Origin of the sequence: Anabaena sp. FACHB-83, from assembly GCF_014697485.1 — a bacterium.
In the GTDB taxonomy this organism is placed as follows: Bacteria; Cyanobacteriota; Cyanobacteriia; order Cyanobacteriales; family Nostocaceae; genus Nostoc_B.
This window is the reverse complement of sequence record NZ_JACJRY010000011.1, coordinates 1-115,343: the sequence shown is the minus strand read 5'-3', so window position 1 is coordinate 115,343 and position 115,343 is coordinate 1. Positions and strand designations below refer to the sequence as shown.

The following is a 115,343-nucleotide window of genomic DNA, read 5'->3' as shown; positions in this document are numbered from 1 at the left end:
ACTCCCACACCCAGTCTCCACAAACAAACTTTGTGCGTCACTCCTAGAGTGAAAGTCCAGACTGTACGCGCCACAGATTCGTATAAATCCCATCCAGTGCCAGTAATTCTTCGTGCGTACCCTGTTCTATAATTTGACCATGCTCCATTACATATATACAATGAGTATGGCGAATGGTGGAAAGACGGTGAGCGATCGCAATAGTTGTCCGATTTACTGTAATCTTTTCTAAAGAGCGTTGAATAGCTGCTTCCGTCTCATTATCCACCGCAGATGTCGCCTCATCTAAAATCAAAATCGGCGGATTTTTCAACACTGCTCTAGCTATAGCAATACGTTGGCGTTGTCCCCCAGATAACTTTTGTCCTCGTTCCCCAACTATCGTTTCATAACCTTGGGGAAGCTGCATAATAAAATCATGGGCTTCGGCTACTTTTGCCGCATCAATAATGGCTTCTTCTGTCGCATGAAACGTACCGTAGGCAATATTTTCTGCTACCGTACCATGAAATAAGAATACATCCTGACTAACTAAGCCAATACTACGACGCAAATCATACAAATCCAACTTCTGAATATCAATGCCATCAATAGTAATTGCACCACTAGAAACATCATAAAAACGCAATAATAATTTCACTAAAGTGCTTTTGCCTGAACCAGTAGAACCAACAATGGCAATAGTTTGTCCCGCAGGAATATGCAATGACAAATATTTAATGATCGCGGTACTATTGCGATAGGCAAAAGTCACATTTTTAAAATCAACCTCACCCCGCACCTGTTCCACCACTAAAGGCACATCTCCCGTAGTAATTTGGATAGGAGTATCTAATAAATCCATCACCCGCTTAGTAGAAGCCATTGCTCTTTGATAATGATCAAAAGTTTCTCCTAAAAACACTAATGGCCACAATAATCTCTGCACCAGCACCAGTAAAACACTATAATTACCTATAGATATTTTCCCTGAATATGCAGCCATTCCTCCCAAAAATAATAAAGCCGTAAACCCTGCTAAAACCAACATTCTAATTAAGGGGACAAAAGCCGCAGAAAGTTTAATTGCCTTGGTATTACTTTTTCTATAAGCTTCACTTTCCTCGGCTAATCTGGCATTTTCATAATTTTCTGCCGTGAAACTTTTAATTGTGGTAATTCCACTAATATTATTAGCCAGCCTTGCATTGAGAAGACTAACTTTTTCTCTCACATCAGCATAACGGGGTTCAAGACGTTTTTGATATAGAAATGAACCCCACAAAATAAAAGGCATTGGTAACATTGCTGCTAGAGTAATGTTAACTGGTAATATGAAAAATGCACCAACCATCAAAATTATCAAAGCAGTCGTAACTTGAATAACTTCATTTGCTCCCCCATTTAAAAAATCTTCAAGTTGGTTGATATCATCACTGAGAATTGACATCAAACCACCAGTGCTGCTGTCTTCAAAATAAGCTGATTCTAATTGTTGTAAATGGTTGTAAGCATCTAAACGTAAACTATGCTGGATATTTTGCGCGACATTGCGCCAAAGTCGGTCATAAGCGTACTGAGAAAGTGATTCAAAAACCCAAATAATAATAGTAATTAATGAAAGTAGTGCAAATTGCCATACTACTTCTTTAATGCCAAATTTAGCAATAACAGAATTTTGTTGTTGCACTAATATATCGACCGCAATACCCACTAACCAAGGTGGTGCTATATCTAAAATGGTATTAATTACAGAATAGGTAGAGGCTTGATAAATCTGTCCGCGATATTTTTCCCCATATCGCAGTAGTCGTTGCAAGGGAGAGAGTTGATTTGATCCTTGATGAAATTTAGGTGTCATTGTCTGAGTGAAACTTCAGGAATTTAATTTTTCTAATTAGTCATTACAAATGTAATTAACCAAAATATATAAATATTACTATTTTTTGATATATAATTTCTATCCAAAAACGGCAAATTTTTATCCCAAAATGGTAATTTATAGGTTATTTAGATAACACGTCTATGTAAAATCAGAACAAAACGTTATGATATGGCAGTGCTGAAAATACTTTATGCGACGCGATTCGATATTTTATAAATTATTTCAACAATCTCCTAGTTTGTTATTTGCGTTATTGACAAATCCACCAAATAATGCGGATGAATATATATTTGATTCGGTAGCTGTTAAAGAACCAAAGTTTGAAATTGATGGAGTATTTCTACCACCACAAAATCCAAATCCGGGTGTAGTGTATTTCTGTGAGGTGCAGTTTCAAAAAGACGAAAGACTCTACGAAAGAGTATTTGCAGAATCGTATTTGTACTTTTACCGCAACCGTGACAGATTTAGTAATTTGCAAATCGTGATAATTTACCCATCTCGTAGTTTAGAACAAACTGATATTAATCCTTATCTCAGTCAACTGAATAGCCCCCAGGTAAATCGGATATATTTAGATGAGTTGGGTGATATTCGCTCCTTACCTGTGTGGGTTGGGTTGATGGTGTTGACTACTTTGGAAGAAGAACGTACTACTGAAGAAGCCAGGTATTTATTAACCAGGAGTCAGCAGGAAAATTCTCAACCAGAAAATCGCGCCATAATAGAGTTACTGGTGACGATCATGGTGTACAAGTTTGAAGGTAAAAACCAAAGGGAGGTAGAACAGATGTTGGGAATTACACTCCAAGAAACACGGGTTTATCAGGAAATTAGGGAAGTAGAAGCGCGATCGCTCGTTTTGCGTCTATTATCCCGTAAAGTAGGAGAATTACCGCACCAAGTACGTCAACAAGTTGAATCTCTTTCCCTGGAACAATTGGAAAATCTGGGTGAGGCTTTGCTTGATTTTACAAGTATGGCTGATTTACACGTTTGGTTAGAAGCACTTGAAAGCTAACTATAGGAATCCGCTTTGATTCCTGAAATCATTTGCGTAGTAAGGGAACAGGGAACAGGTAAGAACGAACAAAAGTGTACGGAGTTTTTTTCAGAAATCAAATATGAGTCCTATATATGACTCGTATTTAATGTTTTAAAAAAATCTGTACATCTTAAATATTAAACTACTGATGTAATTTGGAGTCTGAAAAAGCTTAATTTTGACTCGCTATTTTCGCCAAGGGTAATAGTTGTTCTTGTAAAGATTGAAGAGTAATTTGTGTACCACTGGGTGAAGGTAAACCTAAACAAATATAAGTAGGAATAAAATAAACTCGGTTGTTTCTACTCGCACGTAATGACTGAGCAAGGGTGTTTGTTTGCCAAGATTTCTGCACAGATTGTAATTGAGTTTTGGTAAAACTAGTTGTGTTTTTTATATTGCTTAACTCAACAATGTTATGTCCTTGGACAATGATTAAATCGGCATCAAGTTGAGGTAATATTTCTACCGAAATCGGTTGAGTAATATTTGTTGGTGTAGAGTTGGAAACCTTAGCCAGTTTAAATCCAATATCCTCTAATAAACCCCCACAAAAATCTAGAGGAGTCACCAGATTGATTGATGAGTTGAGTTGTTCTGAAGACACCATCAGGACTTTTGGATAGGTTTTGACAACAGGTGCTAATGCTTGACGGGTTTTTGTTATTTGTTGACGATGGGCTGCTATGATTTTTTTAGCCTGATTGCTGCGTCCTAATACTTGAGCGATCGCCTGTAAAGAATCTTGCCATTTATTGCCACCAACATAATCAAACAGCAGTGTGGGCGCAATTTGGGATAATTGACTATATTGTTGCTGATTTCCCCGAATATCTCCCAAAATTAAATCTGGCTTGAGTTTGATGAGCGTTTCTAGGGATGGTTTGCTACTCATTCCCAGGTTAGCAATTGGGTGAGTGATGCGATCGCCTAAATAGGGAATCTGCTGACTAGGCTGATCGAAGTCGCCACGGCGATTGCTAAATATTTCCGCATAGCCAATCGGCTGCACACCCAATGAAAGTACAATATCTAACATCTTGGGATTGAGAACTACAATCCGTTGTGGTGTTCCACAAATCTGCGTTTCTCCCCCCAGATGTCGCACTGTTTGACAATCACCTCTGGGTATGCGACTCGAAGATGAAATGTCAGACGGTTGGCGATGACAACCTGAAAGTGAGAGAAACATCAAACAACTTACAGCGATTTTCAGGTAATTGAACCACATTTTTTTATCTCACGCAAAGGCGCAAAGGCGCAAAGGTACAAAGAAATCAAGATACTGGCTTGTAGTCTAAATACATGAAAACTGCTGTAACAGTAATAATCGCACAATTACTTTCATCCTAAAAACTCACCGAAATTGAACCCACCACTGTAAATGGTTCTCCAGGAAGTCCTGCATTTGTGCGGCTACCAAATCCCCCCCGACTGTTGGTATATTCCACATCAAATAGATTGCGGAAATTAAGAGCAAACTTCCAATTATCTCGGCGGTAAAATAATGCTGCATTGGTGAGAAAATAGCTATCTAGGGTAAAACTATTATTCAAATCTCCCTGACGTTCACCAACATAATTAATACCGATTCCTCCACCCAAACCTTGCAAACGCCCGCTTTGAATTTCGTAGGTTGTCCATAAACTGGCTTGATGTTGGGGAATTCCAATCAATCTGTTCCCCACCGGAATAGTATTATCTTGAGTTACCTTTGCATCCGTATAGCTATAGGAAGCAATGATATTCCAACCCGGTAAAATTTTTCCTGTCAAGTCGAATTCTACACCTTGACTGCGCTGTTCACCGGTGGCGATGGAAATACCCAAACCGGGAAAATTTGGATCTTCAGTAGCGACATTCTGCTTGGTAACGTCGAAATAAGCTAACGTCGCCAACAAATTCCCGCCTAGTAGTTCTGTTTTTACCCCCACTTCAAATCCTTCCCCCCGTTCAGCTTCTAAGGGGTTGCCATCTGCGCCGATGTCATCCACACTGGGGTTAAACGATCGCGAATAACTACCGTAAAAAGAAACATTGGGAATTGGTTGATAAACTACACCGATTCTGGGTGTCCAGGCAGAATCATTTTGAGTTGTATCACCACCTGGGTAAAATAATGCAGGTACATTCTGATTTCTTTGTGCTACTGTTTCATAGCGCAAACCTAGCAGTAGATTTAATTGTTCAAAGATTTCGATTTGATCTTGCAGATAAATTCCTAAGCGATCGATTTCCGAATTGCGGTCAAACAGCAATGTATCAAATTCTGGTCGATTTACGCCATAGCTGGGATTGAAAACATTAATGGGGAATGAAGTAAAGTTAGCCGAAGCAAAGCGACTGGTATTAGTGCGACTCAAATCTGCACCAAATAGTAAAGTATGTTTGAGTCCACCAGTGGTAAATTTGCCAATAACATTGGTTTGTAAGGCGTAATTGCGAGAATTGAAATCATCTAAAGCAAATATTCGCTGAAGTTCCCCAGTTGTTTCATCAAATCCTAGAAAGATGCTGAGTTTATCCGAGAAAACAGTGGAATCTGTGAAGCGAAAAGCATTGCGAATTGACCAATTATCGCTGAATTTGTGGTCTACAGATAAATTCAAACTCAAGAAATCACGCCGCAGAAAATCATCAGGTTCATTAAAAATGCGATCGCGCGGAGTATTGATCACGCCATCCCCAAAAGCCACTTTACCCGAATCCCAAGGCTGTTCGCGGTTGGAGACTTGTAAATCAAAAGCTAGATTGGTGCGATCGCTAATTTCCCATGTCAACGTCGGCGCAATAAAAAATTGCTGAAACTCTTGATCAAAATCTCGAAACCCATCTCGTCGAGAATAAACAGCATTCAACCGATATAGTAGGCGTTTATCATCTGTTAAAGGCCCGGAAATATCTATCTGCGGACGAATCAAGCCATCAGAACCAAATTGTAGTTCAGTTTGATAAAAAGGTTCAGATAGAGGTTGTTTCGTGACGACATTAATTAAACCCCCTGGCTGAATCTCCCCATAGAGTATCGATGCTGGCCCTTTTAATACCTCAATGCGTTCTATGTTGGCGACTTCGGGAATCTCCGCAAAATCATATTGACGAAAGCCATTTTGCAATACAGGTGCTTGATCAAATCCCCGAATACTATAGTTTAAATCACTACTCGTATCTGTACCGTTATAGACAACACTACTAGAATTTTGTAAAGCTTCCTCCAAGCGCGTTACTTGCTGTTCTTCTAACACTTGACGAGGAATCACCTGAATTGATTGGGGAATTTTCAAAATTGGTGTATCTGTGCGTGTGGCTGTCGTCGCATTCGGTGTGAAATACTGGTCTTGTTCCCCGGTAACTACTAACTCAATTGGTTCATCCTGTTGCGCTGTTGGTTCTTCCTGTGGTGTTTGCGGTGGTTGTGTCGCAGTCGTTGTAGATACTACAGCAAAAATTAAACCTTCATCCCCATCAAATAACTCAACTGTAGGCAAAATTTTCTCACCGGCGATCGTCACACGCACACTATTGACATCTACATTCGTCACGGTGATTTCAGTAATTCCCGCGATTGGTTTTTCCGAACGAAATGTAAAAGCATCGCCATTGGGTAAACGCAACTGAGCATTAGGGATATCTACAATCAAGTTATTACCTTCACCGCGATTTGTGACTTGTAGTTGTTCCCCTTGGTTTGTTTCTAAAATTACCTCCACACCTTTATCTGTGGGATTTGCCTTAACTCCTGTAATTACTACAGTTGATTGAGCCAGTAAAATTTTCTCCCTCGTGCTTTGAATAGTATTTTGCTGTTTTTCTGATGCCAATACCTGTGCAGGCTCGCATATACTACAGATGATCCCGACTACACCCACTACCAACCAGAGATAAATTTTCAGTGATAATGCCAAACCCTTGCTGCTAGAAACCAAACCCCAACTGTTCATACTACTCCCTACACCCCTAAAAATCATCTTGCTTATTGCGTATATTTCTTATTTGCTAACAAACAGAGTGTAAAAGAGTGAAGCAAGTTGAGTCTATCCCAAAACAGTCTTATAGTCCCGAAACCAGCTTTTTACCTAAACCACATTCCCGTGGTGTGATCCCAAACTTGCGCTTAAAAGCAGCCGCAAAATGTCCTAAATGAGAATAGCCGACAATATTAGCTACTTCTGCCACTGTAAAATCAGTATTCTGTAACAGTTGATGCGCTTGTTCCATACGCTGATTTGTCAAATAACCGAACACAGTTGTACCAAACTGCATCTGAAATCCTCTTTGCAGGGTACTTTCACTCAAACCTACCTGTTGCGCCAATTCTGACAATAACGGTGGATTCTCCAAACTCTCTTGTAAAATTTCTTTAGCGTGATGAATTTTAGCAATAGTGTCTCTTTTCAATCGTGATGGTAATTGCTTTACTGTAGTCTCTTCTAAAAAAGGAGCTAACTGCAAAGCCATTAATTCTATGACTTTACCCTGTAAATATATCCGCCTAGTTACGCCTTGATAGGGACAGTTAATAATTTGCATTACAACACTTTGAATAGCTGAATGAGTTGGAGAGTAAAGTAGTGTTTGCCAATCGCTTTCTTTTGCCAAAAATTTTAATTGAGGCAGTATTTCTCCATCTTTTCCAGGAAAAAAAGTCTTCAATAAATGGGGTGGCATTTCTATATCAACACCCAAAATTCTTTGGGAATGCTGATAGCAAATATCAATTTTTTGCTGCATTCCACCACCAGAAATAAAGTTATTTCTATTTTCTCTCCCCATCTGCCCATAAGTATCTGTATACATCCCTAAAGCTAAGGCATGAAATTGCAAGGGATGATGATTAATTGGGGTTTTTAACACCATATCATGATGATACTCTTTGTCAAAAATACATAACCACAGTTGAGGATAGACTTCAATTGTGCGATAGTAGCCTCTACCAAGGTGTTTGGGCATTTGATCGAGATATTCATCTGCTTCTAAACCTGGTGATGCTTCCCTATTTTCCTTGCTTGCTTTTAAAAGTTCATTGTAGTCTTGACTACTTAAAGTAATCGTCATTGTCAGGAATTGCTTACATTAATAATAATTATTTGCAATAATTCTAGCATCAAGTTGAACAGTAATGAAATCAGAATGTCAAAGTATGTATGGTTAGATATTTAATAGAATTTAACTAAAATACTTCATGCGGCGTGACTCAATTTTTTACAAGCTATTTCAACAATCACCAACTCTGTTGTTTGAATTGTTAACCAATCCTCCCACAAATGCTGAGGCATATCGGTTTGATTCAGTAGCAGTCAAAGAACCGAAGTTTGAAATTGATGGGGTCTTTTTACCACCAGAAGATGAAAGTCCGGGTATAGTATATTTCTGTGAGGTACAATTTCAAAGGGATGAACAGCTTTATGAAAGGGTATTTGCAGAATCATCATTATATTTCTATCGTCAGCGTAATAGATTTAGTGATTGGCAAGTTGTGATCATTTACCCTTCCCGTAGTATCGAGCAAAGCGATATTTATCCCCATAGAAATCACCTGAATGGCGACCAAGTGCATCGTATATATTTAGATGAGTTGGGGGATATTCGCTCTTTACCTATATGGGTGGCGTTAATGGTGTTAACTACCCTTGATGATGAACAAGCACCACAGGAAGCAAGGTATTTGCTTACAAGAAGTCAACAAGAAATACCTCAACTCCAAAATCGCGCCATAATAGAGCTATTGACAACTATCATGGTCTACAAGTTTGAAGATAAGAGTCAAAGGGAGGTTGAAGAGATGTTAGGGATTACACTCAAAGAAACAAGAGTTTACCGTGAAATTAAGGAAGAAGGAGAAAAATCGCTGCTTCTGCGTCAATTAACTCGTCGTGTGGGAGAATTATCTCCAGAGATATGGCAGCAAGTTGAATCTTTGTCCTTAGAGCAATTAGAAAATCTTGGCGAAGCACTGTTAGATTTTCAGGGAATGGCTGATTTAGAGGCTTGGTTTAATCGCTGAAGTTGAACGAGGATAATGCTAAAAAGACTTTGGCGATCGCTTTTTCTTGATTATGATAGACCAAGATGGATAGGAATTTCGATTTGAAATTCAGCGCCTTGTTCTGGTGTGGATAGACAAGTGAGTTTTCCTTTGTGCTTGTTGACAATAATTTGATAGCTAATTGATAAACCTAATCCTGTTCCCACACCGACGGGTTTAGTTGTAAAGAAAGGGTCAAATAAACGTTTGAGTAAATTTTCTGGAATACCTGGCCCATTATCAATAAACCGAATGATAATGTGTTTGGTGTTTGATACAAAAGTCTGAATGCGGATAGAACTAGGGTTTTCTTGGATTTGTGCGAGAGAACGTTTTTGATCTCGTTCTTCTAAAGCATCTAAAGCATTGACCAAAATGTTCATAAACACCTGATTTAAGTGTCCTGGATAGCATTCTACTAAAGGTAAGTTGCCATATTCTTTGATAACTGCGATCGCTGGACGGTTATGTTGTGCCTTGAGGCGATGGGTTAAAATTACTAAAGTGCTATCAATGCCAGAATGAATATCTACAGCTTTACACTCGGCTTCATCCATCCGCGAAAAATTCCGTAGGGAAAGCACAATCTGTGAAATTCGTTCTGCGCCTATCTTCATTGAGGAAAGTAATCGGGGTAAATCTGCTATCAAAAATTCTAAGTCAATAGCATTGATGTGGTCTTGAATCACTTTTTCAGGATGAGGATAGTGTTGTTGATAAAGCCCAATTAAATCTAATAAATTTTGAATGTATTCGGTAGCAGGTTGGATATTACTGTAAATAAAGCTAGTGGGATTGTTGATTTCGTGAGCAACTCCAGCAACTAACTGACCAATAGATGACATTTTCTCACTTTGGATCAGATGAGCTTGAGTATATTGCAATTCTTTGAGGGTTTTCTCTAAATCTTGGGCTTTTTGTCGCAGACATTCTTCCACAGCTTTGAGTTCACTAATATCTCTAGCAACTGTTGATAAATATTCAACTTGTCCATCAGGTGATTTGTGGGCAATTATCAATTGCGAAAGGGGAATTTCTTTGCCATCTGCGCCTAAGAGTGCGGTTTCTCCTACCCAATTACCACAGCGAATTGATTCCGGTATCCCTTGATTAAGGATAATTTCATTTGTCCATTGGGGATGATTTTGAGATAAATTTCTACCTTGAAATGATTCTGTTTCTGACAATCCCAACATTCGGCGAGCAGCTTGATTAAAGTAGAGAACTTGTCCAGTTAAATCAGCAGTACTAATAAAATCTGGTGCGGCTTCAAGAATGGCTAAAAGTTTGGCTTTTTCTTTTTCAACTTGTTGGCGATCGCTCTCATCACGAGATACACCGACTGTCATCACAATTTCACCTTTTTCGTTGCGAATGGCAGATTTGATTGTGTGAAATAAGCGTACTTCGCCATTATATCTAGTCACTTTTTCTTCGGGAATTTCTAAAGTATTTCCTGTTTCAAATACATAAGCATCATCTTTAATATATTGGAGTGTATTATCTGCTTCATTAAAAGGCGCATCAATCAAATCTTTGAGTTCCGATGCGCTCATCCCGTAATAATCACGAAAAGCTTTATTTGCCCAAATAATGCGTGAGTTAGCACCTTTAACTAATACCATATCAGTAATAGCATCTAAGATAGACTGATATTTTTTTTCATTTTCTCGTATAGCTTTTATCGAATTATTAACTTCCGTGAAATCTTTGACAATTGAAATAATACTAATTATTTGACCATTTAAATCAAAAACAGGAATGTTAGACCATTCACAAACAATTATTTTTTGATTTTTGTCTATATTTTCGTTCAGATTGACATTATTTTTTGCTTCTAACTGTTGCAGGAATGACTGCATAATCATGCTCACTTCTGTTCTTGAGTTTTCTGGCACCAATAATTCGATGACATTGCAACCAAGAACTTCATGTTTGCTATAGCCAAATAATTTCTCAGCCGCCAAATTCCATTCGGTAACTTCAAAGGCTGCATTCCACTCAATTATCGGCAACGGGTTGTATTGGGTTAGTAATAGAAGTTTATTTTGTAGCTGTTGTAATTGTTGCTCTGGGGATGGGAACGCAATTTCTGGACAAGCTGTGTGGGAATTCACAGAACAATTCTTAACATTATTGGGCTGAATATTTTGTATTTGTGAGTTCATTTTAAATTTGAGGCATTATATAAGTTTAGTTTGGTTATTAAATTTAGAATGCCCTTTTATTAAAGCTATGTAACATTCTGCCGGATAAATGTGAGGCTTAATCTGCTACCAATTGCATACTGATTGCGAGTATAGCAAGAGTGCGATCGCTGATTTTGATCTGAGTTTTTCTTAACTGCTGAAATCCCCTATTCACAATCATTACAGCGAAGTTTGACAGCCTGTCTTTTGACGAGGGGATTTTCATCAATTGACAATTAAGAATGATATCGTCCGAAATGTACGTTGGTTTCAGAGAGAACACTCCATGAAAAAAGTTATTTCCGTTTTGCTGTTAGGCATTGCCATCTTCACTTTTGCCTTCAGCACCCCAGCTTTAGCCGCCGACACCGACAACGGAGCTAAAGTATTTAGTGCTAATTGTGCTTCTTGTCATGCAGGCGGTAAAAATTTAGTTAACGCTGCCAAGACATTGAAAAAAGAAGATTTAGAAAAGTATGGGATGTACTCCGCAGAAGCCATTATTGCTCAAGTAACAAATGGTAAAAATGCCATGCCTGCTTTTAAAGGTCGTCTAAAAGCTAATCAAATTGAAGATGTCGCTGCTTACGTGTTAGACAAGGCAGACAAAAGCTGGAAGTAGAGTATAGATTAGTATAGTCTTACAAACTGCGGGGCGAATTGTCCCGCAGATTATGTTGTTTTGCCGAAATTGTCGATGATAATTATGACTAATTTTTGGCGGTTTTTATTCAGTTTGCTAGTTGTGTTTTCTTTGACTTTTGCGAGTCAGCTTTTATTGCCGTCAACATCCCTGGCTCAAAGTGTCTCTAACCAGTCTGTGGATTTAGGCGTTGTGCAGATGCAGCAAGGCAATTATGAACTAGCCATAGTTCACTTTAATCAAGCAATTGCCCAGAACGAAAAAAATGCTGTGGCTTATAGTAATCGTTGTTTGGCTTATCTCCATTTACAAGATTACCATCAAGCGATCGCTGATTGTACACAAGCAATAAATTTTTCGCCAAATAATGTGGAAGCTTATCTGAATCGCGGATTAGCTCATTACAGACAAGGTAATTATCTCAGTGCGATTGAGGATGATAATTTAGCGATCGCTCACAAACCCCAAGATTTTCGCGCCTACTATAATCGTGGTGTAGCGCATAACGCCATTGGTGATCACACATCTGCAATCACTGATTTTAATTTGGCACTAACACAAATTCCATCAGTAGCCAATATATTCTTTGCAGATATTTACAATGATAGAGGTTTAGCGCATTTTCAGTTGCATAACTTAGATGCAGCAATGCAAGACTTTCACTTAGCGATTCGCTTCAACGCAGATGATTACCGAGCTTATTTTAACCTTGGTTGCATCTGTGGTCGTAACGGAGACAACAACGCCGCCGTCAATCATTTTTCCGAAGTGATTAGATTAGATCCGAGTAATGGTCAAGCATATTTGAATCGCGCCATAGCTCAATATTATCTAGGGTACAATCAAAGAGCGATCGCAGATTTAAACAAAGCATCTGAGTACTTTGAACAGCAAAACCAAAAAATTGCCTACGAGAGAACCAAAGATTTACTCCATCGTTTGCAGCAAGAAGTTCAACTTGCAATTCAAATAGGTTAGTTCCACCTCATCAACAGGTAATTTATCCGTTGTTGTAGAGACGTTGTATACAACGTCTCTAAAGTATTTCAGTATGGTATATTTTTTATTGGACAATAGACAAAAGTATTGCAATTATGTCTATTTATTATATTTAAAAATATTGAATTTATCTCATTGCTTTGCAAACATCAAAATTAGACAAAACCTAACTTCATCGGTCTAATATTTGCAAATCAAGGAGCAAAGCTAATGACAAATATCACAATTAATCAATTAAATATTCTTGGTTATGAACTGTTTAATGATTCTGAAAGCTTTCTTGACGGGCTAAATAGTCAAGAAATCCTATCTCTTCAAGGTGGTTTTTATTCAGCACTATCTGGATTTAGTACAGGCTATGGTGGTTTCGGTAGCTATGGCTTTGGATATAATTCCTACTGTTAGGTGTTAATTGATGAGTAAGTTAATTAACTAGAAGAGTAACTATGATTACTCTCTAGTTTTTTCTTAGTTTAAATAAATTTTGCAGACCAATAATCTATAACCCTAATATTTGCTTGATTTATGAATCTTTGATGATAAATATGACAATCTGTCATTTGACAATATTTTACAGTAACAGCAACAATACCTAGCAGTGATTATTGTTACTTGGTGTGAGACGAGAAGTGAAAAAAAATTGTTGGTTGCTGGTTGCTTTACCAAATTTGCTGATAAATTTACCTGCTGAAGCCATTGAGACTGAAATTCAACAGCAAGCTGATACTGAATTAACTCCGGTAACTTCAACTATTTCTGACTTAAAAGACATTGACTTACCGATTACTCGTGCTGAATTATTAACTCAAGAAACGAATAATGATATAGAATTTAAACAAGAAACTCCGCCAGACACAGAAACCCAACCTGCGGATAATGCAGATATTTCTACAGAAGTAATTGGGGAACAAGATACTTTCTCTGGCTCTACACCTGTTTATGTAATTGAAAAAGAAGAAATTCAAAAACAAGGTGCTACCAGCGTTGCAGATGTTTTAAAAAGATTACCTGGGTTTGCGATTAATGATGTCGGTCATGGCGCAGATATTCACACAGGCACATATTATCGCGGCGCGTCAATTAACCAGTCTGTATTTTTAATTAATGGCAGACCGATTAATAATAATATCAACACTTATCACGGCACAACCGATTTAAATAGCATTCCAGTAGAATCAATCGAACGAGTCGAATTATCTAGCGGTGTCGCTTCTACTTTGTATGGTTCCTCCGCTTTTGGTGGAGTTGTGAATATTATCACCAAAGAAGGCTATGGAAAACCAAAGCTAACTGGTAGTGTGGAATATGGCTCCTTAAGTTTAAATAATCAACAGACTAGTTTTAGTGGTTCAGTTGGGGCGGCGAGATATAATTTCAGTTTTGAAAGGTTGTTTACCGATAACCGTTATCGTGTGCCTGTAGGTGCAGCCAATAGAGATTCTCAAGGTTTTTTATTCAATGCAGATACAGCCACAAGTACCTATTTTGGTAACATCGGCATAGATTTAAATACTCGCAATACCTTAAATTTAGATGTAACTGCATTGAGTAGCCGTCGCGGTTTAATTTATTTTGGTTTTCCGCTACAAAGAGACCGTTTAGACCATGATGGCTTGAATGTTGGTTTATCTTGGAAAGCTCGGTTAGGAAATGGCGATCGCTCTAATTTAACCACTACCATTGGTTACAATCAAAACTATTTCAGTACCTACGGGCCGACAGGTAACTTTTATCGCACAGGGGCTTTAGATACACAACAGTTTTCCGCCAGAGTAGACCATGAGTGGCAATTAGGGCAAAGCAATAAATTACGCTGGGGATTAGATTTAAAAAATACTAACTTAAACGGTGATGTTTTAAGTACCAGCCCCCTGCGTATCGCTAATAATGAAACCGAAAACCGAGATTTATTAAACACAGCTTTATTTGCTGTTAATAGTTGGAATATCAGCAAAAATTTTCAACTCGATTTAGGACTCAGGCAGAGTTTTGATACAGAATTTGGTAACTATCTTAATCCGAGCGTCGGCTTGCGTTATGCCCTCACCCCCACACTTGCAATGCGGGGAAGTTGGGCTGGCGGACAACGCAACCCCGGACTAGACCAGTTATATGTTTATGACACAGTACATGGTTGGGAACCAAACCCTGATTTAGACCCCGAAACCGGTTCTAGTTGGACTGCGGGAGTAGATGTCAAATTTGCCGAGAATTTAACTGGACAGTTTACTTATTTCGGCAGCAGTATCGATAATCGTCTCGGTATTGTAGCTGGACGCTGGGCAAATATTGGGCTAGTAGATACCAACGGTTTAGAAGCAGCCTTACAACTCAGACTCAATTCTGGCTGGTCAACTTTTCTCAACTACACCTACACAGATGCTCAAATTAAAACAGGCGCAGAAAGAGGCTTGCAGTTGGGTTTGATTCCCTATTCTTTACTACAAGCTGGTGTTGGGTATCAAAATTCTGGTTGGCAAGCTAACTTGTATATGACCTACAACAGTGGTGCAAGACGAGCCTTATTTAATCGAACCGGCGACCAAATTACCGATTTTGCCCCATCCTATTTCAACTTAGATTTTAGTGGTCGCATCCCTGTAGCTGGCAATTTAGGATTGACAGTTTACCTAGAAAACTTACTGGGTGAACAATACGAGCGAGTAAATCGTATTTATAGTCCTGGGTTTACCTTTCGTTTGGGGTTAAGCTCAAGTTTGTAGACAGTTCAGTTAAGGCAATAACTTAGACTGGTTTAGGTTGGGTGGAGGAACGGAACCCAACATTCACGCATACTTTGTTGGGTTCCGCTATCGCTACACCCAACCTACTATTCTCTTAACTATCAGGTGTTTCAACTAGAAATATCGTCCTAACCTAAAAGGCGAGAGAGGAGCAACGAAAAATGTGGGTTTTAACCCGGATTTCTCACCACACCTTTCAAAGCCTGTGCAGGGGAGCAGGGGAGCAGGGGAGCAGGGGAGCAGGGGAGAATGAAGGTACTCTCTCCCCTGCCCCTCCGCACCTCTGCCCCTCTGCCCCATCAAACGCCTGAAGCTTGTGAGAAATGTGGGTTTTAAGCCCCTACTCCTCTGCTCCCTTTTGCCAGACATAATATGAGAGGCTGCTAAAAATGTTCTCCACTTGTCATAATGGGGAATGAGCATTGTTTGAGCATGAGGATTTAGTGTAGGCCTATACTAAAATTTAATGTTCAAAAACAAAAATCCAGGTTCGAGCATCTATTGAGTATGAATGAGGGTTTGACAGCAAAAAACATTGAGATTGCGTTACTTGTATGGAATTTCACATTTCCGTAACTCCAGTAGGGCAGAATGACTACTTGGTGCGAACGGAACAAGTCGCGCCTGGGGTGCCATTGGCAGAAGAACTGGTGACATGGCCTGTAGCTGATTGGTTAGCAGCCGCAGGACACCTGATGAATGACCCATTAAAGTCGGTGTTACAGGGTGATGCGATCGCCAGAAACTCTGTAAACTTGGTGGCATTGGGTCAGCAATTTTATAATGCCCTATTTCATGGCACTCTCAGAGATAGCTGGATTACTGCTCAAGGCATTGCTCAAAACCATCAACAAGTACTGCGCTTGCGGTTAGGTCTCAAGGACAATAGATTAGCACGTTTACCTTGGGAAGTCATGCACGCAGGCGATCGACCTTTGGCGACTGGGCCTTATGTGGCGTTTTCGCGCTACCAAAGCGGCATTCTCAACACTGGTCGTCTGCCATCCAGGAATTTACCACAATTACCCGAAGATGGGATAGTGCGCGTTTTAATGGTGCTGGCATCTCCCACAGACCAAATGCGCCTGGGTTTGTTGAAACAAGAAGCACTGAGACTACAAGCCGAATTACACCGTCATCCGGCTCGCAATGTTGACAGTAGCACTCCCATACCAGAAATTGAACTGACTATTTTAGATCAACCAGGCAGAGAAGAATTAACCCAAGCCCTCGAACAAGGTAGATACCAAGTTCTCCATTATTCTGGTCATAGTAACTTAGGCCCCAACGGTGGCGAAATTTATCTCGTTAGTAGCAGAACAGGTTTAACTGAAACCCTCACAGGCGATGACCTAGCCGGGTTACTCGTCAATAATAATATTCAAATGGCTGTGTTTAACTCTTGTTGGGGAGCATACACAGCTACAACTGACGCAACAGAAGACACTGGTGAACAAAACCTCACCGAAAGTTTAGTCCGACGCGGAATTAAATGCGTTTTAGCAATGTCAGAACGCATCCCTGATGAAGTTGCCCTCACCCTCACCCAGCTTTTATATCGCAACCTGAGTCAAGGCTATCCGGTGGATTTATGTGTAAGTCGAGTGCGTCAGGGATTAATCTCGGCCTATGGTTCCCACCAAACTTATTGGGCTTTACCAATTTTGTATCTCCAACCCGAATTTGATGGTTTTCTGGGGACAGAACTTCCAACTTTTACCAGTACAGAATCACTGACGGACAATAGCCGCAGTATCAAAGCAACTTCGACCACAGCTTATTCTGTGATGACTGATGAAGCACAGATATCTTTACCCATTGATGACATGATGCCAGATTTGGGTAATGGGGCTGGGGATTTAGATTGGTTGGGTGAAGAGACTTGGGGCGATTTAGTTGATGAAATTGAATATGATGATCCTAGTTATGCAGAAGATTCGGCGATTGTTTCTGATTTATTTCGCCAGCTAGATCAGCATTCAGCTAACAACAATGGTACATCACCACTCAAAGGTGATACACCAAACCACAACGAACATATTTTTCCGGCTAAACCAATTAATAGTGAAGTTACGCCCATTAATCAAGCAGGATTATGGGGAAACACCAACACTACACCCCAGGAAACTGCACCCAGTCAGGAACAAGAATGGCGTAACCCGCATTTGGCATCGTTACCCACATCACCACCAAAACCTCGCCGTGTAGATGCGCGGATGATTTGGGGTATTGTGGGGGTAGGTGCGATCGCTACTTTGATTGGTTTTGGTTGGTGGTGGCAAACTCGACGCGCACCAATGTTTGCCGATATCCCTAAAATTCCCGTTCAGCAATCTTTATCGAACGAAATTAATTCTAAAATCAACCTGCAAACCAGTCCCACAGGGGTGATTGCAACTAGCGCCACCGAAAAATTAAGCCAAGGAGACTTGTCGGCGGGATTGGTAGCTGTGGAAGAATTATTAAATCGTAGCGCACTGCAATCTGCCCAAACTGCCTTAAATATTGTGCCGAAAAAGCAAGAGAATGATGCTGCACTCAACTTTTTTAAAGGCAGACTAGCTTGGCAGCTAATTCAAACCGGAGATAGAAAATATACCATTGATGATGCCCGCCGTTTTTGGGCAACGGCTGTCAAAGCTGAACCAAACTCAGTTTTATATAACAATGCTGTGGGATTTGCTTATTATGCAGAAGGAAATGTTACCAGAGCTAATGATGCTTGGTTCAAGGCGCTGAATTTAGCTTTAAATCAGCCACAATCTGCCTATAGTGCGTCACTTTCTGTACAGAAAAATCAAGTTCCCCAAGATGCTTTGACTGCCTACGCAGGTTTAGCATTGGGTTTGTATAAATCAGCACGCTCTCAACCCGCATCAAAGCACGACCAATACATGAAAGAAGCGATTAAGCTTCGTCAATTGGTGATTTCCCAAGACCCGGTAAACTTTCAGGTAAATAAATTAAGTAATAATTGGCTGTGGACAGAAGCTGCCATTGCCGATTGGCGATCGCTCCTAGAACAAAAAATTGAGTGATGGGCTGGGGGCTAGGGAACTGCATCACATTTGCTTGACAATTGAGCCAATAAGTGTTATGCGCTAGACAGAAAATGTAACAAATTGTTTTTGAAAGTGAGAGCAGAACAGATAAGTATTTGTAACATTAAATAATAATGTTCAGAACTTAAGGAATTACTTCATGCCCTACACGAATGAAGAAGGTGGTCGTCTTAACAATTTTGCCCAAGAGCCAAAGGTTTATCGAGCAGAACCTCCAACAGCAGAGCAGAAGCGTAACTACATTATCCTCGGTGTTGCCGCGACAGTTTTAGTCGGCGGCTTAATTGTTGTTGCCTTCTCGGTTTCTAATCTCAGTTAATTAAAGCGGTAGTCAGAGATATTAGGACAACTTAAAAGCTGGAATGCCAGGAAAAATAAGACTTTTCCTCCTGCCTTCTGCCTCCTGTAATAACATTGTTTTTGGAAAAAAATTAATTTTTGTTGGTGTTGCAGGTTTTCATCGTTAGGGGAACCTGTTTTTTCTTTGTCATGTCAACAGTCCCAAGTCAGAATATAGCGTTTTTCATTCCCATGAGGTACATCAATCTAGCCTCTAGCCCCTATCAACTGGTACGGCACTCAACCGAAAAACGCTGTATTGCTGAGTCAAGGCATGAAATTTTAAGTTTTTGCTTGACAATTGCCGTCATAGTTAAATAACGTTCAGTTAAGAAGAATCGCAACTAGGTAAGCCACTTGCGTGGTCATCTAGGGCTGTGGGAAGATTACCCCGGACTAGATCAATCTAATTGCACCTTTGATCCGGTGATGTACATTGTTTTTTGGCTGTTGAGCCACCATGAGCGTGAATGATTCAGCACACCACGATAATTTTGCTTGGAATCGGCAAGTATATCACCGTTTGAAACTTGCCCTGAGTTTGGGCTTAAGAAGACAACTGTTTTTAGCCGTCTGCGACGATTTACAACTGCGAAATCAAGTAGCAGCGAGATTACACTCCACTTTGGCTTATCCAGTGGGGCAAGTTTTATATCAACCCCAAGATGGACAGGAAACTAGCAGCACTCCGGCTTATCCGCGATTAGTAACTTTGCGGTTAAATTTAAATGAGCCTAATCCTGTAGCCCAGATAAATCAATGGCTGGCTAATTATCCGCCGCCCATTGTTGGCGCATCTCCAGATCACCCTGGCAGGCCTTTGCCAATACCGACATTTCAAATTGTCGGCGTAGAACAGTTAACTAAGCAACCCGTAGCCGTTCAACGGTTGTTTTTACATTATCTGCGCCTTTGTGACGAAGCTTTTTCTAGCCAAGAATCTAGCGGGTTTCTCGAATCGACGGTGTTGTTGTGGGTATCGCGTCCTTGGTTGTCAGCTATTCAGCAGTCAGCACCCCAGTTTTGGCGTTGGCGGACGGGAATATTTACCTTTGCGGGAGAACCTTCACCTGCAAAGCGCAATGTTAATTATCCCGAACGTGTATCTAATTCCAAGAATTTGGATTTTGGGAATTTAGAAGGGACTAGTGTCAACGAATCAACAATTGATACTCCACCCAAAGCCCCACCGCCCCCAGAACCCAAATTTGGCAAAAATGGTCATGGTACAGTTCCTACAGACACACCAGCAAAGCAGGTTAGTAGGGTTCTAGATATTCCGCCACCACCGCCGGGATTTATTAAGCATGAGTCACAATCGGCTGTTCAAGTTAGTGAAATTACTACTCCCTCACTGTCTTCCATATCACATATTAGTCAGGAGTTAACAGAATTAGTCTTAGCCACGATTAATGCCAAGGGTAATCAAGAAGAAGAGGATAATTGGCAGCCACAACAAATTTTATTAGCCATTGAAGAATTACACATCAAGCAAGCTGCAAAAGAAGATTTGGCAGCAGCTTATCATCAATTGGGTAACTTATATCGCCTGCGGATTGAACAAGGCAATTCCACCCTAGAAAACTTGATGGTGGCGATTTTAGCTTATCAAGAAGCGATCGCCTATGATGATCAATCACCACAATTACCCGATATTCTCAATGATTTAGGTACATTGTATTGGATGTTGTACCGCACACCACCCAATCTTGAGGCGGGACAAAATTACATTGAACAGGGAATTGAGTTTTATCAGTTGGCGTTGAAGATGATTTCACCGCAGACTCACCCAGAAACTTATGCACGGGTGCAGAATAATTTGGGAACAGCTTACGGTGATTTAGCAAGATTTTCTCACCCTGCGGAAAACTGGCAACAGGCGGTTTTAGCTTATACAGAAGCCTTGGCTTACCGCACTGTGGAAATGGATATGTTGAAATATGCGGCTTGCCAAAATAATTTAGGTACAGCTTACTGGCATTTAGGGCAATATAATCAACCAGTAGTGCATCTGAAAAAAGCGATCGCAGCTTATAACCAAGCACTCGCTCATTATAATGCCGAACAAGAACCACTCAAATACGGCATGATTCAAAATAATATCGGCACTGCCTTTTGGAATTTAGCCCAATACGAACAACCCGCAGACAATCTTCAGCAAGCTATTGATGTTTACTGCGAAGCTTTAAAATATCGCACCGCCGCCAATGTTCCCACTGCTTGCGCCGCCACCCAAAATAATTTAGCCACAGCTTATTGGCATCTGGCAAACTTACCGCAAACCACAAAAGAACGCAAGCAAAAGTTACTCAAATTATCAATTATTGCTTACGAAGAAGCCATTGCATTAGCGCATTCTTTAAATGGGATACCATTGAGCTTTGATTTGTTTGCTGCTCATAATAACTTAGGATTAGCCCATTATCAGTTAGTTACAGATAGTTATTTTAATGGGGATAAACCGACGCGATCGCACCATTTAGAAATAGCATTAGATCACCATTTGCAAGCCTTAAACGGATTAAGCAAACAACCAGAAGCTTATCAAACCACCTTTGCTTATGTAGTCAAAACAATCCGCGCCTTCCATAACGAATTAGGCATTCAAGGGCAGAATTTGGCTTTATCAAAAGTTCCTGGTCAATTATTACCAGAAATTCTGGCAAAGTTATAAATTTAAGATTTATAGCGAAGGCAGAAGGCAGGAGGAAAAGTCTTACTATTCTGGGCATTCAAGCTTTGAAATAATTGCTATAGCAATCCTACCCCAATTGTGAGAAAATACGTAGACAAAAATCCTTGTTTTATAAGCATTTGAGGCTTATTGAACTCTCATGTATCATTTAGGATTGCTATATCAGTCTTGTATGTATAGACAAAATTACAGCAATTTTTAAGTAAATGAGGTATACCATGAATATTAAGTAATGAGTCATAAGTATTGATTAATAAGTAAATTTCTGACTCATTACTCATTACTTTTTTCAGTTAGTTGCTGTACCTCATAAACATCAAATCTGCTATGTGATGTGCCGATTAGCTTATCAGATAAGGTTTTTAAACTTAAAGATTGCCGAAAGTTAATCAATAGCTCATTTAAAGCTGCTGTATCAATTAAAAAAGCATCGTGACCATAACCAGATTGTAACCAACCTAGTTGAGCATGAGGGATGAAATCTGCGAGTTCTTGTTGCTCTATCGGCGGATAAAGAATGTCAGAATTAATAGCCACAACTAAAGCAGGTTGTTTAATGCTTTGCAAAACAGATTTATAGTCTCGACCTTGAGCAATATCATGACTATCCATTGCTTGGGTGAGAGTGATGTAAGTGTTAGCATCAAATCTCTGCACTAGTTTTTGTCCATGATGTTGTAGATAACTAGCGATCGCAAATTGATCAGCCACACCATCATATTGTCGTCCAAAACGTTCTGTAAAGCTTTGCCAAGAACGATAAGCACTCATCGCTATCATCCTTGCTACTGCTAGTCCTTGGCTGGGTGGTTGTTCTTTTGTGTAGTTACCCCCTTGCCAATTAGGATCAGCATAGATAGCTTGTCTTTGGGCTTCACTCAAGCCAATACACCAAGCTGAATGTCTACCGGAAGTGGCAATAGGGGCGATCGCTTGTACAATGTCTGGATATAATAACGCCCACTCTAGTACCTGCATCCCACCCAGTGAGCCACCAATGACTAGCTGTAAAGATTTAATTCCCAGATGTTGAATAAATGCAGCTTGTAAGCGCACCATATCCCGAATCGTAATTGCTGGAAATGATGCACCGTAAGGGATTCCAGTTTGGGGATTGATGCTCGTTGCTCCTGTTGTACCGTAGCAACTGCCCAAAATATTGCTACATATAATAAAATCGCGATCGCTATCTAGTGCTTTATTTGCACCCAACAAACCTTCCCACCATTCGTCAGCATCAGCCGAACCAGTTAAAGCATGACAAATCAGTACTCCATTATCACCTGCTGAGTTTAACTTTCCCCAAGTCCGATAAGCAACCTGAACCCCAGTTAAAACCCCGCCTCCTTCTAACTCAAACGGCTTTGGTAAATGATAATACTCAGTTTGTGGTGAAATGAAGTCCTGATAATTCATCTAATACTAACTAGGTGGGGAGTTGTTACAGAGGGGTTGTTGACCAATGACCAAACAAGGCAAAAGTAAAAAGTTAAAAGGCAAAAGAAAGAAAAAGAATAAGGGTCACAAGCTCCTCTATACTCGAAGTTCAGGTCGCTGGTTTCCTGCGCTGTGACTTCGCGCTAAATTCATTTATGGAACGAAATAGGAACATTTATTTCGAGACGCATAGAGCGAGAAATAATACTTCCTTATTAAATCCCCTAAATTTATTTATGGGGATTATTTTTTTACTTTTAGGACTTACGCAAAAACTCTCTCTAACTCTTATAACTTCGTGTCCTTTGCGTCCTTTGCGGTTCGTTTCTTCATACTTTTGCGTAAGTCCTGACTTTTTACTTTTTACTTCTTAATATTGACTATTGACCAATCTTTTGAAACGCTTGCTCAAAATCTTCTTTAATATCGTCAATGTGTTCAATTCCCACAGAGACACGCACTAAATCAGGTGTCACACCGGCGGAAACTTGTTCTGTAGCACTTAACTGTTGATGAGTGGTGGAAGCAGGATGTATGACAAGGGTTTTAGCATCACCCACGTTGGCTAAGTGACTTGCCAATTTAACATGATTAATAAAGGTTTTACCTGCTTCTAGTCCCCCTTTGATGCCAAAATTTAATACGCCACCAAATCCGTGTCTCAGATATTTTTTGGCTCGCTCATGATAGGGGTGATGGGGAAGTCCGGGATAATTTACCCATGCTACTTGGGGTTGTTGTTCTAGCCACTGGGCTAATTCTAAGGCGTTGGAGACATGGCGATCTACACGCAAAGAAAGTGTTTCTAATCCTTGCAATAATAAAAATGCGTTAAATGGACTCAATGAGGGGCCGAAATCTCTTAAGCCTTCTACTCTGGCGCGAATAATAAAGGCAATGTTACCAAAGGGACTACCTACGCCAAATACCTCTTGAAAATTTAGCCCATGATAGCCAGGTGATGGTTCAGTAAATATGGGAAATCTGCCATTACCCCAGTCAAATTTCCCAGAATCGACAATTACGCCACCGATAGAAGTGCCGTGACCACCAATCCATTTAGTAGCAGATTCAACTACAATATCTGCACCATGTTCAATTGGTCGAGCCAAATAGCCGCCAGCCCCAAAGGTATTATCAACAATCAGAGGAATACCATGTTCATGGGCAATATGGGCTAATGCGGCAAAGTCGGGAATATTGAATTGGGGATTGCCAATGGTTTCCACATACAATGCTTTTGTGCGATCGTCGATCGCCTGACGAAAATTCTCTACATCATCGCCCTCGACAAATTTGACATTGATTCCCAAACGTGGTAAGGAAACTTTAAATTGGTTATAGGTTCCCCCATATAAAAAACTGGTAGAAACAATATTATCTCCGGCTTGAGCGATCGTGCTGATAGCCAAGAACTGCGCCGCTTGACCGCTAGAAGTAGCTAATGCTGCTACACCCCCTTCTAAAGCTGCAATGCGCTTTTCAAACACATCTGTAGTCGGATTCATAATCCGCGTGTAAATGTTGCCAAACTCTTGCAGCGCAAACAACCGCGCCCCATGATCGGCATCATTAAAGACGTAAGAAGTTGTTTGATAAATCGGTACAGCACGAGCATTACTTCCTACTGCTGGTTCTTGTCCCGCGTGGACTTGCAAAGTTTCAAAGCGATATTTTTCAGACATAGAAAATTACAGACAGGCAATATATTTTAGTAAACCACTATAAAACTATCGGCTTTTAGTATTTTAGCATCCAAATTAAAAATCAAAAATTGTTAGACTGTTAACTTTCCGCAGTCAACAAACCAAATGGATGATTGGCTATAACAGAGTCAATCATCCCTGCACTAATCATCTCGATGAAATTTCCTCGATTTTTCAAGATTTGTGTTTCAATTTTTTTAGCTGTGGTTTGTCTAACTCTGTGGGTTAAATTGCAAGCGCCAGATAATCGACGCGCTCAGGTTTGCCGTAATGCTAAACCTCTGGTTGAAGTCAAAGTTAATGATTATGATGAGCTAGGCATTTATTGGCATAGTGGCACATTTACTAGAAAAGTTTCTCTTGATGGTAAAAGAGAAATTAAAGTCATCATTTTTCCTAAAGGGCTTTCTCCAAAAACATGGACAAAAATAGATTCATCATCGATTCAATATCTAGGTAAAGGCGGTGATGATAGTTGGCAAGATTGGTTACGTCCTGACTACTTTTATTTACTTGAAGTTCCGGCACAAACAACGGCTTTAGCTTTTGGAAGACTGTGTTATCGCAATGGAGATGCTGAAGTTGAGTCAATAAATAAGCTGACTCGCATTTCTCTCGGAAAGATAGTTATTAATGATAAAATTTATCTTTCTCATTTATATCCATTCCCCAAAATTACGGCATCGACTGTGATTGTCAATACAGGTAGTAATCAGCTTGATACTCTTGGTACTCAAACAGAGGTATATTTCACAAGAAAAAATATTCCTCTTGCGAATTAGGCTATCTGTTCAGATGGGGGTTTAGGAATGACAGGATTTTATTGGTGAATTAATCTTAATTTTTACCCCAAATATGTCGGTTGAGATTCAAGTCTTCCACAATATCCAACATGAGATTTATAGTTTCAAAATATTCTCGCATGGGGGCAAAGCTTAACATTTTTTTGAAAAGTTTAGGTTCAAAAATATCATCGGCATATTCAATAGCTATGTAAATCATATTTTGAACAAATGATACGTAAATATTCTTTTTCGCTCTTTTTCTAAATTGAACTAACTTAGTCATTAAATTTGTAGACAAAATATATCTGGCTTCTACTTGGTCATCTCCATAGACTGTGAAAAATTTACTAAACTCAAGGTCTTCTAGTTTAATTTGTTGTTCGTTTCTATTATTTAAGGCGTTAAGATTGGTATTTGCGAAGTTTGGTAAAACTATAGTCTTGCCGCTAATATTTTTATTAAAGTTGGCTTGAAAAAACAATCCTTTAAATACTGTTCGTCGAGAAACTTCGTTTCGCAAAATTTCTTCTTCAAAATGTTGATAATTGATTTGTTGCCCTCTTAATATCCTCAGTATTATATAAGGGACACTTTTAATTAACTTTGTGACTAATAATATCGAGTATAGCGGTAGTAGAAATCCAAAAACCATTCTGATGACCACAGGAGGTATCATCATTGAACTTAACATTTTTAAATGTTGGGAAAAAGTGAGATATTTAATCCAACGATGTTTTAATTCTACTTCTGTACAAATTTCCGAAAAGAAGATAGGCGTTTCATTAACTGTGCCGAAAATACATTCTTGTTGCTGAATATGATTTGGTTTTAGTAAGGTCTGAAAAATCTGGCTATGAATGAAAGCAGACAGAGTATATTGATTGTCATCTTCTGAGGCGTAACTAGCATAACTCAAAGTTTTATTAGTATTAATAAAATCAAAAATCTTTTGAATGATTTTTGTTTTAAATCCATGAGTATAAGTTTCTATTGCAGAAGTATAAAAAGCAATCCATCCCCATAAACAAGCCAAGAATCCAAATAAAAATAAAAAGATGATGAAGTATGGTAGGGGAATTTTTTGAACAAGGCAAAAAATAATATATTCTAGAGGAAAGAATTTAACTAATAAACAAAATATGATAAAAATAACAGTACTAACCAAGGAAACTGAGATGATTGTTTGTTTCCTAACCGATTCAAATTCTTTTAAATCTTCTAATAAATTATTTTGACAAAAGATTTTAAATTCAGATAAACTTCTCATTGTCATTTTGACAGGAGCAGTTTTTTCTGCTGGCTGTACGGTTTGAGACTGTAACTGAGAAGTGGATGGTAATAAAGTCGGAAGAAATTGTCTAGCCCAGATTTGGGTTACTTCTTGATCAAGATTAGTGAGTTGTTGGCAAAGTGCGATCGCATCTTCTAATTGTCCATTTCCCTGATAAGCTTTAACTAGCCACATCTGCCCTTGATAATAATCTTTGAATCCTGCATCAGTTCCTTGACAGAACGCCTCTAAAGCCTGAACAGCTTCAGCATAGTGGCGAAATCTGAGTGCTTTACTTCCTGTGGCGAGTAATTTGGCGGCTTGTTCGGCTGTGAGGAGTGTTTGATTTGGAACTATGGGAGTTGTTACTGAAGATTCCGTAGGTAAAGATTGAAGAATTTGCTGCGCCCAAGTCTGAATTTTTGGATGATTACTTTCTGCTAACTTTTGACAGCACAACCGTGCTGCTTGGTGTTGTCCAGTAAAGTGATATGCTTTCACCAATGCTGCTTGTGCCTGAAAAAATTCCTGACATTCAATCTCAGGAGTTGTTTCGCAGATTTGACAAAAGCTTTCCAAGAAACTGACTGCTTCTGCATAACGCTTGTGCTTCAAGGCTTCCAATCCTGACTGGAACAATTTTAAATCAGTTGACATGGAATTTTAGTTATTAAAAATTGCGTAAAATATCAGCTAAATAGATTTCTGACATTTACACTTTGTTTATCTTGAGATGAAATTTGGAATTGCATTTTTAACTGATAATTCATCCAAGACGCAAACAAATTTGTAGGAAACATTTCAACTGTATTGTTATATTCCGTGACAGCACTGTTATAAAATCTCCGAGCGGCGGAAATTTGTTCCTCGATTTCAGTTAGTGAATACTGTAACCGGATAAAATGCTCGTTGGTTTTGAGTTCGGGATATGCTTCGACTGTAACGATCAGATGATCTAGATTTCTCGATATTTGGTCTTCTATTCTAACTCTCGTATTATCACTTACACGTTCTGAGATTAATTTGGTTCTGAGTCTGACAATTTCTGTTAAAGTCTTCTGCTCAAATTGCATATATTTTTCTGCAATTGCTACAAGATTAGGTATTAAATCCCATCTTTTTTGCAACAATACATCAATTGTAGAAAACGCATAATCAACCTGATTTTTACTTTTAATTAGCTTGTTATAGAGGTTGGCGAATATAAAAGCAGCTATCAGCCAGAAAATAAATATTACTATAGCTGGTGAAATAGACATATTGGTAACGTCAATATCTAAACAGTATTTAACTCAACTTGTTTAGATTTTAATCTTTATTAATGTCTATAAAGAACAGTATGTTTGGGTAATTACTTTATTAAATTCTGGCTGGGTTCAGTATAAATAATGAAATCATCTCAGGAGAAGGAATAAATTAAACCTAACTTAAAATTAACAAGTGTGGATACTTCGACTGCGCTCAACCCTCTTTTAGTAAGGCTACTGAGCATTGAGCGACTTACCTTAAGCGTAGTCGTTCGCGTTAGCGTCTCCGCAGGAGAAAGGAGTCGAAATACGTTTTATAAATAATTTTGTCCACATTCACAGGCTAATTACGTACTTCTTCCGATTTGCCATGATTAATCAACGAGTCAGAGCATTTGCTTGTTTTTTTAATTGGTCAATGACGACAAAACGAATATCCCGTTTTTCTGAAATTAGCTTAATGTCTGGATTCTGAAGATTTAAAAAATCTAATCCTCGTTCTTTGCCGCTAATTAAGAAATCACTAATAGCAACTTTATAAAATTTTTCTGTATCAAGAGGCTGACCATTGATTAACCACTGCTCTGGTTTTTCTTTTTTAGTAACTTGTGCTGTTTGGAGATAACCACCAGTACCTTTATTTTCTTGACCTTTTTTGAGGACTCTTTCTAATAATTCGCCCTTCATTTCTACAGCCACGACTTTACCACCAAAAGGCAAAATGCGAATGACATCATATTGCGTAATTGATCCTGGCAGAATGACATCATCAACGCGAATTGAGCCGCCATTAAAGATAGCTAAATCTGCGTTGGGAACTTCTTGCAACATTGCTTCAGCAATTAACTTGGTGAGTTCTGTAGACTTGTTGCGAACACTTGATTCTAAACCATCTAAAGGAAATGAGATTTTAGCTACTTCTTGATTAGGTTCAAAACCATTGGCGCGAAATGCTGTAAAACCCTTGTCTAGCCATTGTTTAACCACCTGTGCTGTTTTTGGTTCGTCTGGAATTTTATCGGTAATTGGCATTAAACGAGAGTTAATTTGTAGGTTGCGCTTTGTGGTGTCGTAGCGTAGTTGATGAATGTAAATTGTACGTGCATTGGCATCAGCTTTAAAAATTGGTGTAAAGTCTCGTCCGCGCCATTGTTGAATATTTTCATGTTCGTGACCGCCGAGGATGAGGTCAATTTCTGGTATTGTTTCTGCAAGTATGCGATCGCTCTCTATTGACAAATGAGTTACAGCTACTAAAATATCCACTTTTCCCTTCAGTTCTGCTACCTGCTGTTTGGCGACTGTTAAGGGATCTGTGTAACTGACGTAATTTGCTTTATTACTATCGAGAGTGAGACCAATTAACCCGACTCTGACAACAGCACCGCGATCGCCTTTCACATTAAATACTATCGACCTGGGGACATTTTTGAAAGGTTGACCTTTACTATCTGAGACATTCCCAGAAAACCAGCGAAACCGTGATTCTTGCAATCGTTGATAAAATGAATTTTCTGGTATGTCAAATTCATGATTCCCAAAGGTTGCATAGTCCAAACCCAAAGCGTTGAGTACCGCTACCATCTGCTGTCCAGCTAAAGGTGTACCGTTAATTTTGGCAGTTCCCAAAGCCGAAGGACTTAAAAAATCTCCAGCCAAAATTGTATAGGTGCGTGGGTTTGCTTGGCGCAGTTGTTTTCTGACAGTAGCGACACGCGCCAAACCACCACGAGTCCCTCCCTCTACTGGCGTAATTTCGTAGACATCGTTGAGTTGCAATAAGTTAATATTGACAACTTCAGCAAATACCGGAGTTGTAAAAGTAAATGTGGCTAATATTTGTAAAACTATACTGCACCCTGGCGATAGAAGTTTCATATTTTGTAATTGGCGAATTTTCTCTAAATAATTGATGATTTTTGTCACGCCACTACGTATATTGCAAAAATCAAATATACATCTGAATATTTAATATTTACTTAATATATCGTAAGATTCAGAACCCCGGCTTCTTTAAGAAGTCGGGGTTCTTTTTCGCAAATAATCAAAAATCTGACAATTGATATCATATCCGGCAAATTAGTTATGATTAATCAGTTAACTTGAGATTTAGGATTTCTTGTATTTGGTGCGCTGCTTGTATTAATTGGCTGGATAATGCTACAAAAGAGCAAAAAAGGTTACTAGTTATTTATGGCTAATGATGGCTTTGAAAAAACTAGCTGGAGTTGGCAGTTATCTCAACTTCAGCAACAAATTGGAGAATCGATAGAATATCAATTTGACCGCTTTCAAAATTCTTTACCAAACTTATCACCAGACTGGAAAATTAGTCCTTGGTTAAGTCATTTGCTAGTCTTGTTATTTTGGCTGATACTTGCGATATTTTTGGCTTTCGTACTTTGGCGTTTATGGCAAGAATTTAGCCCTTATCTATATGCTTGGTTATCTGTGGGTAAGAATAATGCAAATGCTGGGGATAAAAATGGCGATCATGATTTATCTGTAGCATTATGGCTGGAGCGATCGCAATCACTTTACCGCCAAGGTAATTATCGTGAAGCTTGTCGTTGTCTGTACTTGGCAATCTTACAACACTTGCATGATACTAAACTCATTCCCCATAAATTTAGTCGCACTGATGGCGAATATTTACAGGTTTTACGCTCAACTATCACCCCAGTTCAACCTTACGAAACTCTCATTACTACCCACGAACAATTATGTTTTGGCAATGGTGAGATATTGCCAGAAAATTATCAACAATGCCAGCAAGCTTATCAAGAAATTATTAATCAACAAAACAACTCCGCACCCAGCACTTAAGTTATGAAAAAATCAAATCGTGTTGCTTGGCTAGGAGCGATCGCACTTGCTGTCATTATTATACTCAGCTTCTTTGCTGCTCCTAATACAAAAATTTACAGTGGCTCGACTTATAGTCGATCTCCCGATGGCTATGGTGCTTGGTATGCTTATATGCAGCAACAAGGTATTACTATCCAGCGTTGGCAAAAGCCTTTAGAAGATTTTCAACCAGAAAAAACGCCAGTTACCCTACTGCGAGTTATGAGTTCTCTGAGGGAAGAGAATTTGTTATTTGATGAACAGGAATGGTTAGCGAAAGGGAATAATTTAGTAATATTAGGTGTCAAAGCACCTGTAACGCAAGCTAACTTTAATTCTCTGCAAAATTCGGCTTTTGGTGATGTCAAAATTGCCACAAAAAGGCGTAATATCAAAGTAGAAAAAACCAGCATATCTTTAGGCGATCGCTTTGGTGCTGTTGTTTGGGAAGAAAAATCTGATAAAGGCAAAGTAATTTTCTCAGCTACTCCTTATTTAGCTGCCAATGCCTATCAAGATGATGTAAGTAACTTTCAATATCTCGCCAGTTTAGTTAATCAAAAAAATAACAAGTTATTTGTAGACGAATATATTCACGGTTACAAAGATACTGATGTTAAAGAAAGTGAAGGTGAAGGCAGTTTATGGAGATATTTTGCTAAAACACCTCTGTTTCCTGCATTGGTTCAAGTAGGAGTTTTACTATTAGTTTTAATCTGGGCAAAAAATCAACGCTTTGGTAAACCAGTAGCCTTAGAAACTCCAGTTATAGATAATAGCCAAGCATATATCCAAGCACTAGCAGGAGTGTTAGAAAAAGCCGAATCTAGCGATTTTGTTGTAGAAATGGTGGGTAAAGAAGAACAAATACAACTACAAAAATCTTTAGGATTAGGCACAACACTTTTAGAACGCCAAGCATTATTACAAGTTTGGCAAGAAAAAACAGGTCAAAGTTCCGCCGAACTTGATGCAGTATTAAAATTATCTATGCAAAAACAGCGCATCAGTGAGCGAGAACTTTTAAGCTGGTTGGCAAAATGGCGCAACCTGAAGGAAGTGAAAAAATAAAAGAATAAATCCTATCTATTCCTCATAACCACCACCAGTCACCTTACCCCGGAACACAATATATTGATAAAGGTTGTAAAACAACATCACCGGGATAAGAAAGCCGATAAAAATAATCATGATTACCAACGAACTGGGGTCAGCAGATGCTTCGTAAATCGTGATTTTTGTCGGGATAATGTAGGGAAAAACAATTAATCCCAATCCAATAAAAGACAACACAAATAACAGAATCGTCCAGACAAAAGGTGCGCGTTCTTCTTTGCGGTTGAGACTTTGTAAAAGTTGCCAAATTAGCCAAACTCCCACAACGGGAATTAGGGTAAATATATAAACTAAAGGCTGTTGAAATAAGCGATATCTGGCACTTTCATAAATTATCGGTGTACTAATTGTAATTGCGATCGCACCAACTAATGTTGTCAAAGCGGCTATTTTCGCAGTTTGATAATGGGTTTCTTGTAACTCTCCTGTCGTTTTCCACACCAGATAAGTTGAACCAATCAACACATATCCTTGAATTAAAGTTAAAGCTACTAACACAGATGGCAAGCTTAACCAATCCCAAGTGCTACCAATAAAGTGTCCCGTCTCATCAACATTAATCCCTTTGAGGACAGCACCAAGGGCAAAACCTTGACCAAGTGCAGCGATAAAACTTCCCGCACCAAAAGCAAAATTCCAAAATAATTTGCGTCTGGATAACTCCCGAAATTCAAACGCCACACCCCGAAAAATAAAGCCAAATACCATCACCAAAATTGGGATATATAAAGCATTTAAAATTGTGCCGTAAGCCAAAGGAAACGCCCCAAACAATCCCCCTCCCATCAACACTAGCCAAGTTTCATTGGCATCCCAAATATTGCTTAAGCTAGTCATCAAAATTCCTCGACGTTCTTCATTAGAAGAAGTCAGAGATAAAATTCCTACTCCCAAATCAAAGCCATCTAGCATCACGTACAAGAATAAAAATAGAGCTAAAATGACAAACCAAACTTGCGGTAAAAAATACTTCAGTGTTTCCATAAAATCTCTGATTTAAACTTAGTAACCTTGACTTAAGATCCCCGACTTCTTTAAGAAGTCGGGGATCTTAATTATTTAACCTACTCCCCTATTTATTGTTGTGCTTCTACAGGACGTTCATCTGGGACAAACTCACCTGGAGTTGTATCTACAGCAGGTTTGGTAATTTCTGTACCGGGAATTGGTAAATTAAGATTCGGGCCGCGGCGAATGATGCGACTACCAAAGTACATCGCGGCGATGAATAATAAACTGTAAACTACTGCAAAAGCTGTGAGTGAAGTTAAAACATTACTTGCAGGTAAACGCGAGGCTGAATCAACTGTGCGAATTTGTCCGTAAAGTGTCCAAGGCTGTCTTCCCACGCAGCGCACAATCCAGCCTGACTCCACAGCAATGTATCCTAAAGGTGCAGCAAATACCCAAGCCAACATCAGCCAACGTTGCTGAGTAATATTTTTGGCTGCAAGTTTACCACGTAACCACTGCACTGTAGTTAACAGCATTAATCCCGCAAAGAAAAAGCCAATGGCAATCATCACCCGAAAAGCGTAGTAAATCAAACCTACTAGGTGGGGACGATCCTCTGGTTTCCACTCCTTCAAACCACGCAAAGGTTCAGAAAGATTCTGCTTAAATTCCAGAATGTAACCCAAGGCGTTGGGAATAGTAATTTCCCAATCATTTTTCTGCGCTGTTTCATTCGGTATTGCGAGTAAACTCCAGTCAGCAGGTTGTCCGGCGGGTGTGCTTTCCCACTGTGCTTCCATTGCGGCGAGTTTTGTTGGTTGATAATGATAAACTTGTTCGCCACTTAAGTGACCAATATATATTTGTAATGGGGCAACTGCGATCGCAGCTGCTAAAACTATCTTTAAAGACTTGGCAAAAAACTCTGGATGGCGTTTTTGCAAAATGTACCAAGCACTAATTCCGCCAATGACAAACAGCGAAGTCTCCAGGGTGGCAAAAAACATGTGCAGTACACTGTTAGCCATAAAAGGATTGAACATCGCCTGAAAATAATCATGGACAACAAACTTGCCATTCACCATCTCTCCACCGGCTGGTGTTTGCATCCAAGAATTTGCCGTCAAAATCCACAAAGTTGACAAGTTCGCACCCACAGCCACCAAAATTGTCGAGAGATAGTGAACCGCAGGATTGACGCGCTCCCAACCAAATAACATAATTCCTAAAAAAGCTGCCTCTAGCATAAATGCCCAAGAAGCTTCAAAACCAATCACACTGCCAAAAAAATTCCCCACAGCTTCCGAAAACGGAGCCCAGTTAGTCCCAAACTGAAATTCCATTGGAATACCCGTGGCTACCCCAATACCAAAGTTGAGGACATAAAACTTCGACCAAAACCGCGCATGAAGGTAATAATCAGGATTACGAGTTTTCAGCCATAGTCCCTCAACGATGACAAGATAAATCCCCATTCCTGTTGTCAGAACAGGCCAAAGTATATGAAAAATCGCTGTCAGCGCAAACTGCATCCGTGATAGCACCACTGAATCGGATAAAAATTCCACGAATTTTCTCCACTAGCAAACCACAGTCTTTAGGATAAACGTTTGACTCTTGGTCAAAATATGTCAAAAGGTTACATCTAGATTAATTTTTTCCTAAATTGCCTAAGTGACAAGTTTTTTGATGCTCGTCTGCAATAAATATGTAGAATTGAAAAAAGTCGTGTCTATTTATCAGGACTTACGCACAAGCTACGGAAAATCAAACCACTCCAGACACGGAGTTTAGAGAGGAATGAGAGTTTGAGAGGTTTTTGCATAAGTCCTATTTAGAAAACTACTAAACTCTTATTACATCTAATATGAATCAACCACTACTAAAGTTTATTGTCACTAAAAACTATAAAAATTTGTCCTTAGAAGATGCGATTAATCTAGAAAATTTAAACATATTTATAGGGTCAAATGGTTCAGGTAAAAGTAATTATATTAGTTGTTTAAAATTCTTAAAAGATAGCTTAACTGCAATTCCTGATGAAAATCGTGGTGTCAGTAGTTTTGAAGATGCGATCGCACAACTTGGTGGCAATAGAATCCTAGATTTTAGCGTTGAGAGTCCTGCTATAGTAAGATTTGCATATTGTTTTTATCAAATTTCAGAAAAAACAAAAAATTCTATTACGGATCGAATAATTCTTGATTTATTTCTTTTTATCAGTAAAGATAAACATAATAGAGTGAGTATTTTTCAAGAATTATTGTATACAAAAATATATCTTCATGAAAATGAATTACCTTTATCTGCTCCTTTTTATTATTATACTTTTCATGGGCAAGAGATAGGTGCAGGAGATGTATCATTACATAATGAAGATATTCATGAAAAAACATTAAACAATCAATTTGTAAAAATAAAAAACATTCCTACTAATACATTAGGTCTATCTATAATACCAAGATTACTTGAGTCTAGTTTGGTAATTACACCAGTTTCTAGAATTAGAAGAGACTTAATAAATTTTATTTCGGAGTGGCAATTTTATAACGCCAACAATATGGATATAAATCTCATCAGAATGTCAGAACCAAAACTGGGAGGGAGTGATTATTTTTTATCAACATCTGGAGACAACTTACCTTTAGTAATAGATAACTTATTTCAAGAAGATATCGATTTTGAAGAAAGTCTTAACCTAGCTTTGAAATCAATTTTACCTAAAAGCCGTCGTCTGCGTCCTATACGTTCTGGAAGATTATCTCTAACTTTAGAATGGTATTTTGAAGATGTTAAAGAACCTTTTTATTTAAATGAATTATCAGATGGAACTGTCAGAATGTTATGTTGGGCAACTATTTTACATTCCCCAGTTCTACCCTCATTGCTAGTAATTGATGAACCAGAACTAGGACTGCATGTATCATGGATGCCGGTGTTAGCGGAGTGGATTAAAAAAGCTGCGACAAAAACTCAAATAATTATCACCACACATAGTCCTGACCTTTTAGACCATTTTACAGATTGTTTAGACAATGTTTTCTGTTTCTCTTCGGAAGATAAAACCCATTTCTTTATCAAAACACTCTCAAAAGAAATGCTGAACGAAAAATTAGAAGAGGGATGGCAATTAGGTGATTTGTATCGTGTCGGCGACCCCAGTGTTGGAGGATGGCCGTGGTAGTATGGGTTTTCGCTGGTGGTGGGGAAGCTGAGGTTAGAGGGTTGATTCCTTTTTTAGAAAGAACTTTTCCCGGTTGTAAATTTGAAAGAAAAACGCCAGTATCTCAAAAGCCTGGCCCTAAACCTAACAAAGTCAATAGTTATGGCAGAACTGGTAAAAGTCTGATTGAGCAAATTAAGCGAGAGTTACCTACTGCTTTAAACTACACACCAAATGAGTGTGATTTGATATTAGTTTTTGATGATTTAGATTGTCGCAATCCGAATCAGCAAAAAGAAAATATTTTAGCAGCAATATCAACAATCCCAGACTGTAACAGTATAAATCAGTTTGTTGGGTTTGCTGCTCCTGAATTGGAAGCTTGGATTATTGCAGATTGGAATAATTCAGTAGCAAAACATCCCGATTTTAAAGGTAGACATGAGCGTATGCGTTGGTGGCTGAGTAAAGAAAGAAATATTCCTTTTGATAACCCAGAATCATTTAGTGAGTACGACCCTAAAAGAGATTGCTGTCAAGAAAAGTTATCACAAGCACTAGTTGACTCAAGTGTTCTTGATGAGTTTGATAGTAGTTCAACACGCTTTTCTAAAGGATTACATACACCTCTTTTATTAAGCTATATCAATCCAGATGAAGTTCAAAGAAAATGCCCTTTATTTCGTGAACTCTATAATTACTTAAATAATTTTTGTACCTATGTATCAAGTTGAAGTTGCAACTTATTTGGTAGATTGCACCATATAATCCCTCCTCATCAATAAGGCTACCGTGTACACACAAATTCCCCCCTTAGAAAGGGGGGAAATAAGCAAATCTAGTTCCCTCCCCTTGGAAAGGGGAGGGTTAGGGTCTTTCAAGGGTAGGTTTTTTAGAATCTCGAAAATAGTTGATAATTTTCTCAACTGTTTAACGTAGTTTGGTCGTTTCAGGATTTAAGCATTGGCTGAAATAGACAAAAAATGACCAACTACAAAACCCCTACCCTTGAAAGAGGGTTAGGGTGGGGTAATTCAAGAGCTAGTAGTAATTTCATAACTTGTGTGTACACCGTAGCATCAATAAGGAGGGATTAGGGTAATTTTTTGGAAGAACCAAGCCTAAAATTATCACTGTGTTGTCAGTTGCAATTTTGGCAAAACGGCTAATACACAGTTATTTGAGACTAACTCACCAAATCAGGAAAGACTTCTTGTACAGCAGGATGGACAAGGCGATGATTCTGCACATTTACACCTTTGGCTAAGGATGGATTCACATCTAGGGCTTTGATGCCTAGATTTGCTAACTGCACAACGAATGGTAATGTGCTGTTATTGAGGGCTTGAGCAGATGTCCAAGGTACTGCACCTGGCATATTGGGAACGCCATAATGGACTACGCCTTCTTCAATGTAGACGGGGTTGGTATGGGAGGTGGCGTGTAAGGTTTCCACACAACCGCCTTGGTCAACTGCAACATCTACAATTACTGACCCAGGCTGCATTTGTTTAACTAATTCGCGGGGTACTAAAATTGGCGCTCTGCGTCCCAAGACTAAAACAGCACCGATTAATAAGTCAGCTTCTTTAACGGCAGCTTCTATATGGGCAGAGTTGCTATAAAGTAATTCCACTCTCGAACCAAACAAGGTTTCTAAATAAGATAAACGTTCTACATTTACATCTAAAATCTGCACAATAGCACCCATCCCCACAGAAATTTTCGCTGCTTCTGTGCCGACTACACCGCCACCTAAAATCACAACTTTACCGGGTCTAACACCGGGTACACCACCTAAAAGTACTCCTCTACCGCCTTGCTGACGTTCCAGAAATCTCGCGCCAAACTGCACTGATAGCCGCCCAGCAATGACACTCATGGGTGTGAGTAGGGGTAGTCTGTTGGGGCCTGGCTGTTCGACAGTTTCGTAGGCGATCGCACAAGTGCCACAATCAATTAGATGTTCGGTTAATTTGCGATCGGCTGCCAAATGCAAATATGTAAACAATATTTGCCCTTTTTGCAAAAATTTATATTCGCTCGATAATGGTTCTTTGACTTTAACGACTAATTCCCGATTCCATGCGGCTTCATCTGTCGAAACAATCTCTGCCCCCGCATTCATGTAATCTGCATCTGTAAAACCAGCACCATGACCTGCTTGTGTTTGGACAAAGATACTATGACCATTTTCCCTTAGTACTCTGACACTAGAAGGACTTAACCCGACTCGAAACTCTTGATCCTTCGTTTCTTTGGGAACGCCAATTTCCATATAACGCCTCTGATGAATTTTTGGTTTAATTTAGCCTGCCAGTCTCAGACTGACAGTTCCGTATTAGATATAGCTATCTACAACCTTAGTTTTCCCTTTCACGGTAACAAAGCTGAAAACTCTTACCCTTGACTATTGACACAGTTGACTACAATATATAAAGAATAATTACAAAATGTTAACAGAGCCTCTGCACAGCTACATTTAAGAAGCTGCTCCTAGGTTCATCTGGCTCCAACCTGACCAAAGTCCAGATTCAAGGCTATTACTTTTAAGTCCCGTTTGCCGAAAAGAGGTTTATTGAACATGACACAACCACAACCCACCGTTACCCCCAAATTAGAAGAACCCAAATTTGGCTTTAGTGAATATGCTGAACGCCTCAATGGTCGTGCGGCAATGATTGGCTTTGGCTTGATGGTGATTATTGAATATGTCACCAATCAAGGTGTGCTATCTTGGCTCGGTCTCAAGTAGTACGATTCAAAAGCAAAAGCTTTCTAGATGTAAGCTAGTAAGTAGAACAGGTTTAACCAGCTGGCATAGTCGGCTGGTTAAAACTTTATCAAGAGAACTATCTTGGATAATTTGCTGTCTATATCTTTGTAGGCTTGCAAATCAGCAAGAAGACAAGTTGTTACAATCCCTCACCTACTGATCCAAATTATAATATTTAGATGTCTTTTTTATAAAAGGCAACTGGCGGTGAGGTATTCTCGGTAAACTGACACAAAGGTGATTTGGATAAACCAAGCTGTGATGAATGCTGCATTACCTCGTTTTTTGAAATCAGCCTACAGAAAAGAGCCAATTATCAGTATCTTGATAACAATGGGCGTAGTAGATGCTGTGATTGGTGGATTTGATGATAGTTGGTCATTGTTAGCCCTTGGGTTGGGAACAGCAGGTATTAGTCTCGCCTTTAAGTTGTGGCGAATGCAGCAGCATCGCCCCATCCCAGAGGAACCTGTGGTACAACATTACTTACCTTCCCGTTCATCGAGTCCCACGCTACCGATATTAACTGTTGCGAAGAAAAAACCACCCCGTTGATAGTGTTGAGTCACAAATGTGAAGTAAATTGACTTAACTATTCAAACAGTGAGGAAAAATTTGTGAGGAGTGAGGGAAAAAAGGGGAACAGCCTTTTGCTGCGCCCATATATTTTCTTGGCTTTTATAGCAGCCTTGACTCTGCCGCTAACTATTTGGCAAAGTTTAGATATTTATACTGCTTATGCTGCGATCGCTCAAATACCAGATTCCCCATCTCAACCTAATTTTGCCAATTTCCGCTTAATTTATAGCTTGGTGGGACACACTGGAACGGTGAAATCTCTGGCTTTTAGTCCCGATGGCAAAATTCTCGCCAGTGGCGGTGCTGAAAATGAAGGTGCAATTCGTCTGTGGAATCCTTTAACTGGCAAAAAGTTGGCGAATAGCAAAGCACACAAAACCTCTGTAGAATCCTTGGTGATTGCGCCAGATGGGCAAACCCTAGTTAGTTGTAGTACAGATAACACAATTAATATTTGGAATCTTAAAAATAATAAATTTCGTCGTTCCTTTGTCGGACACACCAGTAACGTCTTATCTTTAGCGGTATCTCCTGATAGTAAAGTGCTAGTTAGTGGTGCTTTAGACGGAATTCGGGTATGGGATTTATTACAGCAACGCCCATTGACAACTTTAATCAAGGTTAGTGACTCAATTTATACAGTAGCAATTAGCCCTGATGGTCAAACAGTTGCCAGTGGTGATAATAAAGGTGAAATCAAGCTTTGGGACTTGCCTAGTGGTAAATTAATTCGGTCATTTTCGGCACATTCCCAAGCCGTGAATGCTGTAGCTTTTTCCCCCGATGGTACAACCTTAATTAGTGCCAGCCGCGATCGCACCATTAAACTTTGGAATCTGCAATCAAAAAGCCTTTCCCGTATCCTCAAAGGACATAATAACTGGGTAAATGCGATCGCAGTTAACCCCAACGGCCAAACTTTAGCCAGCGCCGGCAGAGATGGCATTAAACTGTGGGATTTAACTACAGGCGAGTTATTAAGTACACTTTATGGACATAGTGATTGGGTAAATGCGATCGCTTTTAGTCCAGATGGCAGATTGTTAGCTAGTGGCGGTTTTGACGGCAGAGTCAACATTTGGGGAAACATACAACCAAAACGTAAGTAAAGTGACGTGTCGTTTATTTTTTCAGACCCTCCAAACTTCTCCCCGCAACAGAGCTATGGTGTACACACAAATCTCGGTTGAGTGCATCTGTCCCGTCTCGGAATTTATTCCGAGTCTCACAGCGTAAGTCTTCTGAAGAGGACTCAACAAGAAACTCATTCTAGTCCACTTGAGTGGACTTTCGCTATGAGCCTGGAACTTTAGTTCAAGGCGGGATAGGCTTTCATACTGCCTATTTTCGACTTGTGTGTACACGGTAGCCGCAACAGAGAGAGGCTTTGAATCTTGCTCCCCTGAAGGGGCTGGGGGTTAGGTTTAAGAGAAAGTTACACACGGTTTTGAACCCGCGCAGGTGGTCACTGAGCTTGTCGAAGTGCGGGTTTTGTCTGTGTAGTCGCTAGGTGCAAGATGTAAACATACACCCCTACACCCAGTCTCACAGTCTTGTTTGTAACAAAATCTGTAACAGCAATGGTATTTCAGTTTTTACTCGACTAGATTGGTGAAAAATCTACGGGTAATCCCTGAATATATTGGTAATGTTGCTGAAAGATATACGGGACTATCAAATTCTATTTCTCGGTTCATTTTTAGTCTTGGGAATTGGCACCAGAGACTGGACACTGCATCCAGAATTAATTGGTGTAGTGATTGCGTCTTGTTTATCAACGCAGTGGATATTGTCAAAGCTCAATAGCCAAGAGCCAGAACAAAAGCTAAATCTGCGTAGTGCCTTGATTACTTCCCTGGGACTGAGTTTGCTCTTACGGGCTGACCATTGGACAACAATGATGTTAGCAGGAGTAAGTGCGATCGCCAGTAAATTTTGCTTCAAAGTCGGCGATAAACATTTCTTCAACCCAGGTAATTTTGGCATTATCACCGCTTTAACCCTCACCTCTGATGCGTGGGTATCTCCCGGACAGTGGGGTGAAGAATGGTGGTATGGGCTGTTATTTGCTGGGACTGGCGGTTTGATTTTACAACGCATTGGTCGTTGGGATACCACGGCCGCTTTTTTAGGTTCCTACTCTTTGTTAGAAGCCATACGCAACCTTTGGCTCGGTTGGACTTGGGACGTGTATTGGCATCGCTTAATGAGTGGGTCTTTGCTGCTGTTTGCCTTATTTATGGTGACAGATCCGCGCTCAATTCCCAACGCCAAAATCGGGCGGATAGTTTGGGCTATCTGCATTGCCAGCTTAACTTTCATCCTGCGAAATAATTTCTTCATTTCTACAGCCGTATTTTGGTCATTGTTTGCCCTTGCACCATTGACCATTGTGATTGATTGGCTGTGGTCATCACCCAGATTTGCTTGGTTCGAGAACATAAGAACGCAAGAGAATTAACTACTCCCTATTCCCTACTTCCCACTCCCTAATTCAGAGGTATAAAATGAAGCGATTGAGAATAGTAATTTCATCATTATTAATTACTGTATTGGCTGTACTGTGTTTTGCTCCCACAGCCTGGGCATTTTGTGGCTTTTATGTTGCCAAAGCCGATAGTAAATTATACAACCAAGCCTCTCAAGTAATTATGGCGCGGGATGGCGATCGCACCGTTTTGACTATGGCCAATGACTTCAAAGGCGAAGTCAAAGATTTTGCAATGGTTGTACCTGTACCCACAGTCATCAAAAAAGAACAAGTCCGTGTTGCTCCACCCAAAATTGTCGAGCGTTTAGATGCTTTTAGCGCACCACGCTTAGTAGAATACTTCGACTCTGATCCTTGCACCGAATACGACCGAGTACTTAACGAAGCCTTACCCGCACCAGCAGCTAGAGCTAGAGCCGGAGCAGCCAGAGGTAGTGCGAGTGAGTTAGGCGTAACCGTCGAAGCACGTTTCAACGTTGGCGAATATGACATTGTAATTTTAAGTGCAAAAGAATCCGGCGGCCTGGAAACTTGGCTAAATCGCAACGGCTACAAAATTCCCAGAGGAGCAAAACAGCTACTCCAACCTTATGTCCGCTCTGGGATGAAATTTTTTGTGGCGAAAGTCAACCTCGATAAATTTGAAGAATCTGGCTATCAGTTTTTACGTCCGTTACAAATTTCTTACCAATCACGTAAATTCATCCTGCCCATTCGTTTGGGTATGATTAATGCCAACGCTGCTCAAGATTTAATTGTCTATGTCCTCTCACCCAAAGGGCAAGCAGAAATCACCAACTACCGCACCGTGAAAGTTCCTTCCGATGCCAACATTCCGGTATTTGTCAAAAATGAATTTAGTGATTTTTACAAGTCCATGTTCCAAACATCCTACCTAAAAGAAGATAGAAAGGTAGCTTTCTTGGAATATGCTTGGGATATGAGTAGTTGCGATCCTTGTTCCGCAGAACCTCTGAACCCAGAAGAACTCAAACAAGCGGGTGTATTTTGGCTAGATAATAATTCCAGCAATGACGAGCCATTCCCGTCCGGTTTCCGTCGTCCGCCAATTGTTAGTAGCAGCGTTTTCATCACTCGCTTACATATTCGCTACACCCGTGATAGATTCCCTGAAGACCCAATTTTTCAAGCTACTTCTAACCAAGAATCTTTCCAAGGGCGATACATTTTACAGCATCCCTTTACAGGCGAACTCAAATGTCAAGCTGGTAGAGAATACAAGCGTTCTTTACCCAAGCGATTTGAACAAGAAGCCCAAACCTTAGCCAAGCTCACTAATTGGAATATCCAAGATATTCGCCGCAAAATGAAATTGACTGTGGGTGATTTAAACTCTTCTTGGTGGGGAAACTTCTTCTCATGGTTGGTGGGAATGTAAATAGGAAGTACACACAAAGATTATCAGTTAAGACTGGATGTAATACCAATTCTCCTAGAAACTATAGCGGTTCTTACTTGCTTTTAATACAGCCGGAACCGCTATATATTCTATAAAATCCTGTAGAGATGTTATATACAACGTCTCTACAACAACCGATTAATTGCACCTTGATCAAGAAATAATGTAGGTAGGACTTACGCAGACTCTACGATTTCTTGGCGTTCTTGGCGACTTGGCGGTTCGATAAATTAAGCTTTTCGGGAACTTTTGCGTAAGTCCTGTGTAGGGACAAAATCAAGTCAAATTTTCAAACATCTTCTGAAGCTATACTTATGATAGTGCCAGCATTTGATGTAAACTTCTAAAAATTTAGCAATTGGTATGACTGTACAATCCCAGACAGAGAAAGACAAATTACAAGCCAGCACTAATGTAGTGATCAATCCAGAAATGGAAGCAGAAAAAATTCTCTGTCCTCATTGTTTGCGTACCGCTACAAATGGAATTAAATGTAAAGGCATTTGTGTCTCTGACAGTGACTATTAAGGTGTAGCGCCCATTCCTCTTGTAGTGAGCATTTCCCAAAAAGACCGATAACGTTTAACTCCAGGAATATGATTACTAAATAACCAAGCTTCCCATTCTTGATTATGAGTAATTTGAGGGTTAAGTAAAATAACTTCACCATCCAACGCATCACTAATTTGTAGGTTTGTTTGTAGATACTCTACACGTATATCTTGCTCTAAATTTTTTCCATATATCAAGTATTGCTCATCAGATATAGGTGGTAAACTTCTCAAGCTTTGTGTCCAGATGTCAATCCAGTTCTGATGCTCAACAAAAAACCAGTCTATTTCTTTAGCCATCCGTAACCTTAAAACCCCTGGATATCCAGGCCAGCCATTTGTAACCTTTAAAAATTCCCGGTAAGATAGTGGTAATTTTGTCCTCAAACGAGATTCAGTAGCAGTAATTTCTTTTTCTGATGCTCTTGGTAAACCTAACCATTCTGATTGAATTGCCTCATCTGGAAAATCTACAACTGTCCAATATATTTCCCCATTTTCATAATTATCAAGCACTTTTTTACTTTCTTTTTTCAGGAAGGAATACCAATTAAAATTATTCATAATTTAACTATCTGTTTAATATAAAAAATGCTAAATCTATCTTTTGGCTATCAGTACATCAATTACACAAAGTCATTGTAAATGCAGCAAAGCAAAATGTATACATACAGTAGCTAACCACAGGGTCGCAATCGCAGGAATTATAGTGATGATGCAATTACTTCACTCTGCTATCGCTGCACTCTGAATGACCGTTGAAAAAGTTTATAACGCCTTCTATATCTGTTGTATTAAACAAGCTAATACCAATTTTTTATGAGGCTGCATAGAATTTGATTCCTCCTAGCCCCCCCTTAAAAAAGGGGGTAACTAGAATCAAAGTCCCCCTTTTTAAGGGGGATTTAGGGGGATCTAGATATATACAACTTCATATTAACTTGGTATAAGCAATTTACTTTTTTCTATTACTTGGAGCTTGTGGTTTTACAGTCACAATTTTAATATCACGAAACACAGCTTTTTCTCCGAGATTATATTTAACTACAAATGCTGCTAATTGATTTACATCTGTAGGCAACTCAAAATTAATAATTGCTTTTATGGGTACATCAGGAATCAGTTCATTGCGAACTTCACCGTTATATATATCTGTACTTTTAAATTTTCCGACTTGTGCAAAGCTGGCACTATATTCATTACCAGCTAAATCAAATGCTCTGGAACTAGCAGATTCATTGTCGCCAAAAATTGTAATTCTTTGTTCTCGCTCTGATGTTGCAGTAAAAAGCAGATGGCAACTTACTGTTTTACTTTGACCTGTTCTTTGGCATTTTTGCAGATGAAATCTAATATTTTGTGCCTGAATAATGTTGTTACTATTTTCTCCTGTTTTCAGTTCGGATAAATTTTGACTTTGAGCATTAGCATGATAATTGGTCAGATCAGCCGAGAGAGCTACGGTTGTGGAAAAACAAATTAAGCAATGAATAAACAGTTGCTTTGCTTGCATGATTGGGAACATAAACTGTATCTCTAGAAAAGGAACAGTTATAGAATATAATAATTTGGGTGTTGTATAAAAGTGATTTTTCGTAATTAATTGTTTACAGGCGATCGCACTATTAATTTGAGTAATTTTTAGGTTAATAAGTATTTTTCAACGTAGAGGAATTAAGTGTTAAACGCAGAGTTTGTAGTGGTGTGAGCTAATTAATCTAGTTCACACCACTAACAATTTAACTTAATTACCCAATACCTAAACGCCCAGCTAAACCGGGGGTTAAGGGCAGAAGAGTGGCAATCATTAGGAATAATGCCAACAAACCTAATGCGGCTCTAGCGTCATCGGGTTCGCTGATTTCGTTTAAGCTGGGGCGTTCTAAATCTCGTTGTAATAAAAGAATGACAATTGCCCAATACATTGCCAAGGTGTTACCGAGAGAAACTAACGCCAGCAAAACTAAAGTGGCAAATGTGGCTCTTTTCGCAGTTGTACGTCCATAAATTGCTTGCACGATGCGTCCACCATCTAAAGCACCAGCAGGCATAAGGTTTAAAGCGGTGATGACTAAACCCAGCCAACCAATAATTACTAAGGGATGGACGTTAACTAAGGATGATTGTAAGGCGGAACCGAGGACGACTCGCGCCAAGCTGCCGACTAAAATGGAACCTTGGAAAAATTGATTGGGTAATTGAAATAAACTGCCTGGGTGGGAAAGCAGTAAGCCGACAATTAACATGACTAAAGAGACGATACCGCCAGCAGCCGGCCCTGCCAAACTAATATCAAATAATGCTGTGCGGTTGGGTAAGAGAGATTCAAAGCGAGTAATTGAACCAAAGGAACCAATTTGTACAGCAGGTAAAAAGAAAGGCCAGCCAAGACGGACTTGATAACGCCGCGCCAGTACCCAATGACCAATTTCGTGGGCGATTAAAATGACAAAAATGCCGAGGCCGATGGGTAAGGCTTGGGTGAACTTGGCTGGGTTGGCAAATAAATCAAAGTTGAGGAGTAACCCGGCAGTTTCTAAACAGGTAGCAATGGTAGCGATGAGCAGAATACCAGCAAAGGCTTTCTGACCTGCGGTGGTGGGACGAGGATCGTTACGGCTAGGTAATACAATCACTACAGGTTTACCGTCTGTATTTTCTACTAAAAACAGGCGATATTGCTCACCGAGACGTTCTTGTAAGTTGGCGCTGAGGCGGTTGTGAACTTCTTGGGGTTCGCCGCGTAAATTACCTTTAAAGATAGCGCCTTCTTGGTAGGCGATCGTTTCTGTGGCGAAAAATGTATCCAGTCCAAAAATGCCTTTAATGGCACTCAAGTCAGCTTCGGGAATTGATAATACTTCAATTTGGAGTTCGGCGGTGACTGGTGCTGTATTACCTTCTGGTGTGGTGTTAGCAGCCAGCCTTTCTGTTGCCCGTTGCTTAAGGATGGCATCTTGTCCCGCCGCCCGTAATTGTCTGCCGAGGTAGATGTATAACCCGGCAGAAGCTACTACTAAGAACAATATGCCGACAATGTTGAGATAAACGCCAGCAGCAAACAAACCAAAAAATAACAGCCAGGGAGTCATCAAAACCACTGACTGCAACCAGGCTAAGATTCCCAGTTTTCCAAAAGGTCTGGCGCGATAAAAGCCCCAGCCTAATATGCCGAAAGCTACTAATAAAATTGTCCCAATTATAGGAGTCTCTGAAGAAGCAAACATTTCCAAACCCTTCGCTGTGAACGACCAAGCCTAGTTGGTCAAGTGTGAGAAGCAGGAGGCAGGAGGCAGTGGTTCGGCCCTTCGACAAGCTCAGGGCGGCGCTACGCTCACCAACCGAGGCGGGAGGTAGTACGTTCTGTCTGAAGCTCTATGCTTTTATTAATGTATAACGCTACCTGTTTTTCGCTCAAATCAATCGAAAGGACAAGGGGGACAGACTCTCAATATACAAGGTTGGGTGGAGGAACGGAACCCAACATTCTCAAGACCCTGTTGGGTTACGCTATCGCTACGCCCAACCTACTATTCTCTTAACTTCAGACTTCTAAGATTCTCTGCCTGATGTCCAGGTGTCGCGCCATTTGACTGTGCCTTCTTTGGCGACTACCCAACGGCGGGGGGTGGTGTTTTCTCGCAGGGGCGATCGCCCTTCGCGCCATAAGGCATATTTATAACTAATTAATTTGCCCGCACTTTCATCAAAGGGAATCTCGGCAAACCAAGTATTGGCGTTGATATATTCTAGGGGATAGGCTTTGCTAATATCCCAATTGCCTAATTCTGGGCAGTCGCCTGTGACAACGATGGTTTCGCCTGGTTGGGTATTTACGCCGTTGAGTTGCACACGAATGATGGTTTGGCCTTTAATGCGATCGCCTACGTGGCTGAGGACAATGACTCCCCGTTCTTCTAGGTGTAGGTCGGAAATTTTGCCATCTTTGACTTCGTATTTATTGCGGGTGATGACACAAGTATGTTCGCCGTCGGGTAATTCTGTCTCGATTTCTGGTAAGGTGACTTCGCCGCCTCGGTTGAGGGCGACAAAGCACAGGGAGTCACGATAACGGCGAATGTAGCAGTAAACATCGGGGGTGATGTATTTTTGCCAATGGCTACCCATTGAAATGGCTGGATTGAGTCGCCGCAAGCCGGAAAGTAAGCGGAGGTAACGATAAATTTCGGTGTCGTTGTCCCATTTTTCCATCATGGGGCGGTTGTAGGGGTCGTTACCGCCATCGGTGTCGTTATGCAAATACTGTTCTGTACCGTAATAAATGCAGGGGATACCACGGGATGTCATAATTAGGGCGATCGCAACTCTCAACATCGCTGGGTCAGGGTTGAGCGATTGAAAGCGCGGCATATCGTGGTTATCGATGAAGGTGATTAACTCGGTTGCGCCGTTGTAGCGGTAGTCTTCATCAAAAATGTATTGAATGGTTTGAAATCCATTTTCGGAACCTTGGGCGAGGGCGGCGCGAATGGCAACACACAAGCCAAAGTCTAGCATGGTCATCCCGGAATTATTGGCAAATTCCAAAGAGCGATCGTCCTGTGGCCCACTATAAATCCATTCGCCAAAAATAAACACATCTGGTCTGTGATTGTACATATCACCTGTAAATTCTTGCCAAAACCAGATGGGCATGTGTTTTACAGTGTCTACCCGTAAGGCATCTACGCCCCTATCTAGCCATTGTTTAATTGCAGATTTAATATATTCCCGATATTCGCTGTTGTTTTCGTTAAAGGTGGCTAAACCAGCCAATTCACAGTTCTGGACTTGCCATTCGTCTTCCCAATTCTGCACTTCACCGTAATGGTGATACCAGTTATTCTCATCGTTATGGAAGTCGGCAATTTTTACGCCGTCGTCATACAATTCACCTTTACTACCACTGGTATCAGGGGTACTGTGGTTACAAACAATATCCAAGACTAACTTCATATTCCGCTTATGTAACTCTTCAATTAAGCGGTCAAAGGTAGTATTTCTTGTTTCTTGGGTTTCGTTTAACGAAGGGTTTTCATCTTTACCAATAAAGCGGGGATTGATGCGTTTAAAATCTTTTGTCCAATAACCATGTATAGCTGCATTACCCACAAATAATTCTTCTACCTGCTCAAATAAAGGAGTTAACCAAACAGCAGTAACTCCCATATTTTTGAGATAGTCTAATTTGTCAATTACACCTTGTAAGTCGCCGCCCCAATATTTACCCCAGTCCTGCCCGGTGGGGTCGTACAATTCTGGGTTAATACCTTCGCTATTTTCGGGGTCGCCATCATGAAAGCGATCGACCACGATAAAGTAAATTGTTTCTTGGCGAAATTCAATATCTCTGGTGTAAAGAAATTCTAAATTAAGTTCTGTATCTGATGGTGGGGTTTGGATGAGAGCTTCGACTTCGGCTGTAGCTGAATCGACTTTGTACTGCTCTGGTGAGAATTGAGATGGAGGTGTTTGCACCATAAAAGTTTGAATTTAAAGATTTACAATGTGTTGCTTTGCACTTCGGTATTATGGCATCCCGCTCTTGGTAAAGAAAATCTATCAAGAGCTAGTTTATATTTCTATCGTGGGATATATTTCCCTTGCTAGAGGTTGAAAAATCGTTGTTCTAGCAGTTCTTTCTGCATCAATATTAAATTAAGCATAAGAATTTGGCTTGAGGGAAAATATTGTGTTGTTCAAATTGTCAAGATTGTAAGATACAAAGCACTTAATTTTTAAGTGTTTTTATTTTTAGGTAGAGAAATAAAATTTTATGTTTTCTCAGTTTTATCTGATGATGAGAGAGTTTATAGAACTGTTAAAAAAAATTATAAGTTGCTTTTTTATGGTAATCATTAGCAGTAGATGAATGAGGAAATTGACAGAGAATAATCCCAAGTGAATTTTCCAATCATCGATTTAAGCCGCGAGTGATGATTATCTAGGAATATTTGGGTAAAGGTATTACTAACATGACTTACGTAAAATTATTATGAAAAAATAAACCGCAAAGGGCGAGAAGGACACGAAGTTAAGAGAGTTTTAGAGAGTTATTGCGTAAGTCTGGACTAATTATTATTTAGATGTTTCATTTGGAGGATGAAGAAAGGTTAGAGAATGCCATACAAGTAAATTTTGATATTGATGATTTGAGTTAAAAATTCAGGCGATCGCCTATTTTTAACTAAACTGGTAAGCAAGCAAAAGAGGTAACATTTATGACTAAATATGACAAGATTTTTAACTCACAAAAAACACTAGCAGAATCTTTAACACCAGAAGAAGCTGTTGCGGCAATTGCGGTGGTAACTGCACTTGCTGATGCTTCGGTGGAAGAAATAGATCCTGAAGGTTTAGCGGGGATTTTGTGGCAATTTGAGGTTTTTGAAGCATATTCTGAAGATGAACTATTAGAAATAGTGGACAAACTCATCGATATTGCAGAATCACAAGGGCTAAGTCCGTTGTTTAATACTGCTAATGAATCACTCACTGAAGAAGTTTTATTAGATGGTTTTGCGGCTGGGGTGGTGACACTTTTAGATGAAGAAGAATTCACTATTCCCAAAAGTAAGGAACCTTTCTTGAAAAAGTTGCAAGAAGCTTTGGAATTGGAAGATGAAGAAGCAGATGAAATTACTAAAGAAATAATTGCAGCTTTTCAAGCAGGAGAAAATGCCGAAGATTTAGAGGAGGAAGAAGGGATATTAACTGAGGTTGAATATATCGAAGATGTTTATGAATCGCCTTTAGGGAATTTTACAGTTCCGATTCCGGTTGACGCAGAACAAGGAGGGAGAATTCAAACCCAAGAAGGTGTGGTGGGTTTTTCTGATGACTTTGGCACTTTGCTCAGAATTGATTATTATCCCATACCGCCAGAACAGTTAGAAGAATTAGAATCGGAAGGGCAGGCAGAATATTTAAAAAACATTGTAGTAGATAAATATGTGCCGCAGGCAATTTTGGCAAATCTGCCAGATTCACAAATCAAGTATGGCGAATATTTAGAAGATATTTTTGCAGGCGCATATTACGCCTTGGTTGATATGCCGAAAGGTTCAACAATGTCTCAGCAAGAAAATAACGGTAGTTCTACGAGATTAGATGCTTACCGTGGATTGTTGGCATTTATTAATGGCGAGTTTTTATATATAGTTAGTAGCCAACGTAGCTTTTTAAATGGCGAAACACCAAATGATATCGCTGAAGAAGCTGAGTACATTAAAGATAATATTTTGTCTTTTGTGGAGACGATGGAGTTTAGTTAATCTCCCCAGTCTATCAAGAAGAATTCAGAAATCAGGAGTCAGAATGCAGTATGATAATTCGGCAAGCTCAGTGCATCGCTGGGTGATGAATATTGGTGGAAAACCTCGTCTCGCGTGGGTGAAATCAAAATAAAACTTTCTGATTTGATTTAAAACTCCATTCATTTATAAGTGGAGTATTCTGAATTCTGTCTTCTGACTCCTTTTTATTCATCTCCTAACATCTGGAGTAACTGCGCCTCTGTTAACTGAGTAATTCCTAAAGCCTGGGCTTTGGCTAATTTAGAACCAGCATCTTCTCCTACTACCAAATAATCAGTTTTTTTGCTGACAGAATCAGTCACTTTACCGCCTGCTTTTTGGATAAGTGCTTTAGCTTCATCTCGCTTTAGGGTGGGTAATGTGCCTGTGACGACAAAAGTTTTCCCGGCAAACTTTTGATTACTTTCATTCACAGTTGCAGTTTCTTCAGCAGCTAATTGTAAACCTGTATTTCGCAACCTTTCAATTAAAGCTTGATTGGCATCAATATGAAACCACTGATAAACAGACTGGGCGATTTCTGCACCAATACCATAAATACCTGCAATGTCTGATTGTTTGGCGGTTTCTAATTTCTCCACGGCGGGATATTTCTCGGTGATGAGTTGGGCATTCACACTGCCAACATGACGGATGCCTAAACCATACAATACCCGATGCCAAGGTTGATTTTTTGATTGAGCGATCGCATCTACTAATTTCTGTGCCGATTTTTCCCCCATTCTCTCTAAACTACATAATTGTGCTTCTGTCAAGTCATACAAGTCAGCTACAGAATGCACCAAACCTTTATCTACCAGTTGATGCACTAATTTTTCCCCCACACCTTTAATATCCAAAGCATCACGGCTAACCCAATGTTCAATGGAACCTTTGAGAATAGCTGCACAAGAAGCATTAACGCAACGAGTCACGGCTTCTCCTGATTCTCGCACCACTGGTTGACCGCAAACAGGGCAGTCGCTAGGCATAACAAATGGTACAGTATCAGCCGGACGCAGTTCTTTAATTACCCGCACCACTTCGGGAATAATTTCCCCAGCTTTGCGAACAATTACAGTATCACCGATGCGGATATCTAATTGAGCGATGCGATCGCTATTATGTAAGGTAGCGCGAGAAACTGTTGTCCCCGCCAATTGTACCGGACGCATCTCTGCTAACGGTGTTAACGCCCCAGTTCTACCCACATTCACCGCAATATTTTCCACACGGGTGGGTGCTTCCTCGGCTGGGTATTTCAACGCCACCGCCCAGCGCGGGAATTTTTGGGTAAAACCTAACTGTTCTTGCAGTTTAAAAGCATTGAGTTTGACCACTACACCATCGGTCATGTATGGTAAATTCAATCTTTCCGTATCCCAATATTTGTAGTATTCTGCCACTTCTGCCAAAGACTCACACAGCTGATGGTTGGGATTTACCCGAAAACCCATTTTTTGTAATAATTCCAAGGCTTCCCATTGGGTATTGGCAATACTCGCATCATCCATCCCTGGAATATGCAGCGTATAGGCAAAGAAATCTAACCGTCGCCGCGCTACAATACGCGAGTCTAACTGTCTGAGTGTACCTGCGGCGGCGTTGCGGGGGTTGGCAAATAACTGTTCACCTGCTTTTTGCCGTTCTTCGTTGATTTGTTTAAACACTTCCAACGGTAAAAATGCTTCACCGCGCACCTCTATTCTTTCTATTGGTTCTATCCCATCAAAGTTTAAACGCAAGGGAATAGAACGAATTGTTCGCACATTTTGGGTAATTTCTTCACCCGTAACCCCATCACCTCTAGTTGCACCCCTGACTAACACCCCATCTTGGTAAGTCAGCGCCAAAGCCGAACCATCAATTTTCAACTCCGAGACATATTTTACCGCGTCCGTTGTCGGGAGTTGTCGCCGCCAACGTTGATCCCAAGCTTGCAACTCATCAATATTAAAAGCATTCTCCAGACTGTACAAGGGGATATTATGCCGCACTGAGGTGAAATGAGTCGCTGGTCTTTCACCCACGCGCTGAGTTGGACTGTCGGGTGTCACCAATTCAGGATACTGCGTTTCCAACTGTTGCAATTCGCGGTATAGCTGGTCATAGACTGCATCCTCCATGATGGGTGCGTCTAAAACATAATAGGCGTAACTAGCTTGTTGCAAAAGCTGGCGTAATTCTTCTATGCGCTTGAGTTGAGGCTGAGTCTGAATCATTATACTTATAGAACGATATTGAGTAAATATAATTTTATTTGTTGGGATAATTCTAGGTTAATCTTCTTGGGTATCAAAAGGCATCAGCAAGAAGTTATAAGAGATCGCATGCCGTCTACCAATATTAACATTTGTTAAAAAAATGCCCATAAATAGATATTCTCTATAAGCTCCCACTCTTCTTCTTAGCCTTCTCTTCCTTGGCGTACTTGGCGTACTTGGCGGTTCGTTTTTTAATTAAGTGTATCTTCACAGAAAATGGCTATAACTCTTTGCGTCTTTGCGCCTACCCTCCGGGAAGCCGCTATCGCGTCTATGCGCGAAATAAACAATTCTTGTCTTCCACCACACATACAATCACATGAATAAAAAACCAATCATTATTGCTCATCGCGGCGCGAGTGGCTATCGCCCAGAACATACTTTAGCCGCTTACGAATTAGCAATCAATTTTGGTGCAGACTACATTGAACCAGATTTAGTTTCCACACAAGACGGTGTTTTAATTGCGCGTCACGAAAACGAAATTTCAGAAACCACTAACGTTGCTAACCATCCCGAATTTGCTCAACGACACACGACTAAAATCATCGATGGCGAAATCAAAACAGGTTGGTTTACAGAAGACTTTACTCTGTCCGAAATCAAAACATTACGCGCCAAAGAAAGGATTCCCCAATTACGTCAGCAAAATACTATTTATGACGATTGGTGGGAAATTCCCACACTCCAAGAAATTATTGATTTAGTCAAAAATTATAGTAAACAATTAGGTCGTAATATTGGTATTTATCCAGAAACAAAACATCCCACTTATTTTAGGTCTATAAACTTAAGTTTAGAAGAACCTTTACTTCAAACCTTACGAGCCAACGGTTATCACGAAAAAAATGACCCCATTTTTATTCAATCTTTTGAAGTGAGTAACTTACAATATTTAGCCCAAAAAACTCATTTACCTTTAGTCCAGTTAATCAATCTTACTGGTCAACCTTATGATTTTGTTGTTAGTGGTGATGTTCGCACCTATACCGACTTAGTGACAAAATCAGGTTTAGAAGAGATTGCTAAATACGCCCAAGCAATTGGTATTCATAAAGATATTTTAATTCCTAGAGATAATAACAATAAATTGCGATCGCCCACATCTGTAGTACATAATGCCCATGCTACTAACTTGCAAGTACACGCCTGGACTTTTCGCAACGAAGACTACTTTCTACCTCTAGACTTCCAAGGTAATCCCCAAGGGGAATATGAACTATTTTTTAGTTTAGGTGTTGATGGCGTATTTAGTGACTTTTCTGATACTGCTTTAAGTGTGCGCGATCGCAGCCAATCGCTTGATATTTCTTAATACTTGCTCTGCCAAGTTAAAAAACTAAAATTATACTTAAGACTACTTCTAAAAGTATGCAAAATATCCTACATCAATAATTATCTAGTCTTACTTCCTCCATCCCAACCTCTATCACCATAGAGAATTTCATAGCAACTAACTAGTGCATACCAAAATAAAGGTAGTTATGGTAACTAAATTAGACGCATTTAAATCACCTCGATTTATCGGGAAACCTCTTTTAGCAGATGTTGATTTTTTTGATTCACTCGAAAAAGTTGATCAATTTGCGACTGATGCAGGTATCAGAATTTATGTCACTAGTTCTACCCGTTTACAAGGTGGTGTAGTGTCAGGCGCAATTGTCCGTCCTGCAAGTCGTTCAAATCATTTAGTCGGTCACAGCATTGATATGAATGTGATGCTAGGAGATAAGCTATTTAACAGCAATGCTCTTGATAAAAGCAACTTAAAAAATCTGCCACAAGGCATTCAAAACTTTATTCAAAGCATCCGTAATGACCCGATGTTGCGCTGGGGAGGAGATTTTACACCAGCAGATTCAGTTCATATTGATGATGGCTTAAATGTCAGAGATCCTGCTACTTGGGATGCAAAATTTCCCATTATCCAAGCAGAAATGCGAGCTTTATCCCAACCTAATTCTGTTTCTGGACAGCCAAGATTATTATTTCTGACTGACCCACCAATGCGAGGAGATGATGTACTTGCTGTACAAAACGCTCTCAATCAAAAAGGCTTTAATCTCAAAGCTGATGGTATATTTGGCGCAGCTACCGATGATGCTGTAACAGCATTTCAACAAAAGCAAGGTTTAACAGCAGATGGGATTGTCGGGCCAGGTACACGCAAAGCATTAGGATTGTGATATGGGAGAAGGCAGTCCCGATGAAACAAGTTTCATAGCCAAGCATGAAAGTGGAACTAGCATTTTTACTCAGCACTCAGCACTTTCAAGTCAGGAGGTAAAATTACACCTATCCTCATCTTTCTGTAAAAAACAAGATACCCGACTTCTTTAAGAAGTCGGGTATCTGAGCTTATTTGTATTTAAAAATCAACCTTAATAAGCAAATTTACTTGCTGCTGCAAATCGGTTATTAATCTCATCCCAGTTAACCACATTCCACCATGCTGTTAAATAATCAGCGCGGCGGTTTTGATAGTTGAGATAATAAGCATGTTCCCAAACATCATTGCCGAAAATGGGATATTTACCTTCAGTGATGGGATTATCTTGATTAGCTGTAGTTGTAATTTCTAACTTGCCATTTTTGTTACGTACAAGCCAAACCCAACCACTACCAAAACGTGCTGCACCAGCTTCGTTAAACTGCTTTTTAAAGGCGGCAAAATTACCAAAATTTTGATTAATCGCAGTGGCGATTTCTCCTGTTGGTTCTCCGCCTCCCTCCGGCTTCATAATTTTCCAAAACATCGAGTGGTTGACATGACCACCACCATTATTACGAACTGTTGTGCGGATATCTGCCGGAACTTTACCGAGTTTACGTAACAATTCTTCAACAGATTTGTTTTTCAGTTCTGGGTGTTTGTCTAATGCAGCATTCAAGTTTTTCACATAAGCTGCATGGTGCTTATCGTGATGGAACTGCATTGTTTTAGCATCAATGTGTGGTTCTAATGCTTCGTAAGGGTATGGTAAAGGTGGTAGTTCAATTACGCCTGTAGTGCTTGGTGCTTGACTAACAGGTGATTTATCAGCCAACGCCAAAGAATCTAATGCAAAAGTACCTGCACCTGCACCCAGTAAAAACAAGAAATGTCTGCGGTTAAGAGTCATAAGAATTTTTTACAGCAAATCTATGCAATTTGTTGTCAATTTTCATTGTCATAGATTTAGGCTATAAAAAATCACCTTTATGGCTTAAATATCAAAATAAATATGGTTAAACTTAGTATGCGTAGGGTGTGTTAGGCGTAAGCCGTAACGCACCAAAAACTTTACAGTAGATGCGTTACGCTGTCGCTAACACATCCTACATAGATTTCAAAAATTAAAGATGAATCTTATAGTTAAATTTAGGTTAAATACTATCAGGATCTACACCCAAAGCTTTTAATCTCTCTGCTAGTAATTGGGCGCGTTGTTCTGCTTCTTGGGCGCGTTGTTCTGCTTGTCGAGCGCGTTCGTCACCAGTCAGTAAAATATTACCAGCTTGGTCACACCAACGCAACCAACTATCATTTCTCCCTTCAAATTCGCCAGTCCACAAAGTAACGCCTAAACCAATATCTTCTAACCAATTATTTGTCGTTTCTAGATAACGTCTACCCTTAATTGTATAAATTCTTAAAACTTGCTCTCCCAAATTTTGCTGGGGGTCATAGACAATATAATAAGCAACTCGCATTTTTTCATAAATTTGGAGTTTCTCATCTAATTCATTGCCCTTTTTATTAGAGACAATTTCAATTACCAGTTCTGGTGATTTACCAAATTTCCAAACAAGGTAACAGCGATTTTCTTTTTCCCACCAATTCTCTGGTGTTTGAACATCAAAACTCACAAACACATCAGGAACGATCGCAGGTTCGGTATATGTATGGTAAACCCCAACATTAGCTGCGGCTAAAAAAACTTGGTTTTGTAAAGAACTATAAAGGGAACTAACTAAAAGGCGCTGTTGTTTTTCAGATGCAAGATTATCCACTGGCGTATCATCTTCAGTTATTAGTAGGTTAGCATCTGGTATGTCACAATTATCAATATCTTTGACTAAAAGTTGCTCACCCATGATTTTATCCACTACTGAAGGGTTGTATTTATTATAAGTAAAATTCTCACTGCTCTCAACCTGACTTAACCTAATAATTCGTTCACCGCGACATTAAAACCTGGAAGTACAGTTTGAGTTCTGACTACTTCACCTGCAATAAATACAAGTCGCTGATTTTTAGTAATTACAATAATCCAACTATTTTCAGGAAATACTAACCAAACTTCTTCACTACCAGATTGCAAATATTCTTGAGATTTGGCAATCATATCTTCTGCTAAATCTGTGGGGGAAATAATTTCAGCTATTAAAGGAAAACTTTGAGGTAAAACCGCAGGTTCTCCAAATTGCTGCATCAGTTCTGGGGTAAGATAAGCCACATCAGGACGACGACCTTGTTTGTTAGTCAGACAAGGTGCTTCTGTATAAACTTCCCCGCCTTGTTCATTAGCATTAATATAATTTCTCCAATAAAAGTATAAATTTCCTTGTATACGACTGTGTTTCAATGTCACTTCTTCTTTCTCCAGCAGTTCCCCATTTACCCATTCTGTACCTTCGGGGGGACTTTGCAGCCAATCTTCTAGGGAATAGTTTGTTGAGATATTTTCTTTAATTGGTGTGATTACCATAATTATCTATTCTTATGGGCAGGATATGATTAATATTATGACTTAGAGGTTAATGAAAATGACACAAGAATTAACCGACCTCAGAAATAGTATTTTACAAGGGCGTTACGAAGATGCTTTGGCGATTGTTGATGAGTTAGAGGGGATGAGTAGACAGGCAATACTGAGAAATATTCAATCTTATTTAAAGATTTTATTGATTCATTTAATTAAAAATCAAGTGGAAAAGCGACTAACAAATTATTGGACTGCTTCTATTCGTAACTCTGTACGAGAAATTCAAAAACTTAATATTAAAGACAATCAAAAATCTTATTATGTCAATCAAGATGAATGGGAAAGTTTAATAGAAGAGGAAGTTATGGAAGATGCGATCGCAGATGCTAGTTTAGAAGTTATGAACGGTACATATAACCAATTTCAACTAGCTGATGTAGTCAATAGGCAACAATTAATGCACAAGGCTGTAGAATTTTTACTCTTGACTTATAGTTATTCATCAAAAGAATTACCCAAAATTGTTGCAGAAAAATTGATTCAATTACCTGGTGCTGAAGATTAGTAATTTAAAATCATCAGTCCTTTTAGGATGGGAAAACCCCATCCTAATAATTAACGGAAATTAACCGAAATGTTGAATAATTGCGTCGGCAAATTCAGAACATTTGAGAGGTTCTACAGGTGGTTCCATTAACCTTGCTAAATCGTAGGTGACTTGACCATTAGCGATCGCATCCCCTAAACCTTTCTTAACTAAGTCGGCTGCTTCTTGCCAACCCAGATATTCCAACATCATCACGCCAGACAAAATCACTGAACCAGGGTTAATTTTGTCTAAGCCTGCGTGCTTGGGTGCTGTACCGTGAGTAGCTTCAAAAACGGCGCAAGCATCGCCAATATTCGCGCCTGGCCCCATTCCCAAGCCGCCAACAATAGCAGCCGCCGCATCTGACAAGTAATCGCCATTGAGGTTCATTGTAGCCAGAATCGAATACTCATCTGGTCTGGTTTGGATTTGTTGAAAAATACTGTCAGCAATGCGGTCATTGACCATGACTTTATCTTTCCACTTGCCATTGCCGTGGCTATCCCAAATTGAGTTAAGAACTGTTTCCACTTCCTTGACAATTTGTGCTTTCTTCTCTTGAGTCAGGGCATCAAAACCAGGGTCAATTTGACGGGCGTTGTCTTCTAGGGAAATGTTAGGATTTTTTTCTTTATTGCTTAAAATCCAAGATTCCCGTTCGGTGACAGTTTCTTGACGGAATTCGCTGGTGGCTAATTCATAACCCCAATCACGAAACGCGCCTTCGGTGTACTTCATGATGTTACCCTTATGCACCAGCGTTACCTGTTGCTTTTGTTTGGGTAAAGTTAAGGCGTGTTTGATGGCGCGACGTACTAGACGCTGGGAACCAGTTTTGCTGATGGGTTTAATCCCGATCCCAGAATCAAGAGGGATTTGCTTTTTCCCATGTTCTGGGGTGGCGGGGATGAGTTCTTTGTTGAGGATGGAAATTAAGCGTGAACCAATTTCACTACCTTGTTTCCATTCGATTCCCAAATATATATCTTCAGTATTTTCCCGATAAACAATGACATCTAGCTTTTCAGGGTTTTTGTGTGGTGAAGGCGTACCAGCATAGTAACGGCAAGGACGCACGCAAGCATACAAGTCAAAAATTTGCCGCAATGCCACATTTAAAGAACGAATCCCACCACCTACAGGAGTGGTCAAAGGCCCTTTAATAGCCACACCATATTCTTTAATGGCTGTGAGAGTATCTTCGGGTAAATACTGATAAGTGCCGTATAAATCACAAGCCTCATCACCAGCATAAATCTTAAACCAACTGATTTGGCGTTTACCCTGATACGCCTTAGCTACCGCCGCATCTAGTACCTTTTGGGTAGCAGGCCAGATATCAATACCTGTGCCATCGCCCCGAATAAACGGGATAATTGGATTGTCAGGCACAACTGGCTCACCATTCTTAAAGGTGATTTTTGATCCACTAGTCGGGGGGGTAATCTTTTCGTACATAGTTCAAACACTCCAGAAAAACATAAAAAGTATGAAGTATGAAGTATGAAGTGTGAAGTGTCAAATATAAATTTCACCTTCAGCCTTTATCCTTCATCTTGACTAGGTTCTAGCCTTGAGCATCCTAGTCCCTAATCCCTAAATATGCAGATTTTCCCCCTATTCCCCTTTTACAGCATTTGGGGATTAAGTGAAACTGACGCAATTTTGTACGATCAAAAATAGTAAACTACTTTTCGCTATCAGTGTTTCATCATCAAGAATCCACGATAGCGATCGCTTGTTCACTGACCGCTAACACGAGTAATGGCATGACAGACCCAATGATTGTATCAGGCACTGCTAATGACATCGACTCCCTCAGACAACGCTTAATCGCTGGGTCTCTTCAAGTCCAACAACAGATCATCCCACAGTTAGCCGAATTAGGTAACGAGGGATTGGAAGTGTTGAGGGAATTTTTACTGAAACGTCGTGAGTCCCCAGCAACTTGGATTGATGGTAAAGCTTACCAAGTCCTTTACAACTCTGATGCACCAAACGCCAGAGAATTTCTCCAAACAAATTTTCCTGAAGGCATTGTACCTCTAAAATCAGATGCAGGGATCAATTACAAACCTTTACAACAGCTACTTGCTGCTCAAGACTTCCAAGCTGCCGATCGCATGACTATTGAGAAAATGTGCGAAGTAGCAGGGCCAACGGCTGTCAAGCGCAAATGGCTATATTTTACGGAAGTTGACAATTTCCCTGTGACTGACTTACACACCATTAATCATTTGTGGTTAGTTCATTCGGAAGGAAAATTTGGCTTTTCGGTACAGCGCGAAATTTGGTTAAGCCTCGGCAAAAATTGGGATAATTTCTGGACGAAAATCGCCTGGAAAAATGGGAATACTTGGACACGTTATCCTAATAGTTTTATTTGGGATTTGAGTGCGCCGAAAGGTCATTTACCTTTATCCAATCAACTGCGAGGTGTGCGAGTTATTGCGTCTTTATTTGCTCATCCGGCGTGGACGAATAAAGTGTGAAGTCTGAAGTGTGAAGTGTGAAGTGTGAAGTATGAAGAAGGATAAGCCAGAGATAGAAGATGATTTGCGTGCAGAGTATGACTTAAAAAGCTTAAGAGTCAGAAAACTTGGTTCTGAACGCAAGAGTTTTGCTCAAACAATAGACATCTTGCAAAAGTCCAAATTTTAAACTCTTTCTTTGCGTCTATGCGTGAGGAAAGAATCTTTCTGCAAGAAGTCTAATGATTTGTTTAGAAAAAACAAATGAGAAAGGACAAAATTAAATAATGGCTAAAGTACGTCTCGAAGAAATTAAACGTCGGTTTAACAACGTCACCGCCATCGAAGATATTAGCTTTGAAATTCCCGATGGCGAGTTTTGGGTGTTAGTCGGGCCTTCTGGTTGTGGGAAGTCGACAATTTTACGGACGATCGCGGGTTTAGAAACTGCCACTTCGGGCAAACTATTTATAGGCGATCGCTTAATGAATAACATCCCCGCTAGACAGCGCGATGTGGCGATGGTGTTTCAAAACTACGCCCTTTATCCGCACATGACGGTGGCGGAAAATATCGCCTTTGGGATGCAGATGCGAAAGATGGACACGAAACTCATTCAAGAACGGGTGGGGACGGTGGCGCGATCGCTTTCGTTGGAACATTTATTAGATCGCAAACCCAAACAGCTTTCTGGTGGACAGCAACAACGGGTAGCATTAGGAAGAGCGATCGCCCGTGAACCCCAAGTATTTTTATTAGATGAACCTTTATCTAATTTAGATGCTCAATTGCGCGATGACACCAGAGCCGAATTAAAACAACTCCATCAAGAGTTAGGAATTACCACGGTTTATGTAACTCACGACCAAGTTGAGGCGATGACCTTGGCTGATAAAATTGTCGTACTGAATCGCGGGAGAATCCAACAAATTGGCGAACCCCAAAGCATTTACGCGCTTCCAGCTAATCAAATGGTGGCGACTTTTTTAGGCAATCCACCAATGAATATTTTGTCAGCAAAATATACCAATGATGGCTTTGATGTGGGTGAACAATTAATAGCAGTTCCCGAAGTTGTCAGGGAAAAATTACAGCTGCGTCCAGGACAGAATTATGATTTGGGTATTAGACCAGAACATGTTTCTATTAACAATAACTCAGCACTCAGCACTCAGCACGGGCTAAACGCCCCGCTACCGCTAACAGCACTTTCCGTAGAAGTGAAGGTGGTTGAGCCTTTGGGGAGAGAAACTTTAATTCGTGCGAGTTTACCTGGTTCGACAGTGTTATTGAATGTGCAGCTTGGTGGAAATGTACGGGTGATTGTAGGCGATCGCTTATCCTTACAATTAGATTTAACTCAGTTATTTATCTTTGATTCTATTACTGGAGATAGGATATGGCCAGAGTCATAAAATTAAGAATTAGGGTAAATTACGCTGCTGCCACTTGTCAGTTTCACAAGCAGCTTGATCATGCCAAATTCTACAACTAATTACAGGATATAAATAGAGAAATGCTACTCCAATAATCACACAAACCCAAGCAAAACGAATAGCCCAAGTTTTTAGGTTAAATGGTTTTTTATACATGAATACCCTAGATTAGTTTCACATATTTGATCATCTATAGCAATCCCAAATGATTTATCAAAATAGAATTCAGCAGTCAGGAGCCAGAATTAAATTCTGAATTCTTCTTCAAAAACATCTCTCTTCCTTGTCTCCCTTTTCTACCTTGTCTCCCTTGTCTTTATTGCTCACATATCAACTAAAACTGCTATGTATCTTTTACTGAGTTAAAACTTCCATCTTGGTAATGATTGATTCTTTTTTAGTTTTGCCGCATGGTTCAGCACTTTGACAATCACTTACTGATTCAATTGTGTAGGATGCACGCACTTTTTTGTTTAAAAATTTCGCTGATTCTGCACAAATCTCAAAAGATGCACCTACCGGATGTTCAATTCCTTGCTCATCAATTAATGTGGCATAACACAATAAATCACCGTTGACTAGTTCTTTGACTGTACCAATAGTTGGTAAAGCTTTTGTCGATGTTTCTGGATTTTCGGATGGTGAAACCTCGGTTGTGGGAGTTGGTTCAGGAGATGTAGTCACTTCAGTGATTTGTCTAGGACTTTGGGGAATTTTAGATTTAGTTGTCGGGTTTTCTTGGCTAACTTCTGTAGAAGAATTAGCACAACCGCTAATCCAAATTAGACAAATAATTAATCCAGTGATGAAGCTAGATTTGTTCATAGTTAGAGTCTGTTTATAAAGTACAAGTAGGGTGTGTTACAGGTGTGCAAGGATTTGGTAATGTTCAATAATTAATTTTGAAAGCCAGAATGCCCACAATAGTAATATTCTTACCTCCTGCCTCGGTTGGTGAGCGTAGCCGAACCACTGTTTCCTGCCTCTAAGGTGTTAAAACTAAACTTCCCGATTGCACAACTCCTAGCGCATTGGGTTTATCAAAACGCCAGTGTTGTTGATATTGATTGAGAAAATTTTGACCGATAATACCTTGTACACCAGGAAGTTTGAGAATATTACTTTGCTCGACAACAACAGCATCAATTTCAGTTACTTGATGTTGCTGAATTTGCAGCCTATTCAATTTAATTTTTTTAACTGTTTCACGTCCACCCAAACCAAATACTTCTGCGGTCGGGGCGTTGCGAGTGTCAATTCCTAATTTTTGCGCGATAGATTGAGAAACTGCGATCGTATAGGCTCCTGTATCTAAAACAAAAGTAAAAGGCCCTTCACCATTAATGTAAACTTGAGTCGTTAAAATCCCAAAGGTTCCCTTTAAAGGAATAGCACCCGCAACAGATTTAGAAGGTGGTAATAGTTGTAATTGTTGTTTTTTGGGATTGAGAACAACATCGAACTTACTCAGAAAATCTAATCCTAAAACTCCAGATATATCCTGTGGTAATGCTGGTGTAGGTAATTCTAAGCCATAAAGACCAGAAACAGTGGCAGAATTTACACTTAAACCTGGTAGGATATGAGTCTTAACTTCTAGGTTTTTGAAGTTATTACCAATAACAGGTTTATATTCTAAAAGTCCATTGGGAATAGGTTTACTATTCAGACCTAATTGTTGAGCAATTTGATTATTGATAATGGTTTGACCGCTACCAGTATCTAAGATAAAAGTTTGCGTTTGTTTGCCAATGCGGACGGGGATTCTAAACACAGAACTCTCACGTTCCAATTGCAGTTTTACATTAGCTTGTCCTCGACTAGTTGATTGCGGGAGTTTCACACCAACCGCTTCCATAAAAGCGGCGACGCGCTCAACAGCATCAGGACGAAATTCTCCATTTGAAGTTAAAGTGAGGATTTGTAAAGCACATTTTGTTGTGATAGCTTCTGATTCGGCTTGATTAATAAGCTTTTGCTCAGAAATTTTAGCCTCAGCACATTTTGATACTTCTTGTAAAAGTTGCTGTCCAAGATTAACTTGACCAGCAGCAGGTGTCGGTAACAAAGAAACAAGACTGCTGGAAAGAATGCCCGTTATAAATAAATGAGAAAACAGGCTTTTGCTACGGCGGAAATTTTGGTTAGCTGGAACTTGAGATTTTTTCCGCCGAGGCTGAATAGAAATTTGCATAAAAACAGTCATGATAATTTAGTTAAAAGACTGTTGTAACTGGTATTTCGCTAAATCACCAGGTGCAAATGCTCCATTTTCTGTAATGATGGCTGTAATTAACTCGGCTGGTGTGACATCAAAAGCTGGGTTGTAAAATTCTACGCCTTCTGGGGTGAGTCTGGTGTCACCAACTTGGTAAATTTCCTCTGGGTGGCGTTCTTCTATAGGAATTTGACTACCATCAGACAAGGCAAAATCAACGGTAGAAAAAGGTGCAGCAACAAAAAATGGTACATTGTGAGCTTTAGCAACGATCGCTAAACTATATGTACCAATTTTATTCGCTGTGTCACCATTCGCCGCAATCCTATCAGCGCCCACAACAACAGCATGAATTAAACCCCTCTGCATACAATGGGCGGCCATATTATCGGTAATTAGCGTCACAGGTATATTTTCCTGCACACATTCCCAAGCAGTGAGTTTTGCACCTTGTAACCGGGGGCGGGTTTCATCAGCAAACAACTTTTCTAAACGCCCTTCGCGCCAAGCAGAACGGACAACACCCAAAGCTGTACCATAACCCGCAGTTGCTAACGCCCCAGCATTACAGTGAGTTAGTAAAGTTAGCTTTGCGGGTGTTTTCGGCAATACAGTTAAACCATGATCACCCATCGCCTGACAAGTTTGCAAATCTTCTGCATTAATAGCTTGGGCGGTTTGGAATAAAACTTGTTTGATATCTTCGACGCTTCCTTCCGTGGCGTGGGCAATTTTTAACATCCGACTAATTGCCCAGAATAAGTTTACCGCCGTGGGACGGGTAGAGCGTAATAATTGCGCGACATTTTCTAGCTGGGTTAAAAATTCAGTGCGTTCCCTGGTTGTAATTTCTCTCGCCCCCAGATACATCCCATAAGCCGCAGCCACCCCAATAGCTGGCGCACCCCGCACAATCATGGTTTTAATCGCCCGCGCCATATCTTCACTCCGATGAATTTCCACAAAGGTGTATTCATTCGGTAAACGGGTTTGGTCAATGAGTGATACGGAATCATTGTGCCAAATGACTGGATAAACTTCGTTTGCAGAATTTGTCATAAAAATTGGTAGGGATGATGAATTGTGTACCTAGGAGTTAGAGCTTAGGGAAGAGAGGTTAGTCTTTTTCAAGAGAACTCAGCATTTGCTCAAGTCAACTATTCACGAGAAAATCCTACAACTAAATATGAGAAACTGTCTTCTCTAACCCCTAATCTCTAGCCTCTAGTCTCTATAAGCATGATGAAACGCCGAAAGATTTTAAACACAGCTGCTTTAGCCACAGCCACTGCTGCAACCTTAACCGCTTGTAACCGCAGTACCACATCCCCCGCAGTGCAAACGGGACTTCCGACTGTCCGTTGGCGAATGGCTACTAGTTGGACTAAAAGTTTAGGAACTTTTATCGGTGCAAAGGTGGTTTCACAAAGAGTCAAGGAAATGACTAACGGTCGGTTTACAATTACCCCCTTTGCGGCTGGTGAGTTAGTTCCAGGATTACAAGTTTTAGATGCGGTACAAGCCGGAACTGTAGAATGCGGTCATACATCCAGCTATTATTACATCGGTAAAAGTCCGGCTTTGGCTTTCGCCACCTCTGTACCCTTTGGTTTAAACGCCCAACAGCAGAACGCTTGGTTATATCATGGCGGCGGTTTAGAAGCGATTCAGAAAGTCTACACCAACTTCAACATTATTAATTTTCCCGCAGGTAACACCGGGGCGCAGATGGGGGGCTGGTTTAAAAAAGAAATTAAAACTGTCGCTGACCTCAAAGGTTTAAAAATGCGAATTCCGGGATTAGGTGGACAGGTAATGTCGCGTTTGGGTGTAAATGTGCAAGTTTTACCTGGAGGCGAAATTTATTTGTCACTTGACCGGGGTGCAATTGACGCGGCTGAATGGGTAGGCCCTTACGATGATGAAAAACTCGGTTTAAATAAAGCTGCAAAATATTATTACTATCCTGGTTGGTGGGAACCAGGGCCATCTTTAGATGTGTTAGTTAATTTGAATGCTTGGAACAAATTACCCCAAGAATATCAACAAATTTTAAAAGCCGCTACTTTAGAAGCCAACATGAATATGCTGACAGAGTACGATGCGTTGAATGGTGCAGCACTTTCGAGATTGATTGCTGGTGGTACACAACTCACTCCCTATAGTCAAGAGATTTTACAAGCAGCACAGCAAATTGCTCTTGAGATATATGAAGAAAACGCCACTAAAGATACTAACTTCAAACAAGTTTATGAACAATGGAAAAACTTCCGTCAACAAGTTTATAACTGGAATCGGGTGAATGAGTTAAGCTACGCTAATTTTGTCACGGCTAGTAATAGTAAGTAATCATATCCCCACACAAACTACAGCAGTGTGGGGATATTAATTTACTGCTGAGATTGCTTATTTAAGAATTGCGATCGCACAAAAAAACATCCATCAAATTAGTTGATTTGTATTACCATCGATAAAAGTAACGCGAAAAAAAATACGTCCGTTGCAAATGCCCCATCTCGGTCATAGTAGGAGTTAGGGGTCAGTTTTCCTCGTGTTTCCGGTTGGTGAGCCTGTCGAACCACTGCCCTCTAACTCCTGCCTTCAAAAATAAACATGAGTATTATTCTTACCGACTACAGCCTCATTCAAGTTATTGATGATAATACTAATACCTGTATTTATCGCGCCTATCAAGAATCAACACAAACATCGGTAATTATTAAAACTCTGAAAACTGAGTATCCTACAATTGAACAAATCACTCGCCTAAGATACGAGTATCAAATACTGCAATCTTTACGAATATCAGGAGTGATTCAACCTCTCGCTTTAGAAAGTACACAAAATAAAATCGCACTGATTTTAGAAGACTTCCTTGGTGAAACACTGCATAATTTTATTAGCACAAATAAATTAGAATTAACTCAAATTTTACAAATTGCAATTCAATTAGCCTCAACCTTAGCTCAGTTACATCAAAATAATATTATTCATAAAGATATCCAACCCCATAATATTTTAATCGACCCCAACACCAATCAAATCAAAATTATCAACTTTAGTATTGCTTCACGCTTACATAGCGAAAATCAAACCATAAATAACATAAATTTACTCGAAGGTAGTCTGGCTTATCTTTCACCCGAACAAACAGGGAGAATGAACCGCTTAATAGACTATCGCACTGATTTTTATTCTTTGGGTGTAACACTTTATCAAATGTTAGTTGGTAAACTACCATTTGTAGCAAGTGATCCTTTAGAAATAATTCATTCTCATATCGCTAAAACTCCCATAGCACCTCAAGAATTAAATCCACAAATTCCAGTGGCAGTATCTAATATTGTGCTGAAATTATTAGCTAAAACTGCTGAGGACAGATATCAAAATGCCTTGGGTTTAAAAGCAGATTTAGAATCATGTTTATATCAGCTACAAACAACTGGCAAAATTACAGATTTGGTTATCGGTAAACTTGATTTAAACAGTCAATTGCTGATTCCACAAAAACTTTATGGACGTGAGCAAGAAGTTGCTCAATTGATGGGTATTTTTGAGCGAGTCAGTTCAGGAAGCACGGAGTTAACATTAGTTAGTGGTTATTCAGGAATTGGTAAATCTTCCCTAGTTAATGAATTTTCTAAATCGATTATTCGCCAGGGTGGTTATTTTATTGGAGGAAAATTTGACCAGTATAAACGTCATATACCTTATGCGGCATTCATCCAGGCTTTTCAAGAAGTAATTCGGCAGATATTAACAGAAAGTGCTGAAAAAATCACGAGTTGGAAGATGAAAATTTTATCAGCAGTTGGGGTTTATGGGCAAGTAATTATTGAGGTGATTCCTGATGTTGAAAAAATTATCGGTACTCAGCCAGAAATACCATCATTAGGAATTAACGAAGCCCAAAACCGTTTTAATCGATTATTTCAACAATTTATTCATGTATTTGCCCAAGCAGAACATCCTTTAGTAATTTTTTTAGATGACTTACAGTGGGCGGATGTGGCATCTTTGAAGTTAATTCAACTACTCATCAGTGATATTGAGAGCAAATATTTATTACTCATGGGTGCATATCGTGAGCATGAAGTCACTCCAAGTCATCCATTAATATTAACTCTTGCAGCAATCCAGAAAAATGGTGTAAATATCAATAAGATTGTACTTCAGCCTTTGAATATTAGTCATGTTCAACAATTAGTTAGTGATACCTTGAGTATTTTTTCAGAAGATTCCCAAGAACTAGCTGATTTAGTTTTTCATAAAACCCAGGGCAATCCATTTTTTGTAACGCAATTACTCAAATCTCTGCATCAAGAAAACTTTTTATCTTTTAATTTTGATCAAGCCTGTTGGCAATGGCATATCGAAACTATAAAAGATATTGACATTACCGATAATGTTGTTGAATTGATGGTGAACCAAATTCAGAAGTTATCACCGAGAACTCAAAAAGTTTTACAACTGGCTGCTTGTATTGGCGATAAATTTAACTTAGATATTTTGAGCATTGTGAATCAAAAATCTTGGGTAGAAACAGCTAAAGAACTTTGGGAAGCTTTACAAGCAGGCTTAATTTTACCTTTAGATTCGTCTTATAAAATACCTTTGATTTTAACTGAACAGCAAGCCGAACAGCAAATTAGCTATAAATTTTTACATGATCGTGTACAACAAGCATCTTATTCGCTAATTCCCGATGTTGAGAAAAAAAATACTCATTTCACCATTGGTAAATTACTGTTACAAAAATTTTCTCCAGAAGAGCAGAAAGAGCATATTTTTTATTTAGTCAATCACCTCAAATATGGCATTGATTTACTAACTTACGATTGGGAAAGATATGAGTTAATAGAACTGAATTTAATAGCCGGGAAAAAAGCCAAAGCTACGGCTGCTTATGAGTCTGCTATGGGTTATTTAAAGATATGTTTAAGCCTTTTGAATAATTCTAGCTGGTATCAGCAATATGAATTGACATTAAATGTCCATCAACAAGCAGCAGAAGTAGCATTTCTAAGCGGTGACTTTGAGCAAATGGAGTTATTAGCTGAAATTGTTCTACAACAAGCAAAAACCCAACTGGAAAAAGTGAGGGTTTATGAGTTGCGAATCAAAAGTTGTGAGGTGCAAAGAAAATTAATGGCGGCTGTACAGCTTGGTTTAGAAGTTTTAGAAATATTGGGAATAAAACTCAACCAAGCACCAACCGAGTTAGATATCCAGCAAGCTATTCAAGAAACCACTAATTATTTAGCAGGGAAACAAATCGAGGATTTAATTCATTCGCCTGCGGTGACAGATGCTCATAAATTAGCTGCGATGAGGCTAATAGCAAGTTTAGTACCTGCTGCTTATCAATCTGCACCAAAATTATTTATTTTGATTGCTTGTCAGCAAGTCAACTTATCTATTCAATACGGCAATACGCCATTTTCGGCTAGTGGGTTTGCTGATTTTGGTATAGTTTTTAGTGGTTTGTGCCAAGATATTGACGCTGCTTATCAAGTTGGACAATTAGCTTTAAATTTATTAGAAAGTTTAGATACTTATGAAGTAAAAAGTCAAGTTTTATTTAAAGTTGCTACTTTCATAATTCATTGGAAACATCATGTCAAAGATACCTTACCACTTTTAGAAGCTGCTTACTTTAGTGGCTTAGAAACTGGGGATTTAGTACATACAGGATATTCAGCCAGTAAGAAGTGTCAATATGCCTATTGGAGTGGTGCAGAGTTAACCAGTCTCGAACAGGAAATGGCAAGATATAGTCAGGCGATCGCACAAATTCACCAAGAGACTGCGCTAAAATGGCACCAAGTGTTTCACCAAGCTGTTTTGAATTTACTGGGGTTATCGGCAAACCCTTGTCTGTTAATTGGTGAAGCCTATAACGAAGCCGAATTATTAGCAGTTCATATCCAATCAAATGAGCGCACAATTATTCACTATGTGTTTCTCAATAAATTAATTTTGTGCTATCTCCTGGGAGATTTTCATCAAGCTGTAGAAAATGCCAGCAAAGCAGAACAGTATTTAGATGGAGTCACAGGATGGTTAAATGTGCCGTTATTCCATTTTTATGATTCTTTAGCGCAACTTGCTATCTATCCATCAGCCACATCTGAGCATCAAAAGCTGCTGTTAGATAAAGTCAATCATCATCAACAAAAAATGCAAACATGGGCGAGTTATGCGCCGATGAATTTTCAACATAAATATGAGCTTGTCGAAGCCGAAAAAGCCAGAGTTTTAGGACAGTATTGGCAAGCAACGGCACATTATGACAAAGCTATTATGCAAGCGCAAGAGCAAGGATATATCCAAGAAGCAGCTCTCGCCAATGAACTAGCAGCAAAGTTTTATTTTGAGACTGGTAGAGATAAGGTAGCCCAGATTTATTTAATTGATGCTTACTATGGATATAGTAACTGGGGAGCCATAGCCAAGTTGCGCGATTTAGAAGTTAGATATCCCCAAATTGTGGCGCGGCTATCGGAACGTCAAACACCAAACTCAGGTAAAAATCAACTCATCAACGCTATCAATCAAAATACCAGTGAAGCTTTTGATTTAGCAACAGTGATGAAAGCGGCTCAAGCACTTTCTGGTGAAATTGTTTTAGACAAATTACTGGCTAAATTAATGCAAATTCTGTTAGAAAATGCTGGTGCAGCCACAGGATATTTAATTTTAAATCAGGCAGATACTTTATTAATTGCTGCATCAGGTAGTTTTGCTCAACCTGAAATTAATGTCCGTCAATCTACCCCTGTTGAATCCAGTGAGAATTTGCCCATATCCGTGATTAATTATGTGTATCGCACTGGGGAGCATGTGGTTCTTAGTAATGCTAATTGCGAAGGTGTATTTACTACAGATGATTATATTGTTAAGCATCAACCAAAGTCGATTTTATGTAGCCCAATTGTCAATCAAGGCAAGTTAATCGGTATACTTTATTTAGAAAATAAATTGATTGCTGGAGCATTTACACCAGAACGATTAGAAGTTTTACAACTTTTATCATCACAAGCTGCAATTTCTTTAGAAAATGCCCGCCTTTATCATGATTTAGAAGAATATAATCGCACATTAGAAACAAAAGTTAAAGAACGCACGCTGGAATTACAAGCAAAAAATTTTCAATTACAACAAGAAATTCAAGAACGCCAAAAAGCCGAAGAAGCAGCCGCAGCCGCTAACCGCGCCAAGAGTGAATTTTTGGCTAATATGAGTCATGAACTGCGAACACCTTTAAATGGCATCTTAGGTTATACGCAAATCTTTCAAACAGATACTTCTTTAAGTAGTCAACAGAGAAATGGTGTCAATATTATTCATCAGTGTGGTGAACATCTCTTAACACTGATTAATGATATTTTAGATATTTCTAAAATTGAAGCGCGGAAAATGGATCTGGAGTTGAAAGAATTTAATTTTCCCGCCTTTTTAGAAGGTATCGCCGAAATTTGCCATCTGCGTGCAGAAATGAAAGGTATTGCTTTAGTTTATCAGCCTCTTGGTTATCTACCCAGGCGCATTCGGGGTGATGAAAAACGCTTAAGGCAAGTTTTAATCAATTTATTAAGTAATGCGGTTAAGTTTACAAAAAAAGGTAGGATAAGTTTTAAAGTAGGTTATGTAACCCAGGACGGAGACTGGATATTAAATGGCGAAAAACTTACTAGCCAATCTCCAACACCAAAAATTCGCTTTTTAGTAGAAGATACAGGAATTGGCATCGCCCATGAGCAATTAGAAGAAATATTTCTGCCCTTCAAACAAGCGGGTGAGGATAGTTTGAAGACGGAAGGAACTGGTTTAGGCTTATCAATTAGCCGTCAATTAGTGCAGATGATGGGTGGCGAATTATGTGTCAAAAGTGAACTAAGTAAAGGCAGTATTTTTTGGCTAGATTTGGCATTACCAGAAGTTGAGGAACAGTTAAATTTTGAGATTGAGCCACTTAATATTATTGGTTTTGCTGGCTGCAAACGCAAAATTTTAGTTGTGGATGATAAATGGGAAAATCGCTCAGTGTTAGTCAATATTTTAGAGCCTTTGGGTTTTGAAGTTTTGGCGGCGAGTGATGGTTTAGACTGTCTAGATAAAATACCTAATTTTCAACCAGATTTAATTTTAATGGATTTGGTGATGACGGGAATGGATGGTTTTGAAGCCACTCGGCGCTTGCGATTGTTACCAAACTTTAAGGAAGTAGTAGTCATTGCAGTCTCAGCCAGTGTGTTTGAGTTTAATCAACAAGAAAGCCGTAACGTTGGGTGTGATGACTTTCTCTCAAAACCGATTCAAAGAGCCGAACTTTTAGAAAAGTTACAAGTTCACTTGGGATTAACATGGGTATATGAAGACAAGGTAAGAAAGATAAAGGATGCACACAAAAGTTCAATTGATCCTTTACAATTAACATCTCAGGCTTCGATTGTGCCTCCCTCAGCAGATGAACTGAAGATTTTGCTAGATTTGGCTATGCGGGGTGACTTAAGAAGTATTGCTGAAAGAACGCAAAAACTACAAGAACAAAGTGAGGAGTTACAACCTTTTGCTACTCGTTTATATCAACTGGCTAAAGGTTTTAAAGGGAAACAAATATTGGAGTTTCTCCAAAAGTATTCTGAGGCTTTATGAAAAATGATTTTAATAAATCCGGTGTCATTTTAATTGTTGATGATACTCCCATCAATTTAGAAATGTTGTTTGATTTTTTAGGCACGGCTGGATTTACAGTATTAATTGCTGAGGATGGTGAAAGTGCGATCGCCATAGCAGAATATGGTAAACCTGACTTAATTTTGTTAGATATCCTCATGCCGGGAATTGACGGTTTTGAAACTTGTCGTCGTCTGAAAGCGCAGGAATCAACCCAAGATATTCCCGTGATTTTCATGACAGCACTTTCGGAAACTGTTGATAAAGTTAAAGGCTTTGAACTGGGTGCAGTTGATTACCTCACCAAACCACTCCAGCACCAAGAAGTATTAGCAAGGATTCAGTTGCATCTGAAGTTACGCACTCTTACCAAAACATTACAAGAGCAGAATTTACGTTTAGAAGCCGAAATTACAGAACGTTTACAAGTTGAAGAAAAAATCCGCGAACAAGCAGCTTTATTAGATGTAACTAGCGATGCAATTGTCGTGAAAGATTTTAATAATCAAATTTGTTTTTGGAACCAAGGCGCGGAAAATTTATATGGTTGGAAAGCGACTGAAGTTATTGGTGAGAATGTCAATCAGATTTTATATCCACCAGACACTTTAGCACAAGTCCAAAATATTTATGCAAGTATAGCTGAGTCTGGCTTTTGGCAAGGAGAATTAAACCAAGTTAACAAACAAGGACAAACTGTGATTGTGGCGAGTCGTTGGACATTAATGTGCGATCGCCATAACCAGCCTAAATCAATTTTGACTGTTAATACTGATATTACCGAAAAAAAACATTTAGAAAATCAAATCCTCCGCGCTCAACGTTTAGAAAGCATCGGCACATTAGCCAGTGGTATCGCTCACGACTTGAACAATATTTTGACACCGATTTTAACAGCCGCACAACTACTACAACTCAAACTGCCAGATACTAATGAGCGTAATCAACAAATGTTGAAAACCATCGAAGCTAATTCTAAACGTGGTGCAGCTTTAGTTAAGCAAGTCTTACAATTTGCACGGGGAGTAGATGGGCAGCGTACCATTGTGCAAGTTAGTCATTTATGTTCAGAAATTCAACAAATTGTCCAAGAAACTTTTCCCAAATCAATTGAATTAACAACTCAAATTCAGCCAGGACTTTGGGCGGTAATTGGCGATGCTACCCACTTACATCAACTATTAATGAATTTAGTAGTTAATGCCCGTGATGCCATGCCTAGAGGCGGTAGTATCAAAATATCTGCGTCAAATTTGTTAGTCGATGAACAGTATGCAAAGATGAATTTAGATGCCCGTGTCGGTGCTTATATTGTAGTGACAATTACAGACACAGGTGTAGGAATGTCGCCAGAGATTATTGATAGAATCTTTGAGCCATTTTTCACCACCAAAGAAATTGGGAAAGGTACGGGATTAGGTTTATCAACTGCCAGAGGTATCATTCAAAGTCACGGTGGTTTTGTGAATGTTTGGAGTCAAGTTGGTAGGGGTACAGAATTTAAAGTTTTCTTACCAGCCGTCGAGGTAGCAAATCCACTCTTGGCGGAAGACTTAGATTTACTCAAAGGTAACGGAGAATTAATTTTAGTAGTTGATGATGAAAGTGGCATTTTAGAAACTACCAAAATTTCTTTAGAAACCTACAACTACAGAGTATTAACCGCTACCAATGGCATTGAAGCGATCGCTCTTTATGCTCAACACGAAGACGAAATTAGCTTAGTGTTGATGGATATGATGATGCCTGCAATGGATGGTGCTACGGCGATTAGCACTTTGCAAAAAATGAACTCTCAAGTCAATGTGATTGCTGTTAGTGGTTTGACAGCTAGTAGTAAATTAACCAAGTTATCTGGTGTGAAAAAGTTTATTTCTAAGCCTTATACAACAAAGGATTTATTGCAAACCTTACACAGCATTTTGGTACAGGAATCTAGACACCCAGAGCGTGTGGCTAAATCTTAGATAAGATATAGGACTAATATTTGATTTCTGAAATTGTAGGATGTGTTAGCGACAGCGTAACGCATCTACCGCCGACTTTTCGGTGCGTTAAGGCTTACGCCTAACACACCCTACACATAATCAGCACTTTGCTGTATTAACTTCCCAAAGAAGGTAAGAAACTGACAATCTGCGGGAAGACAATAATTAACAACACAACTAATAATTGCAGCAGAATAAACGGTATGACACCACGATAAATATCAGATGTGGTTACTTCTGGAGGTGCAACACCACGCAGATAAAACAAAGCAAAACCAAAAGGTGGTGTTAAAAAGGACGTTTGCAGATTTGCCCCTAGTACTACACCATACCAAACTAAATCAATGCCTAATTGCTGGGCAACAGGCACAAATAAAGGTATGACGATAAAGGCAATTTCAAAAAAGTCGATAAAGAAACCGAGGATAAACACCACAATCATACTGACGGCTAAAAAGCCGACTTTCCCACCAGGAAGATTGGCGAGGACATCAAACATAAATTGATCGCCATTTAATCCTCGGAATACTAAGCTGAAAGCTGTCGAACCAAACAAAATGAAAATCACCATACTGGTGATTCGTAAAGTAGTATCACATACTTGACGCAGAGATGTTAAGGTTAGTTGACCATTGGCTGCTGCTAAAGCGATCGCACCGACACAACCAACTGCACCTGCTTCTGTAGGCGTAGCAATGCCAAAAAATATACTCCCTAGCACTAGTAAAATTACTACCAAAGGCGGCAACATAACCTGAATTACCCTTCTCCCCAAGGCTTTACCGCCGATTTCTCGGACTTCCGCAGGCAAAGCGGGTGCGGCATCTGGTTTTAAAAATGCCACAATCAGCACATGCAGCGCAAAGGCACTAGCCATCATCAAGCCGGGAATCACCGAGCCAATAAATAAATCACCTACAGACACACCAAGTTGGTCGCCTAAAACGACCAAAACCACACTCGGCGGGATAATTTGCCCTAAAGTACCTGAAGCCGCAATCACACCTGTGGCTAATTGTTTGTTATATCCATAGCGCAGCATAATTGGCAGCGAAATCAAACCCATCGCTACCACCGTGGCTGCTACAACACCAGTAGTTGCAGCCAGCAACGCTCCCACTAGCACCACCGCTAAGGCCAGTCCACCCCGCAACCGTCCCAACAAAATCCCCATTGTTTCTAACAGCCGTTCCGCAATGCCAGATTTTTCTAGCATTGACCCCAGAAAAATAAAGTAAGGAATCGCTAACAGGGTGTAATTAGCCATAATCCCGAAAATTCGCTGGGGCATAGCGGTGAGAAATATCGGGTCAAACACACCCAAACTAATGCCCAATAAACCAAAAACAATAGCCACACCACCCAGGGAAAATGCCACGGGATAGCCCAGAGATAACAATACCAAAGCACCCGCAAACATCAGCGGCCCTAGCCATTCATAAGCCAGTGTCACGTTGTTCCTCCTCTGTTGCTAGTCTGCCTTGGATAATTGCCCAGTTTTTAATTGCTTGGGAAATTCCCTGAAAAATCAGCAATATAAAGGAGACAATAATCATTGCTTTGATTGGGTAGCGGGGTAAACCACCAGGATCAGGGGAATTTTCCTGAATTTGCCAAGAAGCAATGATGGTATCCCAGGAAAAAATGATGACCATCACACAGAAAGGAATTAGGAAAAATATCGTACCTAATAAATCTGCAATAGCTTTGCGCCGACGTTGCCAATTACTATAAAAAATATCTACGCGGACGTGTTCGTTATGCTTTAAGGTGTAAGCTGCACCCAACAAAAAAACTAAATCAAAAATATACCACTGGGCTTCGATATAAGCGTTGGATGTGAGGTTACTGCCAATCAACCGCCCTACATATCGCCCAACAACGTTCCATACTCCCAGGATGACCATGACTAGCACCAGCCAACTGGTACATCGACCGATAAATTCAGTACAAGTATCAATAATTTTTGAGATTTTTAAGAGTTTCTCCAATGGTGGTATTACCTCTGTCGTGATGATGGGGAGTTGGGGAGTAGGGGAAAGAGTGTTTTATGTTTGGTTTTAAGATTTTCTCATAAATCACTGACTTAAGAATAGAGACTAGAAGTTATACCAATTTAATGTGAAGTTGCACATATTTCGATCCCCCTAAATCCCCCTTAAAAAGGGGGTTGGGGGGATCACAGAGTTTGAAAACACACCCTGCACCCTTGCCTCTTAACTCGACTGTCGCCAGTGGCTAGGGTGTTCAAGATCATCAGGTAGCCGGGTTGTGCGATCGCCTACTGCCATGCCAATCTGTTGTGAGTCTAAGTTTTTCACCCCTGTGAGAATTGCACCTTCTAGTTTGACATCACACAAATTTGTGCCGAATAAATTCGCGCCGATGAGGTTGGCTTTTGATAAATTCGCTTCATACAAAACTGCCCGATTCAAGTTCGCACCCATCAGGTTAGCTTGATATAAATCAGCTTCTGTCAAACTGGCTTCGGTGAGGTTAGCAAAAAAGACTTCTGTTTGCTGGAGTTTGGCAGCATTTAAATTTGCCCCAGATAAGTTAGCGCCATTTAAGTTGGCTCCTTGTAAGTTCGCACCAATTAATCCTGCTAAATGCAAGTTAGCTTTACCCAGCTTTGCCCCTTGTAAATTAGCCAGAAACAATTTTGCACCCGCGAGGTTAGCAACTTTCAAGGTTGCCTGTTGTAAATTCGCTTTATACAGGTTTGCTCCTTGTAAGTTGGCTGTACGCAGACTTGCATTTTGCAGGTTAACTGCACGCAAGTTTGCCCCTTGTAAATTGGCACGATTCAAGGTTGCCCCTTGTAAGTTGGCTTGCCGCAGGTTGGCTTTTTGTAAATTGGTTTCGTAGAGAATGGAGCGTACCAATTTGGCACTGTTGAGGTTAACTCCCGAAAGGTTAGCACCGCGTAAATCTGCACCAGAAAGGTCAGAACCGCGTAAATCTGCTCTTTCTAAATTAGCGCCGAGTAAATCTGCTCGCCGGATATCTATATTGCGTAAATCTAATTTTTGACTTTCTAACTCTAATAGGGAATTACGTCTACCAATGATTGTCAGAGCGGCTTGGACATCCCGGCGAATTTTGGGTGCGGCTTCACTATTTTGTTTGGTTGCCAGTACCCGACTTTTGGGTTTACCCCAGTATATTGGCTGTGCATCTTCTTCTTTAAAGAGTTCGCCTTCTGTGGGAATGCCTGTATTCTCCCGTACAAACGCCGCCAGAATTTCCATAATTGTCCAGTGTTCTTTAGGAAAATCCTGGGCAATGCGTTCTAAAACATAAATTGCACCGATGCGCGTTTCAATTCTTTCATGACCAAGCTGCGTAATAGCAGCCATAAATCTATCTGCAATCAATCTGTCTTGGGAGATTTGCGTATTTTGCAGATTTACTTCGACATTTTTTTCGGAGGCGATCGCATTTTTTTGCATTGCCTCGGCCCGTTTACCTGCATAATAGGCATTAATCATCACTGCCAAGCCTAAAAACATAATCGCAGTTGTTGTTAATGCTTGCGTTCTGTATTGTATTTGCTGCGAAATTGATAAATCTTTTTTACTGGAGGCAGCGAAAACAATTATATTCAGCCCCAGCGCCAATACAACTGTTGTACCTATCAACCAACGCAACATTTTGTCTGTCTTATTTGCAGACATAGGAATAAGATTCCTCACACTACAGAATTATTACTTAGATATTGGGATGAGTATAACATTTCGCTCAAGATTTGAATAGGAAATTACGGATTTTTATTGATATGACTTTGATGTTTTAAATTGTCTTTGTAATGATATTGTGACAACCCCAGAGATTATCTTGAATATTTGCGGAAAATCGAGTAGTTTTCCACCGTGGTTCAGTGTCACTACTTAGACTTGTACTGTCAGAAACTAATAATAATATTGCAGAATCTGTTCTATATTCAGTGTGAATTGTGTTTATCCGGAAAATTTTGCTTCTCGGAAATTAGCACCCTCAAGTATGGCATCTTGCAGATTAGTTTCAGACAAATTAGCGAGATAAAAGTTCGCTTTGACTAAATTTGCTTGGGCGAGATTTGCACCCACTAAGTTAGCCGCACTGACAATTGCTTCTGTGAGGTTCGCACCAACTAAGTTAGCCTGGGATAAGTTAGCAGCACAAAGAATTGCACCACTGAGATTTGCCCCCGCCAGATTCGCTCCTGATAAATTAGCTTGGTAGAAATTCACACCTGCAAGGTTTCCACCACTGAGATTTGCTCCGCGTAAGTCTGTATAACTCAAGTCAAGTTGTTCTGATGCTAGAGATTTTGGGGTGTATGTTGTTGTGATTACTTGCAATGCAGCCTGAATATCTGGGGCAATTTTGGGTGATGACTGACTTTTAACTTCCTGGTTTGTTTTGTAATCAGAGTTTTGCCGCACAAAAGCCGTGAGAAACTCCATAATTTCCCAGTTATCTTGTTTATGATAATTAGCTAATGCTCCGAGTTCAGCAATTCCCTGCAATCTGATATCTAATATTTGATGATGTAGCTTCTCTACTGCTACTCTCAAACTTTTTTTACAGCTTTTTTGTGAAGTATGCTGCTGTTTATCGTGACGCTTAATTATCCCCAAAAAGATATCAATCAATAAATTTTTATTAACTGCAATATTTTTTGCCGGATGCTTAAACTTGCTGATGTAAGTAAACATTTTTTAAGATTTAAACAAGATATTGTTGTGTTTTATTCTCTAAAATCAGTAAAATTTCGTCATTGGTAAATATAATGATTATTTCAAGCCAACAATGAGAAAATATCACTACGTCTAAAGACAGAAATTCAGGTTAATACTTTGAAGATTGGTTGTATACAACAAGATACCTGACTTCTTTGAGAAGTATTCCTATAGTAGGTTGGGTGTAGCGATAGCGTAACCCAACAAAATCTTGAGAATGTTGGGTTAGCTTCCTCCACCCAACCTACACCAGTCTAAGTTGTTGCTTTGATATGTATTTACAGTAACGATAGTTACACCAAAATTACTAACTTAAGAGATAGTTTCAAAAAGAGTAAATATATGTTCAGTTTATTAAAATAGGTTTAGCCATCATGGAATAGTTTAGTTTATGCTAAAACGCAGCTTTTTTGTTGGACTATTGATGTCACTTTTGACATTTCTCAGTATCAGTAATCTACCAACTGCTGCACTGTCAAGTAACTCTTTTCCTCAGACTTGGCAAGGTACATGGAGTGGTACATTATACGATCGCACTGTATCCGGCAAATCTCAAACTGTACCTATGAAGCTGCGGATTAAACTCATCTCGCAAGATCCCATCCGCTACACTTGGCAAATCACCTATGGAACAGGAAGTAAAAAGCTGGTACGTAACTATGAATTAGTTGCTAAAAATCAAGATGCTGGACACTTTGCCATTGATGAAAAAGATGGAACTATCATTGATACTTGGTGGTTAGGAGAAAAACTCTACAGTCAATTTAGAGTTAAAAACCTGCTACTGAGTACACAATGTCAACTACAAGATAACAAGCTACATTATGAACTTGTGGTTTATCAGCCTACTACAACACCAGAGTCAAATTCCACAGAGCAACCATTTTTTGAAAGCTATCAGCTTCGCACTATTCAGTTTGCTACACTGACACCTGTAAAATCAGACATTGCTGATTAATGAAATGAATTTTAGTGCGATCGCATCTGACTTGAGAATATAGCAAAAAAAAGGGAGACAAGGAAGAGAGATGTTTGTCAATCATTGAAGATTGCTACAATTGCAAAGGCTTGAAACATCCATCTTTTAATTTTGGTTTCCTGCATCTGTGCAACGCTAAACACAATTATTGATTGTAATTTTTCATTATAGCCTTTGCTACTTTATCTTGATCAGCAGGACTTACGCACCAAGATTGTCTATGAAGATTGGGTGTAAGGGTTTGTGGCGTAAGGGTTTTAGATACATACACACGCCAGTGGCTCCCCTATACCCCTACACCCTTGCCAAAACCCTTGATTTTTCGTTTTTATGCGTAAGTCCTAACCAAAATAAACATTTAATATTCTTATGCTTGATTAAAAGCAATCAATTTTTGACTAATATAGTTTTTTGTGAATGACTAAATATTACTAATTGTTAACAGATTTTTGCTTAACTGTCTTAACTGTCTTAACTGTCTTTACAAACTTAATTCTTAACTGTCTTAACTGTCCTTGCATAGATATTAAATTACTGGTATACATTTAATTGCAAAAATAATTTCCTTCAAGGAAAGCACCATGTCTACAAACACAATTAAAAATGTGAATGTCGGACTGGTACCATTCTTTGCACGTTTCTTGGAAGAACAAACCGCAGAAGGAGAAACTCCTTCTTGGCCTTGGACTTTCAAGTTTCCTTCAGATTCAGAAGATACTTAGTAATTTTCTAAAATCTGAAGTCAAGGGAGTGGCAGTGATTGATTACATGATTAATAATTGCTAACCCTGGATAAAAACCAACATCAAGGAATAATACTATGTCTACCAACACAAACAAAGCAGCAAACGTAGAAGCAGTACCTTTCTTTGCTCGTTTCTTAGAAGAGCAAGTCTCTCAACAAGCAGATAATACTCCTCGCCCACAAACTCTCAAGTATCCTTCTGATTGGGAAGATTATTAAATCGAGTTAGTTTGAACTCAAGTGAAAGGAGTAGCAGTGATTAATTAACTGCTGCCCCTGAATAAAAATCAACATCAAGGAATAATACCATGTCTACCAACACAAACAAAGCAGCAAACGTAGAAGCAGTACCCTTCTTTGCTCGTTTCTTAGAAGAGCAAGTCTCTCAACAAGCAGATAATACTCCTCGCCCACAAACTCTCAAGTATCCTTCTGATTGGGAAGATTATTAAATCCAGTTAGTTTGAACTGAAGTGAAGGGGGTAGCAGTGATTGATTAACTGCTGCCCCTGAATAAAAACCAATATCAAGGAATAATACCATGTCTACCAACACAAACAAAGCAGCAAACGTAGAAGCAGTACCCTTCTTTGCTCGTTTCTTAGAAGAGCAAGTTGCTCAACAAGCAGATAATGCTCCTTTTCCTACAACTCTCAAGTGGCCTTCTGATTGGGAAGATTTTTAAATCCAGTTAGCTTGAACTGAAGTGAAAGGAGTAGCAGTGATTAATTAACTGCTGCCCCTAGATAAAAACCAATATCAAGGAATAATACTATGTCTACCAACACAAACAAACCAGCAAACTTAGAAACAGTACCCTTCTTTGCTCGTTTCTTAGAAGAGCAAGTTGCTCAACAAGCAGATAATTCTCCTTGGGCTGACACTAAAAAGTGGCCTTCTGATTGGGAAGATTATTAAATCCAGTTAGCTTGAACTGAAGTAAAGGGGGTAGCAGTGATTGATTAACTGCTGCCCCTTGATAAAAACCAATATCAAGGAATAATACCATGTCTACCAACACAAACAAACCAACAAACGTAGAAGCAGTACCTTTCTTTGCTCGTTTCTTAGAAGAGCAAGTTGCTCAACAAGCAGATAATTCTCCTTGGCCTTCCACCCTAAAGTACCCTTCTGATTGGGAAGATTTTTAAATCCAGTTAGCTTGAACTGAAGTGAAGGGAGTAGCAGTGATTAATTAACTGCTGCCCCTGGATAAAAACCAATATTGAGGAATAATATCATGTCTGCAAGCATAAACGAAGCCGCAACCCTAAAAGCAGTACCTTTCTTTGCCTATTTCTTAGAAGCGCAATATGATGAAGAGCCGCCTAAACCATCTGAAGAAGAACCCCAACCTATTCCAATCTGGACTTTGAAGTGGCCTTCTGATTGGGAAGAGAGATAAACCTTTAATAACTAAAACTGTCGAGCAGGCGATCGCATTTATTAACCCGACTTCTTCAAGAAGTTGGGATTATCAGCAAAGCTTTTTTAGATTTTTACAACATAGATAATATTATGCAATTGTCTGGTGATGTTGTTTTATTAATTACCCACAGTGGAGATTTCTTCACAATAGATAGAGTCGCAGAAGCCTTAGCCAGAAAAGGGGCGCAACCATTTCGTCTAGATACTGACAAATTTCCTTTAGAACTACAATTAACCGCACATTTTGAGCAGTCTAAAAGCTACCACACAATAGAATATGACAACCAATTGATCAGCACAGAACAGGTGCAAGCAGTATGGTTACGCCGAATTTGGGAACCAAACCTCAGTCCAGAATTAGCGCCTAAGTTCCGCGAAGCTTGTATTAACGAATCAAAAGCAACTTTAAATGGTTTTTGGGATAGCCTTAAACAAGCTCGTTGGGTAGATAATCTAGAACGGATAGATTATGCCAACAACAAGCTGCGTCAACTGCGAATCGCCTCAGAAGTAGGTTTTGTAATTCCTCAAACCCTTGTTACCAACAAAGCCGAAGCCGCTAGAGAGTTTTTTGGGCAAGTTAACGGCAAAATGGTGAGCAAGCTGTTAACTGCACTTTCTCACAGTATGCAGGCTACCTCTTCGTTCTTTCTGTATACCAGCGTTGTCAAAGAAGAAGACTTACAAGATGCGGAGTCGCTGCGCTACTGCCCAATGATTTTTCAAGAGCAAATCTCCAAGCAGCAGGAATTACGGGTGGTGTATGTGAATGGCGAAGTCTTTGTTGGGGCGTTGAATGCAGATGTGTATGCAGCAGCCAAAGCTGATTGGCGTAAACCCGGTATAGAAATAGGTGCATGGCAACATCATGAACTTCCTGATGAAGTAGTTATTCGTCTCCAAACTTTTATGGGCAGGTTAGGGCTATTGTTTGGCTCGTTTGATTTTATCCTCACCCCATCAGGCGAATACGTGTTTTTGGAAATCAACCCTGTCGGTGAGTGGGGAATGCTAGAGAAAGATTTAGACTTGCCCATTGCCAATGCGATCGCCGATGCACTGTTGCAAACCGACAAATAACATATAGCAATCCTATCTGATATGCAAACAACCCAGACAAAGGATAGATATGTTTGTGGATAATTTAGGGTTACCGTAGCAAAATTTTACACTTCATACTTCACACTTTTTATGACAGCATTAATAGTTACCTTTAGCAACGACAACGAAAGCATTCCTTTAGTTATCAAAGAAATAGAAGCTAGAGGCGAAAAAGCATTTCGGTTTGATACAGATAGATTTCCCACTGAAGTCAAGCTAGATATTTACTCTGGTGATACGGAAAGAGTCATCATTACCGATGGTGAACAACAGCTTGATTTAAGCGAAGTTTCGGCCGTTTGGTATCGGCGGATGCGCTATGGGCATCAAATCCCCAATTCAATGGACAAGCAATACAGAGATGCTTCCATTCAGGAATGTCGCGTCACTGTCAGAGGTATGATTGCCAGCCTTGGCGGATTTCATTTAGATAAAATGTTCAATGTAGATCGGGCAAATAATAAGCAATTACAATTGCAAACTGCCCAGAAAATCGGGCTTTTAACTCCGCGTACCCTGACTACAAATAATCCCACAGCCGTCAAACAATTTGCCAAAGAATGTCCCCAAGGTATTGTCACCAAAATGCTGTCTTCCTTTGCAATTTATGATGAGCAAGGGCGAGAGAACGTTGTGTTTACCACTCCAATGACCGAAGATGATTTGGAGGATATGGAAGGACTACGTTTTTGTCCGATGACTTTTCAAGAAAACGTACCCAAAGCATTGGAGTTGCGGACAACTATTGTGGGGCATCGGGTATTCACCGCCGCAGTCGATTCACAAAGCTTAGAAGGTTCTACCTTTGATTGGCGTAAAGAAGGTAAAGCCTTAGTTAAAAATTGGCAACCCTACAACTTACCCGAAGATATTGAGAAAAAGCTACTCACCTTGATGGCTGAGTTTGGCTTAAACTATGGAGCGATTGATATTATCGTTACCCCTGACAACCGCTATGTATTCCTCGAAGTTAACCCAGTTGGGGAATTTTTCTGGATGGAGGTATATTCACCTCATTATCCCATTTCTCAGGCGATCGCCGAAATTTTACTCACTCAAAAGTAATCAAACTGTTAAAAGATTTTTCCTTTTTTCTGAGGTTGTAACTGATTAGTACACCGTTAAAAACACAGCAAGAAATTATTAGTCGATGCAACTTTTCTAGAGGAATTAAATGATGTCAACATCTGACTTTGATTTTGAAAGAATGCTTCATCCAATAGACTCAAGCACTTTCTTGACTCAATATTGGGAAAAACGCCCTTGTCTGGTTTCTCGCAGTGAGCAAGATTACTATTCTGAACTTCTTTCAACTAAAGATGTTGACTCCATTATTCAAGCTCACGGATCTGATCTTGGCAACACTCGACTAGTCAAGGAAGGGTCTTGTTTCAGTCATAATGATGATGTTGAACTCAATCACTTCTACAAAGCCTATGCTCTTGGTTATACGGTGATAGTCGGGGGAATTAATGAGCGTTGGCAGCCAATATCAACCCTGCATAGAAATTTAGAAGTTTTCTTCAATCATCCGACGAAGATTAACCTGTATATGTCACCAAAGAATTCGCAGGGTTTTCCGCCTCACTTTGATGATCATGATGTGTTTATCTTGCAAGTTGAAGGCTCAAAAAACTGGCGTATTTATGATTCCCCTATCGCTTTGCCGCTTGTTTCTGACCTAAAGTATCAGGATAAATTTAAAAATCAACTAAAATCGCCTGTAGCGGAATTTTGCCTCAATGCTGGTGATTTATTATATATACCTCGTGGCTATATTCATGAAGTATTCACGACAGAATCTCCTTCTCTACATTTAACAATTGGTATCTATTCATTCAAATGGTTTGATTTGATTAATAGTGCTGTGACTTTATTAACTCAAAAAGACGTTCGTTTCCGAGAGTCACTACCAGTAGGATTTTTGCAGCAGGGCGAAGCTAAAGTTTCATTACAAGAGCAATTTCAAGAACTCCTGCAAACTCTTGCAGACAAATCAGAAGCTGAGTTAGCAATTGAAGAAATTGCTACAAGATTTTTAGGTAAAATGTCTCCACTAGCAAACGAGCATTTCTACCAACTCCAAAATATTGAAAATCTCACCTTAGATACAATTGTTAAAAAAAGAAAAGGTATATATCGTGTTATAAAAACCATTAGTCAGGTTGGTATTCAATTTGCAGGTAACACTGTTATGGAATCAAATAGATCAGAACGAGCCATTCGTTTCATTGTAGATTCCGAAGAGTTCCCCATCAGGGCTTTACCAGGTCTGATTGATAATAGCAAATTAAACTTAGTATGCCGTTTAATTCAAGAAGGGATATTAACCATCGCTTAGACTTATTTATAAAATTACATATAGGAATCCGGTTTGATTTCTGAATTTATTTGTGTAGGTCGGGAATAGGGAATGGGGAGTCGGGAGTAGGAAAGAAGCCTGATCTGAATGTACTAATTTTTTTCCCAAATCAAATATGAGTCCTATATATAAAATTTCTTAAACTTAAACTTTATTAATTAAGCTTTATTTTTTTGGAGGATTAAAATGCTGTGATCAAGACGCAAACAGTTTTAACATTTGATGGCGTAGATGATTATATAGATTTTGGCAGAAATGATCTTGGTGGTGTTTTTGCACAAGGAAGTTCCGCCTTCACAGTTTCAGGCTGGCTAAACCCTCATAAATTAACCAATAAAGCCACTAGCTACGGAACTCGCAATGTATTTTTAGCTCGTTCTTCAGAACGATACAGTGATAATTTTGAATTTGGTATTAGTGAAGCAGGAAGCCTAGATATTTACATTGATGAAACTGTGACTAAGGGGATTAAAACCTTTGGACAAGGAGAGTTAACGATAGGAGTATGGCATTTTTTTGCTATTGTTTTTAATAGTGGGCAACTCACAATCTATCTAGATAAACAACAATATACTGATTCTCTAAGAGGTACAGCTTTAAATAAAGCAACCAGTCCTTTAACTCTTGGTGCAACATTACATAAACGTGTATATTTTGCTGGACAATTAGCTAATATTAGTGTCTGGAATTATCCTTGCACCTCAGAACAAATCCAAGTTCATCGTTGTGGGTTAATAGCAGGGGATGAACCAGGATTAGTTGCTTATTGGAAATTAGATGAAGGTGAAGGAAAGACTGTCAAAAGTCAAACTGTCACTGACCACCAAGGAAATTTACGTGGGAATCCTAGTTGGGATGTGGCACAAATCCCCTTGGCAAATCAATCATCGCCACAAGATGAAATAATCACTACGACAGAAGAAGAGATTTCACCAATCACGACAAATTTATTAGCAGCAACAGTCTCTTTAACTAATCAAGAAGAAGCAACACCAACTAATAATCAAGATTCAGATATTCTACTCAATTTAGTAACTCTCCCGCTACAAATTACCGAACCAATACCAGAATCTACTAGTCAAAGTGAAGTTGAAGATAATGTTCAACCCGCAGAGGTAGCAACATTAATTGAAAACCAAGTAACAGAAACTATGGAAACTACAGCCAAATCCAAATATAAAATACTGTCTATTGATGGAGGTGGTATTCGGGGGATTATTCCAGCACTTTTGTTAGCAGAAATTGAAAGGCGGACACAAAAACCGATATTTAGTTTGTTTGATTTAATTGCTGGTACTTCTAGTGGAGGAATTTTAGCCCTCGGACTCACACAACCTCGACTAACTTCTAAAGCATCTGAATCTGAAGAATTATCTGCTGAATACACGGCTGAGGATTTACTGCAACTCTTTCTTGAGTATGGTGTAGAAATATTTTATGAACCATTTTTTGAAAGAATATTAGGGCCAATAGAAGATATATTTCTTCAACCAAAATATCCTTCAAACAGCAAAGAAGAAATTTTAAGACAATATTTTGGTACTGCATCTCTAGAAAATAATCTGAAAGAAGTTTTTGTAACTAGCTACGACATTGAAAAGCGAGTTCCTATATTCTTTACTAATCAGCACCACAAAGAACAAATAGAATCTCAAAAATTTCGCAATTTGTGTGGAGGTTTTTCGCTGTTAGATGTAGCATTAGCTACTAGTGCTACTCCCACTTATTTTGCTCCCCATCGGATTCCGACTTCTCACAATATTAGTGGCTTTTACACTTTAATTGACGGTGGAGTTTTTGCTAATAATCCAGCCCATCTAGCTATTATTGAAGCACAAATTAGTAGTAAAAAAGAAGCTAATAGAGTCCTCAATCTAGAAGATATCTTAGTAGTTTCTTTAGGTACAGGTTCTTTGACGAGTGTTTATCCTCATAATTCAGTCAAAAATTGGGGACTCTTGCAATGGACTAGACCACTTTTAAATATTGTGCTTGATGGTAATAGTGAAGTAGTATCTGGAGAATTAGAACGGTTGTTTGAACCTAGCCATCAAGATGCTAGAAGTTCTTACTATCGATTTCAACCATTTTTAGATGAGGAACTAGAAGCAATAGATAATATCAAACTTCCAAATACTCGTAAGCTACAAGCTGTAGCCCATCAATTAATTGCTGAATATAGCCAACAAATTGATGAATTATGTAATCTATTGTTGGTATGAGCAAGATTAATTAATAATTCCTGGATTGAGAGAAATTATTAATTAATTTACCGGTCATTTTTTCACCATATAAGGATAGTTGGTAAATACAATGGATGAACTCGTCAAAAAACTTTCGGGATTAGGTCTTTCTGGTGTACTATTCGTACTGGCGACTGTGGCTTCAGGTGGTAGTATGACTGCGACACTAACTTTACTCTCTTCTTTGGGAGGGCCTTTGGGCTTGTTAGGTGGGCTAGGTCTGCTGGGTTTACTAGGTTCTGTAGGTGAAGTTGCTGCTGGATATGGGCTTGAAAGCCTGCTCAAACTCGTATATACAGAACGTAGCAAAACTGAATCTGTAAGATTTCTCCTCAAAGAAATCAATGAATTACCAATTACAGATGAACTCAAAGCCAAACTCAAACAACATCTGAACCCAGTAGTTGTGACTGATACTCCAGAGGGCGAGACTCCAAAAACTATCGAAATTGTTGAGGAGGAAGCAACAACGTAGTACAGTTGATGGGGAGTTAAAAATCTTCAATTTTTAAAATCACAAAATGGCCTCTGAATTTAATTTATACTTCAAAGGCCATTTCTGAATGTCTGATTTATTTTACTTTGAGAATATGCAAACTTCATCTGTGCGTGAGCAAAATAATACAAATTCTTTTTCTAGTTTGATTCAATTTTGGCAAGATATTAGAATATTCGCTCAACCTTATTGGTATCCTACAGAAACAACAGGAAGAGCATTTTCAGAAGTAATTCGTTCCTGGGGAATGCTGATTCTCTTAGTATTATTAATATTTGGACTGACCAGCATAAATGCAGCAGGTACATATTGGAATCGTTATGTAATTGATATTGTTATTGAAGAGAGAAATCTTGATAAATATAATGAGACTTTGTGGATATCTTGTGTAGTCGTTTTATTATCAGTTTGTATCGTAACTTTATCAAAGTATTTGACTAAAAAAATAGCTCTTGATTGGTATCAATGGCTGAATAGTAATATTTTGGCAAAATATTTGAGCAATCAAGCTTATTATAAAATAAATTTTAAATCTGATATAGATAACCCAGATCAACGCTTATCTAAAGAACTAGAACCTATTACTAGCAATGGTTTAAGATTTTCCACGCTGTTTCTAGAAAAAACACTAGAAATGGGAAGTTCTTTGATAATTCTGGCTACAATTTCTGGACAAATTGCTATTTATTTGGTTGTTTATACAATTGTAGGGAATTTAATAGCCGTTTTATTAAATCAAAAACTGAATACAATTAATCAGGAAGAAATTCAATTTAAAGCAGACTTCGCTTATTGCTTGACCCATGTGCGGAATCATGCTGAATCAATAGCTTTTTTTCAGGGAGAAGCCGAAGAAATAAATATTATTCAGCGTCGATTTAATAATGTAATTAAAAGTTCGGAAGAAAGGTTGAGTTGGGAAAGGGGACAAGATGCTTTTGCTAGAGCATATCAGTCAGCGATTGGTGTATTTTCGACCTTAGTTCTGACTCCTTTATTTTTACAAGACCAAATTGATTACGGAGAAATTAATCAAATTAGTGTAGCTTGTTTCATGTTTTCCAATTCTCTGGGGGTATTAATATCTGAGTTTGGAATTTCTAGCCGATTCTCTAGTTATGTAAAACGGTTAGCTGAGTTTTCTGAGGCGCTAGAGTCTGTGAGCAAACAACCAGAGAACGTCAGTATTATTAAAACAGTTGAAGAGAATCATTTTGCGTTTGAAGATGTGACCTTACAAACTCCTAATTATGAGCAAGTCATAGTGAAAGATTTATCACTTGCTGTTCAACCAGGAGAGGGGTTATTGATTGTTGGCCCTAGTGGTAGGGGTAAGAGTTCTTTGTTAAGGGCGATCGCAGGTTTGTGGAATGCGGGAACTGGTCGTTTGGTGCGTCCTCCACTCCAAGAAGTTTTGTTTTTACCCCAACGTCCTTATATTATCTTGGGGACTTTGCGGGAACAGTTGCTTTATCCCCATACAGATCGGAAAATGAGCGATCGCGAACTCGAAGCAGTCCTAGAACAAGTTAACCTCCAACACTTGCTGACTCGCGTCAAGGGATTTGATACGGAAGTTCCTTGGGAAAATATCTTGTCGTTGGGTGAACAACAACGCCTAGCTTTTGCCAGATTATTAATTACACATCCAAGTTTCACAATTTTAGATGAAGCGACAAGTGCTTTAGATTTGAAGAACGAAAGTAATTTATATCAACAATTACAAGCAACAAAAACAACTTTTATTAGTGTCGGACATCGGGAAAGTCTGTTTAACTATCATCAATGGGTTTTGGAACTTTCAGCAGAATCTACTTGGCGACTAATTTCCATAGCAGATTATCGCCGAGAAAAAGAGGGTGGTAGATTATCGGCAGCAGAACTGATTACTCTAGATGTTTTGCCTAAACAGGAATTTAAAATCCAACGAGAATCAGCAGTGACAGCAACAATTACTGGACTGTCTCACAAAGAAATGCAAACATTAACAGACTACTCTCTAGCTACTATTAGAAGCAAAGCCAGCCAAGGTAAGTCTGTAACTGCTAAAGATGGCAAAACATATTACTACAACAAAGATCCAAAAGTGTTAAAATGGATGCTGGATTAAAGATAATCTTTCGTGATAATTGAGTGCAAATACAAACAACAAATTCAGAATTAAATATGTTGAAACAACTGATTACTCAAAGATTAAATTTAGTACCCTTTAACTTAGAGGTAGCACAAATAGCAATCAAAGGAAATGACGAATTAGCATCATTTTTAGGTGTGAAAGTTTTACCTGATTGGTATTGGCATGATGATGAGTTTAGTAATAATTTTTCGATGATTGCAGATATTTTATCCAAATATCCCTTTCAACGTGAATGGGGTTGGGGAAGTTTAATTATTCATCAAGCAGATAACATGCTTATTGGTCACGTTATGGTGAAAGTAATTCCTGATAGCGCAGGTATACCTACTGGTTCTCTAGAAATTGGCTATTATGTAGCGTCTTCTTATCGACAACGTGGGTACGCATTAGAAGCGACAAAAGCTGTGATTGATTGGGCGTTTTCTCAATCTCATATACAAAGTGTAACAGCTGGATGCGATCACGATAATATAGCTTCTCAGCGACTGTTAGAAAAAATTGGTATGGAGCTTGTAGAATCTCGCAAGAATAGTTTGGTCTGGAAATTGTGCAGAACAGCTATGGCCAGTAATTCTGTCTGATTGGTTGACCAAAATCTTTAGGTATCGCAATGGGTATGTTTTTTAGAATCTGTGATGTTAGCTAAAAAGCGAAAACAACTAATTACTTATGAATCGATTACGATTTATGAAAAAAAATATAAATTCCCGATTCTAAAAAATCCTAAGTTAAAGAAGGTTCAAAAAAAAATTCAAAAATGTCAAACCTTAATCAAAGAAGGTTATAAATCTCATGCTTATTTGTGGGGATTAATTAAACGCAAACAAGAAATTAGCCAAACTGAGATTTTAGCAGAGGTTAAATTATTAATTAGGGACTATACTCAACTTTTAGATTTTTTAGAAAGTTATAAAGATAGTTATCAAGAATTTTTATTAAAATTTATTGATGATTGGAAGAATTTATTTAACCAAAAATATGGCGAAATTAGAAAAATCAATGAAGAAAGAAATAAGTTAGAAGCCAAAAATTGTAATAATCTGCAAATTCTCGAAAAGTTAAAATGGGAGAAGGAAGAAAATTTAAAATCTACTTTATTATTAAGCAATACTAATCTTTTGATTTTAGAAAAAGTCCAATTGCTCAGTGCGGGAATTAAATGTTTAGGAGAAGATACTAAAAACCAGCAGCGAGCTATTCAACAGATAGCGAAAGATATAGAAATATATCAAGAAATTTATGAATATCAATTCAGAGCGACAAAAATTCGCCAAGAAATTGCCAAAATAGCGGAAACAGCAATTAATCTGGAAAATTCCCTGCAAGATTACTTTAGTCCGTTGCAGTCTTTAATCGATGAGGTGGTAAAGGTAGATGCAGATTTTTATGCAACTGTGGGAGAAATTCAAAATTTAGCCAGTAGTAATTTAAATTCTGAAGTCAATTTATTAAAATTCCCAGATAGTAATACAATTTCTCATAATATTCTTAATTTATTAGTAGCCAGTTACGAAAAGCAAGATAGGCTACAAGATGCTTTTTTTCAAGCACAATTATTAGATAGCCAAGTTTACGATTTTAATATCAGTCAAGATGAAATCACTGTCAATCAAGCGATTTGTTTAATATCTAATTATATGTCTACTCAACTAATTGCCCAAAAAAAAGCACTGGGGATAGTAGAGACAGATTTTATTCATACTAAGGCAAAAATTCCAATAGAAAAAATCGAGTTACCAGAGGTAGCGCAGGATGATATTAAGTTTAGCCAAGCAGAATTGCAGGTTAAGACAACCATTGATTATGGTAAATTGCAAAGTCTACTAGCAGAGTCTAAATGGCAAGACGCAGATATTGAAACAGCAAGATTATTGTTGCAAGTTATGGGTAAGAGTGACTGGAATGAGGTTTATCGAGAAGATGTTTTGAATTTTTCTTGTCAAGCTTTTTATAACATTGATCAACTTTGGCAAAAATACAGTCATGGTTATTTCGGCTTTAGTATTCAGCAAAGTATTTGGGATGAAATTGGGGGACAAGTTGATTATGAAACCGAAAAAAAATTAGGCGATCGCCTGGGGTGGCGAAAAGATGGAAAATGGTTACAATACGAGCAACTAACTTTTAAATTATCTCCGCATACACCAATGGGACATCTACCAGTTAAATGGTTACACTACGACCAAGATACTGCTAGTATATCTGTAAATTTATCATTAGAACCTAAATCAATGGGTGCTTGGCGGGTTGATTCTTGGTTGGTGTGGCAAATGCACCTGTTTTTGACTCGCGTGAAAGTTTGTAACAACAATGGGCGATAAAGTCAGAAATTATTGAATTAAGGTATTAATATGAATCTTTCGGATATTGATATAGAACTTTTACTTTTTGGTAAATGGCGTATTAACAGCGAGTGGGAAAAAATTTCGATTGAGTTTAAAGATGATATGACTTATACCCAAACCAAAACACAGACATATATTTTAGCTAAACCTAAAGAATTATTCACTGGTGATAAATTTACTGGTGTATGGTATGTCAATTATGGCAGATTATTTTTAATTGTTAAAGCTGCGCCCCAATCTATGTTTAACTTCAGTTTACCAATATTACATAAAATTAATTTGGCAGATATATTAATCACTTTCATCTCTTTGTTTACGGCAGAAAAGTATGAAATAGTTAAAATTAATCAGACTGAATTGATTATGAAAGATGAAAAGGAATTAATTATTGGGAAGAAAATAATTAGGAATGCAAATTTTTAGAGTTATACTTCATTTAATGTAAAGTTTCACGTATATTGATCCCCCTAAATCCCCCTTAGAAATGGGGATTTTGAAGCATTTTCCCTTGTAAATGTAAGTCCAACTCTAAACTCGTTTCAATCCCTAATAGGGATTAATTGAAATTTCAACTTCCATAGCTACTTGTACCTTAATCGGTTCGGTTCCTGTTTCAATCCCTAATAGGGATTAATTGAAATTTCAACGCAATGTCCTCAGCGACGCTTGCAACTGTTTTCCTTGCTGTTTCAATCCCTAATAGGGATTAATTGAAATTTCAACTGCAACTGCATTAATGCCATCCAAGCATCAGACAGTTTCAATCCCTAATAGGGATTAATTGAAATTTCAACTAAAGCCGCAAATGAAGCACTAGGTAAAATAGGCGACTGTTTCAATCCCTAATAGGGATTAATTGAAATTTCAACAATCTACCTTGACCCCTTAACAGGTGAAATTACTGAGTTTCAATCCCTAATAGGGATTAATTGAAATTTCAACTAAAGCTTTAACAAGTGCTGGTAATGCAGCCACGTTTCAATCCCTAATAGGGATTAATTGAAATTTAAACTGGTAATGCAGCCACAACAGCCACTACAGCCCTAGTTTCAATCCCTAATAGGGATTAATTGAAATTTCAACCCGCGATTGAGCGAGTAGGCGTATTCAGCGACAAGGTTTCAATCCCTAATAGGGATTAATTGAAATTTCAACAGAGATACGGGTGAGATACTAAAACTTGGATTGCTGTTTCAATCCCTAATAGGGATTAATTGAAATTTCAACATCCCAGGTAAAGACGGGAAGAATGGTAGAGATGGTTTCAATCCCTAATAGGGATTAATTGAAATTTCAACCCGACAAGAAAACCACTAAAGAAAAAGAAAAACCCAGTTTCAATCCCTAATAGGGATTAATTGAAATTTCAACCTCGTTGTACTTCTTTTTTGAAGGCTTCATGTTTTAGTTTCAATCCCTAATAGGGATTAATTGAAATTTCAACTGGAAATATGTAAACTGGAAGCCTACTCAGACGTTTCAATCCCTAATAGGGATTAATTGAAATTTCAACTACAAGAGCATCTATTGTAGTGAGCTTCCATTCACCGTTTCAATCCCTAATAGGGATTAATTGAAATTTCAACCTAAGTCCGTGGCATTTTAACTTAAAAAAATTCGGTTTCAATCCCTAATAGGGATTAATTGAAATTTCAACTTCACCAGTCAGTTTGAGGATGCTGGTAGTGAATTCATGTTTCAATCCCTAATAGGGATTAATTGAAATTTCAACTAAGTATTGGTATTATCGGTACTGCTGGATGGATGGTTTCAATCCCTAATAGGGATTAATTGAAATTTCAACGGCGGAAGCCGGAAAGCTAGTGTTTATTTGGTTTTCAAGGTTCAGTTTCGCGGATGGGTTGATTATAACAGTATCAAAAGTCAGTTGATTTGAGGAAAATGGCTGAAACCGTTGCTGTACAAAGTGCGCGGGTGATTTTAATTGAATTTTTCGGCAAAAGCTTGTGCTGAAAGGGAGACAGCTATTTTTCCTCAAGGCGAATTTTTTACACCTACCCATCCGCGAATTAGGCAAAGAAAATGCTTTCGTCGCGGGGTTGTTCGCCACCGATGCGTTCGATTTTATCAAAACAGCAGGCGCAGAGAAAGTAAAAGCGAATGCTGTCGGTATCTGGTTTAATGAGTTTGTGCAAACGCGATCGCAATTTGGCATATTGAGTCTCAGTCAACTGGCACTCAAACACACTGTACTGCACCCACTGTCCATAAGATTTTAAAATTTTATGGATTTTCGTCCGGCGTTTGTCTTCTGGGACATCGTAGGATACAATGACTTTCTTTTTTAATTCATCTTTCACTCAAACATTCCCTCCTGTCACCTGCAACCTCTAACCTCTCACCTATTTCAAAACCAAAGGTGGATATTTCTCGGTTTCACCCATGAGGTATTTAGCCAGTAACCGCGCTTGGAGTTCAAAGGCTTCTTGATAAGTGCATTTGCGCCCCATGACGGGATGTTTAAATTCCGATTGTTTTTTCTGTGCGTATAAGCGCAAGAATGTTTTGCGTCCTTCGGGGGTGAGGGAAACTGCACCGCTTAAGGGTTCAGTGATAAAATCTGCGGGTGTTAGCAGTTGCTTGTTTAGGGTAGATAACACAACCGCGTCTACCACAAGGGGGCGAAATTCCTCCATTAAGTCTAATGCAAGAGAAGGTCTACCATAGCGATCGCAATGCAGATATCCTAAATATGGATCAAACCCAACTATATTAATCGCCCCTTGCACATCATGACGCAATAAGGAGTAACCAAAACTGAGTAAAGAATTTACGGGATCTGTTGGCGGACGACGCAGGCGGTGAGAGAATTGAAATTCTGCATTGCGAATTAGTTGATTAAAACAACCAAAATAAGCCGCACTCCCCGCACCTTCTAAACCGCGCAATGAATTGATGTTGTGTGTCGTGTCGATTGGTGCGATCGCTTGTTCTAATTGGGTTATCTTTTTAGATAAATCTATATCTGAAGATTCGCGCTGACGGCGGGTAAGAATTTGACGATAATTTTTCAATTTACCACGCACAAATCCTTGGACAACATGAATTGCTTGGGTTGATTCTCCGGCGGCTTGCCATTGGGCTTTGCGAACAAATATATTTTTAGTTACCTCTGGTTCTATACGTCCTAAATAACGACCGTTTTCTGTCAGGAATGTGAGAGGAATACTGCGTTCTAAAAGTTCCGAAATTACAGCAGGCGAAACAGTAGCACGTCCTAAAACTACTACACCTTCTATTTTGATGAGTGGGACATCTAAAATTATCTTTTTATCGAATTTAACACTAAGACGTTCATCAATTTTGCCAATGAAAGCATCTTCCTGGGAAATGTAAACTGTACCCATGATTATTTCCTTATTAGAGGTAAAAGAAAGTTTTTTAACGCAGACTTATTCTTTGCGCCTTTGCGCCTACCCTCCGGGAAGCCGCTATCGCGTCTATGCGTGAGCTTTTCAAAAATATTCTCAGCAACACCAAATTATTTATACTGCTTCTTGATATCGTTTTACTTTATCAGCAGTTTGAGGCAAACATTGAGGAGATAAACTGCATCCATCACAGCGTTTTGTTTTGATGGCTTTAGGCATTGCGCCTGTAAATAATAGCATTTGCACAGCTTCAATTGTGGCGATCGCACTTTGCCTTAACTCTTCAGAAATCTCCACTAATTGACGTTGGTGGGAATGGGCATAATAAATATAGCCAGTGTTGATAGATTTACCCGTCATTTCTTCTAAACACAAGGCTTGAGCGCAAACTTGTAATTCATCGTTATCCCATTCACCTTTGCGTCCGCGTTTATATTCTATGGGATAGTATTCGCCATTTTCTAATTCAATTAAATCAGCTTTGCCAATCAGTTTGTACTTATCAGACTTCAACCAAATAGCGCGGATTTGCCAAGTTTCCTCACGTTGTCCTTCTCCTACAGTATGGACGCGATCGTGTAATGTTGTACCCTCAATTGTGTATTGGTTGTCAACAAATTCGCCCGCACAAAACATCCGCCAGCAGCGATGCGAACAATAAGCATATTGGTTTAATGCTGCGATCGGGATATATTCATCAGGTGACAGGTTATAGGTTACAGGTGACAGATTATATGTTTCTAGTGAAGGAATATTAGCGATGTTTTGATTATTCATTAGCTGTTTAATATCCGATATCGAAGAGTGGTGAGCATTTTGCTGATTTCTGTAATCAGAGATAATGTTGGATCAGCTTGTTTAGAAGTAAGATAATTGAGCCTTGTTGATAACATTAATAAAGTTTCTGTTTCCATTAATGAGCCTTTAGATATTGCCAGAAAATGAGCATAATCGTTTTTGCTACTACTGCGTCCGTGACCCTCAGCAATGTTAGTAGGCACAGATACTGCTGCACGAGTAATTTGTGATGTAATTCGATATGTTTCTATTGCTGGAAAATTAGCAGTCAACTGATATATCTGAACTACCATATCCATTGATTTTTGCCAGACAATTAAATCTCGATGTGACTCAATTTTCATAGGTGATAGGTGATAGGTTACAGCCAGCAAGTTTATACAAAACTTTGCTATAAACTTAGTATGCCCATTTACATATCATCACTAACCATAAATTATCTCTTCTTTTTTTACTTATATCTCCTATCCCCTGTAACCCATAACCCATCCCCTATAACCTGTAACCTGTAACCTATAACCTTCTTACCATCCCCATTCCCATTGTTGTTTTACGTCCCACACCTGCATATAAAGCAAAGTTAGCTAAGGTGTTAAGTTGTTTAATTTGGATTGGTTCAGCTTCGCCTAATATGCGATAATTAATTTCACCAATAACGCCAATAAATTTGCTGCGGGAGTCGGCTAATATTTCTGTGTGGATGTTAATAAAAGACGGAAATATTGACTCTAGAGAAATTCCAGGTAATTCTATCCCGCTATATTTATTCCACCGCGAAAGTAGGGAATTAAAAACACATTCTCTTGTAGGAAGGGTAGTATCAAAATGTCCTTGGCGAAAGGCGGTGGGTGTGCAGAAAGCTAAGTTAAGAGAGCGATCTCTTTCACTGGCTTCCTCATATAATTGACTATAGCCGCAAGCATTCGCCCAAGGTTGGGTTGATTGGGGTGTGCCTTGAATGCTGGTAATATACAAGTCAGCCGGGCCAAGATGCCAAGGGTGACTAGGATTAAGATTTAGCCATAGTTGCGTTAGTTGACTGAAAAGTGTGTCATCTAAGAGAGAGACGCGCCACCAACAATGCGTTCCGGCGGAGATTGGTTGTTGATGTTCCCAGCGCAGTTTAGATCCCCCCTTACCCCCCTTAAAAAGGGGGGAATTAACTTGGAGAGGGGAGAGGGTGAAGGCTTTGTCTGCGGTAGAATCATGTAAGCGATCGCCTAATTCTCGATCTACAGAACTCACCAGGGTTAAAAATAAAGCGTGTAAATGTCTCCCGGTGAGATATTGTGCAGGAATTGGCGACTGAGGTAGTAGGTTAAGAACTAGGCTGTGCGGCATATAATCAAGTTAAAAGTCAAAAGGCAAAAGTCAAAAAATTTACTTGCGTTTTTTTGCTGTAGACTGAGCAACTCTAGACTCTACTGTAAACTCTGGTATGTCTACGAGTTCAGCATCGCTTAAAGTATACTGTTCGCAAACTAAACTGAGGCGACTTCCAGAAGTTTTCACAGCATTGACAGAATGAGTCAAATCACCTTGAAAGTAAAGTAATGTATTCATCTGCGGCTTAATTTGTCCCAGTTGGCGTTTGTGCGATTTGAGTACCAGTTCACCCCCTTCCATATTTTCTGGTACGCGCACATAGAGAACGCTGACAAAGGTAGGCGGTTCAACGGTTTTGCAGTAAGAACGCAGAGAACGGTCTATATGGGGATCGACGCGAGAACCTTCTTTGAGGAGTAAGGGGTTGAGGTAAAAAGCATTACAGTTAGCTTGGAGAGCCAAATCAAGGTAGGGTTTGAAATAGGGGAATTTCTGCTCTACTGTAGAGATGTGCGATCGCCTAAATACTACAGAAAATCCCTTAGTACCGACAAAATCGCGGTTGAGGTTGTTGACAGCAAAGTAAGGACAAGCGTGAATTTCTCCCCACAAGTTATTCAGGTATTCGCTGGGGAAGGCGTTTGGTTGTTGTTGATAGTGTTTCACGGGTGTGTGGGAAAATGGAGGGGCGATCGCTAAATTTGGTATCTAAAATTTTAACGACTGTGGAGTAATAGTAGGATTGTTCTCAGTAAAAAAGACTGCATAAGGAGTAATACCAGTGAGAATTGATGATTACAAAGCAGCAAAAACACTAACTGAAAAATTAAAACAAAGTTTACCAATTAAAGCAAAAGCTGGTAAAGAGTTTCTCAAGACATTAAAACAAAAAGCAGAAAACGCTGACCCAGACAGAGAATTTGAAATTGATTTTGTGGGTTATTCAGGAGATGAAGGTGGGATTATGTGCGGACTAAAAGAGCCTAATAATCCCGAAAGTAAAGAAAAATATGTTTCTTCTATTACTCACCTAAAAATTGACCCCAATCATCCCTTAGCGGCGGAAGTACAGGCTTATCAACGTCAACGCATTCGTAAATTAATGTTGCAAAATGAAGCAGGTTTTGCAGCCGAGTTAATGGTAATAGAGCCGACGAAAAAGAAGAAAAAAGGTGGCAAAGGTTTTGGAACATAATTAACCTCGAAAATGATATTCCATCCGCGCCGGAATTTTGATGTCTTGCATCTCCTTAAATTGATAATATTGCCCTCGCATCTGCACATTTTGAATTAAACTCACAGGAGGCATATTCACCACATCGTAGCTAATTACTTGATTAGTAAACATCACATCCAAAGGATTTAAAGGATATTTGCAAGTGAATAAACCTTCAGTAGTTTGAGGTTGAGGTAATTTTTCAACTGTTACCTCAGCCTTACTCATCCATTTACCCAAACGAATCCATTTTGGTAACTTGAGTTCTTTTTGGGAGATAACAAAAAACTCAAATATACTTTCTGGTGCGATTTCCTTCGCTCTACCAAAACTAGGGATATTTTTCTGCGTTTTTTCCATCTCTACATGATAGTTATTGTTTGCATACTTCCAAGTATTGAGAATGGCAGTATGAGTAATTGCACGCGCCGGAGTAACGTAAATACCTTGTTTATTGAGTGGCGTTAAATGCTCCTCATATTTTGGTACTTGTTCGGGACAAAAATAGCGATAAGAATGTTCTTCTACAACAGTCGTAGAATAGACTTCGCTATCAACTAAACCCAGCGCATAACAGAGAGCATAATTGTGGATTACAGGCTCAGTTTCGTAGAGTCTTCCAATTTCGCGCGTGGCATAATATAAGCTGTCGTGGAGTTCTAATTCACAACGGTAAATTGACACCATTACTCTTTCCCCGCTTTAGCAGCAGTTTTCTTTTTACTGATATGCTTATTGGCGTAAGCCTTGGCTTCTGCATCAGCCTTTTGCAAAAGTTCCTTAATTCCTTTTTCGTTACCTGTGAGTGATTTAACTTCATTTAGCAAGGGTGTAAAAGCATCACCAATAAAGTCAGTATGAACAATAAATTCGTCAGCCATTAATGTTTCAATTGCACTTTTAGCAGCAGTAATGACATCATCTTCATCCAGAGGTTCAGGTGGATGTAATGTATTGTTAGCTTTCATTTGGTCATATATTGCTTGAGTCCAACGCAAATTACTTGTAATTTCTCCATCTGCAAAGACAACACCAATTAACTCATTTCTCACTCGTCCTGTGCGGGTTGTTTGTGCGCCGTAATGACGAGTCCGCATAATATTATTAAAAACGTAAAGAAAACCAGCTTCAGTAGGGTCTTTAAGGGTGACAATACTAGGGAAGAAAACTTGTGGTCTGATGTGGTCTTGTTGATTAATTCGGCTAGTAACTTCACCTGGCTTAGAACCATTTTCACCCTTAGAGGCCATTGTGCCATTTTCAAAAGGAGCATTTAGGGTAAATGTTTCATGAGATTCATCAAATGGTGTTATAGAAAATGCTGTATCTACAACAACTTTTGATTTTTCTGAACCCGAATCACCAATGGCAAACCCGTAAATAATACAATCAGGATTATCCATTGCAAAATTTACGTTATATTCACAGTCTTCAGGCTTCATTAAGCCATAGTTACGTAGTAATTCTCTACCAACTAAACGCTCTGGGGTGGATTGCTTACGCTTGAACATTGACAATCGACTAATTGTAGTTTTGTCTTTAACTCCAGCCTTAACCCGTGCTTTATTCAATTCACCATCTGTCTGAAATAGTGGGTAAGATTCGGTGATGCGAATAGTTAGAAAATGGACATATTTACCCATCGGTTTGTAGGGAATTTCAGCTTGAAAGAACTTGGGTTCTACTGTCTTTAGCAATGCCATGATATATCTCCAATAATGATTGATGTTTCTAAACAGAATTAGGGGAAATTAATGATTACTCATTATCATCATTTGATTCAGCAGCCTTGTCATCTCTTGCTGCATTTTCTTTGTCGTCTTCTAGGCGATATAAAAATTCACAGGTGTCTCGAATTAAGTTGAGTTGTCGTCCTGCTAAACGAGCGCGATCGCCTGCAAAAGATTTCTCAAATACCTCCTCTACAAAATACCGTGCAAAATCTAAAACTGCTTGCCGTTCTTCCTCCCGTTTACTCATCACCCAGCGTCCCTCAGCAGTAGAGGAATGAACGCGATCCATGAGTTTAAAAACTTCTGCTGCTACTGCTGCAACTAAGGTTTCTCCATGAAACACACTTAACTCAGCTTTGAGTATAGTGTCAGCTGCAATATCAATCGGTTTTAACACAGCATTAGCTTTGGGATTATAACGCTTATTTGCTCGATAAAAACGGCGATAAAGTTCAGTTAATTTTTTAGGATGATTGAGACTTGATTCTTCTCCCACAATTAATTCCTCTTGGATATGTTCAAATTTTGCATAAGTGTCAAAACAAGGGTAAAAGTGATATGTATAAAGCCGAATTTTTTCAATTCTGGCTGTTTCGATTCCTTGGTTACGCACCCAACGATTGAGGTAAGAAAAGACGTACAAAGGACTAGTTTCAAAATCCTTTGCCAATTCCGTAAATCTTCCCCAGTTGGCATCATAACCAGACTTTCCTTGTCGCGCATTCACATCTAAATGAATGGCGTAGGCGGCGGTAAGCACATTTAACGGTGCGGGGTATTGAGTACCGTTGTCATGCCAACCTTCAAGGATGTAGTCTAGACGGAAGCGATCGCGTCTTACTAATGCACGAAAAGCATGAGGCGCACTGTCAAGAAAAACGCTTTCCTCAAATTCAGCACCATCATTAAACGGTGGAATTGGCGACTCAGAAACCACAGTTTTAACATCTAAAATCATCGGAAAAGCAAATGCTAACCAAGTAGGCATTACCCAAGATTCGGTATCGGTACTGTCTCGTCCTGGCGGCAGTGCCATGAAGTAAAATGTTAAAGGTTGGTCTTCAGGATAAGACAGTTTAAATGTGCGGTCTTTTTCTGACTGTAGATTTTCATCAATGAGGAAAGTATCAACACTTTGGTATTTTTCTCGCTGCAAGTTCGCTTGTAAATCTTTACTGATAAAATGATTGCGGATACTCGTATCAAAACGAGTTTGAGCAATTCCTGTATAAGCTTTTTGTAAAAACTTATTGGTTTCTGGCGTGAAGTAATAAGTTGGATAAAAGTAGAGATAGCGATATTTGCCGTCTTCAAATTTTTTCCCTACTGCTTGGGTTTGATTCATCAAAATCTGCCGCAGCATCATTTCAATTGCTGCAATGCTTGAAATATTACGTTTAGCATTTGAGCCTCCTAAATGCTGTTTGTTAGTATAAACTTGGGGAGTAAAAAGAACGGCTGACTCCATTTGTTCGGTTACTGTGTAGGCAGAGTGAGAAATTGAGCAAATGAGTTGTCGTCCACGACTAGCTTTTTTCGCAGCGTTGTAATTAGCTAATTCTTTAAAAAATATTTCGGCTTGATCATTAGCTGATTTTTGTTGCGTTTCTGTTGGCAGCATAATGACGCGATCGCACCAATCTCTTAAATCTTTCCATTCATCAGGCAGAGTGTATTGATTAATGATTGGTTCAATAATTTCCATCCAGTGATTAACCAGACTTTGAGAAATTTCTCGAACTTCTTCTTGTCCTGGATTATGTTTCAGGTATTGTGCTGCAATATAATACCAGTCATAAGCAATGCCTCCTGTATCTTTAAGTTGTTGAAGTCCAGTAATTTCAGATTTATGTTCAGATAAACCCAGAAAATCGACAGCTATATCCGTAAGATTGATAGTTGGAATGGGAGGGAGTTCTTTGTTATTTTTAATTACAGCTTTAACTCTTTCTAGATACTCTTTCCAAAACTTTCCAGTAATTAAAGCTCCTAATTCAGCTAAATGATCGATACGAATATCTTCCGCGAAATCAATCTCAATATTCTTATCTAAAACACCTTTACGCTGAAATTGAGCTAAATTATTACCTTTATCTGCGGCTTTGCTAGTTTTGACTTTGCTTGGCACTGCATCGACAGTAAACTGCATTAAACCTTTGATGTCGAGGAAGAGATTATAATAATCAGCATATTTCATCCCAATATTTCCTCGACTGAAGCCAACTTTTCTAAGTTGCAGTTGGTTAGCACAGAGTTTTTTGATGGTATTGATAACGCGATCACTTAATCCTTTTCTATTAATTGCTGGCGCATCTTTTTTCGCTAAATAAATTACTCCTGTGGGTAAATAAAGCAGTATTTCATAGTAGGTTTCATTTTCAGTATTAAGGCTAGTGTGTGCTTCCATCAAGGCATTATTAACAACATTAGTTAAAACACCTCTATTTTCAGCAATGCTATGATAAGTAAGTTTTAATTGTCCATCACTTAAAAAGTGGAGAATTTCTTTGAGTTTAGTATGTTCAGCATCTTGGGGATGTTTAACAATTGAGGCGAGAGAATCAGCTAAACAAGTTAAGCCAGATAAGCTACGTAGGGTGCGATCGCGCAATACTGGATTCAACCCAAATTCCGAAAAGTTCCAGTTAGTATCCCAGCGACTTTGTGCATTATAAGCCATGCACAATAAATCATCAATATACTCTTGATAATCTTCTAAATTATCAGGATTAATAAACTTATTGAGTCCTAACTGAATAACTTTTTCCGCAATAATTTGACGATGTTCTGTTAACGGTAACTTGCGGCAATCATTCGGCACATCAGGAAACTTTTCAAAGTCATGTAAAATAAATCCAGAAATTACCAAACGACGTTCTCGTTCTTTAACAACTCGCCGGACTGTTGTATCAAGTTGCTGTAAACGTCTCTCAATTAAATTAGCAGGGAATAATCCATTAAGTAAATGTGTATTCAGTGATTGATCTGCTGCATTATCTCGCCTAACTTTAGTTTTACCCTCCGCTTCTCGTTTTTGGTCAATTTCATCAAAATACTTACCACCTTTCGCAGTCACACCAATTGCTATGCGTAACAAATTTGGTAAAACATATTCAGCAAAATCAGCCATTACTTGATCATCAGGATTTTGAGCTTGAATTGCTTCCCGTAGTAGCTTGAGTGTGAGTAATTCACCTTCAGTTTCGATAGTCCGATCGCCATCACTATCAAAGCCAAAATCACCCGATAACCAATCATCATCTGATACTTCAGAATTTGCAGCATTTTCTGTTTCTAACAGTGATAATTGTTGATGCTCCTCTGAAATTTTACTTTTTTTAGCCATCTTCTTGACTCAATGAAATTAAATAAGAGTTAACTTGACGCACATAAAGCGGATATAGTCGTAATGCAAAACTTATAGAGTTAAAAACTTGTTGCGGATCTATTTCGTCATATTCATGCACCAGGCGATTTCTTAATCCTGATGATGGTGCTATTTGTCTGGCTAATTCGGGAGTAATTACACCATATTTACCAAGGCTAATAAAAGAATTAAAGTTAGTTTCTGACTTTCCTGGATTGAGCTTTGATAATATGTGGTCGTTGATATCTATTGCTGCTTGAGCCATTAATTGCAAAAGTCTCTCTGTAATTAGTTGACTATCAAAGTCAAGCAGGTAATCATCTAAACTAGTTTGCTCAAATCTTTTGAGATTATCAAGATAACGAGCAATCAAATCCAATCTAGTTGTGACAATCCCAGTATCTATCTTGGTCATACACCCCATCTTTGAAGAAATTGTTCAATATTTTGTCGTTTAGTATTTTCTATTTTTTTAAGCTCTGAATTACTCAGTAGCATTCTCTGTTTAAATTTTTCAAATTCCTCTGGATTATCCTCATACAAAAGCTTGCCATCACGAGCAATAAAATGTGATATTAGTGCAGAGCATTGATTCAGGTCTACAACGTCAATTTGATCAGAATTTATTTTGAACATTTCGCCAATAAATATAGGTAATTCAAACCAACGGAAACCATTATCTTTTACATAAGCCTCACGTTGTTCTTGATCACACAAAACTGCAAAATCCCAGTCACTTTTCGCGTGGGTGTTACCAGTAGCTCTAGAACCAAATAAAACCAACATTTTTAAGTAAGGAATTTTTTCTGGTATTTGTAATGCCAGTTCTTGCAATTCTGCAATTGTCGGAGTGTTGTTTTCCATCTGATAATTCTCCAGTCGGCTAAATAGTCGCTGATATTCATTTACTCACTCTCTAATTCTATTCAAATCCTTCTAGCAATTTTGCAACTTGCTCTGGAGCGGGAAGCTGGTTTTTTAAGTCTTGAGGCAATGCGGAAAATACTTTATAAGTCGCTACACCAATTGGTTTATTTGATTCTCTCAGTGCATATTCAACAATGGTTTTGTTCTTAGATTTACAAAGAATAATTCCAATTGAGAGATTTTCATCTGGAAGTCGAGATAAATCATCCAATACAGCTAAATAAAACTGCATTTTGCCTACGTATTCAGGTAAAAATTCTCCGGTTTTTAATTCAACTGCAACTAAACACTTCAATTGACGGTGATAAAGTAATAAATCAATAAAAAATTCCTGATCACCAATTTCTAAGCGATACTGGCTACCAACAAAGGTAAACCTGCCACCCATTTCTTGTAAAAATGGTTCAACTCTTGCCAAAATTGCTTGTTCTAGTTGCCGTTCGCTATGTTCATCTGCCAATTCCAAAAAATCAAAAGTATATTCATCTTTAACCGCTAATTTTAATTGATTACGAATCTCTGCTGGCACATTTTGGTCAAAGTTGGTTTGATTTAGCAGAGTTTTTTCATAAGTTTGATTTTCAATTTGATGAATCAAAACATTTTTTGTCCAGCCAAATTTGCGAGTCATTCTAATATAAAATTCTCGCTCTAGGTCATCTTTGCACTTCTCTAAAATGACTATATTGTGAGTCCATCCAATTTCTCGCACCATTGGTGCGAGTTTTTCATTTTTGGCGTAAGTTTCGTAAAAAAGTCTCATCCGCCAAAGGTTAGCAGTAGAAAATCCACTAATTCCCGCAAACTCTGTCTGTAAGTCTTTTGCTAACTGTTCCACTACCGATTTACCCCAACTAGCTCCCTGTTGTCGGGTAACAATCATCTGCCCAATATCCCAATAGAGGGCAATAAGTTCTTTATTTACTGCCTTCAGTGCTTCATACTGTGCAGAACGAATGCGCTGTTTTACTTCCACTAGCAAATTTCTGTAATCGTCTGAAATTGGGTTACTCATATTTGTTGATGGTTTTTTTAGAAAACAGGAGAAGCCATTTTAGAACTAACTGCCTTAAGATTTTCCTGTAGAAGAGACTTGTACCCAGCTAGTTGCTACAAGTTGTCCTTGATAGTTTAGGGGGTTGAGACTAATTACATCTGAACTTAATGCCGCAAGCTACTGATAAGCTTCCCTCTGTTACAAAAAATTATCGATTTAACTAGGAAATTACCTGCATAGGGTTAATTTCGGTTAAAATTGTGGCAATCGATACCTATGTTTGAGACCTACTCTCTCTCTGATAATTGGAAAACCTTTTTTGTCACGGGCTTTATCTACAGCATCTCCAAAACGCCAACCAACTTTATCGGCTTGAGCTAATTCGTCACCCCAGTGCCATTGACCATCAGACAAGACTTCAATTAAGAGATCAACTTTGGTCTTTTTCCTATTTCGCATCTTTAATATCCTTCAAGAAAGTTTATATGCAACTCACTAGATGTGATAGTTCGTTTAACTACTAACCTTGATGAGTACATACTCAGAAACTAACTTAAGCGATAGCCGATTGCAAGCCAATAAGTGTCAGAGATATTTAACTAGTCAAATACGTCAGAACTTTAAATACTCATCTATCTGCTACTCTTAGATCAGATGGAGACTCACCTCTACTAAAGGTTGAGATGACGAATCCCTATCAGGGATTGAAACAAATATGTCTGAACTTACTGGCGTAAGCTTTTTCTCCGTCACATCCCTATCAGGGATTGAAACCTCAAGCAATCCATGTTTCATCTCCTTTGCTTTTGAAGGTGTAAGCTAACGTATCTAATAACAATGCAGAGTGACCGAAAGCGATCGCATACGGTGCGTTAGTATCATGAAAGCTATACTGATCGCTAATTGGATAAATCTGAAAGTGCATCGGTAGCCGCAACCGCATCCGTACTTCCGCCACAGGACGGCGAATGACGTAAGAAACTAAACCTTCCTGTTTCAGTTTTTTGTTAATTGCACCAATCCAGTAGTTTTCCGGCTGCCAAATTTCTACACCCTTTAAAACCTGAACTTTCCACGCATCAGCAATTGGTTCCAAGTTGCTAGAGTAGGTAAACTTCCAGTTCAGCCGTTCCTCTCGGTAGGAACGCAACTTCATAAATGCTAGACAGTGACGAAATCTACCTTTAGCTATGGGTTGTCCGGTGCGTGCTGCCGTTTCTTTGAGTGTCCGTATAAAATCTGCTTCCGTCCAGACTTCAATTTCTAAATTGCCCAAAATGCCGGGTAAATCATAGGTTTTAAATTTTTCTGCCTCATTTTCTTCTTTTTCATCATACAAACCACATTGCAAAGGACTCGAACCGCGAAAACTAGCAGCATCATCAGCAATGGGATTTCCTGATTTACCTCCCATTTCCTGCCACTCTTTCAACCATCGTTTGATACTACCTGCGTGACACTTTAGCTTAGTCTCAAAAACTTGTTCACAGGTTTGAGTAAATGCTTCTAAACTACCTGCATACTGTTGTTTAATAGTCTTGTCATTCAGTTCCCAACATAGTTTCACTGACTGCACTGCACCCCAACGTTTATAATAGCCTTGAAAATCGTTTATTTTGCGATATTGCTTTCTAATGATGTTTTGAAAAGAAGGGCGATCACAAATACTATTGACTTCTAAAGGTGGTGTCTCTCCTTGAAATAAACGCTCGACCAAGAAGTTAGGTACTAAAGCCAAGGCTGTAAAGTTTTGAAACTTAATTTCTTCACCATCTTTTTCATAGCAGTCATGCCTACCTAAGCGTCCCAAGCGTTGAATAAAACTACCAGAATCAGAAGATTCAAAAACTAGAAAATTGATTTTAAAATCAACTCCTACGTCGATTGTGCTAGTACCAATAAGTAAATCTGCTTTTAATGAATCCTCTCTCTGAGTTTTACTTGATAGCCCTGTATTTTCCTCTAATGTTAAATCGTGAGCCTGGAAAATAGGCTTTAAAAATTCTTTAATTCGTTTAACTGCTGCGATGGAGTTGAGAATAATTGCTCCTTTACTTCCTGGATATTTCTGAAAATGTCCCAACATCAGATTACTATTTTCCTTCAACCAAGTTTCCGATGCTTTAAAACTCGGTTCTAAAGAAATAAAATTCAGTGAAATTGTCCGCGCAACTTGTCGCCATCCTTCGGCTTTAAGTTGCTGTTCTTGTTCTGGGGTATCAGGAAATTGATATTTATTTTGCTCAATAGGGTTGATTTCTTGACAACGAAATCCTGCTGTTTTCAATTTACCAATTAAATTATTATCTGGTGTAGCAGAAAGAAACAGGAATTTCTTCCGGCGATTTGTCCAGCGAATTAATAACATAGTGTTAATCACACTAGCTATTTGTGGTGCAGCAAAAACATGAAATTCATCAAAAATGAACAAATCAAAATTTTTGTCTATGTTTACCCAGAGTTTATCGGGACTATCACCACGAATTATATAAGCCCCTCTATGTAAATAATGAAAAATATCTGGGTTGGTCAATAATACTTCTCTTTGGCTAGTGAGAGTAGTAATTGCTGCACTTTTTTTCAATCCTTCATTTTCAGCATAAATTTCTAAATCAGCGCCACTTAATCGCACTACACGCGGATTATCTCTAGGTTGAAATTCTGTAATATATCCTTGAATTTGTGTTTCTTGGTCACGCGCTAGTTCGTTGGTTGGGTAAAGTCCAATAGCGGAAAATTCGCCTTGGAGAACTTCTAAATATGCAGCCAAGCTTTTACCATCGCCTGTCATTGCGGTGTTAAAAACCACATCAATATTAGGGTCACGTAACGCTTCTAATGTTGCTGCTTGATGCCAAGATAGTGACCAATTGTTTGGTAGTTGCACTCCGTTAGGTGTAGGAACGGTTTGCGAATAAACGGGTTTGAGAGTAATTTTGTAACTTTCGGACATAAACTTAAATAGTGTCCGTAACTGGTTGTTAAAAACTATATTGGCACGCAAAATAGAAGTTGACAAGATATGTCCGCATAAAAGTGTCCGTATAAAATGAGTCGTAAAGGTCAATCGATAACTCTGTCTCTGGGAGAACGGGATAAAGCTGAGTTAGAAAACTTAGCGTTGGAATTTGGTATGATGTGGGGCGATCGCCCGAACATCTCCAAATTAATAGAAGCGATCGCTCGTCATCAATTAACCATTGGTAAAAATCACGACTGGTCAGAATCGCGTATCCGTGCGCTTGACCGGGCGATGCGAGTATTAGCAGACGTTGGACAAAATGAGCAAGCGCAGATAATTGCAAAATTATTACTCGAACGTAGCGAACTACCAATACCTCTACGCAACGACATCGAAAGTTTTTTAGGGAACTTACCCCCGCAGTGGCGTTTAGAAATAGACCGTTACATCCTACGCCAGCAACCTTTTCAACTTAGTTATCAAGATGCTAGACATCACGTCTGGAATTTTACTGTCCGTTACGCCAAAGTTGTCCCACACGAAAAGCGTCAATATCTTGATTGCTGGTGTGAAGAGACTGAGGGTAACTTGGATGTGGCAGAATTACAGCACAATTGGAGTTTACGTTTAGACCGTATTCAAGATGCTGCGGTTTTACCTGTTACTGGTGAATGGCGTTCTGGTTTAGCAGAGATAGACGTAGAAATGTATCTCTTTGCAGGTTTAGCCTTTGCATATCAACCCAAACCAGAAGACAAAATCAATGAATGGCTACCAGATACCCAAAAAGTGCGGCGAGTTGTTAGGCGTGTTTCTAGTACATTTTGGTTTATTCGAGAAGTAATGCAATATACACCAGATTGTGTGATTATAGCGCCAGAAAATGTGCGATCGCTCATCAAAGAAAAACTCAAAACTCTTTGTCAGCATTATGAATTAAACATTGATTCCTGATATGAGATAAATTTACCAAGGTAAACGCCCGGAATAATTATTTCCTCGGCGTTCTCTTTCTATATCCAAACGCTGTTTTAGCATCTTGTATATTTCGCGTGCAAGAGTATCTAAGTTTTTCGATTCATCTTCTGAAGTAGAATCTTCGTTAGTTAATGAATTACTATTATCTTGTTGAACAGAATCGACTGAGTTGAATGTTTCATAACTAGCTTGGATAAATTGCATAGAATTTTCATTGTTAGGAAAATCATTACCTATACTTCTAATTTGTTTTACAGCTTTTGGCTTATTGTAAGATTGGTTATTTTCTCTGAGCGTTTGTATAATAGTTTTTGGACTAATACTATTAACTTGAATTTCATCAAATAATTCAGCAATATTTGACCATGAATTTGGTATATCTTGTGATGATTTTTTTTGAATATTGTAAGTAGGATTATGAGATTGAGAAAGAGTCTGAGTAACTTTTGGTGAATTTTTTTTATCTTTGGTCGGAGACGATGTAGATTTCGATAATTGAGAAAGTGGAGAAAAAATCGAGATATTTTTTAAAGCTTTAGGCAATTGAGGAATTTCTGTTTTACTTAAGATATTCTCTGCTGATGCTGATGTAATTTTTAGATTATTATTTTTTAAATTACTGTCTATTTTTGGCTGAATAATTTCTGAATCTGTACTAGTATTTGCAGGTGCAATCTGTTTTTGATTTGATGCAGTTAGTGAGTGTTCAATTTCCTCAACAACTGATTGAAGAGAGACCGAATTATCACTATCTGTTTTTGGTTGAATAATTGGTGATTCTGTATCAGTATTAGAAGGTGTAATCGCTTTTTCACTTAACGTAGTTCGTGAGTCGTCAGTTTCTATTATCTCTGATGGAAGATAAACCGAATTATTACTATCTATTTTTGCTTGAATAACTGGTGATTCTGTAGCAGTATGAGAAGGTGCGATCGCTTTTTCATTTAACTCAGTTCGTGAGTTGTCAATTTCTGGTATCTCTGGTTGAGGAGAGACAGAATTACTACTATCTAATTTTGCTTGAATAATATCTGATTCTGTAACAGTATTAGAAGATGCGATCACTGTTTGCTTTAACTCAGTTTGTGAAGAGTCAATTTCTGATATTTCTGGTTGAGGAGAAGCAGAATTATTACTATCTATTTTTGCTTGAATAATGTTCGATTCTCTACCAAGATTAGAAGGTGCGATCGCTTTTTCATTGAATTCAGTTTGTGAATAGTCAGGTTCTACTATCTCTGGTTGGAGAGAAGCAGAATCATGACTATCTAATTTCGTTTGAATAATTTGTGATTCTGTAGCAGCATTGAAAGGTGCGATCGCTTTTTTATTTAACGTAGTTTGTGAGTCGTCATTTTCTACTATCTCCGGTTGAGGAGAGACAGAATTATTACTATCTATTTTTGCTTGAATAATTGGTGATTTTGTACCAGTATTGGAAGGTGCGATCGCAGTTTGCTTTAACTCAGTTTGTGAATGTTCAACTTCTAATATCTCTGGTTGATAAGAAGCAGAATTATCACTATCTAATTTTGCTTGAATAATTGGTGATTCTTTAGCATTGTTAGAAGGTGCGATCGCCTGTTGTTTTAACTCAGTTTGTGAATGTTCAATTCCTACTATCTCTGATTGAGTAAAAGCAGAATTATTACTATCTAATTTTGTTTGAATAATATCTGATTTTGTACCAGTATTAGATAGTGCGATCTCTTGTTCATTTACCTCAGTTCTTGAGTAGTCATTTTCTACTATCTCTGATGGAAGAGAAACCAAATTATCACTATCTAGTTTTGCTTGAATAACTGGTGATTCTGTAGCAGTATGAGAAGGTGTGATCGCTTGTTCTTTTAACTCAGTTCGTGAGTTGTCAATTTCTGGTATCTCTGGTTGAGGAGAAGCGGAACTATTATTATCTATTTTTGCTTGAATAATATCTGATTCTGTAACAGTATTAGAAGATGTGATCGCTTTTTCATTGAACTCAGTTTGTGAATATTCATTTTCTACTATCTCTGATTGAGGATAGACAGAATTATTACTATCTAGTTTTGGTTGAATAATGTTTGATTCTGTACCAGTATTAGAAGGTGCGATCGCTTTTTTATTTGACTCAGTTTGTGAGTAGTCAGGTTCTACTATCTCTGGTTGGAGAGAAGCAGAATCATGACTATCTAATTTCGCTTGAATAATTGGTGATTCTGTATCAGTGTTAGAAGGTGCGATCGTTGTTTGCTTTAACTCAGTGAGTGAGTTGTCAAATTCTACTATCTCTGGTTGAGTAGAAACAGAATTATTACTATCTAATTTTGTTTGAATAACTGGTGATTTTGTACCAAGATTGGAAGGTGCGATCGCTTTTTCGTTTAACTCAGTTCGTGAATGATCAATTTCTAAAATCTCTGCTTGATGATATGCAGAATTATTACTATCTAATTTTGGTTTAATGACTGGTAATGCTGTACCAAGATTATTTGGTGCGATCGCTGTTGGGTTTAACTCAATGCGTGAGTCGTCAATTTCTACTATCTCTGATTGAGGAGAGATAGAATCATGACTATCTAATTTCGCTTGAATAATTGGTGATTCTGTAGCAGTGTTTGAAGGTGCGATCGCTTTTTCGTTTAACTCAGTTCGTGAGTGGTCAAGTTCTACTATCTCTGGTTGAGGAGATACAGAATCATCACTATCTAATGTTGGTTGAATAATATCTGATTCTGTAGCAGTGTTAGAAGGTGCGATCGCTGTTTGCTTTAACTCAGTGAGTGAGTTGTCAAATTCTACTATCTCTGGTTGAGTAGAAACAGAATTATTACTATCTAATTTTGGTTGAATAACTGGTGATTCTGTAGCAGTATTAGGTGGTGCGATCGCTTTTTCATTTATCTCAGTTTGTGAGTGGACATTTTCTACTATTTCTGCTTGAAGAGAGACAGAATTATGACTATCTAATTTTGGTTGAATAACTGGTGATTCTGTAGCAGTATTAGATGGTGCGATCGCTTTTTCATTTATCTCAGTTTGTGAGTGGACATTTTCTACTATTTCTGCTTGAAGAGAGACAGAATTATGACTATCTAATTTTGGTTGAATAACTGGTGATTCTGTAGCAGTATTGAAAGGTGCGATCGCTTTTTTATTTGACTCAGTTTGTGAGTAGTCAGGTTCTACTATCTCTGGTTGGAGAGAAGCAGAATCATGACTATCTAATTTTGCTTGAATAATCTCTGACTTTGTACCAGTGTTGGAAGGTGCGATCGCTTTTTTATTGAACTCAGTTTGTGAGTCGTCAGTTTCTACTATCTTTGGTTGAGTAGAAGCAGAACTATTACTATCTATTTTTGCTTGAATAACGGGTGATTCTCTAACAGTATTAGAAGGTGCGATCGCTTTTTTATTGAACTCAGTTCTTGAGTAGTCATTTTCCACTATCTCTGATGGAAGAGAAACCAAATTATCACTATCTAATTTTGCTTGAATAATTGGTGATTCTGTACCAGTGTTAGAAGGTGCGA

Annotated in this window: 94 protein-coding genes and 1 CRISPR repeat array; of the genes, 49 read left to right on the top strand and 45 right to left on the bottom strand. The window is 39.0% G+C overall.

All coding sequences use genetic code 11. From position 1 onward, the window contains the following. Positions 1-43 precede the first annotated feature (43 nt). The gene (locus H6G79_RS15475) at positions 44-1,840 is read right to left on the bottom strand and encodes an ABC transporter ATP-binding protein (RefSeq protein WP_190590081.1); all 1,797 of its coding nucleotides are present in this window, start codon (positions 1,838-1,840) and stop codon (positions 44-46) included. A 214-nt stretch (positions 1,841-2,054) separates the two neighbouring features. On the opposite strand from H6G79_RS15475, the gene H6G79_RS15470 reads away from it, so the two are divergent. Beyond that, positions 2,055-2,885: a DUF2887 domain-containing protein gene (locus H6G79_RS15470; protein WP_190590082.1), complete on the top strand. Its 831-nt coding sequence runs from the start codon at positions 2,055-2,057 to the stop codon at positions 2,883-2,885. Positions 2,886-3,081: 196 nt separating this feature from the next. Here the strand turns inward: H6G79_RS15470 and H6G79_RS15465 are convergent, their stop codons facing one another. The 3 genes from H6G79_RS15465 to H6G79_RS15455 form a co-directional block, all read right to left on the bottom strand. Beyond that, on the bottom strand, positions 3,082-4,140 hold the full coding sequence (locus H6G79_RS15465; protein WP_190590083.1) for an iron-siderophore ABC transporter substrate-binding protein: 1,059 nt from the start codon (positions 4,138-4,140) through the stop codon (positions 3,082-3,084). 118 nt (positions 4,141-4,258) lie between these two features. Next, entirely contained in the window at positions 4,259-6,850 is a 2,592-nt protein-coding gene (locus H6G79_RS15460) for a TonB-dependent siderophore receptor (protein WP_190590084.1), read from the bottom strand. Positions 6,851-6,959: 109 nt separating this feature from the next. Beyond that, positions 6,960-7,964, bottom strand: coding sequence for an AraC family transcriptional regulator (locus H6G79_RS15455; protein WP_190590085.1), 1,005 nt, complete (start codon positions 7,962-7,964; stop codon positions 6,960-6,962). A 127-nt stretch (positions 7,965-8,091) separates the two neighbouring features. On the opposite strand from H6G79_RS15455, the gene H6G79_RS15450 reads away from it, so the two are divergent. Next, positions 8,092-8,913 carry an Rpn family recombination-promoting nuclease/putative transposase gene (locus H6G79_RS15450; protein ID WP_190590086.1) on the top strand — a complete coding sequence of 274 codons (822 nt, stop codon included), beginning with the start codon at positions 8,092-8,094 and terminating at the stop codon, positions 8,911-8,913. 50 nt (positions 8,914-8,963) lie between these two features. Here the strand turns inward: H6G79_RS15450 and H6G79_RS15445 are convergent, their stop codons facing one another. After that, a complete protein-coding gene (locus tag H6G79_RS15445; RefSeq protein ID WP_190590087.1) occupies positions 8,964-11,102 on the bottom strand; it encodes a PAS domain S-box protein in 2,139 nt (712 codons plus the stop codon). Positions 11,103-11,409: 307 nt separating this feature from the next. Here H6G79_RS15445 and petJ point away from each other — a divergent pair, with 307 nt between their 5' ends. The 7 genes from petJ to H6G79_RS15410 all read left to right on the top strand — a co-directional run bounded on the left by petJ (position 11,410) and on the right by H6G79_RS15410 (position 21,584). After that, positions 11,410-11,745, top strand: coding sequence for a cytochrome c6 PetJ (petJ, locus tag H6G79_RS15440; RefSeq protein WP_190590088.1), 336 nt, complete (start codon positions 11,410-11,412; stop codon positions 11,743-11,745). An 84-nt stretch (positions 11,746-11,829) separates the two neighbouring features. Further along, entirely contained in the window at positions 11,830-12,744 is a 915-nt protein-coding gene (locus H6G79_RS15435; protein ID WP_190590089.1) for a tetratricopeptide repeat protein, read from the top strand. Positions 12,745-12,975: 231 nt separating this feature from the next. Next, the gene (locus H6G79_RS15430) at positions 12,976-13,170 is read left to right on the top strand and encodes a hypothetical protein (RefSeq protein WP_190590090.1); all 195 of its coding nucleotides are present in this window, start codon (positions 12,976-12,978) and stop codon (positions 13,168-13,170) included. A 224-nt stretch (positions 13,171-13,394) separates the two neighbouring features. Beyond that, positions 13,395-15,488 (top strand): TonB-dependent receptor domain-containing protein, encoded by a 2,094-nt coding sequence (locus H6G79_RS15425; protein WP_190590091.1) that lies wholly within the window; start codon positions 13,395-13,397, stop codon positions 15,486-15,488. 575 nt (positions 15,489-16,063) lie between these two features. After that, the gene (gene hetF / locus H6G79_RS15420; protein WP_190590092.1) at positions 16,064-18,547 is read left to right on the top strand and encodes a cell division protein HetF; all 2,484 of its coding nucleotides are present in this window, start codon (positions 16,064-16,066) and stop codon (positions 18,545-18,547) included. A 163-nt stretch (positions 18,548-18,710) separates the two neighbouring features. Further along, positions 18,711-18,890, top strand: coding sequence for a photosystem II assembly protein Psb34 (psb34, locus tag H6G79_RS15415; protein ID WP_190590093.1), 180 nt, complete (start codon positions 18,711-18,713; stop codon positions 18,888-18,890). 480 nt (positions 18,891-19,370) lie between these two features. Then, on the top strand, positions 19,371-21,584 hold the full coding sequence (locus H6G79_RS15410) for a tetratricopeptide repeat protein (protein WP_190590094.1): 2,214 nt from the start codon (positions 19,371-19,373) through the stop codon (positions 21,582-21,584). A gap of 294 nt (positions 21,585-21,878) precedes the next feature. Here H6G79_RS15410 and metX read toward each other — a convergent pair whose 3' ends face one another. Continuing rightward, a complete protein-coding gene (metX, locus tag H6G79_RS15405) occupies positions 21,879-23,021 on the bottom strand; it encodes a homoserine O-acetyltransferase (RefSeq protein ID WP_242048387.1) in 1,143 nt (380 codons plus the stop codon). A gap of 401 nt (positions 23,022-23,422) precedes the next feature. Further along, positions 23,423-24,727, bottom strand: a complete 1,305-nt coding sequence (locus tag H6G79_RS15400; RefSeq protein ID WP_190590095.1) for an O-acetylhomoserine aminocarboxypropyltransferase/cysteine synthase family protein — start codon at positions 24,725-24,727, stop codon at positions 23,423-23,425. Between the two features lie 224 nt (positions 24,728-24,951). Between H6G79_RS15400 and H6G79_RS15395 the strand changes: the two genes are divergently transcribed. Beyond that, positions 24,952-25,530, top strand: a complete 579-nt coding sequence (locus tag H6G79_RS15395) for a hypothetical protein (protein ID WP_313933919.1) — start codon at positions 24,952-24,954, stop codon at positions 25,528-25,530. Between the two features lie 55 nt (positions 25,531-25,585). Here H6G79_RS15395 and H6G79_RS15390 read toward each other — a convergent pair whose 3' ends face one another. The 3 genes from H6G79_RS15390 to H6G79_RS15380 form a co-directional block, all read right to left on the bottom strand. Next, a complete protein-coding gene (locus tag H6G79_RS15390) occupies positions 25,586-27,460 on the bottom strand; it encodes a DUF3137 domain-containing protein (protein ID WP_190590097.1) in 1,875 nt (624 codons plus the stop codon). A gap of 32 nt (positions 27,461-27,492) precedes the next feature. Next, positions 27,493-28,062, bottom strand: coding sequence for a LemA family protein (locus H6G79_RS15385; RefSeq protein ID WP_190590098.1), 570 nt, complete (start codon positions 28,060-28,062; stop codon positions 27,493-27,495). 366 nt (positions 28,063-28,428) lie between these two features. Then, complete coding sequence (locus H6G79_RS15380) at positions 28,429-29,976, bottom strand: bifunctional metallophosphatase/5'-nucleotidase (RefSeq protein ID WP_313933918.1); 1,548 nt, start codon at positions 29,974-29,976, stop codon at positions 28,429-28,431. 267 nt (positions 29,977-30,243) lie between these two features. Here H6G79_RS15380 and H6G79_RS15375 point away from each other — a divergent pair, with 267 nt between their 5' ends. Beyond that, entirely contained in the window at positions 30,244-30,876 is a 633-nt protein-coding gene (locus H6G79_RS15375; RefSeq protein ID WP_190590099.1) for a DUF4129 domain-containing protein, read from the top strand. 3 nt (positions 30,877-30,879) lie between these two features. Then, a complete protein-coding gene (locus H6G79_RS15370) occupies positions 30,880-31,968 on the top strand; it encodes a DUF4350 domain-containing protein (RefSeq protein WP_190590100.1) in 1,089 nt (362 codons plus the stop codon). A 15-nt stretch (positions 31,969-31,983) separates the two neighbouring features. On the opposite strand, the gene cydB is transcribed toward H6G79_RS15370, so the two are convergent. Together cydB and H6G79_RS15360 are read right to left on the bottom strand one after the other, a co-directional pair. Beyond that, positions 31,984-32,997, bottom strand: coding sequence for a cytochrome d ubiquinol oxidase subunit II (gene cydB, locus H6G79_RS15365; RefSeq protein ID WP_190590101.1), 1,014 nt, complete (start codon positions 32,995-32,997; stop codon positions 31,984-31,986). A 92-nt stretch (positions 32,998-33,089) separates the two neighbouring features. Next, complete coding sequence (locus tag H6G79_RS15360; protein ID WP_190590102.1) at positions 33,090-34,535, bottom strand: cytochrome ubiquinol oxidase subunit I; 1,446 nt, start codon at positions 34,533-34,535, stop codon at positions 33,090-33,092. A gap of 299 nt (positions 34,536-34,834) precedes the next feature. Between H6G79_RS15360 and H6G79_RS15355 the strand changes: the two genes are divergently transcribed. After that, positions 34,835-36,151: an AAA family ATPase gene (locus tag H6G79_RS15355; RefSeq protein ID WP_190590103.1), complete on the top strand. Its 1,317-nt coding sequence runs from the start codon at positions 34,835-34,837 to the stop codon at positions 36,149-36,151. 41 nt (positions 36,152-36,192) lie between these two features. Further along, complete coding sequence (locus H6G79_RS15350) at positions 36,193-36,864, top strand: hypothetical protein (RefSeq protein ID WP_199333969.1); 672 nt, start codon at positions 36,193-36,195, stop codon at positions 36,862-36,864. Positions 36,865-37,316: 452 nt separating this feature from the next. Here the strand turns inward: H6G79_RS15350 and ald are convergent, their stop codons facing one another. Next, positions 37,317-38,408, bottom strand: coding sequence for an alanine dehydrogenase (gene ald / locus H6G79_RS15345; RefSeq protein ID WP_190590105.1), 1,092 nt, complete (start codon positions 38,406-38,408; stop codon positions 37,317-37,319). Positions 38,409-38,714: 306 nt separating this feature from the next. Here ald and H6G79_RS15340 point away from each other — a divergent pair, with 306 nt between their 5' ends. The 6 genes from H6G79_RS15340 (at position 38,715) to H6G79_RS15315 (ending at position 43,924) form a co-directional block, all read left to right on the top strand. Then, positions 38,715-38,885, top strand: coding sequence for a hypothetical protein (locus tag H6G79_RS15340; protein ID WP_190590106.1), 171 nt, complete (start codon positions 38,715-38,717; stop codon positions 38,883-38,885). 282 nt (positions 38,886-39,167) lie between these two features. Continuing rightward, entirely contained in the window at positions 39,168-39,461 is a 294-nt protein-coding gene (locus H6G79_RS15335) for a hypothetical protein (protein WP_190590220.1), read from the top strand. 95 nt (positions 39,462-39,556) lie between these two features. Beyond that, the gene (locus H6G79_RS15330; protein WP_242048385.1) at positions 39,557-40,594 is read left to right on the top strand and encodes a WD40 repeat domain-containing protein; all 1,038 of its coding nucleotides are present in this window, start codon (positions 39,557-39,559) and stop codon (positions 40,592-40,594) included. Between the two features lie 539 nt (positions 40,595-41,133). Next, the gene (locus tag H6G79_RS15325; protein WP_190590108.1) at positions 41,134-41,946 is read left to right on the top strand and encodes an RnfABCDGE type electron transport complex subunit D; all 813 of its coding nucleotides are present in this window, start codon (positions 41,134-41,136) and stop codon (positions 41,944-41,946) included. Positions 41,947-41,992: 46 nt separating this feature from the next. Next, complete coding sequence (locus H6G79_RS15320) at positions 41,993-43,375, top strand: DUF2330 domain-containing protein (protein WP_190590109.1); 1,383 nt, start codon at positions 41,993-41,995, stop codon at positions 43,373-43,375. Between the two features lie 384 nt (positions 43,376-43,759). After that, complete coding sequence (locus tag H6G79_RS15315; protein WP_190590110.1) at positions 43,760-43,924, top strand: hypothetical protein; 165 nt, start codon at positions 43,760-43,762, stop codon at positions 43,922-43,924. On the opposite strand, the gene H6G79_RS15310 is transcribed toward H6G79_RS15315, so the two are convergent. The 4 genes from H6G79_RS15310 to H6G79_RS15295 all read right to left on the bottom strand — a co-directional run bounded on the left by H6G79_RS15310 (position 43,921) and on the right by H6G79_RS15295 (position 49,428). Next, positions 43,921-44,511, bottom strand: coding sequence for an SMI1/KNR4 family protein (locus H6G79_RS15310; protein ID WP_190590111.1), 591 nt, complete (start codon positions 44,509-44,511; stop codon positions 43,921-43,923). The two genes, H6G79_RS15315 and H6G79_RS15310, sit on opposite strands and share 4 nt — an antisense overlap. Positions 44,512-44,902: 391 nt before the next feature. Then, entirely contained in the window at positions 44,903-45,472 is a 570-nt protein-coding gene (locus tag H6G79_RS15305) for a hypothetical protein (protein ID WP_190590112.1), read from the bottom strand. A 223-nt stretch (positions 45,473-45,695) separates the two neighbouring features. Next, the gene (locus H6G79_RS15300) at positions 45,696-47,174 is read right to left on the bottom strand and encodes a site-2 protease family protein (RefSeq protein ID WP_190590113.1); all 1,479 of its coding nucleotides are present in this window, start codon (positions 47,172-47,174) and stop codon (positions 45,696-45,698) included. A gap of 325 nt (positions 47,175-47,499) precedes the next feature. Further along, complete coding sequence (locus tag H6G79_RS15295) at positions 47,500-49,428, bottom strand: alpha-amylase family glycosyl hydrolase (protein ID WP_190590114.1); 1,929 nt, start codon at positions 49,426-49,428, stop codon at positions 47,500-47,502. 740 nt (positions 49,429-50,168) lie between these two features. Here H6G79_RS15295 and H6G79_RS15290 point away from each other — a divergent pair. Beyond that, complete coding sequence (locus H6G79_RS15290) at positions 50,169-51,221, top strand: hypothetical protein (RefSeq protein ID WP_190590115.1); 1,053 nt, start codon at positions 50,169-50,171, stop codon at positions 51,219-51,221. Positions 51,222-51,427: 206 nt separating this feature from the next. Here the strand turns inward: H6G79_RS15290 and ligA are convergent, their stop codons facing one another. Further along, a complete protein-coding gene (gene ligA / locus H6G79_RS15285) occupies positions 51,428-53,464 on the bottom strand; it encodes an NAD-dependent DNA ligase LigA (RefSeq protein ID WP_190590116.1) in 2,037 nt (678 codons plus the stop codon). Positions 53,465-53,825: 361 nt separating this feature from the next. Here ligA and H6G79_RS15280 point away from each other — a divergent pair, with 361 nt between their 5' ends. Together H6G79_RS15280 and H6G79_RS15275 are read left to right on the top strand one after the other, a co-directional pair. After that, positions 53,826-54,821 carry a glycerophosphodiester phosphodiesterase gene (locus H6G79_RS15280; RefSeq protein WP_190590117.1) on the top strand — a complete coding sequence of 332 codons (996 nt, stop codon included), beginning with the start codon at positions 53,826-53,828 and terminating at the stop codon, positions 54,819-54,821. A gap of 169 nt (positions 54,822-54,990) precedes the next feature. Further along, entirely contained in the window at positions 54,991-55,692 is a 702-nt protein-coding gene (locus H6G79_RS15275) for a peptidoglycan-binding protein (protein ID WP_190590118.1), read from the top strand. Positions 55,693-55,887: 195 nt separating this feature from the next. Here H6G79_RS15275 and H6G79_RS15270 read toward each other — a convergent pair whose 3' ends face one another. The 3 genes from H6G79_RS15270 to H6G79_RS15260 form a co-directional block, all read right to left on the bottom strand. Further along, positions 55,888-56,628: a superoxide dismutase gene (locus H6G79_RS15270; protein WP_242048384.1), complete on the bottom strand. Its 741-nt coding sequence runs from the start codon at positions 56,626-56,628 to the stop codon at positions 55,888-55,890. Positions 56,629-56,872: 244 nt separating this feature from the next. Beyond that, positions 56,873-57,583, bottom strand: a complete 711-nt coding sequence (locus H6G79_RS15265; RefSeq protein ID WP_190590119.1) for a Uma2 family endonuclease — start codon at positions 57,581-57,583, stop codon at positions 56,873-56,875. 65 nt (positions 57,584-57,648) lie between these two features. Then, complete coding sequence (locus H6G79_RS15260) at positions 57,649-58,197, bottom strand: Uma2 family endonuclease (protein WP_190590120.1); 549 nt, start codon at positions 58,195-58,197, stop codon at positions 57,649-57,651. Between the two features lie 58 nt (positions 58,198-58,255). Between H6G79_RS15260 and H6G79_RS15255 the strand changes: the two genes are divergently transcribed. Continuing rightward, the gene (locus H6G79_RS15255; RefSeq protein WP_190590121.1) at positions 58,256-58,759 is read left to right on the top strand and encodes a DUF29 family protein; all 504 of its coding nucleotides are present in this window, start codon (positions 58,256-58,258) and stop codon (positions 58,757-58,759) included. A 60-nt stretch (positions 58,760-58,819) separates the two neighbouring features. Here the strand turns inward: H6G79_RS15255 and H6G79_RS15250 are convergent, their stop codons facing one another. After that, positions 58,820-60,241 carry an NADP-dependent isocitrate dehydrogenase gene (locus H6G79_RS15250; RefSeq protein ID WP_190590122.1) on the bottom strand — a complete coding sequence of 474 codons (1,422 nt, stop codon included), beginning with the start codon at positions 60,239-60,241 and terminating at the stop codon, positions 58,820-58,822. 311 nt (positions 60,242-60,552) lie between these two features. Between H6G79_RS15250 and H6G79_RS15245 the strand changes: the two genes are divergently transcribed. From H6G79_RS15245 to H6G79_RS15235, 3 genes are all read left to right on the top strand, one after another. Then, positions 60,553-61,275 carry a GUN4 domain-containing protein gene (locus H6G79_RS15245; protein ID WP_190590222.1) on the top strand — a complete coding sequence of 241 codons (723 nt, stop codon included), beginning with the start codon at positions 60,553-60,555 and terminating at the stop codon, positions 61,273-61,275. Between the two features lie 31 nt (positions 61,276-61,306). After that, complete coding sequence (locus H6G79_RS15240) at positions 61,307-61,444, top strand: hypothetical protein (protein WP_190590231.1); 138 nt, start codon at positions 61,307-61,309, stop codon at positions 61,442-61,444. 97 nt (positions 61,445-61,541) lie between these two features. After that, positions 61,542-62,669: an ABC transporter ATP-binding protein gene (locus H6G79_RS15235; protein ID WP_190590123.1), complete on the top strand. Its 1,128-nt coding sequence runs from the start codon at positions 61,542-61,544 to the stop codon at positions 62,667-62,669. A gap of 9 nt (positions 62,670-62,678) precedes the next feature. On the opposite strand, the gene H6G79_RS15230 is transcribed toward H6G79_RS15235, so the two are convergent. The 4 genes from H6G79_RS15230 to mtnA form a co-directional block, all read right to left on the bottom strand. Next, positions 62,679-62,846 (bottom strand): hypothetical protein, encoded by a 168-nt coding sequence (locus H6G79_RS15230; protein ID WP_190590124.1) that lies wholly within the window; start codon positions 62,844-62,846, stop codon positions 62,679-62,681. 198 nt (positions 62,847-63,044) lie between these two features. Beyond that, entirely contained in the window at positions 63,045-63,515 is a 471-nt protein-coding gene (locus tag H6G79_RS15225; RefSeq protein ID WP_190590125.1) for a hypothetical protein, read from the bottom strand. 160 nt (positions 63,516-63,675) lie between these two features. Next, entirely contained in the window at positions 63,676-64,896 is a 1,221-nt protein-coding gene (locus H6G79_RS15220) for a retropepsin-like aspartic protease (RefSeq protein ID WP_190590126.1), read from the bottom strand. A gap of 6 nt (positions 64,897-64,902) precedes the next feature. Continuing rightward, a complete protein-coding gene (gene mtnA, locus H6G79_RS15215; protein WP_190590127.1) occupies positions 64,903-65,967 on the bottom strand; it encodes an S-methyl-5-thioribose-1-phosphate isomerase in 1,065 nt (354 codons plus the stop codon). Positions 65,968-66,150: 183 nt separating this feature from the next. Here mtnA and H6G79_RS15210 point away from each other — a divergent pair, with 183 nt between their 5' ends. From H6G79_RS15210 to H6G79_RS15200, 3 genes are all read left to right on the top strand, one after another. Continuing rightward, positions 66,151-67,257 (top strand): TRAP transporter substrate-binding protein, encoded by a 1,107-nt coding sequence (locus H6G79_RS15210; RefSeq protein ID WP_190590223.1) that lies wholly within the window; start codon positions 66,151-66,153, stop codon positions 67,255-67,257. A gap of 264 nt (positions 67,258-67,521) precedes the next feature. Then, positions 67,522-73,566 (top strand): hybrid sensor histidine kinase/response regulator, encoded by a 6,045-nt coding sequence (locus H6G79_RS15205; protein WP_190590128.1) that lies wholly within the window; start codon positions 67,522-67,524, stop codon positions 73,564-73,566. Next, complete coding sequence (locus H6G79_RS15200) at positions 73,563-75,554, top strand: response regulator (protein ID WP_190590129.1); 1,992 nt, start codon at positions 73,563-73,565, stop codon at positions 75,552-75,554. The genes H6G79_RS15205 and H6G79_RS15200 overlap by 4 nt, the downstream gene beginning before the upstream one ends. Before the next feature lie 136 nt (positions 75,555-75,690). On the opposite strand, the gene H6G79_RS15195 is transcribed toward H6G79_RS15200, so the two are convergent. The 4 genes from H6G79_RS15195 to H6G79_RS15180 all read right to left on the bottom strand — a co-directional run bounded on the left by H6G79_RS15195 (position 75,691) and on the right by H6G79_RS15180 (position 80,275). Continuing rightward, entirely contained in the window at positions 75,691-77,028 is a 1,338-nt protein-coding gene (locus H6G79_RS15195) for a TRAP transporter large permease subunit (protein WP_190590130.1), read from the bottom strand. Then, on the bottom strand, positions 77,012-77,566 hold the full coding sequence (locus H6G79_RS15190; RefSeq protein WP_190590131.1) for a TRAP transporter small permease subunit: 555 nt from the start codon (positions 77,564-77,566) through the stop codon (positions 77,012-77,014). Before H6G79_RS15190 ends, H6G79_RS15195 begins: the two co-directional genes overlap by 17 nt. A 225-nt stretch (positions 77,567-77,791) precedes the next feature. After that, a complete protein-coding gene (locus H6G79_RS15185; RefSeq protein ID WP_190590132.1) occupies positions 77,792-79,252 on the bottom strand; it encodes a pentapeptide repeat-containing protein in 1,461 nt (486 codons plus the stop codon). 282 nt (positions 79,253-79,534) lie between these two features. Continuing rightward, positions 79,535-80,275, bottom strand: a complete 741-nt coding sequence (locus H6G79_RS15180; RefSeq protein WP_190590133.1) for a pentapeptide repeat-containing protein — start codon at positions 80,273-80,275, stop codon at positions 79,535-79,537. Positions 80,276-80,690: 415 nt separating this feature from the next. Here H6G79_RS15180 and H6G79_RS15175 point away from each other — a divergent pair, with 415 nt between their 5' ends. The 17 genes from H6G79_RS15175 to H6G79_RS15095 all read left to right on the top strand — a co-directional run bounded on the left by H6G79_RS15175 (position 80,691) and on the right by H6G79_RS15095 (position 94,558). Next, positions 80,691-81,257 carry a hypothetical protein gene (locus tag H6G79_RS15175; protein ID WP_190590134.1) on the top strand — a complete coding sequence of 189 codons (567 nt, stop codon included), beginning with the start codon at positions 80,691-80,693 and terminating at the stop codon, positions 81,255-81,257. Between the two features lie 602 nt (positions 81,258-81,859). Further along, positions 81,860-82,000, top strand: coding sequence for a microviridin/marinostatin family tricyclic proteinase inhibitor (locus H6G79_RS15170; RefSeq protein WP_190590135.1), 141 nt, complete (start codon positions 81,860-81,862; stop codon positions 81,998-82,000). Between the two features lie 98 nt (positions 82,001-82,098). Beyond that, a complete protein-coding gene (locus tag H6G79_RS15165; RefSeq protein ID WP_190590136.1) occupies positions 82,099-82,242 on the top strand; it encodes a microviridin/marinostatin family tricyclic proteinase inhibitor in 144 nt (47 codons plus the stop codon). 89 nt (positions 82,243-82,331) lie between these two features. Then, the gene (locus tag H6G79_RS15160) at positions 82,332-82,475 is read left to right on the top strand and encodes a microviridin/marinostatin family tricyclic proteinase inhibitor (protein WP_190590136.1); all 144 of its coding nucleotides are present in this window, start codon (positions 82,332-82,334) and stop codon (positions 82,473-82,475) included. Between the two features lie 89 nt (positions 82,476-82,564). After that, positions 82,565-82,708, top strand: coding sequence for a microviridin/marinostatin family tricyclic proteinase inhibitor (locus H6G79_RS15155; RefSeq protein WP_190590137.1), 144 nt, complete (start codon positions 82,565-82,567; stop codon positions 82,706-82,708). An 89-nt stretch (positions 82,709-82,797) separates the two neighbouring features. Continuing rightward, positions 82,798-82,941 (top strand): microviridin/marinostatin family tricyclic proteinase inhibitor, encoded by a 144-nt coding sequence (locus tag H6G79_RS15150; protein WP_190590138.1) that lies wholly within the window; start codon positions 82,798-82,800, stop codon positions 82,939-82,941. An 89-nt stretch (positions 82,942-83,030) separates the two neighbouring features. Further along, entirely contained in the window at positions 83,031-83,174 is a 144-nt protein-coding gene (locus tag H6G79_RS15145) for a microviridin/marinostatin family tricyclic proteinase inhibitor (RefSeq protein ID WP_190590139.1), read from the top strand. A gap of 89 nt (positions 83,175-83,263) precedes the next feature. Beyond that, positions 83,264-83,428 (top strand): microviridin/marinostatin family tricyclic proteinase inhibitor, encoded by a 165-nt coding sequence (locus H6G79_RS15140; protein WP_190590140.1) that lies wholly within the window; start codon positions 83,264-83,266, stop codon positions 83,426-83,428. Positions 83,429-83,541: 113 nt separating this feature from the next. After that, a complete protein-coding gene (locus H6G79_RS15135; protein ID WP_190590141.1) occupies positions 83,542-84,531 on the top strand; it encodes an MvdC family ATP-grasp ribosomal peptide maturase in 990 nt (329 codons plus the stop codon). Positions 84,532-84,642: 111 nt separating this feature from the next. Next, positions 84,643-85,617 (top strand): MvdD family ATP-grasp ribosomal peptide maturase, encoded by a 975-nt coding sequence (locus tag H6G79_RS15130; protein WP_190590142.1) that lies wholly within the window; start codon positions 84,643-84,645, stop codon positions 85,615-85,617. A 109-nt stretch (positions 85,618-85,726) separates the two neighbouring features. Beyond that, positions 85,727-86,893 (top strand): cupin domain-containing protein, encoded by a 1,167-nt coding sequence (locus H6G79_RS15125; RefSeq protein WP_199331473.1) that lies wholly within the window; start codon positions 85,727-85,729, stop codon positions 86,891-86,893. A 212-nt stretch (positions 86,894-87,105) separates the two neighbouring features. Continuing rightward, positions 87,106-89,136: a patatin-like phospholipase family protein gene (locus tag H6G79_RS15120; protein WP_190590143.1), complete on the top strand. Its 2,031-nt coding sequence runs from the start codon at positions 87,106-87,108 to the stop codon at positions 89,134-89,136. Between the two features lie 91 nt (positions 89,137-89,227). Then, positions 89,228-89,632, top strand: coding sequence for a hypothetical protein (locus H6G79_RS15115; RefSeq protein ID WP_190590144.1), 405 nt, complete (start codon positions 89,228-89,230; stop codon positions 89,630-89,632). A 115-nt stretch (positions 89,633-89,747) separates the two neighbouring features. Next, complete coding sequence (locus tag H6G79_RS15110; RefSeq protein ID WP_190590145.1) at positions 89,748-91,763, top strand: ABC transporter ATP-binding protein/permease; 2,016 nt, start codon at positions 89,748-89,750, stop codon at positions 91,761-91,763. 56 nt (positions 91,764-91,819) lie between these two features. After that, on the top strand, positions 91,820-92,371 hold the full coding sequence (locus H6G79_RS15105) for a GNAT family N-acetyltransferase (RefSeq protein ID WP_190590146.1): 552 nt from the start codon (positions 91,820-91,822) through the stop codon (positions 92,369-92,371). A 54-nt stretch (positions 92,372-92,425) separates the two neighbouring features. After that, on the top strand, positions 92,426-94,111 hold the full coding sequence (locus H6G79_RS15100; RefSeq protein WP_190590147.1) for a GUN4 domain-containing protein: 1,686 nt from the start codon (positions 92,426-92,428) through the stop codon (positions 94,109-94,111). Between the two features lie 30 nt (positions 94,112-94,141). Continuing rightward, on the top strand, positions 94,142-94,558 hold the full coding sequence (locus H6G79_RS15095) for a hypothetical protein (protein ID WP_190590148.1): 417 nt from the start codon (positions 94,142-94,144) through the stop codon (positions 94,556-94,558). A 113-nt stretch (positions 94,559-94,671) separates the two neighbouring features. Continuing rightward, positions 94,672-95,939: direct repeats of the CRISPR family, unit length 37 nt; unit sequence GTTTCAATCCCTAATAGGGATTAATTGAAATTTCAAC. A 226-nt stretch (positions 95,940-96,165) separates the two neighbouring features. Here H6G79_RS15095 and cas2 read toward each other — a convergent pair. From cas2 to H6G79_RS15065, 6 genes are all read right to left on the bottom strand, one after another. Beyond that, complete coding sequence (gene cas2, locus H6G79_RS15090; protein ID WP_190590149.1) at positions 96,166-96,456, bottom strand: CRISPR-associated endonuclease Cas2; 291 nt, start codon at positions 96,454-96,456, stop codon at positions 96,166-96,168. A gap of 42 nt (positions 96,457-96,498) precedes the next feature. Beyond that, entirely contained in the window at positions 96,499-97,503 is a 1,005-nt protein-coding gene (gene cas1d, locus H6G79_RS15085) for a type I-D CRISPR-associated endonuclease Cas1d (protein WP_190590150.1), read from the bottom strand. A 138-nt stretch (positions 97,504-97,641) separates the two neighbouring features. After that, entirely contained in the window at positions 97,642-98,304 is a 663-nt protein-coding gene (gene cas4, locus H6G79_RS15080) for a CRISPR-associated protein Cas4 (RefSeq protein WP_242048381.1), read from the bottom strand. Beyond that, positions 98,304-98,669 (bottom strand): four helix bundle protein, encoded by a 366-nt coding sequence (locus H6G79_RS15075; protein ID WP_190590151.1) that lies wholly within the window; start codon positions 98,667-98,669, stop codon positions 98,304-98,306. The genes cas4 and H6G79_RS15075 overlap by 1 nt, the downstream gene beginning before the upstream one ends. Positions 98,670-98,838: 169 nt before the next feature. Next, positions 98,839-99,666, bottom strand: a complete 828-nt coding sequence (gene cas6 / locus H6G79_RS15070) for a CRISPR-associated endoribonuclease Cas6 (RefSeq protein ID WP_190590152.1) — start codon at positions 99,664-99,666, stop codon at positions 98,839-98,841. A 39-nt stretch (positions 99,667-99,705) separates the two neighbouring features. Next, on the bottom strand, positions 99,706-100,317 hold the full coding sequence (locus tag H6G79_RS15065; RefSeq protein ID WP_190590153.1) for a 2OG-Fe(II) oxygenase: 612 nt from the start codon (positions 100,315-100,317) through the stop codon (positions 99,706-99,708). A gap of 115 nt (positions 100,318-100,432) precedes the next feature. Here H6G79_RS15065 and H6G79_RS15060 point away from each other — a divergent pair, with 115 nt between their 5' ends. Beyond that, on the top strand, positions 100,433-100,846 hold the full coding sequence (locus H6G79_RS15060) for a hypothetical protein (RefSeq protein WP_190590154.1): 414 nt from the start codon (positions 100,433-100,435) through the stop codon (positions 100,844-100,846). Here the strand turns inward: H6G79_RS15060 and cas5d are convergent, their stop codons facing one another. The 8 genes from cas5d to cas3 form a co-directional block, all read right to left on the bottom strand. After that, positions 100,847-101,554: a type I-D CRISPR-associated protein Cas5/Csc1 gene (gene cas5d / locus H6G79_RS15055; protein WP_190590155.1), complete on the bottom strand. Its 708-nt coding sequence runs from the start codon at positions 101,552-101,554 to the stop codon at positions 100,847-100,849. Then, positions 101,554-102,570 carry a type I-D CRISPR-associated protein Cas7/Csc2 gene (cas7d, locus tag H6G79_RS15050; protein ID WP_190590156.1) on the bottom strand — a complete coding sequence of 339 codons (1,017 nt, stop codon included), beginning with the start codon at positions 102,568-102,570 and terminating at the stop codon, positions 101,554-101,556. The genes cas5d and cas7d overlap by 1 nt, the downstream gene beginning before the upstream one ends. A gap of 55 nt (positions 102,571-102,625) precedes the next feature. Then, a complete protein-coding gene (cas10d, locus tag H6G79_RS15045) occupies positions 102,626-105,946 on the bottom strand; it encodes a type I-D CRISPR-associated protein Cas10d/Csc3 (protein ID WP_190590157.1) in 3,321 nt (1,106 codons plus the stop codon). Beyond that, positions 105,939-106,382 (bottom strand): type VII toxin-antitoxin system HepT family RNase toxin, encoded by a 444-nt coding sequence (locus H6G79_RS15040; RefSeq protein ID WP_190590158.1) that lies wholly within the window; start codon positions 106,380-106,382, stop codon positions 105,939-105,941. Before H6G79_RS15040 ends, cas10d begins: the two co-directional genes overlap by 8 nt. Continuing rightward, on the bottom strand, positions 106,379-106,831 hold the full coding sequence (locus H6G79_RS15035) for a type VII toxin-antitoxin system MntA family adenylyltransferase antitoxin (protein ID WP_190590159.1): 453 nt from the start codon (positions 106,829-106,831) through the stop codon (positions 106,379-106,381). The genes H6G79_RS15040 and H6G79_RS15035 overlap by 4 nt, the downstream gene beginning before the upstream one ends. A gap of 58 nt (positions 106,832-106,889) precedes the next feature. Then, a complete protein-coding gene (locus H6G79_RS15030; RefSeq protein WP_190590160.1) occupies positions 106,890-107,909 on the bottom strand; it encodes a YhcG family protein in 1,020 nt (339 codons plus the stop codon). 234 nt (positions 107,910-108,143) lie between these two features. Continuing rightward, positions 108,144-108,350 (bottom strand): hypothetical protein, encoded by a 207-nt coding sequence (locus H6G79_RS15025; RefSeq protein WP_190590161.1) that lies wholly within the window; start codon positions 108,348-108,350, stop codon positions 108,144-108,146. 316 nt (positions 108,351-108,666) lie between these two features. After that, entirely contained in the window at positions 108,667-110,844 is a 2,178-nt protein-coding gene (cas3, locus tag H6G79_RS15020) for a type I-D CRISPR-associated helicase Cas3' (protein ID WP_190590162.1), read from the bottom strand. Positions 110,845-110,940: 96 nt separating this feature from the next. On the opposite strand from cas3, the gene H6G79_RS15015 reads away from it, so the two are divergent. After that, positions 110,941-111,807, top strand: coding sequence for a YafY family protein (locus H6G79_RS15015; RefSeq protein ID WP_190590163.1), 867 nt, complete (start codon positions 110,941-110,943; stop codon positions 111,805-111,807). A gap of 12 nt (positions 111,808-111,819) precedes the next feature. Here the strand turns inward: H6G79_RS15015 and H6G79_RS15010 are convergent. Continuing rightward, positions 111,820-115,343, bottom strand: a 3,524-nt coding sequence (locus H6G79_RS15010; RefSeq protein ID WP_191049360.1) for a hypothetical protein, incomplete at its 5' end; no start/stop codon positions are given.

Bases quoted from the DNA above. Each gene is read 5' to 3' on its own strand.
- H6G79_RS15240 (WP_190590231.1), top strand. From the start codon at position 61,307: ATGAAGAAGGATAAGCCAGAGATAGAAGATGATTTGCGTGCAGAGTAT.
- H6G79_RS15185 (WP_190590132.1), bottom strand. From the start codon at position 79,252: ATGTCTGCAAATAAGACAGACAAAATGTTGCGTTGGTTGATAGGTACA.
- H6G79_RS15375 (WP_190590099.1), top strand. From the start codon at position 30,244: ATGGCTAATGATGGCTTTGAAAAAACTAGCTGGAGTTGGCAGTTATCT.
- H6G79_RS15305 (WP_190590112.1), bottom strand. From the start codon at position 45,472: ATGTTCCCAATCATGCAAGCAAAGCAACTGTTTATTCATTGCTTAATT.
- H6G79_RS15275 (WP_190590118.1), top strand. From the start codon at position 54,991: ATGGTAACTAAATTAGACGCATTTAAATCACCTCGATTTATCGGGAAA.
- H6G79_RS15460 (WP_190590084.1), bottom strand. From the start codon at position 6,850: ATGAACAGTTGGGGTTTGGTTTCTAGCAGCAAGGGTTTGGCATTATCA.
- H6G79_RS15435 (WP_190590089.1), top strand. From the start codon at position 11,830: ATGACTAATTTTTGGCGGTTTTTATTCAGTTTGCTAGTTGTGTTTTCT.
- H6G79_RS15180 (WP_190590133.1), bottom strand. From the start codon at position 80,275: ATGTTTACTTACATCAGCAAGTTTAAGCATCCGGCAAAAAATATTGCA.
- H6G79_RS15340 (WP_190590106.1), top strand. From the start codon at position 38,715: ATGACACAACCACAACCCACCGTTACCCCCAAATTAGAAGAACCCAAA.
- H6G79_RS15475 (WP_190590081.1), bottom strand. From the start codon at position 1,840: ATGACACCTAAATTTCATCAAGGATCAAATCAACTCTCTCCCTTGCAA.
- psb34 (WP_190590093.1), top strand. From the start codon at position 18,711: ATGCCCTACACGAATGAAGAAGGTGGTCGTCTTAACAATTTTGCCCAA.
- cas6 (WP_190590152.1), bottom strand. From the start codon at position 99,666: ATGCCGCACAGCCTAGTTCTTAACCTACTACCTCAGTCGCCAATTCCT.
- H6G79_RS15135 (WP_190590141.1), top strand. From the start codon at position 83,542: ATGCAATTGTCTGGTGATGTTGTTTTATTAATTACCCACAGTGGAGAT.
- cas3 (WP_190590162.1), bottom strand. From the start codon at position 110,844: ATGTCCGAAAGTTACAAAATTACTCTCAAACCCGTTTATTCGCAAACC.
- cas10d (WP_190590157.1), bottom strand. From the start codon at position 105,946: ATGGCTAAAAAAAGTAAAATTTCAGAGGAGCATCAACAATTATCACTG.
- cas1d (WP_190590150.1), bottom strand. From the start codon at position 97,503: ATGGGTACAGTTTACATTTCCCAGGAAGATGCTTTCATTGGCAAAATT.
- H6G79_RS15270 (WP_242048384.1), bottom strand. From the start codon at position 56,628: ATGACTCTTAACCGCAGACATTTCTTGTTTTTACTGGGTGCAGGTGCA.
- ligA (WP_190590116.1), bottom strand. From the start codon at position 53,464: ATGATTCAGACTCAGCCTCAACTCAAGCGCATAGAAGAATTACGCCAG.
- H6G79_RS15445 (WP_190590087.1), bottom strand. From the start codon at position 11,102: ATGAACTCACAAATACAAAATATTCAGCCCAATAATGTTAAGAATTGT.
- H6G79_RS15250 (WP_190590122.1), bottom strand. From the start codon at position 60,241: ATGTACGAAAAGATTACCCCCCCGACTAGTGGATCAAAAATCACCTTT.
- H6G79_RS15260 (WP_190590120.1), bottom strand. From the start codon at position 58,197: ATGGTAATCACACCAATTAAAGAAAATATCTCAACAAACTATTCCCTA.
- H6G79_RS15385 (WP_190590098.1), bottom strand. From the start codon at position 28,062: ATGTCTATTTCACCAGCTATAGTAATATTTATTTTCTGGCTGATAGCT.
- H6G79_RS15320 (WP_190590109.1), top strand. From the start codon at position 41,993: ATGAAGCGATTGAGAATAGTAATTTCATCATTATTAATTACTGTATTG.
- mtnA (WP_190590127.1), bottom strand. From the start codon at position 65,967: ATGACAAATTCTGCAAACGAAGTTTATCCAGTCATTTGGCACAATGAT.
- H6G79_RS15465 (WP_190590083.1), bottom strand. From the start codon at position 4,140: ATGTGGTTCAATTACCTGAAAATCGCTGTAAGTTGTTTGATGTTTCTC.
- cas5d (WP_190590155.1), bottom strand. From the start codon at position 101,554: ATGGTGTCAATTTACCGTTGTGAATTAGAACTCCACGACAGCTTATAT.
- H6G79_RS15265 (WP_190590119.1), bottom strand. From the start codon at position 57,583: ATGGGTGAGCAACTTTTAGTCAAAGATATTGATAATTGTGACATACCA.
- H6G79_RS15255 (WP_190590121.1), top strand. From the start codon at position 58,256: ATGACACAAGAATTAACCGACCTCAGAAATAGTATTTTACAAGGGCGT.
- H6G79_RS15075 (WP_190590151.1), bottom strand. From the start codon at position 98,669: ATGAAAATTGAGTCACATCGAGATTTAATTGTCTGGCAAAAATCAATG.
- H6G79_RS15235 (WP_190590123.1), top strand. From the start codon at position 61,542: ATGGCTAAAGTACGTCTCGAAGAAATTAAACGTCGGTTTAACAACGTC.
- cydB (WP_190590101.1), bottom strand. From the start codon at position 32,997: ATGGAAACACTGAAGTATTTTTTACCGCAAGTTTGGTTTGTCATTTTA.
- hetF (WP_190590092.1), top strand. From the start codon at position 16,064: ATGGAATTTCACATTTCCGTAACTCCAGTAGGGCAGAATGACTACTTG.
- H6G79_RS15400 (WP_190590095.1), bottom strand. From the start codon at position 24,727: ATGTCTGAAAAATATCGCTTTGAAACTTTGCAAGTCCACGCGGGACAA.
- petJ (WP_190590088.1), top strand. From the start codon at position 11,410: ATGAAAAAAGTTATTTCCGTTTTGCTGTTAGGCATTGCCATCTTCACT.
- H6G79_RS15030 (WP_190590160.1), bottom strand. From the start codon at position 107,909: ATGAGTAACCCAATTTCAGACGATTACAGAAATTTGCTAGTGGAAGTA.
- H6G79_RS15175 (WP_190590134.1), top strand. From the start codon at position 80,691: ATGCTAAAACGCAGCTTTTTTGTTGGACTATTGATGTCACTTTTGACA.
- H6G79_RS15160 (WP_190590136.1), top strand. From the start codon at position 82,332: ATGTCTACCAACACAAACAAAGCAGCAAACGTAGAAGCAGTACCCTTC.
- H6G79_RS15310 (WP_190590111.1), bottom strand. From the start codon at position 44,511: ATGAATAATTTTAATTGGTATTCCTTCCTGAAAAAAGAAAGTAAAAAA.
- H6G79_RS15450 (WP_190590086.1), top strand. From the start codon at position 8,092: ATGCGGCGTGACTCAATTTTTTACAAGCTATTTCAACAATCACCAACT.
- H6G79_RS15290 (WP_190590115.1), top strand. From the start codon at position 50,169: ATGACTAAATATGACAAGATTTTTAACTCACAAAAAACACTAGCAGAA.
- cas4 (WP_242048381.1), bottom strand. From the start codon at position 98,304: ATGAATAATCAAAACATCGCTAATATTCCTTCACTAGAAACATATAAT.
- cas7d (WP_190590156.1), bottom strand. From the start codon at position 102,570: ATGGCATTGCTAAAGACAGTAGAACCCAAGTTCTTTCAAGCTGAAATT.
- H6G79_RS15225 (WP_190590125.1), bottom strand. From the start codon at position 63,515: ATGAACAAATCTAGCTTCATCACTGGATTAATTATTTGTCTAATTTGG.
- H6G79_RS15140 (WP_190590140.1), top strand. From the start codon at position 83,264: ATGTCTGCAAGCATAAACGAAGCCGCAACCCTAAAAGCAGTACCTTTC.
- H6G79_RS15220 (WP_190590126.1), bottom strand. From the start codon at position 64,896: ATGACTGTTTTTATGCAAATTTCTATTCAGCCTCGGCGGAAAAAATCT.
- H6G79_RS15115 (WP_190590144.1), top strand. From the start codon at position 89,228: ATGGATGAACTCGTCAAAAAACTTTCGGGATTAGGTCTTTCTGGTGTA.
- ald (WP_190590105.1), bottom strand. From the start codon at position 38,408: ATGGAAATTGGCGTTCCCAAAGAAACGAAGGATCAAGAGTTTCGAGTC.
- H6G79_RS15300 (WP_190590113.1), bottom strand. From the start codon at position 47,174: ATGTTTGCTTCTTCAGAGACTCCTATAATTGGGACAATTTTATTAGTA.
- H6G79_RS15280 (WP_190590117.1), top strand. From the start codon at position 53,826: ATGAATAAAAAACCAATCATTATTGCTCATCGCGGCGCGAGTGGCTAT.
- H6G79_RS15315 (WP_190590110.1), top strand. From the start codon at position 43,760: ATGACTGTACAATCCCAGACAGAGAAAGACAAATTACAAGCCAGCACT.
- H6G79_RS15100 (WP_190590147.1), top strand. From the start codon at position 92,426: ATGTTAGCTAAAAAGCGAAAACAACTAATTACTTATGAATCGATTACG.
- H6G79_RS15150 (WP_190590138.1), top strand. From the start codon at position 82,798: ATGTCTACCAACACAAACAAACCAGCAAACTTAGAAACAGTACCCTTC.
- H6G79_RS15470 (WP_190590082.1), top strand. From the start codon at position 2,055: ATGCGACGCGATTCGATATTTTATAAATTATTTCAACAATCTCCTAGT.
- H6G79_RS15035 (WP_190590159.1), bottom strand. From the start codon at position 106,831: ATGGAAAACAACACTCCGACAATTGCAGAATTGCAAGAACTGGCATTA.
- H6G79_RS15105 (WP_190590146.1), top strand. From the start codon at position 91,820: ATGTTGAAACAACTGATTACTCAAAGATTAAATTTAGTACCCTTTAAC.
- H6G79_RS15210 (WP_190590223.1), top strand. From the start codon at position 66,151: ATGAAACGCCGAAAGATTTTAAACACAGCTGCTTTAGCCACAGCCACT.
- H6G79_RS15110 (WP_190590145.1), top strand. From the start codon at position 89,748: ATGCAAACTTCATCTGTGCGTGAGCAAAATAATACAAATTCTTTTTCT.
- metX (WP_242048387.1), bottom strand. From the start codon at position 23,021: ATGAATTATCAGGACTTCATTTCACCACAAACTGAGTATTATCATTTA.
- H6G79_RS15130 (WP_190590142.1), top strand. From the start codon at position 84,643: ATGACAGCATTAATAGTTACCTTTAGCAACGACAACGAAAGCATTCCT.
- H6G79_RS15040 (WP_190590158.1), bottom strand. From the start codon at position 106,382: ATGACCAAGATAGATACTGGGATTGTCACAACTAGATTGGATTTGATT.
- H6G79_RS15200 (WP_190590129.1), top strand. From the start codon at position 73,563: ATGAAAAATGATTTTAATAAATCCGGTGTCATTTTAATTGTTGATGAT.
- H6G79_RS15170 (WP_190590135.1), top strand. From the start codon at position 81,860: ATGTCTACAAACACAATTAAAAATGTGAATGTCGGACTGGTACCATTC.
- H6G79_RS15230 (WP_190590124.1), bottom strand. From the start codon at position 62,846: ATGTATAAAAAACCATTTAACCTAAAAACTTGGGCTATTCGTTTTGCT.
- H6G79_RS15145 (WP_190590139.1), top strand. From the start codon at position 83,031: ATGTCTACCAACACAAACAAACCAACAAACGTAGAAGCAGTACCTTTC.
- H6G79_RS15155 (WP_190590137.1), top strand. From the start codon at position 82,565: ATGTCTACCAACACAAACAAAGCAGCAAACGTAGAAGCAGTACCCTTC.
- H6G79_RS15295 (WP_190590114.1), bottom strand. From the start codon at position 49,428: ATGGTGCAAACACCTCCATCTCAATTCTCACCAGAGCAGTACAAAGTC.
- H6G79_RS15410 (WP_190590094.1), top strand. From the start codon at position 19,371: ATGAGCGTGAATGATTCAGCACACCACGATAATTTTGCTTGGAATCGG.
- H6G79_RS15335 (WP_190590220.1), top strand. From the start codon at position 39,168: ATGAATGCTGCATTACCTCGTTTTTTGAAATCAGCCTACAGAAAAGAG.
- H6G79_RS15205 (WP_190590128.1), top strand. From the start codon at position 67,522: ATGAGTATTATTCTTACCGACTACAGCCTCATTCAAGTTATTGATGAT.
- H6G79_RS15125 (WP_199331473.1), top strand. From the start codon at position 85,727: ATGATGTCAACATCTGACTTTGATTTTGAAAGAATGCTTCATCCAATA.
- H6G79_RS15015 (WP_190590163.1), top strand. From the start codon at position 110,941: ATGAGTCGTAAAGGTCAATCGATAACTCTGTCTCTGGGAGAACGGGAT.
- H6G79_RS15455 (WP_190590085.1), bottom strand. From the start codon at position 7,964: ATGACGATTACTTTAAGTAGTCAAGACTACAATGAACTTTTAAAAGCA.
- H6G79_RS15095 (WP_190590148.1), top strand. From the start codon at position 94,142: ATGAATCTTTCGGATATTGATATAGAACTTTTACTTTTTGGTAAATGG.
- H6G79_RS15370 (WP_190590100.1), top strand. From the start codon at position 30,880: ATGAAAAAATCAAATCGTGTTGCTTGGCTAGGAGCGATCGCACTTGCT.
- H6G79_RS15430 (WP_190590090.1), top strand. From the start codon at position 12,976: ATGACAAATATCACAATTAATCAATTAAATATTCTTGGTTATGAACTG.
- H6G79_RS15390 (WP_190590097.1), bottom strand. From the start codon at position 27,460: ATGTCAACTGATTTAAAATTGTTCCAGTCAGGATTGGAAGCCTTGAAG.
- H6G79_RS15025 (WP_190590161.1), bottom strand. From the start codon at position 108,350: ATGCGAAATAGGAAAAAGACCAAAGTTGATCTCTTAATTGAAGTCTTG.
- H6G79_RS15355 (WP_190590103.1), top strand. From the start codon at position 34,835: ATGAATCAACCACTACTAAAGTTTATTGTCACTAAAAACTATAAAAAT.
- H6G79_RS15245 (WP_190590222.1), top strand. From the start codon at position 60,553: ATGACAGACCCAATGATTGTATCAGGCACTGCTAATGACATCGACTCC.
- H6G79_RS15165 (WP_190590136.1), top strand. From the start codon at position 82,099: ATGTCTACCAACACAAACAAAGCAGCAAACGTAGAAGCAGTACCTTTC.
- H6G79_RS15325 (WP_190590108.1), top strand. From the start codon at position 41,134: ATGTTGCTGAAAGATATACGGGACTATCAAATTCTATTTCTCGGTTCA.